At 62.1% G+C, this 113,248-nt stretch carries 102 protein-coding genes, 1 tRNA gene, 10 pseudogenes and 1 riboswitch (2 of these 114 only partly in view); of the genes and pseudogenes, 69 read left to right on the forward strand and 44 right to left on the reverse strand.

Features of this window, described 5'->3' with window-relative positions; all coding sequences use genetic code 11:
* From clpS to ACVWYQ_RS35030, 3 genes are all read right to left on the reverse strand, one after another.
* Positions 1-72, reverse strand: partial view of an ATP-dependent Clp protease adapter ClpS gene (gene clpS / locus ACVWYQ_RS35020; protein WP_036004073.1) — the start only. Its footprint begins 234 nt before the window's first position; the window shows 72 of its 306 coding nt (coding positions 1-72); its start codon is at positions 70-72; its stop codon lies off the left edge, out of view.
* Positions 73-213: 141 nt separating this feature from the next.
* A complete protein-coding gene (crcB, locus tag ACVWYQ_RS35025) occupies positions 214-597 on the reverse strand; it encodes a fluoride efflux transporter CrcB (protein ID WP_404543031.1) in 384 nt (127 codons plus the stop codon).
* Between the two features lie 28 nt (positions 598-625).
* Positions 626-1,849: an MFS transporter gene (locus ACVWYQ_RS35030; RefSeq protein WP_404543030.1), complete on the reverse strand. Its 1,224-nt coding sequence runs from the start codon at positions 1,847-1,849 to the stop codon at positions 626-628.
* A 91-nt stretch (positions 1,850-1,940) separates the two neighbouring features.
* Positions 1,941-2,017, reverse strand: a riboswitch (Fluoride riboswitch).
* 261 nt (positions 2,018-2,278) lie between these two features.
* Between ACVWYQ_RS35030 and ACVWYQ_RS35035 the strand changes: the two genes are divergently transcribed.
* On the forward strand, positions 2,279-3,142 hold the full coding sequence (locus ACVWYQ_RS35035) for a DUF1194 domain-containing protein (protein WP_404543029.1): 864 nt from the start codon (positions 2,279-2,281) through the stop codon (positions 3,140-3,142).
* 195 nt (positions 3,143-3,337) lie between these two features.
* The gene (locus tag ACVWYQ_RS35040; RefSeq protein WP_193760406.1) at positions 3,338-3,973 is read left to right on the forward strand and encodes a hypothetical protein; all 636 of its coding nucleotides are present in this window, start codon (positions 3,338-3,340) and stop codon (positions 3,971-3,973) included.
* Positions 3,974-3,977: 4 nt separating this feature from the next.
* On the opposite strand, the gene ACVWYQ_RS35045 is transcribed toward ACVWYQ_RS35040, so the two are convergent.
* Positions 3,978-4,823 (reverse strand): nucleotidyltransferase domain-containing protein, encoded by an 846-nt coding sequence (locus ACVWYQ_RS35045; protein ID WP_271542479.1) that lies wholly within the window; start codon positions 4,821-4,823, stop codon positions 3,978-3,980.
* 110 nt (positions 4,824-4,933) lie between these two features.
* Between ACVWYQ_RS35045 and ACVWYQ_RS35050 the strand changes: the two genes are divergently transcribed.
* On the forward strand, positions 4,934-5,533 hold the full coding sequence (locus ACVWYQ_RS35050) for a hypothetical protein (protein ID WP_456727023.1): 600 nt from the start codon (positions 4,934-4,936) through the stop codon (positions 5,531-5,533).
* Here the strand turns inward: ACVWYQ_RS35050 and ACVWYQ_RS35055 are convergent.
* The 7 genes and pseudogenes from ACVWYQ_RS35055 to ACVWYQ_RS35085 all read right to left on the reverse strand — a co-directional run bounded on the left by ACVWYQ_RS35055 (position 5,530) and on the right by ACVWYQ_RS35085 (position 13,899).
* Positions 5,530-6,777 (reverse strand): class I SAM-dependent RNA methyltransferase, encoded by a 1,248-nt coding sequence (locus tag ACVWYQ_RS35055; RefSeq protein WP_456727024.1) that lies wholly within the window; start codon positions 6,775-6,777, stop codon positions 5,530-5,532. The two genes, ACVWYQ_RS35050 and ACVWYQ_RS35055, sit on opposite strands and share 4 nt — an antisense overlap.
* The gene (locus tag ACVWYQ_RS35060; protein WP_404543027.1) at positions 6,770-7,504 is read right to left on the reverse strand and encodes a TlyA family RNA methyltransferase; all 735 of its coding nucleotides are present in this window, start codon (positions 7,502-7,504) and stop codon (positions 6,770-6,772) included. The genes ACVWYQ_RS35055 and ACVWYQ_RS35060 overlap by 8 nt, the downstream gene beginning before the upstream one ends.
* 27 nt (positions 7,505-7,531) lie before the next feature.
* Positions 7,532-8,087: pseudogene (locus tag ACVWYQ_RS35065) on the reverse strand (nucleoside 2-deoxyribosyltransferase).
* 217 nt (positions 8,088-8,304) lie between these two features.
* Entirely contained in the window at positions 8,305-10,233 is a 1,929-nt protein-coding gene (dxs, locus tag ACVWYQ_RS35070) for a 1-deoxy-D-xylulose-5-phosphate synthase (protein WP_271542469.1), read from the reverse strand.
* A 627-nt stretch (positions 10,234-10,860) separates the two neighbouring features.
* On the reverse strand, positions 10,861-11,112 hold the full coding sequence (locus ACVWYQ_RS35075) for an exodeoxyribonuclease VII small subunit (RefSeq protein ID WP_008132970.1): 252 nt from the start codon (positions 11,110-11,112) through the stop codon (positions 10,861-10,863).
* A gap of 73 nt (positions 11,113-11,185) precedes the next feature.
* Entirely contained in the window at positions 11,186-12,115 is a 930-nt protein-coding gene (locus ACVWYQ_RS35080) for a histone deacetylase family protein (RefSeq protein ID WP_036004131.1), read from the reverse strand.
* Positions 12,116-12,237: 122 nt separating this feature from the next.
* Positions 12,238-13,899, reverse strand: a complete 1,662-nt coding sequence (locus tag ACVWYQ_RS35085; protein ID WP_404543024.1) for a bifunctional metallophosphatase/5'-nucleotidase — start codon at positions 13,897-13,899, stop codon at positions 12,238-12,240.
* Positions 13,900-14,129: 230 nt separating this feature from the next.
* Between ACVWYQ_RS35085 and ACVWYQ_RS35090 the strand changes: the two genes are divergently transcribed.
* Positions 14,130-15,374 carry an MFS transporter gene (locus ACVWYQ_RS35090; RefSeq protein ID WP_271542464.1) on the forward strand — a complete coding sequence of 415 codons (1,245 nt, stop codon included), beginning with the start codon at positions 14,130-14,132 and terminating at the stop codon, positions 15,372-15,374.
* Positions 15,375-15,424: 50 nt separating this feature from the next.
* Here ACVWYQ_RS35090 and ACVWYQ_RS35095 read toward each other — a convergent pair whose 3' ends face one another.
* The gene (locus ACVWYQ_RS35095; protein ID WP_271542462.1) at positions 15,425-17,206 is read right to left on the reverse strand and encodes an acyl-CoA dehydrogenase; all 1,782 of its coding nucleotides are present in this window, start codon (positions 17,204-17,206) and stop codon (positions 15,425-15,427) included.
* A gap of 242 nt (positions 17,207-17,448) precedes the next feature.
* On the opposite strand from ACVWYQ_RS35095, the gene ACVWYQ_RS35100 reads away from it, so the two are divergent.
* A tRNA-Gln gene (locus ACVWYQ_RS35100) sits at positions 17,449-17,523 on the forward strand.
* A gap of 358 nt (positions 17,524-17,881) precedes the next feature.
* Here the strand turns inward: ACVWYQ_RS35100 and ACVWYQ_RS35105 are convergent.
* Complete coding sequence (locus ACVWYQ_RS35105; RefSeq protein ID WP_271542460.1) at positions 17,882-18,397, reverse strand: winged helix-turn-helix transcriptional regulator; 516 nt, start codon at positions 18,395-18,397, stop codon at positions 17,882-17,884.
* A gap of 240 nt (positions 18,398-18,637) precedes the next feature.
* Between ACVWYQ_RS35105 and ACVWYQ_RS35110 the strand changes: the two genes are divergently transcribed.
* Both ACVWYQ_RS35110 and ACVWYQ_RS35115 read left to right on the forward strand, forming a co-directional pair.
* Complete coding sequence (locus tag ACVWYQ_RS35110) at positions 18,638-19,270, forward strand: 2-hydroxychromene-2-carboxylate isomerase (RefSeq protein ID WP_271542458.1); 633 nt, start codon at positions 18,638-18,640, stop codon at positions 19,268-19,270.
* A 101-nt stretch (positions 19,271-19,371) separates the two neighbouring features.
* Positions 19,372-20,571 (forward strand): CaiB/BaiF CoA transferase family protein, encoded by a 1,200-nt coding sequence (locus ACVWYQ_RS35115; protein WP_271542456.1) that lies wholly within the window; start codon positions 19,372-19,374, stop codon positions 20,569-20,571.
* Between the two features lie 25 nt (positions 20,572-20,596).
* On the opposite strand, the gene ACVWYQ_RS35120 is transcribed toward ACVWYQ_RS35115, so the two are convergent.
* Both ACVWYQ_RS35120 and ACVWYQ_RS35125 read right to left on the reverse strand, forming a co-directional pair.
* Positions 20,597-21,274: a glutathione S-transferase family protein gene (locus tag ACVWYQ_RS35120; protein WP_271542454.1), complete on the reverse strand. Its 678-nt coding sequence runs from the start codon at positions 21,272-21,274 to the stop codon at positions 20,597-20,599.
* Between the two features lies 1 nt (position 21,275).
* Positions 21,276-22,019 carry an SDR family NAD(P)-dependent oxidoreductase gene (locus ACVWYQ_RS35125; protein WP_271542452.1) on the reverse strand — a complete coding sequence of 248 codons (744 nt, stop codon included), beginning with the start codon at positions 22,017-22,019 and terminating at the stop codon, positions 21,276-21,278.
* Positions 22,020-22,255: 236 nt separating this feature from the next.
* On the opposite strand from ACVWYQ_RS35125, the gene ACVWYQ_RS35130 reads away from it, so the two are divergent.
* The 7 genes and pseudogenes from ACVWYQ_RS35130 (at position 22,256) to ACVWYQ_RS35160 (ending at position 29,975) form a co-directional block, all read left to right on the forward strand.
* The gene (locus tag ACVWYQ_RS35130) at positions 22,256-23,857 is read left to right on the forward strand and encodes a class I adenylate-forming enzyme family protein (protein WP_271542450.1); all 1,602 of its coding nucleotides are present in this window, start codon (positions 22,256-22,258) and stop codon (positions 23,855-23,857) included.
* 18 nt (positions 23,858-23,875) lie between these two features.
* A complete protein-coding gene (locus ACVWYQ_RS35135) occupies positions 23,876-24,613 on the forward strand; it encodes an SDR family oxidoreductase (protein ID WP_271542448.1) in 738 nt (245 codons plus the stop codon).
* Positions 24,614-24,627: 14 nt separating this feature from the next.
* Positions 24,628-25,809, forward strand: a complete 1,182-nt coding sequence (locus ACVWYQ_RS35140) for an acyl-CoA dehydrogenase family protein (protein WP_271542446.1) — start codon at positions 24,628-24,630, stop codon at positions 25,807-25,809.
* 23 nt (positions 25,810-25,832) lie between these two features.
* Positions 25,833-26,963 carry an acyl-CoA dehydrogenase family protein gene (locus tag ACVWYQ_RS35145; protein WP_271542444.1) on the forward strand — a complete coding sequence of 377 codons (1,131 nt, stop codon included), beginning with the start codon at positions 25,833-25,835 and terminating at the stop codon, positions 26,961-26,963.
* A gap of 14 nt (positions 26,964-26,977) precedes the next feature.
* Entirely contained in the window at positions 26,978-28,165 is a 1,188-nt protein-coding gene (locus ACVWYQ_RS35150; protein ID WP_271542442.1) for an acetyl-CoA C-acyltransferase, read from the forward strand.
* A gap of 22 nt (positions 28,166-28,187) precedes the next feature.
* Positions 28,188-29,197: pseudogene (locus tag ACVWYQ_RS35155) on the forward strand (NAD(P)H-dependent flavin oxidoreductase).
* A 124-nt stretch (positions 29,198-29,321) separates the two neighbouring features.
* Positions 29,322-29,975, forward strand: coding sequence for a flavin reductase family protein (locus ACVWYQ_RS35160; RefSeq protein WP_456727025.1), 654 nt, complete (start codon positions 29,322-29,324; stop codon positions 29,973-29,975).
* Positions 29,976-30,094: 119 nt separating this feature from the next.
* Here ACVWYQ_RS35160 and ACVWYQ_RS35165 read toward each other — a convergent pair whose 3' ends face one another.
* Together ACVWYQ_RS35165 and ACVWYQ_RS35170 are read right to left on the reverse strand one after the other, a co-directional pair.
* A complete protein-coding gene (locus ACVWYQ_RS35165; protein WP_271542438.1) occupies positions 30,095-31,297 on the reverse strand; it encodes a multidrug effflux MFS transporter in 1,203 nt (400 codons plus the stop codon).
* Positions 31,298-31,393: 96 nt separating this feature from the next.
* A complete protein-coding gene (locus ACVWYQ_RS35170) occupies positions 31,394-32,590 on the reverse strand; it encodes an acetyl-CoA C-acyltransferase (protein WP_404543021.1) in 1,197 nt (398 codons plus the stop codon).
* A gap of 161 nt (positions 32,591-32,751) precedes the next feature.
* Between ACVWYQ_RS35170 and ACVWYQ_RS35175 the strand changes: the two genes are divergently transcribed.
* The 4 genes from ACVWYQ_RS35175 to ACVWYQ_RS35190 all read left to right on the forward strand — a co-directional run bounded on the left by ACVWYQ_RS35175 (position 32,752) and on the right by ACVWYQ_RS35190 (position 37,322).
* Entirely contained in the window at positions 32,752-33,375 is a 624-nt protein-coding gene (locus ACVWYQ_RS35175) for a TetR/AcrR family transcriptional regulator (protein ID WP_271542434.1), read from the forward strand.
* Between the two features lie 14 nt (positions 33,376-33,389).
* Positions 33,390-35,711, forward strand: a complete 2,322-nt coding sequence (locus tag ACVWYQ_RS35180) for a molybdopterin-dependent oxidoreductase (protein WP_456727026.1) — start codon at positions 33,390-33,392, stop codon at positions 35,709-35,711.
* A gap of 17 nt (positions 35,712-35,728) precedes the next feature.
* Complete coding sequence (locus tag ACVWYQ_RS35185; RefSeq protein ID WP_271542431.1) at positions 35,729-36,433, forward strand: SDR family NAD(P)-dependent oxidoreductase; 705 nt, start codon at positions 35,729-35,731, stop codon at positions 36,431-36,433.
* Between the two features lie 67 nt (positions 36,434-36,500).
* Complete coding sequence (locus tag ACVWYQ_RS35190) at positions 36,501-37,322, forward strand: enoyl-CoA hydratase-related protein (RefSeq protein ID WP_271542429.1); 822 nt, start codon at positions 36,501-36,503, stop codon at positions 37,320-37,322.
* Between the two features lie 75 nt (positions 37,323-37,397).
* Here the strand turns inward: ACVWYQ_RS35190 and ACVWYQ_RS35195 are convergent, their stop codons facing one another.
* A complete protein-coding gene (locus ACVWYQ_RS35195) occupies positions 37,398-37,829 on the reverse strand; it encodes a winged helix-turn-helix transcriptional regulator (RefSeq protein ID WP_271542427.1) in 432 nt (143 codons plus the stop codon).
* A gap of 159 nt (positions 37,830-37,988) precedes the next feature.
* On the opposite strand from ACVWYQ_RS35195, the gene ACVWYQ_RS35200 reads away from it, so the two are divergent.
* From ACVWYQ_RS35200 to ACVWYQ_RS35230, 7 genes are all read left to right on the forward strand, one after another.
* Complete coding sequence (locus ACVWYQ_RS35200) at positions 37,989-38,852, forward strand: alpha/beta fold hydrolase (RefSeq protein WP_271542785.1); 864 nt, start codon at positions 37,989-37,991, stop codon at positions 38,850-38,852.
* A 34-nt stretch (positions 38,853-38,886) separates the two neighbouring features.
* Complete coding sequence (locus ACVWYQ_RS35205; RefSeq protein WP_271542425.1) at positions 38,887-39,891, forward strand: NADP-dependent oxidoreductase; 1,005 nt, start codon at positions 38,887-38,889, stop codon at positions 39,889-39,891.
* Positions 39,892-39,966: 75 nt separating this feature from the next.
* On the forward strand, positions 39,967-40,746 hold the full coding sequence (locus ACVWYQ_RS35210; RefSeq protein WP_271542423.1) for an SDR family oxidoreductase: 780 nt from the start codon (positions 39,967-39,969) through the stop codon (positions 40,744-40,746).
* 230 nt (positions 40,747-40,976) lie between these two features.
* Positions 40,977-42,572 (forward strand): class I adenylate-forming enzyme family protein, encoded by a 1,596-nt coding sequence (locus tag ACVWYQ_RS35215; protein WP_404543016.1) that lies wholly within the window; start codon positions 40,977-40,979, stop codon positions 42,570-42,572.
* A gap of 78 nt (positions 42,573-42,650) precedes the next feature.
* Complete coding sequence (locus ACVWYQ_RS35220) at positions 42,651-43,850, forward strand: ABC transporter substrate-binding protein (RefSeq protein ID WP_404543015.1); 1,200 nt, start codon at positions 42,651-42,653, stop codon at positions 43,848-43,850.
* A gap of 68 nt (positions 43,851-43,918) precedes the next feature.
* Entirely contained in the window at positions 43,919-45,019 is a 1,101-nt protein-coding gene (locus ACVWYQ_RS35225) for an NADH:flavin oxidoreductase (RefSeq protein ID WP_271542417.1), read from the forward strand.
* Positions 45,020-45,068: 49 nt separating this feature from the next.
* Positions 45,069-45,860, forward strand: coding sequence for a crotonase/enoyl-CoA hydratase family protein (locus ACVWYQ_RS35230; protein WP_271542415.1), 792 nt, complete (start codon positions 45,069-45,071; stop codon positions 45,858-45,860).
* Here the strand turns inward: ACVWYQ_RS35230 and ACVWYQ_RS35235 are convergent.
* Complete coding sequence (locus ACVWYQ_RS35235; RefSeq protein ID WP_456727027.1) at positions 45,787-46,155, reverse strand: MaoC/PaaZ C-terminal domain-containing protein; 369 nt, start codon at positions 46,153-46,155, stop codon at positions 45,787-45,789. The two genes, ACVWYQ_RS35230 and ACVWYQ_RS35235, sit on opposite strands and share 74 nt — an antisense overlap.
* A 139-nt stretch (positions 46,156-46,294) precedes the next feature.
* On the opposite strand from ACVWYQ_RS35235, the gene ACVWYQ_RS35240 reads away from it, so the two are divergent.
* The 4 genes and pseudogenes from ACVWYQ_RS35240 to ACVWYQ_RS35255 all read left to right on the forward strand — a co-directional run.
* Entirely contained in the window at positions 46,295-47,359 is a 1,065-nt protein-coding gene (locus ACVWYQ_RS35240; RefSeq protein ID WP_456727028.1) for a LysR family transcriptional regulator, read from the forward strand.
* Positions 47,360-47,483: 124 nt separating this feature from the next.
* Positions 47,484-48,020: a hypothetical protein gene (locus ACVWYQ_RS35245; protein ID WP_271542789.1), complete on the forward strand. Its 537-nt coding sequence runs from the start codon at positions 47,484-47,486 to the stop codon at positions 48,018-48,020.
* A 444-nt stretch (positions 48,021-48,464) separates the two neighbouring features.
* Positions 48,465-48,890, forward strand: a pseudogene (locus ACVWYQ_RS35250) (transposase); the annotation flags it as partial.
* Positions 48,883-49,149, forward strand: a pseudogene (locus tag ACVWYQ_RS35255) (glycoside hydrolase family 130 protein); the annotation flags it as partial. The pseudogenes ACVWYQ_RS35250 and ACVWYQ_RS35255, both read left to right, overlap by 8 nt.
* Positions 49,150-49,443: 294 nt before the next feature.
* Here ACVWYQ_RS35255 and ACVWYQ_RS35260 read toward each other — a convergent pair.
* Positions 49,444-49,731: a hypothetical protein gene (locus tag ACVWYQ_RS35260; protein ID WP_404542908.1), complete on the reverse strand. Its 288-nt coding sequence runs from the start codon at positions 49,729-49,731 to the stop codon at positions 49,444-49,446.
* 170 nt (positions 49,732-49,901) lie between these two features.
* On the opposite strand from ACVWYQ_RS35260, the pseudogene ACVWYQ_RS35265 reads away from it, so the two are divergent.
* The 4 genes and pseudogenes from ACVWYQ_RS35265 to ACVWYQ_RS35280 form a co-directional block, all read left to right on the forward strand.
* A pseudogene (locus tag ACVWYQ_RS35265) lies at positions 49,902-50,318 on the forward strand (transposase); the annotation flags it as partial.
* Between the two features lie 384 nt (positions 50,319-50,702).
* Positions 50,703-51,020 carry a co-chaperone GroES gene (locus tag ACVWYQ_RS35270; RefSeq protein ID WP_247419046.1) on the forward strand — a complete coding sequence of 106 codons (318 nt, stop codon included), beginning with the start codon at positions 50,703-50,705 and terminating at the stop codon, positions 51,018-51,020.
* A gap of 141 nt (positions 51,021-51,161) precedes the next feature.
* The gene (gene groL, locus ACVWYQ_RS35275) at positions 51,162-52,799 is read left to right on the forward strand and encodes a chaperonin GroEL (protein ID WP_271542409.1); all 1,638 of its coding nucleotides are present in this window, start codon (positions 51,162-51,164) and stop codon (positions 52,797-52,799) included.
* Positions 52,800-53,345: 546 nt separating this feature from the next.
* Positions 53,346-53,675: a hypothetical protein gene (locus ACVWYQ_RS35280; RefSeq protein WP_456727029.1), complete on the forward strand. Its 330-nt coding sequence runs from the start codon at positions 53,346-53,348 to the stop codon at positions 53,673-53,675.
* A gap of 336 nt (positions 53,676-54,011) precedes the next feature.
* Here ACVWYQ_RS35280 and ACVWYQ_RS35285 read toward each other — a convergent pair whose 3' ends face one another.
* Positions 54,012-54,299 carry a DUF1488 family protein gene (locus ACVWYQ_RS35285; RefSeq protein ID WP_333919549.1) on the reverse strand — a complete coding sequence of 96 codons (288 nt, stop codon included), beginning with the start codon at positions 54,297-54,299 and terminating at the stop codon, positions 54,012-54,014.
* Between the two features lie 755 nt (positions 54,300-55,054).
* Between ACVWYQ_RS35285 and ACVWYQ_RS35290 the strand changes: the two are divergent.
* From ACVWYQ_RS35290 to ACVWYQ_RS35325, 8 genes and pseudogenes are all read left to right on the forward strand, one after another.
* Positions 55,055-55,270: pseudogene (locus ACVWYQ_RS35290) on the forward strand (sensor histidine kinase); the annotation flags it as partial.
* Positions 55,271-55,285: 15 nt separating this feature from the next.
* The gene (locus ACVWYQ_RS35295) at positions 55,286-55,480 is read left to right on the forward strand and encodes a hypothetical protein (protein WP_271542405.1); all 195 of its coding nucleotides are present in this window, start codon (positions 55,286-55,288) and stop codon (positions 55,478-55,480) included.
* 84 nt (positions 55,481-55,564) lie between these two features.
* Positions 55,565-56,503 (forward strand): slipin family protein, encoded by a 939-nt coding sequence (locus tag ACVWYQ_RS35300; RefSeq protein WP_271542403.1) that lies wholly within the window; start codon positions 55,565-55,567, stop codon positions 56,501-56,503.
* Between the two features lie 293 nt (positions 56,504-56,796).
* Positions 56,797-57,547: pseudogene (locus ACVWYQ_RS35305) on the forward strand (fatty acid desaturase).
* Positions 57,548-58,326: 779 nt separating this feature from the next.
* Entirely contained in the window at positions 58,327-59,331 is a 1,005-nt protein-coding gene (locus ACVWYQ_RS35310; protein WP_271542401.1) for a TRAP transporter substrate-binding protein, read from the forward strand.
* Between the two features lie 6 nt (positions 59,332-59,337).
* Positions 59,338-61,329 carry a putative bifunctional diguanylate cyclase/phosphodiesterase gene (locus ACVWYQ_RS35315; protein ID WP_271542398.1) on the forward strand — a complete coding sequence of 664 codons (1,992 nt, stop codon included), beginning with the start codon at positions 59,338-59,340 and terminating at the stop codon, positions 61,327-61,329.
* Positions 61,330-61,707: 378 nt separating this feature from the next.
* Complete coding sequence (locus ACVWYQ_RS35320; protein ID WP_333919546.1) at positions 61,708-62,862, forward strand: HlyD family efflux transporter periplasmic adaptor subunit; 1,155 nt, start codon at positions 61,708-61,710, stop codon at positions 62,860-62,862.
* Positions 62,859-64,802, forward strand: a complete 1,944-nt coding sequence (locus ACVWYQ_RS35325) for a glycosyltransferase (RefSeq protein WP_404542904.1) — start codon at positions 62,859-62,861, stop codon at positions 64,800-64,802. The genes ACVWYQ_RS35320 and ACVWYQ_RS35325 overlap by 4 nt, the downstream gene beginning before the upstream one ends.
* 551 nt (positions 64,803-65,353) lie before the next feature.
* On the opposite strand, the gene ACVWYQ_RS35330 is transcribed toward ACVWYQ_RS35325, so the two are convergent.
* Positions 65,354-65,680: a hypothetical protein gene (locus ACVWYQ_RS35330; protein WP_271542393.1), complete on the reverse strand. Its 327-nt coding sequence runs from the start codon at positions 65,678-65,680 to the stop codon at positions 65,354-65,356.
* A gap of 306 nt (positions 65,681-65,986) precedes the next feature.
* Between ACVWYQ_RS35330 and ACVWYQ_RS35335 the strand changes: the two genes are divergently transcribed.
* From ACVWYQ_RS35335 to ACVWYQ_RS35355, 5 genes and pseudogenes are all read left to right on the forward strand, one after another.
* Entirely contained in the window at positions 65,987-66,340 is a 354-nt protein-coding gene (locus tag ACVWYQ_RS35335; RefSeq protein ID WP_271542391.1) for a phasin family protein, read from the forward strand.
* A gap of 78 nt (positions 66,341-66,418) precedes the next feature.
* Positions 66,419-66,664 (forward strand): hypothetical protein, encoded by a 246-nt coding sequence (locus ACVWYQ_RS35340; RefSeq protein ID WP_271542389.1) that lies wholly within the window; start codon positions 66,419-66,421, stop codon positions 66,662-66,664.
* 284 nt (positions 66,665-66,948) lie between these two features.
* Positions 66,949-67,665 carry a DUF1236 domain-containing protein gene (locus ACVWYQ_RS35345; protein WP_404652863.1) on the forward strand — a complete coding sequence of 239 codons (717 nt, stop codon included), beginning with the start codon at positions 66,949-66,951 and terminating at the stop codon, positions 67,663-67,665.
* Between the two features lie 772 nt (positions 67,666-68,437).
* Positions 68,438-69,034 (forward strand): annotated as a pseudogene (locus tag ACVWYQ_RS35350) (AI-2E family transporter); the annotation flags it as partial.
* Positions 69,035-69,116: 82 nt separating this feature from the next.
* Positions 69,117-69,389 carry an AI-2E family transporter gene (locus tag ACVWYQ_RS35355; protein ID WP_456727030.1) on the forward strand — a complete coding sequence of 91 codons (273 nt, stop codon included), beginning with the start codon at positions 69,117-69,119 and terminating at the stop codon, positions 69,387-69,389.
* Between the two features lie 184 nt (positions 69,390-69,573).
* On the opposite strand, the gene ACVWYQ_RS35360 is transcribed toward ACVWYQ_RS35355, so the two are convergent.
* Positions 69,574-70,254, reverse strand: coding sequence for a Crp/Fnr family transcriptional regulator (locus ACVWYQ_RS35360; protein ID WP_271542385.1), 681 nt, complete (start codon positions 70,252-70,254; stop codon positions 69,574-69,576).
* A gap of 483 nt (positions 70,255-70,737) precedes the next feature.
* Between ACVWYQ_RS35360 and ACVWYQ_RS35365 the strand changes: the two genes are divergently transcribed.
* Both ACVWYQ_RS35365 and ACVWYQ_RS35370 read left to right on the forward strand, forming a co-directional pair.
* Positions 70,738-71,100, forward strand: a complete 363-nt coding sequence (locus ACVWYQ_RS35365) for a hypothetical protein (RefSeq protein ID WP_404542900.1) — start codon at positions 70,738-70,740, stop codon at positions 71,098-71,100.
* Between the two features lie 26 nt (positions 71,101-71,126).
* Positions 71,127-71,498, forward strand: coding sequence for a signal transduction histidine kinase (locus ACVWYQ_RS35370; RefSeq protein WP_404542899.1), 372 nt, complete (start codon positions 71,127-71,129; stop codon positions 71,496-71,498).
* Between the two features lie 1,465 nt (positions 71,499-72,963).
* Here the strand turns inward: ACVWYQ_RS35370 and ACVWYQ_RS35375 are convergent.
* Positions 72,964-73,323, reverse strand: a complete 360-nt coding sequence (locus tag ACVWYQ_RS35375; RefSeq protein ID WP_271542379.1) for a hypothetical protein — start codon at positions 73,321-73,323, stop codon at positions 72,964-72,966.
* On the opposite strand from ACVWYQ_RS35375, the gene ACVWYQ_RS35380 reads away from it, so the two are divergent.
* Entirely contained in the window at positions 73,322-73,627 is a 306-nt protein-coding gene (locus ACVWYQ_RS35380; protein ID WP_247421723.1) for a hypothetical protein, read from the forward strand. The two genes, ACVWYQ_RS35375 and ACVWYQ_RS35380, sit on opposite strands and share 2 nt — an antisense overlap.
* 158 nt (positions 73,628-73,785) lie before the next feature.
* Here ACVWYQ_RS35380 and ACVWYQ_RS35385 read toward each other — a convergent pair whose 3' ends face one another.
* Complete coding sequence (locus tag ACVWYQ_RS35385) at positions 73,786-74,970, reverse strand: HWE histidine kinase domain-containing protein (RefSeq protein ID WP_271542374.1); 1,185 nt, start codon at positions 74,968-74,970, stop codon at positions 73,786-73,788.
* Between the two features lie 239 nt (positions 74,971-75,209).
* The gene (locus ACVWYQ_RS35390; protein WP_442869328.1) at positions 75,210-75,497 is read right to left on the reverse strand and encodes a hypothetical protein; all 288 of its coding nucleotides are present in this window, start codon (positions 75,495-75,497) and stop codon (positions 75,210-75,212) included.
* Between the two features lie 186 nt (positions 75,498-75,683).
* Between ACVWYQ_RS35390 and ACVWYQ_RS35395 the strand changes: the two genes are divergently transcribed.
* Positions 75,684-75,842: a hypothetical protein gene (locus tag ACVWYQ_RS35395; RefSeq protein WP_271542372.1), complete on the forward strand. Its 159-nt coding sequence runs from the start codon at positions 75,684-75,686 to the stop codon at positions 75,840-75,842.
* A 120-nt stretch (positions 75,843-75,962) separates the two neighbouring features.
* Here ACVWYQ_RS35395 and ACVWYQ_RS35400 read toward each other — a convergent pair whose 3' ends face one another.
* Together ACVWYQ_RS35400 and ACVWYQ_RS35405 are read right to left on the reverse strand one after the other, a co-directional pair.
* Positions 75,963-76,319, reverse strand: a complete 357-nt coding sequence (locus tag ACVWYQ_RS35400; RefSeq protein ID WP_271542371.1) for a hypothetical protein — start codon at positions 76,317-76,319, stop codon at positions 75,963-75,965.
* A gap of 469 nt (positions 76,320-76,788) precedes the next feature.
* Positions 76,789-77,652 (reverse strand): transglutaminase family protein, encoded by an 864-nt coding sequence (locus ACVWYQ_RS35405; protein WP_271542369.1) that lies wholly within the window; start codon positions 77,650-77,652, stop codon positions 76,789-76,791.
* A 1,874-nt stretch (positions 77,653-79,526) separates the two neighbouring features.
* Between ACVWYQ_RS35405 and ACVWYQ_RS35410 the strand changes: the two genes are divergently transcribed.
* A complete protein-coding gene (locus ACVWYQ_RS35410) occupies positions 79,527-79,868 on the forward strand; it encodes a 5-carboxymethyl-2-hydroxymuconate Delta-isomerase (protein WP_028182201.1) in 342 nt (113 codons plus the stop codon).
* 28 nt (positions 79,869-79,896) lie between these two features.
* On the opposite strand, the gene ACVWYQ_RS35415 is transcribed toward ACVWYQ_RS35410, so the two are convergent.
* Genes ACVWYQ_RS35415 through ACVWYQ_RS35425 form a run of 3 tightly spaced genes read right to left on the reverse strand, consistent with a single transcriptional unit; the run spans position 79,897 to position 81,260 of the window.
* Complete coding sequence (locus tag ACVWYQ_RS35415; protein ID WP_404542897.1) at positions 79,897-80,691, reverse strand: IclR family transcriptional regulator domain-containing protein; 795 nt, start codon at positions 80,689-80,691, stop codon at positions 79,897-79,899.
* A 60-nt stretch (positions 80,692-80,751) separates the two neighbouring features.
* Complete coding sequence (locus ACVWYQ_RS35420) at positions 80,752-81,012, reverse strand: FAD-dependent oxidoreductase (RefSeq protein ID WP_404542896.1); 261 nt, start codon at positions 81,010-81,012, stop codon at positions 80,752-80,754.
* Entirely contained in the window at positions 81,009-81,260 is a 252-nt protein-coding gene (locus ACVWYQ_RS35425) for a 2Fe-2S iron-sulfur cluster-binding protein (RefSeq protein WP_404546282.1), read from the reverse strand. Before ACVWYQ_RS35425 ends, ACVWYQ_RS35420 begins: the two co-directional genes overlap by 4 nt.
* A gap of 285 nt (positions 81,261-81,545) precedes the next feature.
* Between ACVWYQ_RS35425 and ACVWYQ_RS35430 the strand changes: the two genes are divergently transcribed.
* The 4 genes and pseudogenes from ACVWYQ_RS35430 to ACVWYQ_RS35445 form a co-directional block, all read left to right on the forward strand.
* On the forward strand, positions 81,546-83,228 hold the full coding sequence (locus ACVWYQ_RS35430; protein WP_442869327.1) for an amidohydrolase family protein: 1,683 nt from the start codon (positions 81,546-81,548) through the stop codon (positions 83,226-83,228).
* 56 nt (positions 83,229-83,284) lie between these two features.
* A pseudogene (locus tag ACVWYQ_RS35435) lies at positions 83,285-84,644 on the forward strand (aromatic ring-hydroxylating dioxygenase subunit alpha).
* Between the two features lie 33 nt (positions 84,645-84,677).
* Positions 84,678-86,120: a glutamine synthetase family protein gene (locus ACVWYQ_RS35440; RefSeq protein ID WP_271542363.1), complete on the forward strand. Its 1,443-nt coding sequence runs from the start codon at positions 84,678-84,680 to the stop codon at positions 86,118-86,120.
* Between the two features lie 82 nt (positions 86,121-86,202).
* Positions 86,203-86,613 (forward strand): annotated as a pseudogene (locus tag ACVWYQ_RS35445) (ABC transporter substrate-binding protein); the annotation flags it as partial.
* 293 nt (positions 86,614-86,906) lie between these two features.
* Here ACVWYQ_RS35445 and ACVWYQ_RS35450 read toward each other — a convergent pair.
* Both ACVWYQ_RS35450 and ACVWYQ_RS35455 read right to left on the reverse strand, forming a co-directional pair.
* Positions 86,907-87,185 carry a hypothetical protein gene (locus ACVWYQ_RS35450; protein ID WP_271542360.1) on the reverse strand — a complete coding sequence of 93 codons (279 nt, stop codon included), beginning with the start codon at positions 87,183-87,185 and terminating at the stop codon, positions 86,907-86,909.
* An 812-nt stretch (positions 87,186-87,997) separates the two neighbouring features.
* Positions 87,998-88,756: an SDR family NAD(P)-dependent oxidoreductase gene (locus ACVWYQ_RS35455; protein WP_404542891.1), complete on the reverse strand. Its 759-nt coding sequence runs from the start codon at positions 88,754-88,756 to the stop codon at positions 87,998-88,000.
* A gap of 162 nt (positions 88,757-88,918) precedes the next feature.
* Between ACVWYQ_RS35455 and ACVWYQ_RS35460 the strand changes: the two genes are divergently transcribed.
* From ACVWYQ_RS35460 to ACVWYQ_RS35485, 6 genes are read left to right on the forward strand one after another with little or no spacing between them, the layout of a single operon-like run.
* The gene (locus ACVWYQ_RS35460) at positions 88,919-90,184 is read left to right on the forward strand and encodes an extracellular solute-binding protein (protein ID WP_404542889.1); all 1,266 of its coding nucleotides are present in this window, start codon (positions 88,919-88,921) and stop codon (positions 90,182-90,184) included.
* A gap of 2 nt (positions 90,185-90,186) precedes the next feature.
* The gene (locus ACVWYQ_RS35465) at positions 90,187-91,140 is read left to right on the forward strand and encodes a carbohydrate ABC transporter permease (protein ID WP_271542354.1); all 954 of its coding nucleotides are present in this window, start codon (positions 90,187-90,189) and stop codon (positions 91,138-91,140) included.
* Positions 91,133-91,978: a carbohydrate ABC transporter permease gene (locus ACVWYQ_RS35470; protein WP_404542886.1), complete on the forward strand. Its 846-nt coding sequence runs from the start codon at positions 91,133-91,135 to the stop codon at positions 91,976-91,978. The genes ACVWYQ_RS35465 and ACVWYQ_RS35470 overlap by 8 nt, the downstream gene beginning before the upstream one ends.
* Before the next feature lie 21 nt (positions 91,979-91,999).
* The gene (locus ACVWYQ_RS35475) at positions 92,000-93,097 is read left to right on the forward strand and encodes a Gfo/Idh/MocA family protein (RefSeq protein ID WP_404542884.1); all 1,098 of its coding nucleotides are present in this window, start codon (positions 92,000-92,002) and stop codon (positions 93,095-93,097) included.
* Between the two features lie 10 nt (positions 93,098-93,107).
* The gene (locus ACVWYQ_RS35480) at positions 93,108-93,752 is read left to right on the forward strand and encodes a ThuA domain-containing protein (protein WP_404542882.1); all 645 of its coding nucleotides are present in this window, start codon (positions 93,108-93,110) and stop codon (positions 93,750-93,752) included.
* A complete protein-coding gene (locus ACVWYQ_RS35485) occupies positions 93,749-94,798 on the forward strand; it encodes a LacI family DNA-binding transcriptional regulator (RefSeq protein WP_271542347.1) in 1,050 nt (349 codons plus the stop codon). The genes ACVWYQ_RS35480 and ACVWYQ_RS35485 overlap by 4 nt, the downstream gene beginning before the upstream one ends.
* A gap of 2 nt (positions 94,799-94,800) precedes the next feature.
* Here ACVWYQ_RS35485 and ACVWYQ_RS35490 read toward each other — a convergent pair whose 3' ends face one another.
* Positions 94,801-95,688 carry a VOC family protein gene (locus ACVWYQ_RS35490; protein ID WP_404542880.1) on the reverse strand — a complete coding sequence of 296 codons (888 nt, stop codon included), beginning with the start codon at positions 95,686-95,688 and terminating at the stop codon, positions 94,801-94,803.
* A 274-nt stretch (positions 95,689-95,962) separates the two neighbouring features.
* On the opposite strand from ACVWYQ_RS35490, the gene groES reads away from it, so the two are divergent.
* From groES to ACVWYQ_RS35505, 3 genes are all read left to right on the forward strand, one after another.
* Positions 95,963-96,277, forward strand: coding sequence for a co-chaperone GroES (groES, locus tag ACVWYQ_RS35495; protein WP_036020204.1), 315 nt, complete (start codon positions 95,963-95,965; stop codon positions 96,275-96,277).
* A gap of 36 nt (positions 96,278-96,313) precedes the next feature.
* Positions 96,314-97,933 (forward strand): chaperonin GroEL, encoded by a 1,620-nt coding sequence (gene groL / locus ACVWYQ_RS35500; protein WP_128262511.1) that lies wholly within the window; start codon positions 96,314-96,316, stop codon positions 97,931-97,933.
* A 79-nt stretch (positions 97,934-98,012) separates the two neighbouring features.
* Positions 98,013-98,345 carry a hypothetical protein gene (locus tag ACVWYQ_RS35505; RefSeq protein ID WP_404542877.1) on the forward strand — a complete coding sequence of 111 codons (333 nt, stop codon included), beginning with the start codon at positions 98,013-98,015 and terminating at the stop codon, positions 98,343-98,345.
* Between the two features lie 343 nt (positions 98,346-98,688).
* On the opposite strand, the gene rpoH is transcribed toward ACVWYQ_RS35505, so the two are convergent.
* Entirely contained in the window at positions 98,689-99,576 is an 888-nt protein-coding gene (gene rpoH, locus ACVWYQ_RS35510) for an RNA polymerase sigma factor RpoH (RefSeq protein ID WP_404542875.1), read from the reverse strand.
* A gap of 376 nt (positions 99,577-99,952) precedes the next feature.
* Here rpoH and ACVWYQ_RS35515 point away from each other — a divergent pair, with 376 nt between their 5' ends.
* The gene (locus ACVWYQ_RS35515; protein ID WP_128262508.1) at positions 99,953-100,186 is read left to right on the forward strand and encodes a hypothetical protein; all 234 of its coding nucleotides are present in this window, start codon (positions 99,953-99,955) and stop codon (positions 100,184-100,186) included.
* Positions 100,187-100,192: 6 nt separating this feature from the next.
* On the opposite strand, the gene ftsH is transcribed toward ACVWYQ_RS35515, so the two are convergent.
* Together ftsH and ACVWYQ_RS35525 are read right to left on the reverse strand one after the other, a co-directional pair.
* Complete coding sequence (ftsH, locus tag ACVWYQ_RS35520) at positions 100,193-102,034, reverse strand: ATP-dependent zinc metalloprotease FtsH (RefSeq protein WP_404542872.1); 1,842 nt, start codon at positions 102,032-102,034, stop codon at positions 100,193-100,195.
* 228 nt (positions 102,035-102,262) lie between these two features.
* Positions 102,263-102,544 (reverse strand): hypothetical protein, encoded by a 282-nt coding sequence (locus ACVWYQ_RS35525; protein WP_036002069.1) that lies wholly within the window; start codon positions 102,542-102,544, stop codon positions 102,263-102,265.
* Positions 102,545-102,875: 331 nt separating this feature from the next.
* Between ACVWYQ_RS35525 and ACVWYQ_RS35530 the strand changes: the two genes are divergently transcribed.
* Positions 102,876-104,063 carry a CaiB/BaiF CoA transferase family protein gene (locus ACVWYQ_RS35530; RefSeq protein WP_404542869.1) on the forward strand — a complete coding sequence of 396 codons (1,188 nt, stop codon included), beginning with the start codon at positions 102,876-102,878 and terminating at the stop codon, positions 104,061-104,063.
* Positions 104,064-104,268: 205 nt separating this feature from the next.
* On the opposite strand, the gene ACVWYQ_RS35535 is transcribed toward ACVWYQ_RS35530, so the two are convergent.
* A complete protein-coding gene (locus ACVWYQ_RS35535) occupies positions 104,269-104,991 on the reverse strand; it encodes a DUF72 domain-containing protein (protein WP_404542867.1) in 723 nt (240 codons plus the stop codon).
* Between the two features lie 91 nt (positions 104,992-105,082).
* On the opposite strand from ACVWYQ_RS35535, the gene ACVWYQ_RS35540 reads away from it, so the two are divergent.
* Positions 105,083-105,298 (forward strand): hypothetical protein, encoded by a 216-nt coding sequence (locus ACVWYQ_RS35540; protein ID WP_109144595.1) that lies wholly within the window; start codon positions 105,083-105,085, stop codon positions 105,296-105,298.
* 204 nt (positions 105,299-105,502) lie between these two features.
* Here the strand turns inward: ACVWYQ_RS35540 and ACVWYQ_RS35545 are convergent, their stop codons facing one another.
* From ACVWYQ_RS35545 to ACVWYQ_RS35560, 4 genes are all read right to left on the reverse strand, one after another.
* Entirely contained in the window at positions 105,503-106,651 is a 1,149-nt protein-coding gene (locus ACVWYQ_RS35545) for an amidohydrolase (RefSeq protein WP_404542864.1), read from the reverse strand.
* A 162-nt stretch (positions 106,652-106,813) separates the two neighbouring features.
* Positions 106,814-107,899, reverse strand: coding sequence for a mandelate racemase/muconate lactonizing enzyme family protein (locus ACVWYQ_RS35550; protein ID WP_404542862.1), 1,086 nt, complete (start codon positions 107,897-107,899; stop codon positions 106,814-106,816).
* A gap of 168 nt (positions 107,900-108,067) precedes the next feature.
* Positions 108,068-109,261 (reverse strand): M20/M25/M40 family metallo-hydrolase, encoded by a 1,194-nt coding sequence (locus ACVWYQ_RS35555; protein WP_271542323.1) that lies wholly within the window; start codon positions 109,259-109,261, stop codon positions 108,068-108,070.
* A gap of 67 nt (positions 109,262-109,328) precedes the next feature.
* A complete protein-coding gene (locus tag ACVWYQ_RS35560) occupies positions 109,329-110,570 on the reverse strand; it encodes an MFS transporter (RefSeq protein WP_404542860.1) in 1,242 nt (413 codons plus the stop codon).
* 343 nt (positions 110,571-110,913) lie between these two features.
* Here ACVWYQ_RS35560 and ACVWYQ_RS35565 point away from each other — a divergent pair, with 343 nt between their 5' ends.
* Positions 110,914-111,138, forward strand: a complete 225-nt coding sequence (locus ACVWYQ_RS35565; RefSeq protein WP_271542319.1) for a hypothetical protein — start codon at positions 110,914-110,916, stop codon at positions 111,136-111,138.
* A 172-nt stretch (positions 111,139-111,310) separates the two neighbouring features.
* Positions 111,311-111,493, forward strand: coding sequence for a hypothetical protein (locus ACVWYQ_RS35570; protein WP_271542317.1), 183 nt, complete (start codon positions 111,311-111,313; stop codon positions 111,491-111,493).
* A gap of 59 nt (positions 111,494-111,552) precedes the next feature.
* Here the strand turns inward: ACVWYQ_RS35570 and ACVWYQ_RS35575 are convergent, their stop codons facing one another.
* Both ACVWYQ_RS35575 and ACVWYQ_RS35580 read right to left on the reverse strand, forming a co-directional pair.
* Positions 111,553-111,921, reverse strand: a complete 369-nt coding sequence (locus ACVWYQ_RS35575) for an avidin/streptavidin family protein (RefSeq protein ID WP_404542857.1) — start codon at positions 111,919-111,921, stop codon at positions 111,553-111,555.
* Between the two features lie 16 nt (positions 111,922-111,937).
* Positions 111,938-113,248: the 3' portion of a CYTH and CHAD domain-containing protein gene (locus ACVWYQ_RS35580; protein WP_456727031.1), read on the reverse strand. Its footprint extends 204 nt past the window's final position; only the last 1,311 of its 1,515 coding nucleotides appear in the window; the start codon falls outside the window, past its right edge — the gene reads right to left on this strand; it ends in the stop codon at positions 111,938-111,940.

Below are 113,248 nucleotides of genomic sequence, written 5' to 3' on the forward strand. Positions count from 1 at the left end.
GACCTTGTGGAGCTTCGGCCGCTCGACCTTGGTCCTGGTCCTGGTTTTCGGTTTGGTGACGGTATCGTTCATCGTGTCCCGAAACGCTCTGGCTCGGATGAGCCACCAGCCAACGCATCATACCGCAGGAGCGGGCAGCGCTCCAAGATACGCGGCCGCTCGCCACTATGCCGTCGCGGCTGGGCAGGAATGCACGACTTGCGCCTGCTCGAGTTACGGAAGCGCGCGAACGAGCTGCAATGCGGCGATCAGAGCGCCCACCGACAGCACGACCGACGCAATCATGTAGGCGGCGGATGCCCATGTCTGGCCGCGCTCGATCAGAAACCAGGCATCCAGCGAGAACGTCGAGAACGTGGTGTACCCGCCACAAACTCCGACCGTCAGAAAGATCCGCGCCGCCTGCGGCAGGTTCCATTTGGTCGCGAACAGCGCGGTGAAAATCCCGATCAGGAACGATCCGGTGACGTTGACGATCAGCGTGCCCCAGGGAAAATCCGTACCGAACGCGCGGCCCGACCCGATCGCAACGAGATAGCGTATGACCGCGCCGAGCGCTCCGCCGCCGGCGACGGCGAGAATGTATTGAATGTTCAATGTCTCGGTCCCCACTTCGCCATTTGCTTCACTTGCCCTCCGTGGCCAGACCCTTGCCGACGGCGAGCAGCCCCACCAGCGAAATCAGCGCGAATCCAAGTCCGGCAAGAAACGTTCCCGCCGGTCCATAGGCGTCCCACAGCGCACCCGCGATCACGCTCGCAGCCAGCAGGGCAAGCCCGGTGAACAGGTTGAAATAGCCGAAGGCGGTGCCGCGCAGGCTTGGCGGGGCGGCATCGGCGACCATGGCCGAGAGCAGGCCCTGCGTCAGTCCCATATGGAGTCCCCACAGCACGACTCCGAGTGCGAGGCCCGCAAGGCTCGGGAGCAGCGCCAGCGCGAGGTCGGCCGCGGCGAGGAAGACCAGGCCGAGCGCGAGCAGGCCGGTCCGGTTGATCCGGTCCGACAGCACGCCGGCCGGATAGGCCGACAGTGCATAGGCGACGTTCATCAGCACCAGTACAGCCGGCACCCACATCACCTCGAGCCCGATGTTCTGTGCGCGCAAGATTAGGAAAGCCTCGCTGAAGCGCGCGAGCGTGAACACGACGCCCACGGCGACGACGCGCCAATAGACCGCTCCGAGCTGGCGCATTGCGGCGAGATTGAGCGGATTTTCGGCACGTTTCCGGCTCGGATCGGGATCCGGCTCCTTCACCGCGAACGCGATCAGCCCGAAGGACAGGAAGGCCGGCAGCACCGCCACCCAGAACACGAGGGCAAAATTGTCTGCCGTCCACCACATCAGGCCGATTGCCACGAGCGGCCCGACGAAGGCGCCGATCGTGTCGAGCGATTGCCGCAGGCCAAAACTCGCGCCGCGCAGGCCGACGGGGGCGATATCGGCGATCAGCGCATCGCGCGGCGCGCCGCGAATGCCCTTGCCGACGCGATCGATGAAGCGCGCTGCCACCAGCCATCCGACGCTGGGCGCGAGCGGGAACAGCGGCTTGGTGAAGGCGGCCAGCCCATAGCCGAGCGCGGCGAGCAGCTTGCGGCGGCCGAGCCAGTCCGACAGCGCACCGGAGAAGATCTTGGTGATCGAGGCGGTCGCCTCGGCAACGCCCTCGATGAAGCCGACGGTGAGGGTGGAGGCGCCGAGCACGGTGACGAGATAGACCGGCAGCAGCGCGTGGATCATCTCGGAGGAGATGTCCATGAACATCGAGACAAAGCCGAGCACCCAGATCCCTCTGGGCAGCGTGGTACGTACGGCATTCGGTGTCGTCACGTCTTCGTCGTCCCCTCGCATTCGCCTGCCGGCCGCCAGCAGGCAACAAAAAACCCGCCATCGGCGGGTACATCCATGCTCCCGCCAAAGGCAGAGGCCCAAGATTGCCTCTCCTCGAGCAGGAGTCATCAGCCCATGAGGTCATCGACCGCCGGGCGGTTGTCGGGGGACTCCATCCCCATCTGTGCGACCAACCTAGCATGGAAATCGTGCCGGACAAGTGGGCGGGGTCGCGTGCCTCCGCCGGCAGCTGGATTCCCGGCCCTCGCTACGCGAGTCCCGGAACGACGGCTCTTGAGATCGCCCCTGTTCCCGACGCAAGCGCGGCAACATGGCGGCAGACTTGCGTAACGTGTGAATTCCTAACTCGAATGTGAAGCACAAGCGATCTTCGGCCTTTGCGGCAAGCCGATTGCATGTCACCATCGCGTCATACGACGGGAGACTGCGATGCGTTTGCTGTTCTCGATCGGGGCTGTGCTGGTGGCCGGCATGTTCGCCGGAGGGGACGTCGCGGGCATCGCGGCACCAGGACCCAAATTCGAATCACCCAGAACTCAACCGCAGCGGCTTGCGGCCGACAAGGACGCGCAGAGCGTCGATGTCGAGCTGATCCTCGCGGTCGACGTGTCCTACTCGATGGACATGGACGAGCTCGCGATCCAGCGCGAGGGCTATGCGCAGGCGATCCAGTCGAAGGAGTTCCTGCAGGCGCTGAAGCTCGGCCCGAACGGCCGCATCGCAGTGACCTATTTCGAGTGGGCCGCCTCCAGCGACCAGAAGATCATCATTCCCTGGCGGCTGATCGATGGTCCGGAGACGGCGGACGCGGTTGCCGCCGAGATCATGAAGACGCCGATCCGGCGCGCTTCGCGCACCTCGATATCAGGCGCGATCAACTTCGCGATGCCGCTGTTCGACGAGGATCCCTATCGCGGCCTGCGCCGTGTCATCGACATTTCCGGCGACGGTCCGAACAACAATGGTGGCCCGGTCACGATGGCGCGTGACGCTGCGCTGGAGAAAGGCATCGTCATCAACGGCCTGCCGATCATGGTCAAGGAGCCGTCCTATTCGACCATGGATATCGACAATCTCGATCTTTATTACGAGGACTGCGTCATCGGAGGGCCGGGGTCCTTCGTCATCACGATCAAGGAGCGCGACAAGTTCAAGGAAGCGATCCGCACCAAGCTGCTGATGGAAATCGCCGGCCGCACGCCGGAGCGCCCGGTGATGCGCGTTGCCGACAAGGAGCCGCGCGTCAATTGCCTCATCGGCGAGAAGATCTGGTCCGACCGCTGGGGACGGTGAGGGGGCGGTTTTTTCCGGCGGCATCACGCCCGCCAGTTCCGGCTGAGACCTTTTGCCCGCCCGAACCATGCGCGCGCTTAACGGCTCGTTAACGGCTGCGTGGCCCTAATCGCATCGTTACTGTTCGTTCCCGCCGGCATCCTGACCTGCCCAAACCAGCGAAAGCGGGTTTGTCAGGCCCGTCCGAGCAATCCAATGGCCATCGTCACATCGAGCACCAGCCAGATTTCGCCCGCCAACGAGCGGCTGTATCGCCAGAGCGCTCTGCTCGGTGACTGGAAGGGCAATTGGGTGGGCAACAACCAGCCCGTCGGCTTCAAGGTCGTCAACATCCGCGGGGCCCGGGCGCAGGTCGAGTACACCAACAACGGGCGCACCGAGCGCGGGTTTGCCGAGGTTAAGGGCACGCTCATCACCTTCGGCGGCGTCACGGTCGGCACCAAGGACGGCAAGAACATGGTGATGCTGTTCTCGTTCGGGGGCGTTGGCAAGCAGACCGCCAATCTGCAAAAGCAGGACCCGCCCGCGTCCGACAACCGCCTGATGGGAAGCTGGGGCGGCTATTCCAGCGAGAACGGCAAGAGCGCGAGCTTCAAGGTGCTGTCGGTCAATGGCAAGGAGGCCGAGGTCAGCGTCACCACCGACGGCGTCACCCGCAAGGGCACCGGCTTCGTCTACAAGAACGTCATCATGTTCGGACAGACGCAGATCGCAAGCGACGACGGGCAGAACGGCAAGATCATCTACCAGGTGGGCACCAAATCCTTCATGGTGCCGGTGACGAAATATCCGCCGGCGGATTCGTCGTCGTCGGTCGATAGGACGGCATAACACTTTACGGCGCTGTTCCGCCGGGGTGAGCCAGCGCCTTCAATTCTCGGTCGACCTGCCGCAGCATTGCGCAGGCCTGCGCGAAACCGCCATCAGCGACGAGTCGCCAGATTTCGTCGGCCTGCTCCACCAGGTGCGGAATCGTCAGCGGCAGGCCGGCTGCCTCCTGTAGCGCCCCCTTCTCGTTGATCAGATAGCGCTCGTTCACTGCGAACAGCACCTGCGCAATGCAGGCGAGCGACCTGTAGAGGCATCCCGCGACATGGGTCCGCTCGTTGCGTGCCGCCGCGAGCTCGGCATTCTCGATGCTGAACAGGACCTCCCATTGGAAGCGCCGGATCAGGGCGCTGCGCAGATCCTCCGGATAGGGAAGTGCGATCGATTTGAGCCGGGCGATCACGCCGCTCGGATCGTGCAGCGGCTGACAATATGCGATCTCGCCCATCCAGATGGTCGAGCAGAAACCATGCGGATGGCCGGGTTGGTAGGCCATGAGCACCTTACCGTACCGGCAGGCCGACATGACGCGTTCGACATCATCGAGGCAACGGTACAGCAGATCGACCTTCCGCCCCTCGACCGACAGCCAGGCTCCTCCGACGATCCACGATCCCCATTCGTTATATGTTGTCACGGTCGTGGCGCCTGGATCGTCGGCGATACTCTTCACCACCGTCAGCAGTCGATCCGTGTCGAGCGGAGCGGCGTTGGAGCGGTACAGTCCGATGTCATAGTCGGAGGAGGAATGGGCAGTGCCGCGCGCGCGTGAGCCCCCGAGCACCACGGCCTGGACGCCAGGTACCGCGGCAAGAACCGGTGTGAGGCGGGCGAGTAACGGATCGTGCGGCATCTGGTGAGGTTCCCCAAAAGTCCTGCGGGCGCGAGGACGACGCGGTCACTCCGCTGGCATTGATGATGGTCGAGGAGTATAGTTTTGCAGGGTTCTAGACGGTAGCCAGGATGTTCGACATTGCACGCTCATGCGCTCTTGCGGGTCTCGCCGTGCTCTGCCTCGGCGTGGCGTCGGTTCATGCGCAAGTCGCGCCGCTGCGATATTGGATTCCCGGTGGGCCTTTCGGCCTTGGGGGCGCTGCCGGCCTGAGCTCCGACACCTATGGCAACTTTGCGGGCTTCAACGCCGGAGAGGCCGATTGGCGCACGAGCTCTGCAAACGGGTTCTTCATCGGTCGCGAACGCGGCAATCTCGGATTGAGCGGCTTCAACCAGGCGGGCTCGCTCGGCAATTTCAGCGCGCTCTCTTATGACAGCACGCAATTCGGCTATCAGATGAAGACCGGCGGCGGTATGCCCGTCACCTTCTTTGCCGGCTTCGACACGCTGAAATACGGCAACGGCATCGGCAGCTCATTGGCGCCGCTCACCTCCGGCGCCGGGCCCGGCTATGGCGGGTTTGCGGGTGTCGAATTCAAGCCGACCTCAAATCTCAGCCTGTCGTTCGGCGTCGGCTACACCCAGCAGGATTCGGGCCGCATGGACAGCGATATCAGATCGAACATGCTGCCCGGCGAATCGCCGGCGCTGAGCGGCCTGCGGCGCTAGCGTCTAAACTCCGCCACCAGCTCGACATGCGGCGTGTGGCGGAACTGGTCGACCGGCACCACGGACTTCAGCCGATAGCCGCCGTCGATCAAGAGCCGTGCGTCGCGGGCAAAGGTCGCGGCGTTGCAGGACACCGCGATGACGACCGGCACCTTGCTCGCCGCAAGCTTCAGCGCCTGCGCCTGCGCGCCCTGGCGCGGCGGGTCGAACACCACGGCGTCGAAGTCCCTCAGCTCCTGCGGCACCAGCGGGCGGCGGAACAGGTCGCGCGGTTCGCACTTGATCGGCTTCAGGCTAGGTGTGCGCGCAGCTTTGGCCAGCGCCGCGATGGCGCCGGCGTCACTGTCATAGGCGGTGACGCGCGCCTTCTCCGCGAGCCTGAGCGCAAACGGACCGACGCCGCAGAAGAGGTCGAGCACCTCCTTGGCCTTGCCGATGCGGTCCGTGACGAGTGCCGCGAGCGTCTCCTCGCCTGCCACCGTCGCCTGCAGGAACGAGCCCGGCGGCAGCGTCACCTCGGCGCGGCCCATCCTCACCGTCGGCGGCAGGCGTTGCAGCACCAGCTCGCCATGCCGGGTCAGCCGCGCCAGGCGGTGCTGCTCGGCGACGCGCGACAGCGCGGTGACCAGCGGCGTCGGCAGCGGGCCGGAGCCGCGCACGTCGACATCGAGGCCATTGGCGGTCGCGGTGACCTGGATATCCAATGGCTTGGTCATCGGCATCTTGGACGTCAGCGGCTCGGCGAGCGCCCAGGCGGCATCGAGTGCGCCCTCGAGCGCGGGATCGAGGATCGGACAACGATGGATCGGGATGACGTCGTGAGAGCTCGCAGCCGAGAAGCCGACCTTGAGGATATCGTGTGTGCCGAACCGGCCGTGCAGCGTGATGCGTCGGCGCCCGGCGCCGTGGGCGTCGACCAGCGGCGCCACCTCGCAATCGATGCCGGCCTGCGCCAGCGTTTCGATCACGATATTGCGCTTCCAGGCTCGATACGGCTCGGTCGCCCAATGCTGGATGGCGCAGCCGCCACACACGCCGAAATGCGGGCAGAATGGTTCGACGCGTTCCGGGCTTGCGACCTCCACCGCCAGCAGCTTGCGCCGGTCGGCATGATGGCCTGCGACGTGATCGACCTCGACGGTCTCGCCGCCGAGCGTATAGGGCACATAGATTGCTTCGCCGGCGTCGAGGCAGACGCCGTCGCCGCGATGGCCGACATGATCGATCTTGATGCGCTCAACCACGGCGCGCGCCCAGAAAGAATTCGATGTTGCCGTCGCCGCCGGTGATCGGCGAGGGGAATATGTCGATCTCGGTGCAGCCGAGCGACGCCGCAAAGGCCGCGATGTCGTCGCAGATCTCCCGGTGTATGGCGGCATCGCGGATGATGCCCTTCTTGTTGTGCTTCTTGTCAGCCTCGAATTGCGGCTTGATCAGCGCCAGCAGGCTCATCGGCGCGGCCGCCAGCGACAGCGCCACCGGCAGCACTGATTTCAGCGAGATGAAGCTGACGTCGATGACGACGACATCGGGGCGCGCCGGCAGGCGCTTGCCCTCATAGCTGCGGATGTCGGTCTCCTCCATCGATACGATCTTCGGATGATCGCGCAGCGAGGGATGCAGCTGGCTTGTGCCAACATCGATGGCGAACACCAGGCTCGCGCCGTTCGCCAGCAGCACCTCGGTGAAGCCGCCGGTGGAGGCGCCGACGTCAAGGCAGACATGGTCCTCGATCTCGATCGGGTACCGCTCCAGCGCCCCGGCGAGCTTGACGCCGCCGCGGGAGACGTAAGGGTGCGCCGGCTCGGCCTGGATCACCGCATCCTCGGCGATCGTCTCCGACGGCTTTGCGACCTGCTTGTCGTCGGCCGTGACGAGGCCGGCTTCGATGGCCGCGCGAGCTCGCGCCCGGCTCTCGAACAGGCCGCGCTCGACCAGCAATACATCCGCGCGCTTGCGGGCAGGGGGCATCGGATCTCCGACGGACGACTAAAAAGCTTATGTAGCGATCAATCGCGCGGCCGCCATCCAGACGCAAGTCTCGAACGCGGTGAGATCGTGCCCAGACGTCGGTCGGCATAGTGGCCGGCGTCACCAGCGGGCAGCCGTGCAGCTCCAGCGCATGGATCATCATGAGGTTGTCAACGAGGCCGAAATCTTCGACCGCCAGCCCCTGTGCATCGACCAGCCGACCATCCTCGGACACGACGTCCATGAAGCGACTGAGGCGGTCGGCATAGACGGCGCCGTCGTTGGAATAAGCCAGGCAGAATTTGCGGCGGCCGGCCATGTAGCCGAGCTCGTAGACGGTGCCGGGATCGGCGCCGGCGCCCCGGAACGGGGTGAGGTTGGCGATGATCGCGTCGGCATCGTCCATCATCGCCTCGTTGCCGCAAAAGATTTGCCGCGAGGCGTCACGCGCGGTGAGGTCGATCGCATTGTCGAGGGGATAAAGGCCGGTAAGTCCGTGCGCGGCGCAGATTTCGACCTTGCGCCGGCCGATCTCGACCGCATCCGGCAGGAACACGTCGGGGCCTGCCAGATAGATTTTCATCGCGCGACCGATTGAGAAGGCATCGGAGTTGCCGCGACGTCGGCGGTGCAAAACCTCTCCAAGGGGAGAGGTCGCGCCGAAGGCGCAGGTGAGGGGTTACGCTCTCACGTGGGACCTGAGCCCCTCAGCCGGATTGCACTGGACGACGCTTCGCATCGCCAGGAGCAATCCGACCTCTCCCTACGGGAGAGGTGGGGTTCAGCGTCTGCCGCGACAATCAAGCCAGCTTGACCGTCTCGGTTTTCACGTCCTTGCCGAGCGCCTCGAACACCTTGGCGACGATGCCCTTGGCGTCGAGGCCGGCGCGGGCGTACATCGCGGCCGGGGTGTCGTGGTCCTGGAACACGTCGGGCAGCACCATCGAGCGGAACTTGACCATGCCGCTGTCGAGCACGCCCTGGTCGGTCAGGTACTGCGCGACATGCGAGCCGAAGCCGCCGATCGAGCCTTCCTCGATCGTGATCAGGATCTCGTGGTCGCGCGCGAGCTTGAGCACCAGCTCGGTATCCAGAGGCTTCATGAAGCGCGCATCGGCGATCGTGGTCGACAGGCCGTGGGCGGCGAGCTCGTCGGCGGCCTTCTCGCATTCGGCGAGGCGCGTGCCGAAGGAGAGCAGGGCGATCTTGCTGCCCTGGCGGATCATGCGGCCCTTGCCGATCTCGAGCGGAATGCCGACCTCGGGCATCTCGATACCGCGGCCTTCGCCGCGCGGATAGCGTAGCGAGCTCGGACGGTCATCGATCGCGACCTGGGTCGCCACCATGTGCACCAGCTCGGCTTCGTCCGCCGCCGCCATGATCACCATGTTGGGCAGGCAGCCGAGATAGGCGTTGTCGAACGAGCCGGCATGGGTCGCACCGTCGGCGCCGACGAGGCCGGCGCGATCGATGGCGAAGCGGACGGGCAGGCTCTGGATCGCGACGTCGTGGACGATCTGGTCGTAGCCGCGCTGCAGGAAAGTCGAGTAGATCGCGCAGAACGGCTTGTAGCCTTCGGTCGCAAGGCCCGCGGCAAAGGTCACCGCGTGCTGCTCGGCGATGCCGACGTCGAAGGTGCGGTCGGGGAAGGCCTTGTTGAAGATGTCGACGCCGGTGCCCGAGGGCATCGCCGCGGTGATGGCGACGATCTTGTCGTCCTTCTGCGCTTCCTTGACGAGGCTCTGGCCGAACACGTTCTGATAGGCCGGCGCGTTCGGCTTGGCCTTGGCTTGCGTGCCGGTCGCGACGTCGAACTTGACGACGGCGTGGTACTTGTCGGCGGAGGCTTCCGCGGGGCCGTAGCCCTTGCCCTTCTGCGTCACGACGTGGACCAGGATCGGGCCGGTCTCCATGTCGCGGACGTTCTTCAGCACGGGCAGCAGATGGTCGAGGTTGTGGCCGTCGATCGGGCCGACATAGTAGAAGCCGAGCTCCTCGAACAGCGTGCCGCCGTCCATCATGAAGCCGCGGGAATATTCCTCGACGCGATTGGCGCGGTTGGCGAGGATCTTGGGCAGGCGCTTGTTGATCTGCTTGGCCGCATCGCGCAGCGTGCGGTAGGTCTTGCCGGAGTAGAGGCGCGACAGATAGGCGCTCATGGCGCCGACCGGCGGCGCGATCGACATGTCGTTGTCGTTGAGAATGACGATCAGGCGCGAATTCATCGCACCGGCATTGTTCATGGCTTCATAGGCCATGCCGGCCGACATCGCGCCGTCACCGATCACGGCGATAACGTTGTTCTTGCCGCCGGAGAGGTCGCGCGCCACGGCCATGCCGAGGCCGGCGGAGATCGAGGTCGAGGAATGCGCCGCGCCGAACGGATCGTAGTCGCTCTCGCTGCGCTTGGTGAAGCCGGACAGGCCGCCGCCGGTGCGCAGCGTGCGGATGCGGTCGCGCCGGCCGGTGAGGATCTTGTGCGGATAGGCCTGGTGGCCGACGTCCCAGATCAGCCGGTCGCGCGGCGTATCGAAGACGTAATGGATCGCGGTGGTGAGCTCGACCACGCCGAGGCCCGCGCCGAAGTGACCGCCGGTCACCGAGACGGCATCGATGGTCTCCTGCCGCAGCTCGTCGGCAACCTGGCGAATCTGCTCGACCTTGAGCTTGCGCAGATCTTCCGGCGTCCGGATGGTGTCGAGAAGCGGCGTCTTACTGTATGCGTTCACGGCGATTTCCAATTTGTCAGCACCGGAAGGTCATTCCGGTGCGCGATGGGTTTGCACAATATCGGCGCAGCGCGAGTCCTATAACCGTCGGAGCCACCTGCACGGGGCAAGGCCCCGCCTTCAAGCTTAGGTAAGCTTAAGTGTGCTCCGGTTCAGTCTCTGTGATCCCTGTCACTTAGATCGGCTTCGTCCGTCCCAAGCCAATTTCATTAGCAGTTTGAAGCGCTTGTCGTCGGTAATCGGTGCCCACGCAAGGCTTACAAAAAGCCACACTCCGCGCAGCTTTACACCAAAGCTTGGGCCAAAGCCAACCCGCTGGGCCGATTAGGGGTATGCAGGTGCAACTCGCGGACCAGAAGTGGTTAACCTCGGTGCGGGGTAAGGGGTTCCGGCCTTGCTCGGTTCTTGGCCGCTTTTTGGCCCGAGTATGGGCTTTTCTCGCTCTCAACGACCCGATTCGATGGGGACGTATCGATCCACCGCCAGGGAACCGCATGCCGGTCGGGAACTGCGCACTGCGATAAGGACGCAGCGGCCACGCTCACCGCGAAGACATTCTATGCGGACCTGCGTCGCGCTCTTGCACGGCCCTGGGGAGTCAGAAGGCTGAGCGGGAGAGCACTCTTTTTACTGGACGTCGAGCGGCGCCGTGCCGGTGGCCTGGCCGCTGGCATCGGTGGTGATCTTGTCGACGCGCGCCTCGGCTTGGCGCAGCAATTCCTCGCAACGCCGCTTCAGGGCCTCGCCGCGCTCGTAGATCGTCACGGATTCCTCGAGCGGCACCTTGCCATCCTCGAGCCGCTTCACGATCGTTTCGAGTTCCTCGATCGCGCGCTCGAAGGTGAGCCTGGAGACGTCGACTTGAGTATTTTCGGCCATATCCGTTTCCGATTGCCCGATTCGCTTCACCTTGGAGAAAGCAGAGTTTTGCGGGCGTAATGTGGCGGGTGGGTCAAGCGCCCATCAGGGCGCCGACATGCGCCGTAACAGATTCTTTCAGTCCCTGCAGGTCATAGCCGCCCTCGAGCACCGAAACAACGCGGCCGCCAGCGGTCTTGTCGGCGAGATCCATCAGCTTGCGCGTCACCCAGGCATAGTCCTCCGCGCGCAGGTTGAGCGAAGCCAGGGGATCGCGATAATGCGCATCGAAGCCGGCCGAGATGATCAAGAGCTCGGGGCTGAATTTCTCGAGCTGCGGCAGGATCAGATTCTCGAACGCGACGCGGAATTCCGGGCCGCCGTCCTCGGAGGCGAGCGGCGCATTGACGATGGTGTCGTGATCGCCGCGCTCGCTTTTAGCGCCGGTGCCCGGAAACAGCGGCATCTGGTGCGTCGAGCAGTACATCACGGTCGGGTCTGACCAGAAGATGTCCTGCGTGCCGTTGCCGTGATGCACGTCGAAGTCGACGATGGCCGCCCGCTTGATGCCGTATTTGCGCTGCGCGTGGCGCGCGGCGATCGCGACGTTGTCGAAGAAGCAGAAGCCCATCGGCTTGCCGATCTCGGCGTGATGTCCGGGCGGGCGGACCGCGACGAAGGCGTTGCGATGCTCGCCGGCCATCACCGCTTCGGTCGCCGCGACCGCGCCGCCGACGCCGCGCATCACCGCCTCCCACGTGCCCGGGGACATCGAGGTGTCGCCGTCGATATAGACCTGACCGCTGGTCGGCGCGATGTGGCGCAGCTCGGTGACGTAATGCTCGTTGTGGCAGAGCGTGACGAGATCGAGATCGCCCTCCGGCGCTTCCTCGCGCGCCAGGAACTGGAAGCGCTCATGCGACAAGGCTTCTTCCACCGCGCGCAGGCGATCCGGCCTTTCAGGGTGTCCCGGCGGCGTGACATGGTCGAGGCAGGCCTTGTGGGAAAGGAGAAGCGTGCTCATCAGGTCGGCCTCACGGAAAACGGGCTTTTGGCGTCGTTGGCCCATTCGGCGCCAAAACGCAATGCAAAACCCAATCTAGGCGCTTGGCCGGGAATGGCAAAGGGCTGCCCGCTTGATCCGGATCAATTCACGCGCAGGATGCGCTTGGGCGGGAGCGGACCGACCGGCCCGTGCGCCCGGAAGAACGCGAACAGCGCGTCCGCATCGTAACCGCCGTATTGTGGCGCGGTGCCCTGTTTGGCGACGGTAAACCCGTCTCCGCCGACGGCGAGGTAATCGTTGAGCGTGACGCGGTAGCCGCTTCCCGGCTCGATCGGCCTGCCGTTGAGTGTCATCCGCTCGAGGCTGACGCGCTCGCCGAACGGCTTTGAAGCATCCCAAGTATAGCTGAAGCCGTTCGACACCTGGAGAATCCGCGGCCGCTTCGGGTCCAGCCATTGCTGCTCGAGCAAGTCCTTGAGCTGGCTGCCCGTCAGCGTCATGGTGACGAGGCGGTTGCGGAACGGCTGGCTGGCGAAGACGTCGCCGAACGTGATCGCGCCATTCTCCTTCGGAACGATGTCGGTGCGGATGCCGCCGGGATTGGTGAGCGCGATGACGGCGCTGCCATCCTTCGCATCGCGCGTTGCGAGCAATTGCGCGTCGGCGATGATATCGCCGAGCGCGCTTTCGCCGGCCTCGTTCGGCACGCGCGACAATGTCTGCGTCACCGAGCCGGCGGGCCGGTTGGCGATCGGCGCGGAGAGCTTGTCGTAGGCGTCGATCAAAGCGGTCTGCTCGGGATCCCTGGCCAGCGAAGCATTTGCGACGATCACGTTCTCGGCTTTTGCGGCGACGATGTCGCGCGTTGCGGGATCGAGCTTGAGGTCGATCGCGGTGACCAGCGTGCCGTATTTGTCGCCGCTGGTGACGAGCCGCCCGTCGATATCGCAGATGTAGGCGCGGTGGGTGTGGCCGCTGACGACGACGTCGACGGCAGGATCGAACTTCCTGACGATGTCGACGATCGGTCCCGTGATGGCAGGGCATTCATTGTAGTCGCCGGCGGGCTCGCCGCCCTGGTGGATCAGCACCACGATCGCTTCGACGCCGCGCGCCTTCAGCTGCGGCACCAGCGCGTTCACCGTCTCGGCCTCGTCGCGGAATTCGAGCCCGGCGATGCCCGCTGGCGAGACGATGCCGGCGGTCTCCTTCAAGGTCAGGCCGATGAAGCCGACGGGGATGCCGTCGAAGTCCCTGATCTCGTAGGGCGGCAGCACGCTCTTGCCGGTCGCGGTCTCGACGGTGGAGGCCGCGAGATAACGGAATTTGGCGCCCTTGAAGGGATGCGGCCCCTGGCAGCCGTCGACGGGATGACAGCCGCCGTTCTGCATGCGCAGAAGCTCGGTGTTGCCCTCGTCGAATTCGTGATTGCCGACCGAGCTGATCGCAAGGCCCATCATCGAGAGCGCCTCGATCGAGGGCTCGTCGTGAAACATCGCCGACAGAAACGGGCTCGCGCCTATCAGGTCGCCCGCGGCGACGAAGATGGCGTTCTTGTGCCCGTCGCGCAGCTGCTTCAGCAGCGTCGCCATGTACTCGGCGCCGCCGGCCGCCACCGTCACCTTCTTGGACTTGTCCTCGGGGTCGTTGATGCGGATGCCGCCCGGCGGCGGCCGCAGATGGCCATGGAAATCGTTGATGGCGAGAATGCGCAGCTCGACGGGGGCTGCGCTCTGGGCCGCAGCGGGGAGGGTGCCGGTGAGAGCGAGGACGAAGCAAGCCAGGCGGAGAGGATGTCGCATGGAGTTAGACTATTCGTTCGGCGCAAAGATTTCACGAAGGTTGTTGTCGTCATTTTTGGGGCACGTGCAGCGTCGTTCCCCCGAGAATCCCATCATCGCACGAGCCGTGCCGCTCGATGAATGCCATGCCCGTTACGTGCCGCAACAATTAGCTACAATGTTTCATTTGAAAAACCGTTGGTTGTGGGGCACGATCCGGCCCCGTTCCCTTCAGGCAGACCGTCAGATTGATGATTGCCGCCCCCCGGATCGACGAATCCTCGCCGTATTATCGCGGCTGGCGGGTCGTGCTGGCGTGCTTCCTGATGGCCTTCTTCATGTTCGGCTTCGGCCTCTACGGCCAGGGCGTCTATCTCGCCGAGTTGCAGCGCGCTCACGGCTGGCCGGGCACGCTGATCTCCGCGGCCAGCACCTTCTCGTTTCTCCTGACCTCCGTGCTCGTCATCTTCACCGATGACCTGCTCGAGCGCATCGGGCTGCGCGCGTTGATCCTGTGCGGCCTGACGGCGCTCGGCGCTTCGACCGTGCTGCTGGCGCTGATGCAGACGCCCTGGCAGCTTTATCTCGCCTATGCGCTGATGTCGGTCGGCTGGACCGGCATGGGCACGGTGGTGATCGCGACCGTGCTGAATTCTTGGTTCGAGCAGCGGCGCGGCCTCGCGCTCAGCCTTGCCTTCAACGGCGCGACTTGCGGCGGCATCATCCTCGTCCCGCTGCTGCTGTCGCTGACCGGCAGCATCGGTTTCCGGTCTGCGATGCTGACGGCGACGCTCGCGATGATGGTGCTGGTGCTGCCGGCGGTCGTGACCTTCGTCGGCTGGCCCGCAGGGACAGCGCCTGCAGCGGGCGGACGTTCCTCCGGCTCAGCGCCGGTTCGCTCGCGCAAGGCGGTGCTCGCCAACGCGGCGTTCTGGACCATGGTGCTGCCGATCGCGCTCGCGCTGCTGGCGCAGATGGGTTTCATCGTCCACCAGGTGGCGTTTCTCGAGCCGCTGATCGGCCGCGCCGCCGCAGGGCTTGCCGTCACCATCATGGCGGCGATGGCGATCGTCGGGCGCCTCTCCCTCGGCCTGTTCGTCGACCGGCTCGATGCCCGGCTCGCCTGTTCTGTTTCGATGACGAGCCAGGCGGCTGCGCTGTTCGTGGCTCTGCAAAGCACGAGCCCGACCGTGCTGCTGGCCTGCTGCGCCGTCTACGGCTTCTCGATGGGGAACATGATCACGTTCCCGCCCTTGATCATCCAGCGCGAGATCGGTGCTTCGGCCTTTGCGACCGCGGTGGGCCTGGGCACCTCGATCAGCGGCATCGTTAGCGCCTTCGGCCCCGGTGTCGTCGGGCTCGTGCGCAGCTTGACCGGCAACTACACGACCGCATTCGCACTGTGCGTGGTGCTCAATCTCGTGGCCGCCGGAATCGTGTTGTGGCGGCCGAGGAGAAGGCTGCAAGATTCGCACACTCTATCACCGTCGCCCTGAGGCGGTCGCTTCTTCAGCGGCCCTCGAAGGATGACGGGAGCGACAGACAACTAGCTACCCAGCAACGCCGCATCCGCCGCTGCGACCGATTCCGCGCTCTCCGTCACGGTGCGCTCGAGCGCGCCGGCCTGCACCGCGATGTTCTCGGCGAAGAAGCGCGCCAGCGCGACGTAGCGCGGCGCATCGCCAAGGCCTTCGGCCTTGGCGGCGAGCGCCTCGGAGGCGAGCAGGCAGCCGCCGAGCGTCGCGCCGAATTGCTGCAGATAGGGCGTCGCCCCCGCAAGCGCGTCGTTCGGAGCGGAGGCAACGCGCTCCAGCAGCCATTTGCTGGTGCGCGTGAGCGCCTCCAGGGCCTCGCGCAGCTTGGTGCCGGTGGTGCCGAAAGCGGGATCGTTGGAGGCCTCCACCTGCTTGACCGTTGCCGAGAGCTCGTCGAGCAGCGCCCACACCGATGCGCCGCCATTGGCAGCTAACTTGCGCGTGACGAGATCGATCGCCTGAATGCCGTTGGTGCCTTCGTAGATCGCGGTGATGCGGGCATCGCGGTAGTGCTGGGCCGCGCCGGTCTCCTCGATGAAGCCCATGCCGCCATGCACCTGCACGCCAAGATAGGCGACCTCGTTGCCGATATCGGTGGAGTAGGCCTTGGCCATCGGCGTCAGCAACGCCGCGCGCGCGGCGGCTTCAGTGCGCACCTTCGGATCCTTGGCACGGGTCGAGACGTCGATCGCGACGGCCGTCGCATAGCAGATGGTGCGCGCGGCCGCGGTCTGCGCCCGCATCCGCATCAGCATGCGCTTGACGTCGGGATGCACGAAGATCGCATCCGAGCCGTCGCCTTTCTTGCCGACCGCGCGGCCTTGGCGGCGCTCCTGCGCATACGACAGGGCCTGCTGGTAGGCCCGGTCGGCAACGCCGACGCCCTCCAGGCCGACGCCGAGGCGGGCCTGGTTCATCATCGTGAACATGCAGCGCATGCCCTGGTTCTCTTCACCGATCAGATAGCCGATCGCGCCGCCATGATCGCCCATGGTCATGGTGCAGGTCGGCGAAGCATGCATGCCGAGCTTGTGCTCGACGCCGCTCGCATAGATGTCGTTGCGCGGCCCCAGCGAGCCGTCCGCATTGACCATGAACTTGGGAACGAGGAACAGCGAAATTCCTTTGGTGCCGGCGGGCGCATCGGGCAGACGCGCCAGCACGAAATGCACGATGTTGTCGGTCATGTCGTGCTCGCCATAGGTGATGAAGATCTTCGTCCCCTTGATGCGATAGGTGCCGTCCGCCTGCTTTTCGGCGCGGGTGCGCAGCGCGCCGACGTCGGAGCCGGCCTGCGGCTCGGTCAGCTGCATCGTGCCGGTCCATTCGCCGGAGACGAGCTTTTCGAGATAGATCTGCTTCAGCTCGTCGCTGCCGTGGGCGTCCAGCGCCTCGATCGCCGACGCCGTCAGCAGCGGGCAGAGGCCGAAGGCGACGTTGGCCGCGCTCCAGATCTCGGTGCAGGCGGCGTTGATCGCGAGCGGCAGGCCCTGGCCGCCGAAATCTTCCGGGCCGGACACCGCGTTCCAGCCGCCCTCGGTCCAGCGCTTGTAGGCGTCAGGCCAGCCCGGCGCGGTCGTGACCTTGCCACCCTCGAGCTTGATGCCGTGTTCATCGCCGACCTTGTTGAGCGGCGCCAGCACGTCGGATGCGAACTTGCCGGCTTCCTCCAGCACGGCGGCCGCGAGGTCGGCGTCGAAATCGCCGTAATGGCCGGCCTCCAGGGCGGCCTTGAGGCCCGCGCCATGGTTGAGCGACAGCAGCATGTCAGAAATCGGCGCGCGGTAGGTCATGGCTCACTCCCCGAGAACAGATATTGGCGCCGTATTCCCATGAAACGGGAGCGGTCTCAACTGCCGGGACGCCGGATGCCTGGCCGGAACGGGCAGGGCCGTTGGGGCCCAGAATAGAGTGTCAGCCGCGGGCCCTTTTTGCCCCTCCAGGCGGTTGAAATGCTGCGCCGCTCCCTATAGACCGGGCTACGACCGACGGGAATCTTCGGTGGCCGGTTCTGCCCGTCCCGTTCGTCGTCAGTTGGGGCGTAGCCAAGCGGTAAGGCAGCGGATTTTGATTCCGCCATTCGGAGGTTCGATCCCTCCCGCCCCAGCCAGCATACAAGCTGTTGAGTTCGTTGGGTAAGCAGCTCCATTCCCGCCAAATTTTTGGCGCGTTTGGAAATTGAGCTTCTAATGCTTGGTCCAGAATCGAACTAAGCGACGTTCTGCATCACATGGACACTATTGGGTCTTTCCGTGGCTTTGATCGCAATATAAACCGCATAGGCTACTCGGGGAGACCTCTTACGCGCTGTCGTAGAACAGAGAGTTATGGCGAGCAAATCGGATAGTCAGTTGAGCTGATGCGCTTCTGCACCAGAGGGGCGTCAAGCTGTAGTTCGCCCAGCCGATGGCGCAGAGTTAGCCGCAGTGGCGCTGCGGCCGTTGTGGGGGAAACGCGGCTAGTCGCCGTTACGCCGCTTTCCTGCGGGGCTTCGGCTTTGCTTTTTTGTCAAGCAAGACCCTCTCTGGAGCCGGGCGCGCGCCTGGACCAGGGTGGACATGAACTTCCTTGGCTGAAAGCGGCTCGCCGCATTCCGAGCACACCATCACGGGGTCGAACATCTTTCCGCAGTTGCGGTGCTCATGCAGCAGGGGACGTCCGCGTTCGTCGACCATGTGCGTGTCGCCCCAATGTACGAGCGCCATCATGATCGGATAGAGGTCGAGGCCCTTTTGCGTCAGGATATACTCGTGGCGTTTAGGCGACTCCTGATAGGGAATGCGGCGCAGGACGCCCTGCCGCACCAGCTTCTTCAACCGCTCGGCGAGCAAATGCCGTGTGATTCCAAGCGCTGACTGAAAACCCTCGAAGCGGCGCGTGCGCAGGAAGCATTCGCGGAGAATCAGAAGAGTCCAGCGGTCGCCAATCACACCGATGGTGCGAGCCATCGAACACGGCTCTTCCTCAAGTTCATCCCATTTCATTCTGCTCTCCGGTCGACCGGCGCCTGTTCCGCTCGAATCAGGGGGAAGCGGCAGCACGCTTACACCATTCTAGATAGGTACTAAAGGGGATACAATCCCCCGCCGGTCGTCCGAAACCTCGTGATTTCATAGCAGATTTGACAGTTCAATTTTAGAACTATAGAAATGAGTGACAGCCTGCGTTCGGCCTAGAAGATCACTCAAATCTGACCAACATCGCGCCCTGCGGGAGGAGCTGACATGTCCCTCAAAGTTGAATTCCTGTTCGATTTCGGCAGTCCGAATGCTTACCTCGCGGAACTGGCGCTTCCGGGAATCGAACGGCGCACCGGCGTGAAATTCGAATATGTCCCGATCCTGCTCGGCGGCATCTTCAAGGCGACCGGCAACATGTCCCCGTTCGATTCCCTTCGTGGCATCAAGAACAAGCCGGAATACCAGGCTCTAGAGACCCAGCGCTTCATTCGCCGCTACGATGCAACGAAGTTCAGGTCCAATCCTTTTTTTCCGGTCAATACGCTGATGTTGATGCGCGGTGCCGTCGCGGCGCAATTCGAAGGCGTGTTCGAACCCTATTTCCGCGCGGCCTACCACCACATGTGGGAGGAGCCAAAGAAGATGGATGACCTCGAAACCTTCCGAGCGGCATTCATCTCCTCAGGCCTCGATATCGATCGGTTGCTTGCGCGTGCGCAGCAGGACGACGTCAAGAAGGGGCTGATTGATCGAACCACCGACGCCGTCAACCGCGGCGCATTCGGCTCGCCGACCTTCTTCGTTGGAAAGGAGATGTTTTTCGGCAAGGACCAGCTTCGCGATGTGGAGGAGTCGATCGTCGAGCAGATCGGCCAGCCCGTTTCGAAGACGGCCTGAGGCCAGAAGCTGGAGCTTTTGCAGAGCCGGGCAGACGTCCGCGCGCCTGCATGACGAAAGCTCAGTCGGCCTTATAACGAAACCAATTCAGGGAGAATGTCATGCCCGGTCCCCTCAACGGCGTTCGCGTCCTCGATTTGACAGGCGTCGTGTCGGGCCCGTTCGCGACCATGTTCCTGGCGGATCAGGGCGCGGACGTCCTGAAGATCGAGCCGATCGGCGGTGACATTACGCGGCGCAGCCGCGCCACCATCGACAAGGAAGGCGAGTTCTCGGCACTGTTCATTTCGTCAAATCGCGGCAAGCGCTCGCTCGCCATCGACGTCAAGAGCGAGGCCGGCCGTGAGGTTCTGGCCAAATTGGTCGCGAAGGCGGATGTGCTGGTGCAGAATTTCCGGCCCGGCACCATGGAGCGCCTCGGTCTCGGCGTCGAAGAGTTGCGCCAGCGCCATCCGCGCCTGATCTATGTCTCGATCAGCGGTGTTGGCGACTCCGGACCTTATGTGAAGAAGCGTGTTTACGACCCGATCATTCAGGGCCTGTCGGGCTTTGCCGATATCCAGTCGCAGCCGGTTACGAACCGTCCGCAGATGATCCGGACTATCGTCTGCGACAAGACAACCGCCGTGTTCACCGCCCAGGCGGTGGCGGCAGCCCTCTACGCGCGCGAGAAGACAGGGCAGGGTGATCACATCCAGGTCGCCATGCTGGACGCGATGATCTCCTATTTGTGGCCGGAAGGCATGATGCAATACACGGTGGTGGGGGCCGAGGCCACTGCTGCAGATCCCAACGATCGGCCGGATCTCGTGTTCAAGACCAGCGACGGCTACATCACCGCCGGTACCATTTCCGATTCCGAATGGCAGGGTTTTTGCCAGGCGTCCGGCGATCCGGAGCTTGCCAGGGATCCCCGTTTCTCGACGCCGGCGGCGCGCTCCGTCAACGCCACGGCACGTATCAACAAGATGGCGGAGTATATCAGCCAGCACACCACCGCCGAATGGCTGGAGCGTCTGGACGCCGCCGACGTCCCCTGTTCGCCGATCCTGCGACGGGGCGAGATCATTCACAATGAACAGGTGGTCGCCCGCGATATCATTGCCGAGTTCGACCAGCCGAAGGTGGGGCGGGTGCGGCAGCCGAAGCCAGCGGCGCGTTTTTCGGTCAACGAGGCCACGATCGGCGGGCCTGCTCCCAGGGTCGGCGAGCACTCCCGCGACGTGTTGCACGAACTTGGGTACGACGATGGCGCCATCGACAAGATGATCGCCGAGCGCAGCGTGCGCGTCGCGGTCTAACCGCGAAACCCGTTGGCGATGTCTTCTAGGCCTTCGTCGGCGCCGGCGTGATCGGCGCCATGGGAACATTCGCTGCAACGGCTCGCTGGAACGCTTCGCGTTTCCGGATGCTCTCGAGATAAGGCTGAGCGTTGTCGCAAATGCCGACGCCATAGGCGATAGCCCACTCGAGGCACGTCGTGAGCAGGATGTCTGCGCTCGTAAAACGGTCACCCATCAGGAATTTCCGGCCGTCTCCGAGCGCGACTTCAACATGGCGCAACTGCTGGCGGAAATACTCGCCGGCCTGGGCAACGACCTCGGGTGCGATGCCGTAGATCGGTCCGAGCGCGTCAGCCCGATGGCGGCGCATCACGTAAAGGCTCGTGGAATCCAGCTCCGCGACGATGAAGAAGCACCATTCCAGCCACGCGGCATACTCGCGCGGGGCGTCCGGAATCAGCGATCGATCCGGCGTGGAATACATGCGCGACAGGTAGGCAACGATCGCTGCGCTCTCGCCGATGCAGAAATCGCCATCTTGAAGCAGCGGGATCTTCTCGCGCGGATTGAGCTTCGAGTATTCTGCGGTCTTGGTTTCGCCGGTTCGTGGGCCAATGGGCCTTGTGTTGTAGGCCAAGCCCAGTTCGTGCATGGCCCAGTGCGGACGAATGGTGCGACTCGTTCCAACGCCCCACAGGGTCAGGTCTGGTGTCGCATTCATATTACCATTTCTCCACGGACGGACGGAGATCGAGTTCGTGGGTCCAGCCATCTTTGCTCTGCTGGTGGGTGAACCAATAGGCTTCGGCTATGGAAGACGTCTTGGTCAGGCTATCGGGCGGAATGTCGCTTGCTTCGATGCCCTTCGCCGCCTTCATGCGTTGGTGAATCGCCTCGCTATCCACGCCGGCGTCGATCAGGAGATGCACGACGTGGATGTTCTTCGGTCCAAGCTCGCGCGCCATCGCCTGGGCCACTGCACGAAGGCCGAACTTCGCTGATGAAAATGCTGCAAATCCCGGGCCGCCACGCACGCTTGCCGTCGCACCCGTAAAGAAGATGGTGCCGCGTCCGCGCGACAGCATCACGCGGGCCGCCTCACGTCCAACCAGGAAACCACCATAGCAGGCGAGTTCCCAGGCCTTGAAGAACAGCTTCTCCGTGGTCTCGAGCAGGGGCTTGTTGACGTTCGAGCCGGCATTGTAGAGACAAACCTCGACAGGCCCGTGCTCTTTCTCGACTCGCGCGAAAATGCCTTGGACGTCTGCTTCCTGACGCGCATCCACGCTGAATGCGTGAACATCATGCCCCGCATCCCTCAGCTCGGCCACGAGTCCCTGTGATTTGGACGCATCGCGCCTGCAGATGCAAACCGTATAGCCGCCTTGGGCAAAACGCCGGGCGACCGCCGCGCCAATGGCATCGCCTGCGCCAACAAGTATCGCTACACCGCGGCTCGCTGCCATCCTCGATCCTCCCTTTAAGTTCTTATTTGATACTATAGACTAGCTGCCGGATGATGCGTTGTAAACGGAGGTTCTTAGGAGCCGCGCAGAAAAAAGCTACTCGCGGATGGATCTTCCGTTCGACTCCGGGAAAGACCGACGACGATTTATCGATTGACGAGTTCTAAAAAAGAACTATAAGTCGAAGACAAGTGTGCCGCATTGCAACGTCGGCATGGTCGGTCGGGAGGTCAGTCGTGGCGGAGCTTTCAGAGACGATCAGTGTCGACGAGATCGCTGCCGGCTTGCCGAGCCGAATCGATAAAGTCACGGCAGGACCGGTTGCCAGAGCGCCCGACCGGATTGCGCTCGTCGAAGACGGGGCCTCCTGGAGCTATCGAGATCTGGAGCAGCGCGTTGGCGAGATCGCCACCGTTCTCTCCTCGCTGGGGATCAGGGCCGGCGATCGGATGATCATCGTCAGCGAGAACTGTATTGCGCTTGCTGCTTTGCTGCTGGGGGCGAGCCGGCTCGACGCCTGGGCGATCGTCGCCAACCCGCGCTTGGCGGCGCGCGAACTGGACCAGATCCGCGATCACAGCGGCGCCCGACGGATGTTGTTTACGTCGGGTATTTCGAAGGAGGCCGCTGCTCACGCCTCTCGCTATGGCGCCGAGAGCCGGCGAATTGGCCCGCTGCCGGATATTGGTGTTGGCCCGCTCAACGAAAGCGCGTCAGTCCAGCCCGTGGAGACCGATCCAGCAAGGCAAGTCGCGGTTTTGATCTACACGTCAGGGACGACCGGAACTCCCAAGGGCGTGATGCTCTCGCATGACAACCTGCTGATCAGCGCAAAGACCACCGCGTACTTCCGCAGGATGAACGAGAACGACAAGATCTATCTTGTGTTGCCGATCTCGCATATCGTCGGCATCTCGCTCCTGATCATGACGCTGATGGTTGGCGGCACGGTGCGGATGGTCAGCAAATACGATCCGGCCGCGACTGCAAAGGCCATCGCGGAGGAGGGCGTCACCATTCTCAATGGCGTGCCTGCCACCTATCAGCGCCTGCTGGAGTACAAGAGCGTATCAGGCGTGGAACAACTCCCCCGAGGCTCGTTGCGCTTGATCGCCGTCGCCGGCGCGCCGCTGGATTTGAACCTGAAGGTGCGCGTGGAAAAGGAGTTCGGGCTTCCCTTGCTCAACGGCTACGGGATCACTGAATGTTCGCCGGGAATATCAGGGGTACGTTTCGATAGGCCACGTTCCGATCAGGCGGTTGGCACGCTGCTGCCAGGCGTGGAGGCGCGGGTGCGAACCATCGAAGGATTTCCGACGGCAGTAGGCGAAGTCGGCGAGCTGCATGTTCGCGGGCGCAACGTGATGCTGGGCTACTATCGTGCCCCCGAGCTTACCGCGAAGGTGGTTGATAGCGAGGGCTGGTTCAATACCGGCGATCTCGCGCGTTTCGACGGCGACTGTCTGTACATCGTCGGCCGCACCAAGGAAATGATCATTCGTTCCGGTTTCAACGTCTATCCCGCCGAGGTCGAAGCAGTCCTCAACTCACATAAAGACGTCGTGCAATCCGCTGTGGTTGGTCGTGCCGCGGACGGCAATGAGGAGATCGTGGCCTTTGTGCAATTGCTGCCGGGATCCCGCACGACACCAGAGACGCTGATGCATTTCGTCAGATCTCAGCTTACGTCTTACAAGCGGCCGTCCGAAATCGTCATCCTCGAGGCCTTGCCGGCGACATCGACTGGCAAGATACTCAAACACAGGCTCGCGGAGTCCTTGCGCGAAGGCGCAACCCCTGCGATGCAGGCGCCCGAATTCCGCAGGCAACATATCTAACTTTACCGGGAGGACATCTTGCAAAAGAGAAACGCAACGGCGGCCGTGATAGGCGCGGGTGACTTCATCGGCGGCGAGATCGCCAAGAAATTCGCAGCAGAAGGCTTTACGGTCTTCGCCGGTCGTCGTAACGGCGACAAGCTGGCTCCGCTCGTCAGGGATATCGAGGCTGCCGGCGGAGAGATCCAGGCCCGTTCGCTCGATGCTCGCAAGGAAGACGAGATCATCTCCTTTCTCAACGATGCAGACAAGCATGCGCCGCTGGAAGTCTGCATCTTCAACATCGGGGCGAACGTGAACTTCCCGATTCTGGACACCACAGAACGCGTCTTCCGCAAGGTCTGGGAAATGGCATGCTATTCCGGTTTCTTGGCCGGTCGCGAGGCCGCCCGCCTCATGCTGCCGCGCGGGGGCGGCAACATCTTCTTTACGGGGGCGACCGCCTCGCTCCGCGGCGGCAGCGGGTACGCCGCTTTCGCAAGCGCCAAGTTTGGCCTTCGCGCGGTCGCGCAGGCCATGGCCCGCGAGCTTGGCCCGAAAAATATTCACGTCGCGCATCTCATCATCGATTCCGGCGTGGACACCGAGTGGGTTCGGCAACGCCGGCTGGAGGCTCTCGGGCCCACCGCGCTGGATGATCCGGACGCCTTGATGCCTCCGGCCTCCGTCGCGACATCCTATTGGCAGCTCTACCAGCAACCGAGAAGCGCATGGACGTTCGAGCTGGAGATCCGTCCCTTCGGCGAGAAGTGGTAGCGGAGCCTGCTGCGATGGAGCTCAAGCTTTCCCGCGAGGATGCCGCGTTTCGTGACGAGGTGCGCAGTTTCATTGCGCAGAACTATCCGCCGGAAATGCGCGTTCCCAATCCGGAGACCGACCTGACCAAGGAGCAGTCGCTGCTCTGGCACCGGATCCTGCACAAGAAGGGCTGGATCGCGCCGCTCTGGCCCAAGGAGTATGGCGGCCCAGGCTGGTCGGTCACGCAGCGCTTCCTGTTCGAGCAGGAGACGTCTCGCGCAGGCACGCTGCCGCCGCTCGCCTTCAGCGTGACCATGGTCGGGCCGGTGATCTACACCTTCGGCAACGAGGCGCAGAAGAAGAAGTTTCTGCCGCGGATCCTGTCCGGCGAGGATTGGTGGTGCCAGGGCTATTCGGAGCCGGGTTCGGGCTCGGACCTCGCGACCGTCAGGACCAAGGCCGTGCGTGACGGCGACCACTACATCGTCAACGGTCACAAGACCTGGACGACGCTGGCGCAGCATGCCGACTGGATCTTCTGCCTGGTGCGGACCGATCCGAGCGCCAAGCCGCAATCCGGCATCTCCTTCCTGCTGATCGACATGAAGTCGCCCGGCGTCACCGTGCGGCCGATCATCACGATCGATGGCAGCCACGAGGTTAACGACGTCTTCCTCGAAAATGTCCGCGTGCCCGTCGAGAACCTGGTTGGCGAGGAGAACAAGGGTTGGACCTACGCCAAGTTCCTGCTCGGCAATGAGCGCACCAGCATGGCCGGCATCGGCCGGTCCACCCGCTACATCAACAAACTGAAACAGATCGTGAGGGCCGAGATACCGGTCGACGATCCCGCGCATCTCGAATTCCTGCGCGACATTGCCCGCATCGAGCTCGACGTGCTGGCGCTGGAAGCGACGGAGTTGCGCGTTGTCGCCCAGATGGCGCGCGGCATAGATCCAGGACCTGCGGCCTCGCTGTTCAAGATCCGCGGCACCGAGATATTTCAGAATATCACCGAGCTCACCCATCGCGCGATCGGCAATTACGGCCTGGCCATCCGCGAGCATCCGGTCAGCGCCAACCGCTTCATGCCCGGCCCCGACTACGGTCACACCGCGTCGGAAAAATATCTGAACGCGCGCAAGCTCAGCATCTACGGCGGATCCAACGAGATCCAGCGAAACATCATCGCCAAGGCCGTGCTTGGGCTCTAGCCACGACGGATCGAGAGGATCGGATGGATATTCAGTTCACGGAAGAGCAGGAATTGCTGCGATCCAGCGTCCAACGCTTGCTGCGAGACCAGTATGATTTCGAGGCGCGGCGCAAGATCGTGGCGAGCGAGGAAGGCTTCAGCCGGAAGCAGTGGGAGGGTTTCGCCGAGCTCGGCCTGCTCGCCGCACCGCTCTCGGAAGGCGCGGGCGGTCTCGGCGGGGGTCCGCTGTCGACCATGATCGTCATGCATGAGTTCGGCCGTCACCTCGTGGTCGAGCCTTTCGTCGAGACGGTGGTGCTGGCCGGCGGATTGATCGAGCATGTGGGCACGCCGGAGCAGCAGCAAAGCTTCATCCCTGAAATCATCGACGGCTCGAAGATCTGGACCTTGGCCTGGACGGAGAAGGGATCGCGCTTCGATCTGGCCAATGTCACGACCAGAGCGCGGCGCGGGGGGAGCGACTACGTCCTGACCGGCGCGAAGACCATGGTGATCGCCGCGCCCTGGGCCGACCATCTGATCGTCTCGGCGCGGACCTCCGGCGACGATCGTGACCGCGGCGGCGTCAGCCTGTTCGTGGTGGATCGCCGCGCGACGGGCGTCGATCTTCAGGGTTTCAGAACCATCGACGGTCGGCGGGCAGCGGAGGTCAGCCTGCGCGGCGTCCGCGGGCAATTGCTGGGAGAGGAAGGCGAGGGCCTTGCCGCGCTGGAAGCCTGCCGCGACCGCGCCATCGGCGCGCTCTGCGCGGAAGCCGTCGGCGCCATCGGTGAGTTGAACTCGGCGACGCTGGATTATTCGAAGACGCGCAAGCAGTTCGGCACCACCATCGGCTCGTTCCAGGTGCTGCAGCATCGGATGGTCGACATGTTCATCGCCCACCAGGAGGCGCTCTCTCTGATGCAGCATCTGAGCCTCAGCCTCGGCGGCGGCGATGCCGGCCTGTCGCGGCTCGCCTCCGGTGCCAAGTCGAAGATCGGCTATGCCGGCAGGTTCGTTGCCGACCAGGCGGTGCAGCTTCATGGCGGCATGGGAATGACCGACGAGCTCAATGTCGGGCACTATTTCAAGCGTATCTCCTCCATCAACATTCAGTTCGGCGACCCTGCGTTCCACGTGCTGCGTTACGCGCAGCTGGACGCGGCCGCGTAGGCAGAGAGGCCAGCATGACGACAGAAGCAGTCATCGTTTCCACCGCCCGAACGGCCGTCGGGAAGGCCTATCGCGGTGCGCTCAACAACACGGACGGCCCGACCATGGCCGGGCACGTAATGGCCGAAGCGGTGAAGCGCGCCGGCATCGCGCCCGGAGAAGTAGAAGACGTGGTCATGGGCTGCGCGATGCAGCAAGGCACCATGGTGATGAACGTGGCGCGCAAGGGCGCCATTCGCGCCGGCCTGCCCGTCACGGTGGCGGGCACCACCATCGACCGGCAATGCGCGTCCGGCCTGCAGGCCATCGCGGTTGCCGCGCGCTCGATCATGCTCGACGGGGTCGAGGTCGCGATCGGTGGAGGCATCGAGTCGATTAGCCTCGTGCAGAACGAGCATATGAACAAATTCCACGCCGTTGACGAAGAGCTGATGGCGATGAAGCCTGAAATGTACATGTCGATGCTCGATACCGCCGAGGTCGTTGCCGAGCGCTACAAGATCGGCCGCGACAAGCAGGACGAATACAGTCTCGAGTGCCAACGCCGCGTCGGCGCTGCGTTGCAGGCCGGCCGCTTCAACGACGAGATCGTGCCGTTCACGACCAGGATGGCGCTGGTCAACAAGGACACCAAGGAGGTCACCTACCAGCAGGTGACGCTCGCCAAGGACGAAGGGCCACGGCCGGAAACCACCGCCGAGGGCCTGGCCAAGATCAAGCCGGTGTTCGAGGGCAAAACCATCAGCGCAGGAAATGCCAGCCAGCTTTCGGACGGTGCCTCGGCCTGCGTGATCATGAGCGACAGGATTGCTGCCAGGAAGGGGCTGAAGCCACTCGGCATCTTCCGCGGCTTCGTTGCCGCCGGCGTCGAGCCCGACGAGATGGGCGTCGGCCCGGTCGCCGCGATCCCGCGCCTGCTCAAGCGCCATAACCTGAAGATCGACGACATCGACCTCTGGGAGCTGAATGAGGCTTACGCGGTGCAGGTGATCTATTGCCGCGACAAGCTCGGCATCGACCCCGACAAGCTCAACGTCAATGGCGGCTCGATCGCGATCGGCCATCCCTACGGCATGACTGGTTCGCGGCTCACCGGCCACCTGCTGATCGAGGGGCGTCGGCGCAAGGCGAAATACGGCGTGGTGACCATGTGCATCGGTGGCGGCATGGGCGCAGCCGGTCTGTTCGAAATCATCCACTGAGCGGCAACGCGGGAGATCATTCGTGAAGACAGCAATTACCGAACTGTTCGGCATCGAGCACCCGATCATCCAGGGCGGAATGCACTATGTCGGCTTCGCCGAGCAGCTGCGGTGTCGAACGCCGGCGGGCTCGGCATCATCACTGGGCTGACCCAAAGGACGCCCGAGCTGCTGGCAAAGGAAATCGCGCGCTGCCGCGACATGACCGACAAGCCGTTCGGCGTGAACCTCACCTTCCTGCCGACCTTCAGCGCCCCACCTTATCCGGAATATATCGCCGCGATTAGGGAGGGCGGAGTAAAAGCGGTGGAGACCGCCGGCCGCAGCCCGGAACAGTACATGCCGGCACTGAAGGCCGCCGGCATCAAGGTGATCCACAAATGCACCTCGGTCCGTCATTCGCTGAAGGCCGAGAAGATCGGCTGCGACGCGGTCAGCGTCGACGGCTTCGAGTGCGGCGGTCATCCGGGCGAGGATGACATTCCGAACATGATCCTGCTGCCGCGCGCCGCAGACGAGCTCAGCATCCCCTTTGTCGCGTCCGGCGGCATGGCAGATGGCCGCAGCCTCGTCGCGGTGCTGTCGATGGGCGCGGCGGGCATGAACATGGGGACGCGTTTCGTCGCCACCAAGGAGGCGCCGGTCCATGACAACGTCAAGCAGGCGCTGGTCAAGGCCACGGAGCTGGACACCGTTCTCGTCATGCGCGCGCTGCGCAACACCGAGCGCGTGCTCAAGAACAAGGGCGTCAACGAACTGCTCGAGATCGAACGCGAGAAGGGGGCAAGCCTGAAGATCGAGGACATCCATGATCAAGTCGCCGGCGTATACCCGCGCGTGATGGTCAACGGTGAGATGGATGCCGGCGCCTGGAGCTGCGGCATGGTGGTCGGCCTGATCCACGACATCCCGACCGTGAAGGAACTGATCGACCGTATCATGGCCGACGCCGAACGCATCATCCGGGAGCGCCTGACTGGTTTTCTCGACGGCGCCGGGCAACGGCCGGCTGCGGTTAGGGCAATCGCCTGAACCCTTCCGGAAGGGCGTTGCGGACGTTCTGACGAGGTTATGCGCAGCGCATGGTCATGCGTGCGTCGATCGTTGTTGAGGCCGATGGGCTGATGGACGGCCTTCGGTAGCCTCGGAGGCACTTATGAGCCAAGCCGACTTCCACTACTACGAGCCTTCGAAAGGCCACGGACTCCGGCATAATCCCTTCAATGCGATAATCGCGCCGCGTCCGATTGGGTGGATTTCGTCGCGCAATGCAGCCGGTCAATTGAACTTGGCGCCGTACAGTTTCTTCAATGCGTTCCTCTACGATCCTCCGATCATCGGGTTTTCCTCGATTTCGTGGAAAGACACGGTCAAGAACGTCAGCGAGACGCGCGAGTTCGTCTGGAATCTGGTCACCATGGATCTCGGCGAACGCATGAACGTGACAGCGACGCCGCTCGATCACGGCGTGAGCGAGTTCGAAGCAGCCGGTTTGACGCCGATACCCGGCCGCCACGTTGCTGTGCCGCGGGTGGGCGAGAGCAGGGCCGCCATGGAATGCAAGGTCGTCGAGGTCTCTCAGCTGGCCAACGCACGCGGAGAAAAGGTGAAAGGATGGTTCGTGCTTGGTGAGGTCGTCGCGGTCTACATCGACAAAACGTTGATCGAGGACGGCGTCTACAACACGGCACTTGCGCGTCCCATTCTGCGCGCCGGCCGGGGTGGAGATTATCTCGAGGTCAGGACCGAGAACATGTTCGAGATGAAGCGCCCACCCGGCAGCAGCAAACCGGAATTCCACGGCACCTGATTGCGCTGGAAGCAGGCTCAACTGTCGGGCTGGCCAAGCACTTGGTCGACAGGCCTGAGCCCGGCTTCACAACGCCGATGAGAGACTAAACGGGAAGCCTGTGCGGGGTCATATGCCCATCAAGATCCCGGGCCTCGTGCGTACAGGCCAAGAGCCAGCAGCGAAAACGAGCTCATCACGACGCCCAACGCGAACATTGCTTCCGGTGACACTGTGGCAGCAAGCCATACGCCGATCGCGGCGATCATCATCTGCAAGAAACCGAGCAGCGCCGAGGCGGCGCCGGCCTTCTCGCCGAATGGAGAGAGCGCCCGCGCAGTGGCCAGTGGACTGACAACACCCATGCCGAGAAGAAAAACGCACATCGCGGCCAGAAACGGCAGGAAGGTCGGGCTGATCATCGAGATGAGCAGGATCGCAAGGCTGCTGGCCGTTGTCGCGCACAAACCTGCCCGGATCGGGCCGTCGAGCCCGTAGCGCGGTGCCAATCTCGTTGCGAGCATACCGGCGGCGAATACGATGAAGACGGTCCCGGCGAAAAAGAGGCCTAGCTGGATCGGCGTGAAGTGCAGCGCCTCGATGAACAGGCGCGGTGCGGCGGAAAACATCGAGAACAAGCCGCCCATAGTGAGGCTCGAGGCGGCCGCGGGGGTAGCGAAGCGGCGGTCGCCAATCAGGCTGGCATAGGTCCTGCAGATGACAGCTGGATTGAGTGGCGTGCGGATCGAATGGTGGGTTTCGCCGAGGACGATGCTGTAGGCCACGGCGCTGACGGCGGCGAATATCGCGACCAGCGCGAATTCGGCGCGCCAGCCCAGGCTGTGGTCGAGGGCGCCGCCAAGCAGCGGCGAGAACCCGGGCGCTGCGGACATCACGATCATGATGAGCGCCATCGCGCGCGCCAGTGCCGCGCCACTGAACATGTCGCGGGCAATGGCGCGAGACAGCACTGATGTCGCGCAGGCACCTGTTGCCTGCACGACGCGGCCGGCCAGGAGATTAGGCAGGTCGGTCGCCAGACCGCACCAAACGCTGCCGGCGAAGAACACGGCAAATCCGATCAGGACCGGCCAACGTCTTCCGTAGCGATCCGAAAGCGGTCCGACCACGAGTTGACCGAAGCCGAACACTGCAAGAAAGACGGTGATGGCGGACGTGACCGCCGCACTCGTGACATTCAATGAGATCGCGATCTGCGGCAAGGACGGCAGCAGAATGTTCGTCGCGAGCGTTCCCATCGCGGCCAGGACAGAAAGGACGGCGATGGGCAGGGCGCTGGAGGTGGGAATGTCCCGCGGCGCGGTGTTGATCAGGTCAGCCATGGGACCTTTCGTGTGATAGGGATAGGTAGATTGAGACGGCGAGTGAGGCGGTTCGCGCCGCTCGCCGACTTCGTTCTTGTCCGCCCAGCCGTGTTATCAGCGGACGATGCGTTCGACTGCTATGGCCGTAGCTTCGCCGCCGCCGATGCAGAGTGACGCGACGCCGCGCTTGAGGTTCCGCGTTTCGAGCGCGTGAAGCAGCGTCACGATCAGCCGCGCACCGGTGGCACCGATGGGATGACCGAGCGCGCAGGCGCCGCCGTTGACGTTCAGCTTCTCCCTGGGGATACCGAGATCCTTCTGCGCCGCCATCGCTACGACCGCAAATGCCTCATTAATCTCGAACAGATCGACGTCGCCAACGCTCCAGCCAACCTTGTCCACCAGCTTGCGAATAGCCGGGATGGGGGCCGTGGTGAACCATTGTGGTTCCTGGCTGTGGGTGGCATGGCCCTTGATCTCGGCGAGCACCGGGAGGCCGTCGCGATCGGCCAGCGAGCGTTTCGCCAAGATGAGCGCCGCAGCGCCGTCAGCATTGGCGGATGAGGCTGCGGGCGTGATGGTGCCGTTGGCGCGGAATGCGGCTTTCAGCCCCGGGATTTTGGCGGGATCCACTTTGAGCGGATGCTCGTCGTTCGAGATGATCCGGGGCCCGGCCTTCTCGGTCAACGTGATTGGAGCAATCTCAGCCTTGAACGCGCCGCCTTCAACCGCCTTGCGGGCGCGGCTCAAGGTCTCGATCGCATAGTCGTCCTGGTCTTTGCGGGTGAATTGATAGGCCTCCGCCGTGGCCTCGCCAAAGTCGCCCATCGAGCGTCCGGTCTCGTAGGCGTCTTCCAACCCGTCCATCAGCATGTGGTCGATGATGCGGTCGTGGCCAGCGCGATAGCCGCCGCGTGCCTTGGCCAGCAAATAGGGTGCATTGCTCATGCTCTCCATGCCGCCAGACAGAACGATCTCGGCGGAGCCCGCATTGATGATATCGTGAGCCAGCATGGTGGCCTTCATGCCGGAGCCGCAGACCTTGTTGATGGTGGTGGCGCCGGTGGCATCCGGCAATTTGGCGCCGCGCGCGGCCTGGCGTGCCGGCGCCTGGCCTTGTCCGGCTGGCAACACGTTGCCCATGAAAACCTCGTCGATCCGCTCGGGCGCCAGTTTGGCTCGTTCGAGAGCAGATCCGATCACATGGGAACCGAGCTTGTGGGCACTGAGTGGCGAGAGCTCGCCCATGAAGCGGCCGAGCGGCGTACGGACCGCGGAGAGGATGACGACGGGATCGGAAGCGGCGGCCATGGCGAATTCTCCTGTTGATCACTTCGTTATATGACGATAGTCATATAACATGGGCGACATTGCAATGAAATATTGCCGTCGCTCCAAAAGCGCGGTCCAGAAGCGCTGGTGGATGGGATCGGTCGAGCAGCCGGTCACCGAACAACTTGCACGGAGGGGAGATGCGTTACGTAGGAGACCACAGGCGCCAGACCCACAGCCGGATCGTTGAAAGTGCCTCCTACGGCTTGCGTCAAAACGGTGCCGAGGGACTTAGTGTCGTCGAGTTGATGAAACTCGCCGGTCTTACGCATGGCGGATTCTATAATCACTTCGAGTCGCGTGCCGCGCTTGTTGGCGAGGCAATTGCGTTTGCGATGGATCAAACGGCCGAGCGGTGGAAAAAGCTGGCGAACCGGAAGGCGAACGAGGACCGTTTCGAGACTTTGATCGCCGATTATCTCAGTTCCCGCCACCGCGACAATCCCAGACAAGGCTGCGCGCTTCCAGCCCTGGCCGCTGATGTCGCTCGATCGAGCCCGAGGGAGCAACGGGCGCTTGCGTCCAAGCTGGAGAAGATGATCGAGATCCTGGTCGAAATGCTTCCTGCCGAGGGTCCTCAACAGGCACGCCAAATCGCGACGAGCGCCATTGCGACCATGGTTGGATCGATCATGCTCTCGCGTGCTGTCGGCGCCGGGAAGCTTTCCGACGATATTCTCGACGCCGGACGGATGTCTGTCTGCGGCCCGGTTCACAAGCGACAGCGCAGAACAGCAAAGGCGATGAGCTGCGACAAACCATAATCTGGGAGGTGCCCATGACGGCCGGCAAGTGGCTCAAGACAGCCTGCAACCTGTGTTACGTAAACTGCGGCATCGAGGTCTGGGTGAATGAGGGGCGTCTCGAGAAGGTACGAGGCGACCGTTCAAACCCGAAGTCGCAAGGCTATTTGTGCAACAAGGCAGCGCGCATTCCCTACTATGCGCATCACAGGGATCGGCTCACGACCCCGCTGCGTCGTCGCGCCGATGGCGGCTTTGATGAAATCGAGTGGGACGTCGCGATCGCTGAAATCGCGGAGCGGCTTCGAGACGTCGTCGACAGGTATGGCGGCAAGAGTATTGCCCTTTATGGCGGCGGCGGGCAGGGCAACCACGCCGGCGGTGCCTACGCCAGTGGCTTGTTGCGTGCGCTGGGCTCGCGCAGCGTCTTCAACGCGCTTTCGCAGGAAAAAACCGGCGATTTCTGGGTCAATGGCCACATGTTCGGCAGCCAAACCTGCCACACGTCAGAGGACGTCCATCATTGCGATCTCCTGCTCGTCATCGGGGCAAATCCCTGGATCGCGCACGGCTTCCCCAATGCGCGCGACCATCTCAATCAGATCCGCAAGGATCCCGCACGCAAGCTGATCGTCATCGACCCCCGTCGAACCGAAACCGCAGAGATGGCGGATCTGCATCTTGCGGTTCGCCCCGGTGCCGATGCGTTTCTGCTTGGCGCGCTGCTGGCCACGCTCGTCCGTTCCGACCGGATCGACCATGCGTTCATCGAGGCGCACACGATCGGCTTCGCGGAAGTGAGGCAAGCGCTATTGAACATCCCCGTCGAGGAATGGGCGGCCGCCGCCGATATCTCGATCGCGGAGCTGGAGAGCTGCGCCGCGATGATCGCAGCCGCGAAGGCCATGGTGGTTCGGGTTGAACTCGGCATCCAGCAAGGCGTCAACTCGACACTCAACTCCTATCTTGAAAAGCTCTTGATCATGCTTTCCGGCAATTTCGGTCGTGAAGGTACCAACCAATTGCATAGCTGGCTTCAACCGCTATGGGGAAACTCTCCGAACCAGACATTCGCGCCGACCGGCGACGCGATCATTGGGGGCTTGTTGCCGCCCAACATTTTCCCCGAGGCGGTACTCAAGGATCATCCGGAGCGGTTGCGTTGCGTCTGGATCGACAGCTCCAATCCCGCCAACACCGCCGCAAATACCGTGGCGATGGAACGCGCGTTGCAATCGCTAGAGCTATGCGTTGTGGTCGACGTTGCGATGACCGAAACCGCACGGCTCGCGCACTACGTTCTCCCGGCCTCCACACAATACGAAAAGACCGAATTTACTCTGTTCAACTTCGAATTTCCGACCAACTATTTTCATGTCCGCGCCGGTGTTCTGCCGCCACTTGCCGGCACCTTGCCGGAGCCCGAGATTTACACGCGGCTTGCCGTCGCCCTGGGGCTTCTGCCGGGTGACAATGTGCTCGTGCCGCTACGCGAAATAGCACGGCGCTCGCGACCTGAATTCGCCGCGGCCTTTCGTGCTTTCATCGCGGAGAACCCTGCGGCAGTGCCTGCCCTGGTGCTCTACCATACGCTGGGGCAGACGCTTCCGGACGGTACCGCGGCAGCGGCGCCGATGTGGAGCGCGGCGCAGGCTTGCGCAAAGCGATCGCCGCAAGCGGTGCGGCGGGCGATCGGCGCATCCGAACAGGTGGCGGACCATCAGCTCGGAGATCTCCTGTTCGACACCATCGTGGCCTCCCGGCAAGGCACGGCGGTTACACGGCACGAGTATGACGAGGTCTGGTCACTGATCGGCCATTCGGATCGCAAGGTTCGCCTGATCGTCCCGCAGATGCTGGAATGGCTGGCGCGTCTCGATCCGCAAGCCGCTCGCGCGCCAAGGGAGTTCCCGTTCGCGCTGGCGGCTGGTGGCCGCCGCATGTTCAATGCCAACCAGATCTTTCGCGATCCCGCGTGGCGTCGCGACGACCCGGACGGCGCCCTGTTGATCAATTCGCGCGATCTGAGCGAGTTGGGCGCGAAGGATGGTGACTGGATCGCGGTGGAGTCGGCGGCGGGGCGGCTCGTCGTCCGCTGCAAGGTCGACGACGCCATGCGGAACGGCCAATTGGCGCTGCCGCACGGCTACGGTCAGGCATACCCGACATCGGACGGAGAGCGCCTGATCAACGGACCGCGCATCAATCTGCTCACCGAGAGCGGCAACCGCGATCCCATTGCGGGTACGCCCTACCACAAGAACGTCGCGGTTCGTCTGGCCCTGGTATCCGGGCACGAAGCTGCCGCCTGTCAGTCGCAATCCGAGCGAATTCACATGAGAGCGGCCGGACAATAGCTGGAAGGGAACATCACATGACTGAGAAACCGATCGCGATCGTGACCGGGGTGGGGCCGGGCACGGGAGCTGCCATCGTCAAGCGCTTCTCTGCTGGCGGTTTCCGTATCATCGCGCTTGCTCGCTCTGCGGAGCTCATCGATCGCCTTGCGCAAGAGCTTCCCGACGTGCACGCGATGACCTGCGACGTGTCGGACGAGTGCCAGGTGCGGACTGTGATCACAGACGTAAAGCGGCGTTTCGGCCCGGCTGACGTTCTCATCCACAACGCTGTCGGCGGGGGCTGGGGGAATTTTCGCGAGATTGATCCGAAGTTGTTGAAGGGAAACTTCGAGGTCAACGTGATGGGTTTGTTGTATCTGGCCCGCGAAGTGGTGCCTGACATGATTGATCGCGGCAAGGGCGCAATCCTGGTGACCGGCAACACCTCTTCGATCCGAGGCAAAGCCAATTTCGCCGGCTTCGCACCGACAAAGGCGGCGCAGCGTATTCTGGCCGAGTCGATCGCACGTGACGTGGGACCTCTCGGCGTGCACGTCTCCTACGTTCTCATCGACGCCGTGATCGATACCCCCCGGATGCGCGCGCGGATGAGCGACAAACCGGATGAATTCTTCATCAAGCCGGCGGCGATCGCTAACGAATTATTGCATCTCTACGGTCAGGACCGCTCGGCCTGGTCGTTTCTCACGGAACTGCGGCCATTCAACGAAAATTGGTGATGCTCGAGCACGGACACGGCGCGCTGGGTCACTTGGAGAGATCTCCGCGACTTGAAAGGTCAGAAACATGCCTGATGGATCCATCTCGGTTGATACGGGGACGGACGAACTGCTGTGCGTGATCCGGGATCGCGTCGCGGTGATTACCTTGAACCGACCCCAGGCCCGAAATTCCTTGTCCGATCATCTTACGCCGGCGTTGCGCCGGATGATCAAACAGAATGGAGATGATCCTGAGGTCGGAGCCCTCCTCATAACAGGGGCAGGCACCGCGTTCTGTTCGGGCGGCGACGTCAAGGGAATGGGCGGCAACTCTGCGGTGCCGGCCATGTCGGTCAGCGACAAGGTTGCGCGGTTGCGGGAACGTCAGCGAACCCTGACCGGCGTACTTGTTTCGGTGCGGAAGCCCACCATTGCGGCTTTGCCGGGACCGGCGGCTGGCGCCGGGCTTGCGATCGCACTCGCTTGCGACATTCGTATTGCAGCCGAATCCGCCATCATGACGACCGGGTACGCCAAAATCGCGCTCACCGGCGATTACGGCATTTCTTGGCTGCTGACCCGGCTGGCTGGGACGGCGCGTGCCCGCGAACTGATGTTCTTGTCCGAACGTATCGATGCGCGCCGCTGCGAAGCGCTCGGGCTGGTTAATCGCGTGGTGTCCGATTCCGAGCTGCAGGACGAAGCATTTGCAGTGGCGAGGACGTTGGCGAATGGTCCGGCGAGCGCCTATGCCTCCATGAAAGATAATCTCGCCCTTGCGCTGTCGGCTGACTTCCTGACGTCAATGGATCAGGAGGCCGAGAGGATGGTCGTGGCGGCGGGCACTGCGCAGCACACCGAAGCCGTCCGGGCTTTCATTGAGAAACGTTCTCCCAGTTACAGGTGAAGCCCGCTGGGTTCATTGCGTTGAAGTGCGGTTGGGGGCTACGCTCGCAACCGCGCCAGAGGAATGTACAATAGCTTATTCAGGTTCGGCGATACGAATGGGACGTGTTCCGATCGGAGCGCCGGTGGCGCGGTCGATGGTAAGGGGATCGATCTCCGTTCCGCCCTCGGCGTCGTAGAACCGGATTATCTTGCCCCCACTACGATGCTTGCGTCCCCACGCGCCAATCGCGAAGAGCACCGGCAAAAAGTCGCGCCCGGCTTCCGTCAGCACATATTCGTCCCGTGGCGGACGGTCTGAATAACGACGTTTCTCCAGCAGCCCTTCCTCGACCAGGGCTGAAAGCCGCCCTGTCAGCATCGTTGGCGCGATACCGAGACTCTTACGAAAGTCATCGAAGCGGGTCAGGCCCCCATGGGCGTCGCGCATGATCAACATGCTCCACGCGTCCCCGACAATCGCCAGGCTCCGGGCGATCATACAGGGCTGGGTCGAAAGTTTTTTCATGTAGGTCTCGTTTTAGTAGTGACTTCGTACTAAATTGATAGTAACACATCGCTCGTCGATGTTCCAGAGCAAATTGAGAAGGCCGGAATGAGCAAGACAGAACAGGGAATTGCGCTGATTCCGGGTGGTTCCGGTGCCAGCCGAACGATGGAGCAAGTGATGTCAAACTATGTCAGCCACTCGGGATCGGTCGTGCGCTATGTCGATGCGCCGAATCTCTCGATCAGTGCCGCAGGAATAACCTTTGCCTATCGCGATATCGGTCCGCGCACCGGCGTGCCGCTGATCCTTCTCAACCATTGGGGCGCGGTTCTCGACAATTTCGATCCACGAATCGTCGATGGGCTCGCCACCAGGCATCGCGTGATCGCGATTGACTACCGCGGTATCGGTGCTTCAAGCGGGAAGGCGCCTGTTACGGTTGGCGAAATGGCACGAGACACGATCGCTCTGATCGCCGCGCTGGGCTTTGCAAAAATCGATCTGCTCGGCTTTTCCCTTGGGGGTTTCGTGGCCCAGGATGTCGCGCTGAGAGCCCCTGGCCTGGTGCGGAAGCTGATTCTGACCGGCACGGGTCCGGCAGGCGGCGAAGGTATCGAGAAGGTTGGGCCGGTGTCCTGGCCGCTGATGATCAAGGGCTTGCTGACTTTGCGGGACCCCAAATTCTACCTGTTCTTCACCTCCACGGCCAATGGCCGCCGAGCCGCAAACGAATTTCTCGCAAGGCTGAAGGAGCGCAAGGCAGATCGGGACAAAGCAGCCACACCAGTTGCCCTCTTGCGGCAGCTCAAGGCGATCAAGAGTTGGGGCCAGCAGGCGCCTCAGGATCTCGGCAGCCTCCGCATCCCGGTCCTGATCGCGAATGGCGATAACGACATCATGGTGCCGACCGCAAACAGCACCGACATGGCACAGCGTATCCCGGGCGCACAACTGGTCATCTACGAAGATGCCGGGCATGGGGGGATTTTCCAGTACCACGCCGATTTCGTGCCGAAGGCGCTGTCGTTCCTCGACGCCTGACGCCGCAACCAGATTCCAGATTGGAGATGACATCATGAAGGCATTCGTCGTCGACAAATACGAGAAGAAAGGCGCTGTTCGCCTGGCAACCATGCCGGAGCCGGAGGTGCGGGACGACGATGTCCTGGTTCGGATCCACGCAACAGCCGTGAACGTTCTCGACTCCAAGATCAGGGGTGGGGAATTCAAGCTCATCCTGCCGTATCGTCCGCCTTTCATTCTGGGTCATGACGTTGCCGGAACAGTTGTCAGGGTCGGCCGCAATGTTAGACGGTTCAAGGCGGGCGACGAGGTCTACGCACGGCCGCGCGATCATCGGATCGGAACATTCGCCGAATTCATTGCGATGAACGAAGCCGACGTGGCGCCGAAGCCTGCGAACATCAGCATGGAAGAGGCCGCCTCCATCCCGCTGGTGGGACTGACCGCCTGGCAGGCGCTGGTCGAGGTGGGCAAGCTGAAGCCTGGCCAGAAGGTCTTCATCCAGGCTGGCTCCGGTGGCGTGGGGACTTTCGCGATCCAGCTCGCCAAGCATCTCGGTGCGGTCGTGGCGACGACGACGAGCGCGAAGAATGTCGAGCTGGTCAAAAGTCTCGGCGCGGACCTGGTCATCGACTACAAGACGCAGGATTTCGAGAAGGTCTTGTCGGGCTACGATCTGGTCCTGCACAGCCAGGACGCCAAGACGCTTGAAAAATCTCTGCGCGTGCTTAAGCCGGGCGGCTTGCTCATCTCGATCTCCGGGCCGCCTGACCCGGAATTCGCCAGGGAGCAGGGCATGAACCTCTTCCTGAAACTGGTGATGCGCTTGCTGAGCCGCAGTGTGCGGAAGAAGGCCAGAAAATTCGGTGTGCGCTTCTCATTCCTGTTCATGCGTGCGCAGGGACAGCAACTGAGCGAAATCACGTCCCTGATCGAAACTGGGGTGATCCGTCCGGTCGTGGACAAGGTTTTCCCGTTCGAAAAAACCGGCGACGCGCTCGCCTATGTCGAGACCGGGCGCGCAAAGGGCAAGGTCGTGATTGCCGTGACGCACTAGGTCCCGCAATGACGCTGCTCGCGTTGTGAAGCCCTGACTTGTGACCAACAAGGTAAACACATTGGAGGAAGCAACATGACTGAGTCCCCCCGCGACACTCACACTTCCACACCTGACGTTGCACTCATTGTCGGCGGCGGCCCTGGTATCAGCTCGAGTTGCGCCAGGCTGTTCGCGGAAAACGGGATGCGTGTCGCCGTCGCAGCCAGGAATCCGGAAAAAGCCGTCCTTGAGACACTCGAAAAGATGCACGGCGTGCGTCGGTACGCCTGCGATGCAAGCGAACCGGCGGCCGTGGCGCAGCTATTCAAAGACGTCGCTCAAGAGGTCGGGACGCCAAGGCTTGTCGTGCACAACATCGACGGTCGCGTTTCCGGCATTTTCCGCAAGACGGTGGTCGAGGCCGACCCGGTCATGACGTTCGAGACGCTTCGCAACGCCGCGTTCTCTGCGTTTCTGGTGGGCCAACAGGCCGCTCGGCTGATGCTCGGAAACGAGCCTGATGCCAACGGCGCGCGAGGAACGATCATCTTCACGAACGCCAGCGCGGCGCTCAAGGGCTTTCCATCAGGTGGGCCATTTGCAATGGCATGCCATGCCAAGTCCGGACTCGCGCAAAGCATGGCGAGAGAATTGATGCCGCGTGGAATCCACGTGGCGAATGTGCCGATCGACGCCGCGATCGGCTGGACTCAGGAGGACGGCACCCGGGCGCACCGGCTGGCGGGAACGACTGTCGACGACAACATGGCCGACCCCGCTCATATTGCCGAGACCTATCTGCAACTGCACCGCCAACATCGCTCGACCTGGGCCTTTGAAGTCGTGCTGCGGCCGTGGGTCGAGAAATGGTAGGCGCGCCTAGCTGATCCCTTCGAACGATTCTGAGGAGGTGGACAATTCCAAATTGGAATTCTGTGCATCTATTGGCGACTCCATAGAATATGGCCCGACCGGCCATACAGTCGCCTTGATAGTTCTATTTTAGAACGGTTTACTCCATCTGCCGATAGCAATGAGCGTGCGGACCTCCCGGTCGAAGGGGGCTGCAACGCTGCCGAAAACAAGGCACAGGGGAGGATGGCATGAGGAGCGTGGACGAGCTCACCGCAGCCGAACTGCTGGACGGCCTGCCGTCCAGGGTGCACGAGGTCTACGCGCCGTTCGTGCGGGATATTCCGGATCATCCGGCCTTTATGGAAGGCGGTCGTGCCTGGAGCTACCGGCAGTTCTCGGACGCAGTCGACGCAGCGGCAAAGGATCTCGTCGGTTTGGGCATCAGGTCTGGTGATCGCCTGATCGTTGCCAGCGAGAACAGCGTGGCCCTGGGAGCGATGCTCTTCGCGGCAAGCAAGCTCGATGCCTGGGGCATTCCAGTCAATCCTCGCCTTTCGCCCAGGGAAATCGATCTCATCGGAACGCACAGTGGCGCCAGACGCGTGCTGTTCAACTCGGCGCTGTCGAAGGAAGCGGCCGACCATGCCAGCCGCATCGGTGCGGAAATCGGCGCCGTGGGGCCGTTCGGCGGCATCGGCATCGGTCCTCTCAATGCGGATGCCGAAGCGGAGCCCGTCGAGAAGGATGGCGCCCGCCAGGTCGCAGGCCTTTTATACACCTCGGGCACGACCGGTGCGCCGAAGGGCGTCATGCTGAGCCACCGCAACCTCCTCTTCACCGCAAGGACGTCGGGAATCCTTCGCCGAAGCAGTCCAGGCGACCGCATTTACGGCGTGCTGCCGATGTCGCACATCGTCGGGTATTCGATCCTGCTGATTTCGACGCTGATGCACGGCGGCACGTTGCATGTCGTGGCCAAGGCTGATCCCGCTGCGCTGGCTCATGCCATCGCCGAGGAGGGGATTACGAGCCTGTTCGGCGTGCCTGCCACATATCAGCGGCTGCTTGAGCACAAGGCGGTCAAGGGCATCCAACGGCTCGAACGGGGCAGGATGCGGATCATGGCGGTCGCTGGCGCTCCGCTCGACCTCGATCTCAAGAAGCGGGTCGAGGACGAGTTTGGAATCCCGCTGCTGAACAATTACGGCATAACGGAATGCTCACCAGGCCTCACCGGGGTCCGTTCGGAACAGCCTGTTCCGGACGAGTCGGTCGGCCCGTTTCTTCCCGGCATCGAGCACCGGATCGTGGACGGACAAGGAAAAGAGGTGGCGACCGGTGAGGTGGGCGAATTACACGTTCGAGGTCCGAACATCATGCTGGGCTACTATCGTGCGCCCGACCTGACGGCGGCGGCGATCGATGAGCAGGGATGGTTCAACACGGGAGATCTCGCGCGGGTGAACGGCAAGGGGCATCTCTATATCGCCGGCCGCACCAAGGAGCTTATCATCCGCTCCGGCTTCAACGTTTATCCCGCCGGGGTGGAAGCGGTCCTGAACGCGCACGACCAGGTCGTTCAGTCGGCCGTCGTCGGACGAAAGGTCGAGGGCAACGAGGAGGTCGTCGCGTTCGTTCAGCTTCTCCCCGGTGCGAGCATCAGCGCGGAAGACCTCATGGCGTACACGGCCCAATTGCTCACGTCCTACAAGCGTCCGACCGAATTGATTGTGCTTGACGCTCTGCCCTCGGCCTCCACCGGCAAGATACTGAAACACAAGCTGCGGGAGATGGCGAACGATCAGGCTGCCCCGAAGGCGTCGCGTGCGGCAGCCGCTGGCTGACGGGCGTCAGGTGTGATTTGCACGGCAATATGCCGGTTTAAGAAAGAACGTTAGCGACGGACTTGTCGCCAAAGGGAGATGACAATGTTGAGAAACGCCATGATTGTAGCCGCGCTCGCGGCATCCATAGCCGGCGCGCATGCGCAGACGCCGGGCGTCACCGAATCCGAGATAAAGATAGGAGCGACGTTCCCTTTCAGCGGCCCCGCTTCGCCGCTCAGCAATACCGGAAAGGGCATGATCGCCTACGTCAATTCGATCAATGAGCGTGGCGGCATCAACGGGCGGAAGATAAACCTCGTCACCTACGACGATGCCTACAGTCCCCCCAAGACGGTGGAGCAGACCAGGAAACTCGTGGAAAGTGACGAGGTGGCGTTCCTGTTCGGCCCGCTGGGTACGCCCGGCATCAGCGCTACTATCAAGTACGTCAACGCGAAGAAAGTCCCGCATCTGTTTGTCGTGAGCGGAGTCACAAAATTCACGAACTTCGCTGAATTCCCCATGACCACGACGGGATTGCCGAGCTACGACACCGAGGGACGAATCTACGCGAAATACATCACCCAGACCCGGCCGGACGCGAAGATTGCCATCCTCTACCAGAACGACGATCTGGGTAAGGACTTCGTCAATGCATTCAAGGGCTATTTGAAGGACGATTTCGACAAGAAAGTCGTCGCGTCGTCCTACGAAGTGACGGAGCCGACCATTGATTCCCACGTCGTTTCGCTGAAATCGTCTGGCGCATCGGCGTTTTTGGTGGCCGGCACGCCGAAATTCGCAGCGCAGGCCATCAAGAAGGCCGATGAGATAGCGTGGAAGCCGCTGTTCCTGATCAACTTTGTTTCGAGCTCGGTGTCCTCGACCATCGTCCCCGCAGGACCGGAAAAGGCCGTAGGCATAGTCGCCGCGACAATCACGAAGGATCCGAATGACAAGAAGTGGGCCGACGATCCCGGCATCAAATGGTACCGCGAGTTCTTTACCAAATACCTGCCGGGCGCAGATATCGGAGACAACAATTATCTGTTCGGGACGCAGCAGGGACAGCTCCTGGAGCAGGTACTCAAGCAATGTGGCAACGATCTCTCGCGGGAGAATATCGTCAGGCAATCGCGCAGCATCCGCGGGCTGTCGCTTCCCACTGTTATACCAGGCGTCATCATCAACACGGGCCCCGAAAACAGTATGGCGTATACGCAGCTGCAGCTGCAGCGCTGGAATGGGACCACGTGGGAGCAATTTGGTAGCGTACTCAGCGCCGACGGAAAGTGAATGCACCTTCTGAATGCAGCGCGGGTGATTTGAGCCCGTAACACGACCAGCTTACTCGTGGAGTATGGATGTCCAGCGACGTTCTTTTCCGACCTTTCAAGCTGAAAGGGCTGAACCTGCCGAACCGGGTCGTGATGGCGCCGATGACGCGCTCATTCTCTCCGGGCGGAATCCCGACCGAAGACGTCGCGCGGTATTACCGCCGGCGTGCCGAAGGAGCGGTCGGATTCATCATATCGGAGGGTACGGGCGTGGATCGTCCGGCATCCCTGAACGATCCGAACGTTCCCCGTTTTCACGGGGAGAAGGAGCTGGCGGGGTGGCGGCGTGTGGTCGACGAGGTGCATGCCGCGGGTGGTCTGATGGCACCGCAGTTATGGCACGTCGGAGCCGTTCGCACCCGCGCCCAGGATTGGTCTCCTCCTGGCGCCTACGACAGTCCGTCGGGTCTGTCGCGGCCGGAGAAGAAATTCGGCGAGCCGATGAGCGAAGCGGACATCGCAGACGCGATCCGCGCTTTCGCCGATGCGGCGCTTGCTGCGAAGCGCCTGGGGTTCGAGGCCGTCGAATTGCACGGCGCCCACGGCTATCTAATCGATCAATTCTTCTGGGAAGGCACCAATCGTCGCGAGGATGCCTACGGAGGCAAGGACCTGCCGGGCCGGGCCCGGTTTGCCGCTGATATCGTCCACGCGGTGCGCAAGTCGGTCGGACCGGACTTTCCGATATTGCTCCGCATCAGCCAGTGGAAGCAGCAGGATTACGAAGTGAAGCTGGCCGATACGCCTCGCGCGTTGGAAGCCTGGCTCAAACCTCTGGTCGAGGCGGGGGTCGATATTCTGCACTGCTCGCAACGGCGCTTCTGGGAGCCGGAGTTCGATGGCTCCGATCTGAACTTCGCCGGATGGGCCAAGAAGGTGACGGGCGTGCCGACGATTTCGGTCGGGTCGGTCGGCCTGACCGGCGAGTTCATCGCCGCATATGGCGGGGAGAGCTCCCGTCCGGCGTCCCTCGACGAGCTGATCCGCCGCCTCGATCGCGAGGAGTTCGATCTTGTCGCGGTCGGGCGGGCGCTGCTTCAGGATCCGCAATGGCTCCTGAAGATACGCGAGGGCCGGACGGAGGAATTGATGGCCTTCGAACGGACTGCATTCGCTGCGCTGAGCTAAGGCTGAAAGGGGTGCCTGCAGTCGGCTGGAAGCAATTCGGAGACGAGCAATGAGCGACGCCAAGACCCAAGTCGGCCAGATACGCACCGAAGTGCACGGGCATGTGTTCAAGATCATCATCGACAACGTGGCGAAGAAAAACTCCTTCAGCCCGCAGATGATGGCGCAGATGTCGGATGCGATGACGCTTCTCGATCGCACCGACGATTATTGGGTCGGGGTACTGTGCGCCGAGGGGCCGGATTTCACGGCCGGGCTGGATATGCCGAAATTCTTCGGACCCAAGGCCGAGAATACCGAGCTAAAGCCCGGCAACATCGATGCGTTCGCCTTGAAGAGCCGGTGCCGCAAGCCGATTGTGACGGCCGTGCAGGGGATCTGCTTCACGATCGGAATCGAAATGATGCTGGCTGGCGACATCGTCGTGGCGGCCGACGACGCCAGGTTCTGTCAGATGGAATCCAAGCGCGGGATCGCGCCTCTTGGTGGTGCCCATTTCCGGTATTTGACGCGGGCGGGCTGGGGAGACGCGATGTATCACCTTTTCCTATGTGACGAGTTCGGCGCAGCCCGAGCTCACAAGATCGGGTTCGTTCAGGAAGTCGTTGCACCCGGCCAGCAGATTGCGCGCGCGATGGAGATTGCGAATCTGATCGCCAAGAACGCGCCGATCGGCATTCAGGTGACGAAAGAGGCCGCGTTGAAATACATCGAGGCCGCCGAGAAAGCCGCGATCGATTACATTCCCAAGATCAAGGATCGCGTCTTCAGCAGCGAAGACATGAAAGAAGGCATCCAGTCCTTCGTGGAACGTCGCTCGGCCGTGTTCCGCGGGAAATAGAAATCCGGCGGACCTTGTCCAGACCATAGTTGAAGACGGCAGATGCGTCGACCGGAGCGAGCCCCAGGTCCATGCCAAGCGGTGCAATCAACGACAGGCTCAGGAAGCCGTGGGCAATGGTGCCGCCTGCAGGACTTTCTTTGCTCGCACGCTCTGCGTCGACGTGGATCCACTGGCTGTCTCCGGTGCAGGCGGCGAACTGGTCGATCATGGACCGGTCGATGGTGACCCAATCGGACTTTCCGAGATCCTGGCCCACGAAATCCCTGATCGCTCCAAGTGTGATTTTTGCCATCGCTGGCGTCCGTTGTTTCGACTTTTGGCATATTCCCTTGTACTGCAGGGAAGGCCATGTCGATTTTGTTCAACGGGGACCGTAATCTTGAATAACGACCGCGCTCTGACAGTGTTTTCGTTGCGCAAGGGACGAGAGCATGACCGAGGCAAGCTGGGATTTGTTTCGCTTGTTTTCCGTGGTGGCGCGCACCGGAAGCGTCAACCGTGCCGCGCACGAACTGGGTATGAGTCAGCCGACATTGAGCAGGCGTCTGAAGGAGCTGGAGCGCTACGTGGCCGCTCCCCTGTTCTTTCGCGCATCGTCCGGCGTGAAGCTGACGCGGGAAGGCGAGGACCTGCAACGCTCGGCCGGCGATATGATGCTTGCATTCGAGTCGTTTCATCGTGATCTGCGTTCGCGGGTCGGGCAGCGATCGTCCGTGGTCAGGATATCGGCGACCGAAGGCATGACCAAGCACTGGCTCCTCCCGCGGGTTGCGGAGCTGCGGCGGCGCGATAGCCGAATCTATCTGGAAATAATCTCCACGGTGAACCAGCAGAGCTTGGCAACGAGCGATTTGGATTACGTCATCAGGATGGGAGATCCGGGTGAGAACGATCTCATTGGAAAGCGGGTCGCCGATGTGCCGATGGGGATATTCGCCTCCGAGCAGTACCTTGCCGGACGCTCTGCGCCCCGATCATTGCCTGAGCTGAGGGATCACGACATCATCGGCCATACTGCCGATTTTGTCTCATTTCGCAGTATTCGGCCCAATCAAAGGCATCTATTGGAGTATTTCTCGGAAGCGGCGGGTACTCGCAGCGTCGTTCGGGTCAACCCGGTGGCTAACCATTTTGCCGCCGCCGGTTGCGGCCTCGGGCTTGCGCTTCTTGCCGTCCTGTTCGCGCAGGCCGAGGGGCTGGTTCAGGTATTGCCGCAAGAGACAGTCACGATGAACGCATGGTTGCTCCGCAGGCGCGAGAGCGCCGCAATTGAAGTTGCGCGGCTTGAAATTCGCGACGCCATTGGGCGCCGCATGCTGACGGCACAGCGCGGCCTATCGGCAAACGCCGCGTCAGTGCTGACGCAACTTTGCGTTAGCTTGATTTCCTCGCTCGCAGTCGAGGCACGCGCGGGCGCTTCGCGTGCCTCGTTGGATAATGCAGCTGATGCATTGCCACCTTCATCGCCGGGTGCGCCGAATCGTCGACAAATCTAATTGAGAGGGCAGGGCGTTCAGTATAGCTACAGAGTTGTAGTGGGCGCATGGGACAGTCGGGTCGCAGTAATGGCAGATCACTCGCCAGGTGACACCAACGACCGTCGACGAAATCTCGGACGCGATGGAAAAGGTGTTCGGCCGGCACCGCGCCGAGATCAAGTCCATCACCGGCGTCTACAAGCGGGAGGCGTCCACCATGGGTAACCGGGTCGAGAAGGTTCAGGCGATGATCGACGCCTTCGTTCAATCCGCCCTGATGCTGCTTCTCGGCTTCGCGATGTTACGAGGCGCTGCGATCGACGGGCTTAGTCTTGTCAGCCAACAGGTCGTTAATCTCTGGTTTGTACGGCGCCGGGGCATTGCGGCGGCTGCCAGTCTCGGCCTTGCGGCCGATTCCTTCGTCTTTCCCAAGCTGATCGATGGTCTCATCACGCTCACACGAGCAGGTCGGTGCCGGTCGGATCCCTTACCGGGAAAGGCGCTTCCTCATTTGGAAACGTCTGCTAAGCAATTGATTTTTCTAGAGGCGAATGCGGCTATTTTTTCCAAACGCTCATTGGAATCATTGAATAATCAAACAGGTTTTGATTCCGCCATTCGGAGGTTCGATCCCTCCCGCCCCAGCCAGCACTCAAAGCTGCTGAGTTCACTTATATAAACAGCGCTATTTCCGCCAATTTTCTTGGGTGCGTTTGGAAATTGAGTTTCTGGTGCTCGGTCTGGACTCGAACTAAACGACCGTTGGCTTATCTCCGTGGGTCTCATCTCCCAACATATACTGCGGAAGCTGCTCGGGCAGGTCCGTTAAGCCCTCATCGTAGGATGGCGCATTGCGGCGAACAAATCGGACATGGCGGGCGCCTCTCCTGCGCGCGGGTGTGATGGGCTTTGACGGCGTGAAGTAGTTCACGAGCCGCAAGCATCGCCAGGGGTAGCGTTCCTCGGGGGTCGTGTCCCCTGTGGTGGTGTAGCTCGGTAGAGCAAAGCCGCCCGTACGCGCGCCGCAGATAGCGCCGTAGCGGGCGGGCGGCTTTGCGGTGGTCACCGGCGGTTCGCCGATAGGGTCGGGTTGCTGACACCAACCTGATTCGAGGAACCACCGATGACCGATGAGATGATGAACCTCCGCACGCTCGTGGAGAAGACCCCCGATGCGGATCTGCTGCGCGAGATGATCGGCTTTGCGGCCCAGCGATTGATGGAGCTGGAAGTTGAAGGCCAGGCCGGGGCCGCCTACGGCGAGAAGAACCCCGAGCGTCTGGCACAGCGCAACGGCTACCGCGACCGGACCTGGGAGACCCATGCCGGCACGGTCGAGCTTCGCATCCCCAAGCTGCGCAAGGGCTCCTACTTTCCAGGCTTTCTGGAGCCGCGCCGGATGGCCGAGAAGGCGCTCACCGCCGTAGTGCAGGAAGCCTATGTGCCAGGCGTCTCGACCCGCTCGGTCGACGATCTGGTGCAGGCCATGGGGATGAGCGGCATCTCCAAGAGCCAGGTCTCACGGCTGTGCGCGGAGATCGACGCACGGTGTCGGCCCGGTCCGCAAATACTCGATCGGTGCGGCGCTGCTCGACAAGCGCGACCCATCCAAGGTGCTGGCACGTTCGCGCGAGCCGCTATTGCGGCCTGAATCATCCGAGCGCGAAGGATACGTCCCTAACGTCGTTTATACTTGTGGCGGGATGCGGCACAACAACCAGATCATTCTGCCATATGCCGTGTCGGACACATTCTCGAATTTCGCAACGATCGAGATTTCCGAGCTCATGGACGCGATGAAATGCTAGGCGCGGCCTTCGTGGTCGTTGGCGTCAACCGTGTTTCTCAACAACTCGTAGGAACCTAATAGCCAGCTAATGCGAGCAAGGGCGGAAGCACCACTCTCCTGACGTGTTCGTAGCCATCGAGAGGATAATAACAGAGGAATCCAGATGCGTTACATCCAGCTGGCCTTCGATTGTGCTCACTTCCTATTCGAAACGCCACTCGTCTAGCACCCTCCGTGGACTTGACTCGATCCGCGCATCTTAAGCTGATCTCAGGAGCATACATCCAATTCAATAGCTCCTTTTTTTCCCGAGCTACTCCTGCGCCGTGACAGCGGGCCGCACGCTAATTCTTGCGAGCTCGCGACGCTCGTCGTCTGTCAGTTGCCAATTCGCGCACTGGCTGCAAAGCTGCGCGAAAACGTCGTGCAATTGGCTTCGGGCGACCCTGACGATCTCGGTATCGTCGAATTCGCAAGACTTCAGGAAAATTGGCAAGGTAAAACTGGTCTGACGGCTATCGAACTGAAACGTCAGGCGAATGTCCTCGCCACGTTCATTCGGCAGAATCATCTCGATGCGTGCGATCGTAATCTCGAACATATTGGTCGTGTCCCCGGAGGTGATGTAGCTCGGTAGAGCAAAGCCGCCCGGACGCGCGCCTCACCTAGCGCCGTAGCGGGCGGGCGGCTTTGCAGTGGTCACCGGCAGTTCTCCGGTAGGATCGGGTTGCGACACGCCAACCCAACCGAGGAAAGCCGACGACCAACGACATGATGAACCTGCGCACGCTCGTAGAGAAGACCCCAGGCGCCGATCTGCTGCGCGAGCTGATCGGCTTTGCTGCCCAGCGTCTGATGGAGATGGAATTCGAAAGCCAGACCGGGGGCGGGCTACGGCGAGAAGGCCCCGAGCGTCTGGCCCAGCGCATGGCTACCGCGACTGGATCTGGGACCCGGGCCGGCGCGATTGAGCTGCGCATTCCCAAGCTGCGCAAGCGGTCCTAATTCCCGGGCTTCCTGGAGCCGCGGCGGATGGCCAAGAAGGCGCTCACCGCCGTGGAGCAGGAAGCCCATGTGCAGGGCGTCTCGACCCGCTCGGTGGACGATCTGGTGCAGGCGATGGGTATGACCGGGATCTCCAAAAGCCAGGTGAGCCGGCTCTGCGGCGAGATCGACGACAGGGTGAATGTGAATAAGCCGAAGTTCGCCCCCCATCGGCTTACAACATTGACCCCATACGTGATGAACATTCCCGTGATCGTTCAATGAATTCGGCTGTGTTGGCGGGGGTCAACCTTCGGCGCCGATCGGGGTCAAACCGCGCGCCGAATAACAGCGGATCTCTGAAAAGGCCGTGCAACTCAAAGCAGAGAAGAGCATAAGATTGCAGAACTCACACCTTTGCATCCCGGCTCCCTAGCCGCCGCGGCCTTGGCAGTTGTGATGCTCTCGGAATATCGATTCAGCACGGTCTTGTACGTCCCCTGCGGCGGCTTATGTGCTGATTAGCACTTGCTGGCCACGACTGCTATTTCATCCAAAGCAACAACAACCAGAAAACAGGAGGACAGCATGAAGTTCCGTCCGCTTCACGACCGCGTTGTGGTCAAGCGCATCGAAGCCGAAGACAAGACCACTGGCGGCATCATCATTCCGGACACCGCCAAGGAAAAACCCTCGCAGGGCGAGATCACGGCGGTTGGTCCAGGCGGCCGCGACGAAGCCGGCAAGCTGATTCCGATAGACCTCCAGGTCGGCGACCGCGTGCTGTTCGGCAAGTGGTCCGGTACTGAGGTCAAGCTCGATGGTCAGGAACTGCTGATCATGAAGGAAAGCGACATTATGGGCGTTCTCGTCGATCTGCCTGCCGCGAAGAAGAAGGTTGCCTAAGCACCAGTCAGTTTTCCTCATCCTGAGCCGTCGGCGCAGCCGGCGTCTCGCAGGATGAGGCCCGCAAGTTCAAATCCCGCTCCTTAAGAGCTCGCCTAGGCGCGATCATTGGGATCTGACCAGTCGAAAACGGAGATCATGATGTCGGCCAAAGAAGTCAAGTTCGGCGTAGATGCCCGCGACAAGATGCTGCGCGGTGTCGAAATTCTCAACAACGCAGTCAAGGTCACGCTCGGTCCCAAAGGCCGCAACGTCGTTCTCGACAAGTCGTTCGGCGCTCCCCGCATCACCAAGGACGGCGTCACCGTCGCCAAGGAGATCGAGCTCGAGGACAAGTTCGAGAACATGGGCGCCCAGATGGTGCGCGAAGTCGCCTCCAAGTCCGCTGATGCCGCCGGCGACGGCACCACGACCGCCACCGTGCTCGCGGCTGCGATCGTCCGTGAAGGCGCCAAGGCGGTTGCCGCCGGCATGAACCCGATGGACCTGAAGCGCGGTATCGACCTCGCCGTGGAAGCCGTCGTTGCGGACCTCGTCAAGAACTCCAAGAAGGTCACCTCGAACGACGAGATCGCCCAGGTGGGCACCATCTCGGCCAACGGCGATGCCGAGATTGGTAAGTTCCTCTCCGACGCCATGAAGAAGGTGGGCAACGAGGGCGTTATCACGGTTGAAGAAGCGAAGTCGCTCGAGACTGAACTCGAGGTCGTCGAAGGTATGCAGTTCGACCGCGGCTATATCTCGCCTTACTTTGTTACCAACGCAGACAAGATGCGCGTTGAGATGGACGACGCCTACGTCCTCATCAATGAGAAGAAGCTGTCTCACCTGAATGAATTGCTTCCGCTGCTCGAAGCCGTGGTGCAGAGCGGCAAGCCGCTTGTGATTATCGCGGAAGACGTCGAAGGCGAAGCGCTCGCCACTCTCGTCGTGAACCGCCTGCGTGGTGGCCTGAAGGTCGCGGCCGTCAAGGCTCCAGGCTTCGGCGATCGCCGCAAGGCCATGCTGCAGGACATCGCGATCCTGACCGGCGGCCAGGCGATCTCGGAAGATCTCGGCATCAAGCTCGAGAACGTCACGCTCAACATGCTCGGTCGCGCCAAGAAGGTGATGATCGACAAGGAGAACACCACCATCGTCAGCGGCGCGGGCAAGAAGGCCGACATCGAGGCGCGCGTCAATCAGCTCAAGGCGCAGATCGAGGAGACCACCTCGGACTACGACCGTGAGAAGCTGCAGGAGCGTCTGGCCAAGCTCGCCGGCGGCGTCGCGGTCATCCGCGTCGGCGGCGCGACCGAGGTCGAGGTGAAGGAGCGCAAGGATCGCGTTGATGACGCGATGCATGCGACCCGCGCGGCGGTCGAGGAAGGCATCCTGCCGGGCGGCGGCGTCGCCCTGCTGCGCGCTTCCGAGCATCTCAAGGGGCTGCGCACCAAGAACGATGACCAGAAGACCGGTGTCGAGATCGTGCGCAAGGCTCTATCGTATCCGGCTCGCCAGATCGCGATCAACGCTGGCGAGGATGGCTCGGTGATCGTCGGGAAGATCCTGGAGAAGGATCAGTACGGCTACGGCTTTGACTCCCAGTCCGGCGAATACGTCAACCTGGTCACCAAAGGCATCATCGACCCGACCAAGGTGGTTCGGGTGGCGATCCAGAACGCGGCCTCAGTCGCGGCTCTCTTGATCACCACCGAAGCCATGGTCGCCGAGGTGCCGAAGAGGAATGCAGGCACCGGCGTGCCTGCGGGCGGCGGCATGGGTGGTATGGATTTCTAAGCGAGCCGGCTCATGACGAAGAATGGCAGAGAAGGAAACGGATGAGCCGAATCCTACAGAGATGCCGAGGTGCCGAGGTGAGCCTTGCTGTCCTATCGGCATCGACCGCGAAGTCCTCAAGCGAAAAGCCCGGCCACGAGAGCCGGGCTGATCGGTAATAATTCCAAGTCAGGCAATGCACGGAAGAAATCGGGGAAAGATGTCGCGTCTGTTCAAAAAGGAACACTCGAACCGATTATTGGCAAGACCGCGCAGTGTAGAGATTTCACAAGGGCGCGACATTTCGGGGAGTCCCGCTCCTGGCCCTTGGCGCAGATACTCGCTGTGAGCATAGGGCGCTGCCGCCAGGCTACGGCGACAAGGCGCATTGTGCCCTCGTAAGAGTGTCCGTATGCGATTGCGTGAGCAATTTGGTACAGACGCCGATCGCTTGACGTGTCTAGCCTCCTTAACGGGTGAGATTCGACTTACCTCTAGGTCAAGGCGAAAACGATGGAAATCTCCAGGGAGACAAAAGCTGCCGTGCGGCCGGCACTGTGGTGAGCCGTGGCCGGAGCAATCGCTCTGGCAATCGTGGGTTTCAGCTGGGGCGGCTGGGTGACGGGTGGGACCGCCGAGGCGCTCGCAAGGAATGGAGCTGCGACGGCTGTCGTCGCAGCTCTCACACCCATCTGCGTTGAGAAGTTTCGACAAGCCGCAGACGCGTCGGCAAACCTGGTCGAAATGAAGAAAGCGACCTATGCATGGGACCAGAGCAAGTTCGTTGAAAAAGGCGGTTGGGCCACCATGCCGGGAAGCACCGAGCCAAACTCGGCCGTTGCAAAAGCTTGTGCCGAATCGCTTGGTAGCAAGAATGCCGCGGAGCTGCGCGGATAGTCAGGAAACTCGTGCGGCGGAAAGACCGCTGCCATTGATGGTTCCCGGCCTCTTCTTGCAGGCACAGGCGGCTTATACCGTCGATTCGATGTGACCATCGCCACTTCCCGGGTGAGAGTCTTTTCTTTCCACGCAACCGTTCCGTGAGCCAGAACGCGAAGAGGAAAATTCCTACACACGACGGAAGTTAATTCGCGCGCAGTGTCGGTTGGGATCTTCCGGCACACGGGTGTCGGCCCAGCGCTATTGTCCAGGTGGGCAGATCAAAGAGTCGACGTTTAGCTGTTCGCCGCGCAATTTCGCTGATGGAGCCCAGCTTGCGCGAGCAGGACCGTTTCAAAAGTTTGCGGCGACCAAATCGTAAGAGCCCCTGCTGCCGCGGCTGTAGATCTTGGCAGCGGCGGCACAGATCAAGTCACGATTGCAATCAAACGCGTTCAGAAAGCCTGGTTCATCGTAGCTGGCATCTGGTTTAAGTCGCTTCAGCGCACCTTCGTTTATGAAGAACGACGCCTCAATAGCGCTGTCGTATCCCCAAAATCGCACGGCGCGCCGCGTGCGATCATAAGAGCGACTGTGATTTGGAAACTCAATCATGGTTGAGCCGATCAGTTGCCGATACACGAGACTCGCGCCTAGCACGATTTGCATCGGAGGTTGGAGCGATTCAGTTGCGCGAACTCTCAAGTGGTTATCTTGGAAGCGTATTACAATGTCGCTCGATGATAACGACAGCAAGAAAGTTGCGCTTGGCCCTCGTCATTCTGCGAATAGGCACTACATCTTAGTCATCACCGCGCGCTCCTCGGCTGTTATCGGTGACTGAGAGCATTGTGCTCCCGCCGCGGCCAAGAGGCGGTCAAATGTCGAATATCTCCAAGTTCAGTGTTCGCGAGTGGATGGTACCTCCCGTATTGCTGCCGATCTTTTTCGTGCTGCTGATCGCTGCTGCAGTGCTGATTCAGTGGTAGTTCCCTCCGGCAGGCGAGCGTCATCAGTTCCAGCCAATGATCCATTCGCCAAGGAAGGGAGCCAAATCGTTTGTTGGCTTCTGAACTGAGCATCAGGGCGGCAAACGCCTCGGATAGAGCTCGCAAGATGCCGCCGGACATCAGAGCGCGGAGGCACTGCAAAAGGTAACAATCCTGGAGAACGCTGCCGAGATGCTCAAGCATCTCGGCTGCAAGGTCGGCGTGTCATCAGAATGACAGGTGAGAGTTGATCCTGTCCGCTCCACCGTTCACGCACGCCGATGGGGTCGGATATTATGAGGAAAGAGCACCTGGGTATGGATCATAGGGGCACCGAGATGCTTGTCCCAGATCGATCGCTCGTACCAGTCTACAGCCGTTTCCCGTAGATGGCCCATCCAATGATGCTGGTCCAGCGCTGATCTTGCACGGCCGTCCGTAGCGCGATCGAAGCCTTCGACAATCCCGATGAGTCGAAATTCTCTCCTCGGGACCCGATAGCCGAATGACGTCGGCTGCCGTCATCGCTGTCGCGATGACGCTTAAGGAGCTTTGCACGAACTCCACGAAGTTTGGCGGCCGGTCGGTCCCGGAGGGCGGGTCGACCTCGTCTGGACAGTGGAAGGCATGTGATACGTCTTGCGGATCGTGGCAGCGGAAAGAATCGGACGACGAAGAATCAAGCTTGCCGCACCGGATGACCAGCTGCTGATCAATATTGCTCACGTTCCAAGAGAATGGGCGCCAGGTGCGGTCAAGGAGTTCGACCCGCATCCGGTGCATCCGGAGCCTGCAGCCTTGTTCAGTCCGCCGTATGAAGTGCTGTCTTTGTAGACTGAGCAATATTGCTCAGCAAAACATCCCGATCTGGATCAATATACTGGTTCGCAGGGGCGAACTCGGCGGAAGGAGCCAACTATGAATCCGATCACCGCATTTCTTGCGATAGCCTGCGTCGCTATCGGCGCGGTGCTTGGCCTGATGGGTTACTTCGCGCTCGGCACCGCTTCGCTGATCGCCGCGATCGTCATCGCCTCCGCGCTGAAGATGGCAAACACCTGGCAGAAGTTCGTTATCCTCCGCGCCGGCAAATTGCGCGGCGTGAAAGGGCCCGGACTTTTCGTGATCATTCCGGTTGTCGATAGTGTCGTTGCCGTCATTGACGAGCGTATCCAGACTACCGCTTTCAGCGCCCAGGAGGCCCTGACGAAGGACACCGTCCCAGTGAACGTGGACGCCATCATTTTTTGGTTCGTCCATGACGCACAGAAGGCGGCCTTGAACATTACGAACTACCGGGAAGCCATCGATCGTGTCGCCCAGACTTCGCTGCGCGAAATGATCGGCTCCTCGATGCTAGCGGCGCTCTTGTCGGAGCGGACCGCCGCTGACCAGCTGTTGCGAAGCGAAATCGGACGCAAAACGGCCGACTGGGGCATCTCAGTGAGGTCAGTCGAGATCCGCGACGTCGCGATCCCGGTGGCTTTGCAGGATGCGATGTCTCGGCAAGCGCAGGCCGAGCGGGAAAAGCAGGCCCGTGTAATCCTCGGATCGGCCGAAGCCGCCATAGCCGGCAAATTCGTCGAGGCGGCCGTGATCTATGCGGGGCGGCCGGCGGCATTGCAGCTCCGCGCCATGAACATCATCTATGAGACAACCAAGGAGCGCGGCACCACGATCCTGATGCCGACATCGATGGTCGACAGCATGAACCCCGTCGTGGCCTTGGCTTTGGCGAGCCAGGACAAGACCGTGTCGGCCGAGAAAACCGGCTCGCTGCCGCTGAGCACCCCGTTCACACAACAGAAAAACGCTTCCAAGGTTGACGAGACTTCGCTTGCTCTCGAGCCAACTTGACACACCAAACGCGGTTTTGGAGCTGTTACTAAGGGACCGTCGGTGGATACGCTCGAACGCACATGTCCGAAAGCAGTCTAGACATGGTTCAAGGCCCCTCAGAAACCCGCGCGTTGGCGCAGTTGCTTGCCCACTATCGCCAACCCAATAACGCGCGCGGTATTTTCGAGCTTTTGATCACAGCAGTACCCTTTTTGGTCATCTGGGCTCTAATGTTGGCCGTTGTTGTCCGCGGCCATTGGATTGGTCTGCTGCTGGCAGCGCCCGCGGCGGGCCTGCTCGTTCGTCTCTTCATGATCCAGCATGACTGCGGCCATGGGTCGTTCTTCCGCGGCCGTCTTGCGAACGATTGGGTCGGCCGAGCCATCGGCGTTATTACCCTAACTCCGTACGATTACTGGCGACGCAACCATGCGCGCCATCACGCGAGTTCGGGTAATCTCGATCATAGGGGCTCCGGCGACATTGATACATTTGACCGTGAGAGAGTTTGCCGCACGGCCTCGATGGCGACAGATCCTCTATCGTCTGTACCGGCATCCGATCGTAATGTTCGGCGCAGGTCCCACATATCTCTTCATTTTGCGGCATCGCTTGCCGATAGGGTCGATGCGCAGCGGCTGGCGGCCCTGGCTAAGTACAATGGGTACGAACGTCACCATCGCGGTTCTGATCGCCGGCATGATTGGGCTGGTTGGCCTTGGGCCATTCCTGCTGGTGCATCTGCCGATCGTGGTTCTGGCTGCGTCAATCGGTGTCTGGCTGTTCTATGTTCAACACCAATTCGAGGAAACATCGTGGTCCCGTGATAAGGCGTGGAGCTTTCACGAAGCTGCGCTGCATGGCAGTTCGCACTATCACTTGCCGGCTGTCTTGCGCTGGTTTACGGCGAACATCGGCGTCCATCACGTCCATCATCTATGCAGTCGAATTCCCTGCTATCGGTTGCCCGACGTACTCCAGGATCATCCGGAACTCGCTGCCGTGGGACGGAATCACGCTTTTGCAAAGCCTGCAGTGTGTGCCGAGGGCCTTGTGGGATGAGAAAGGGCGGCGGCTCGTTTCGTTTCGAGAGGCCCGTCTCCGGCAAAATTTCCAATGTGAGCAATATTGACCAGTGAGCGCGGCATTTTTGAAAGCATACTACCGCTCTGATCGCCAGAGATTGGCCGCCGTTGTCTAACATTCCGTTATTGGCTTGAGGTCTCAAACAGGTTCCCGTAAGCGGCGCATTGAAGCCGTCCTCGAAACGCGCGTTTCAGTCCCGCAGCGATGTGCGATGCGGTCAGGAAAGCGGGCGCGGTTCATTTTCTAGGAGTCGCCTAATGGTTGAAAATGCGCCGCAGAGTAGATTTTTCGTTCGCGCGGGAGGTGTCGGCTGGATGGTCTACGATCGAGAACGCAGGGGGCCGGCTCTGATTGGAACCGATGTGGCGGATCGTTTATCGAAGGAACAAGCAGGAAGGGCGTCCGCGATCCTACTTGCTTCAGCACAGAAGACCTGGAGCTGAAAGCTTAAGAGCGGGGCCGCCTCACTTCGCGGACTGACAAGGCTAGCCTCGGGTTTCGCACCATTTGCCGTGCGGGCACAGGCCGCTGAAGTTGGGCCGAGTCATCGGCCCTCTCAGACAATTGTCTCGTTCACGTTAGCACACGTCAAACCACGATGTGCGATTTGATCGCCGCTCGGTCAGCATTTTCTGGCATTTTCTACGTATGAGAGTTATCTTCAGCGTTTCTATCTATGGGAGTTCGCTAGAGACCAGAGAAGATCGGTGTCTCGCAAAATTGTGTGACGCGCCGCCGCCACGATCGGAAAACCGATGCTTAAATTGCTGGCACGATGCGCGGTGGTCTCTATTGTGCTGACTTCGGCGCTCGCCGCCGAACCGGTCAAGCTCAAATTGGCGTTCTTCAGCTCCGACCGCTCGACGAGCTATCTCGCGGCGGTCAAGCCGTTCGTCGACGCGGTCAACGCCGAGGCCAGAGGCCAGATCGAAATTGAAACCTATTTCAGCGGCGCGCTTGGCAAGGACCCGGCTGAGCAGCCCCAGCTCGTGCTCGATGGTAGGGCGGACATCGCCTACGTCGTCACAGGCCTGACGCGCAATCGATTTGCCGACAATGCAATCCTCGAATTGCCCGGCTTGTTTGCGAGCATGCGGGAGTCCGTTGCGGTGCTCACCCGGCTGATGGCAGCCAACGCGCTGCAAGGTTACGATGACTACATCGTGATCGGCGCTTATGTCAGCGAACCCGAGACGATCCACAGCAATATCCCGATCACGTCGCTGAATGATCTGAAAGGCAAGCGACTTCGCGTCAACAATCCTGGCGAAGCCGCCGCGCTCGAAAAACTGGGGGCGCGGCCTGTGCTCTTGCCGGTCAACAAGATCTCCGAAGCTATCGGCAACGGCAGCATCGACGGCGCCCTCGTGAACCCTGCTTCAGTGGTCGATTACGGCGTCAAACGCGTTGCGACTTATCACTACCTTCTTGGCATCAGCGGCGCGCCGCTGATGGTCTTGATGAACCGGAAGACATTCAACCGGCTCCCGAAATCGGCGCAGTCAATCATCCTCAAATACAGTGGTGCGTGGTCTGCCGGACGCTTCGTAGATACCTACGAAGCTGTGGAAAGCAGCATTATGAGGGAGCTAAAGTCAGATCCCAACCGTCACGTGATCGTGCCCACGCCGTCGGACCTGGATGCGGCAAATGCCGTATTCGCGACCATTGCCGATGATTGGGCTTCGAAAAGTCAGCGCAATGCCGAGCTACTGAAAACGGTCCGGGCCGAGCTCACGAAAATGCGATCGAACCGGTAGCCGCGGATGCCATCATTCGCCAGCATCCGGCCTCAGCGAAACATCGTCATCATCTGCGTCGCGCTTGCCATATTGTTGCTGGGTACCGGGGCGACCCTGAAGATCACGACTGATTATCTTCTCCGTCAAGACGCGACGTCGACCGCTCGCAGCTGGGCCCGGTTCCTGGCAGCCAGTGTCGCCGATCTCGAGCAGATTGCCGGCGGCGAGCAGCCGGCCGCCGCAAGCCTAGCGTTCTTCTTGTCGGCCCGAAATTCCGGTGAGGTCTTTCAATACGAGATCTTCAACCGCAATGGTTATTCGCAGCTCGTGTCGACCCAAGCAAAGATCGCACTCCTCGATTTGTCGGTATACAGCCCCGATGCAGCGCGATCGGTCGCCGAGGCTCAACCTATCGTCGATGTCAGGGAGGGCAATTCGGTCGACCGACCGGCATTCTTCGCGCGCGCCTATGTCCCGGTCCAGGCCGACGGTCGTCACATTGCGGTCGTTGCGGCCTACGTGGATCAAACGGAGCAACGCAGGAGTTTTCACAATACATTCCTGACCGCGGCCGCATTCCTTTGCCTGCTGTCGGGCCTCGCCTTCTCCATTCCCGCAGTTGCGTGGTATCGTGAAACAAAGGTGAAGCAGGTTGACCGACGCATCCGCTTCCTCGCCCACCATGACGCGTTGACCGGGCTGGCCAATCGTCCCCAGTTGATCGAAAAGCTGGAAAGAGCCCTCGCTCACTTGCCGACGCGGGGCGGCAGCCTTGCCGTGCACTTCATCGATGTCGACCGCTTCAAGGAGGTCAACGATACGCTTGGTCATGACGGCGGCGACTTTCTACTCAAGTCCATCGCCGAGCGTCTGCGCGCTGCGGTCCGGATCGACGACGTGGTGGCCAGGCTCGGCGGCGACGAGTTCGTCGTCGTGCAGAACGACGTCGGCGGCAGGATGCAGGCCGAGACCTTTGCGCGCCATCTTGCCACGGCCGCAAATGCTGCGGTGAAGTTCAAGCAGCACGAGATACACACCACCGCTAGCATCGGCGTGGCGCTGGCGATGGAGGAGGGCACCAGCCCGGAACGATTGCTCAAGAGTGCCGACCTCGCGCTCTACGCGGCCAAGGCCGCCGGCCGCAACTGCATCCGGTTCTTCGTGCCCGAGATGGATACCGAGCTACAAGCGCGCATCGAGCTCGAAAGAGCGATTCGCGAGGCGGTGCTGAATGATCGCTTCGAACTGCATTACCAGCCGCTCTTCGAAGTATCTCAGCGCCGTCTTGCCGGCTTCGAAGCGCTGATCCGGATGCACGCAGCGGACGGGACCCTCGTTCCGCCACTGGCCTTCATCCCGGTCGCCGAGGACTTGCGACTTATCGACAAGATCGGGGCGTGGGTGTTGCGGGAGGCATGCCGCACCGCCGCAACCTGGCCGGCGCACCTGACCGTTGCAGTAAACCTGTCACCCCAGCAGTTCGTGGCGGGCACCATCAGCGACATCGTCGCTGCCGTACTGAGGGAGGCGGAACTCGCGCCGCACCGGCTCGAACTGGAGATTACCGAAGGCTTGCTGCTCGGCAACACCGAAACGATCATGGCGCAGCTCCTGACTCTCAAGGCGATGGGCGTGGCCATCGTAATGGACGATTTCGGTGCAGGCTATTCGAGCTTCAGCTATCTGTGGCGCTTTCCGTTCGACAAGATCAAGATCGATCGAACCTTCATGCAGGGCCTCGACGGCCCCCATCGCCAGGTCGGAGCGGTGGTCAAAGCGATCATCGCGCTTGGACGCGAGTTGCACATGCGCGTAACGGTCGAAGGCGTCGAGACCGCCAGCCAGGCGGCATTTCTCGATACGGCCGACGGTGATCAGGTCCAAGGGTTTTTCTTCGGCCGGCCGGTCCCGGCCTCGGAGCTCGGCGCCAGCATTCTGGCGGGCTTCGCGAGGCCAATGTCGCCGGCTTTACCCGTGCCCAAGCTGCAGGTCGTCAACGCCACCGCTGAACGGTAGCACGAACCTGCACCTCCGTGGGCGGAGCGGCTCCCCGGCCCTCCGCCATTGTAGACCATTCTCGCGTTTCGGTTAGCGCTTGTCTCACCAACATGACATTTTTCTTCCGTAGCCTGCATCTCTCGCCGAGGTTGCGAATTGGTGATCATGCCTACCATGGAAAATCAATCGCGTTGCACCTCCGCGCCGGAACGCGGCAGCCCACACACAGGTGGCCCCCTCACGACGCCGATCGACGGCGCAACAAATGGCGGGTCCGGTCCACGGCACGCGTTGGACGTGCATCTTGATCCCGGCAAGACCGAGGTCTCGGAGACTGACGCTCCGAGTGCAAATGTGGCGCCGAGCCGGACACCACTGCGATTTGTGAAGGCAGCCGTGGGCATCGCCATCGTCGCAGTATTCGGCTGGCTCCCCCTGAGAGCGGTTTTCCAGACGTCAAGCGTCGAAGCAGTCGTCAACGCGAGGCTGGTGACATTGAGGTCGCCGATTGACGGCAAGATTTCATCCGGCGCCGGTCTGTCGGGCGATCCAGGCATCGTCGCCGAGGGCACGTTCATCCTTCGTGTCGTCAACGCGCGCGGTGACCGCGTGCGGCTCGACGATCTGCGCAGCCAGATGTCTCGCCTGGAAAACGAGAGGCCAAGCCTCGTTTCGAAGATAGCATCGGCTCGCGCGGCGCAGAAGGATCTGGCGCGTCAGGCGGCCCTGTTCACGAAGGGGCGTATTCGTCAGCTCGAGGCGCGCATCGCGGAAATCCAGGCCTCAATCGAAGCGGCCGCGGCGCGTCGCGAGGAGGCGACGGCCGCGGTGGAGAGAGCCTCTTCGCTTGTAAAATCGGGCAGCGTTTCCTCCGTCGAGCTTGGGCGCTTGACGAGAGATCAAACCATCGCCCAACAGACTGAGATCGGCGCGCGACGCCGCCTGGATGCAACCCAGGTTGAGCTCACCGCCGCCCGCGAAGGCACCTTTCTCGGCGACAGTTACAACGATCGTCCGAGTTCGGTGCAACGTGAGGAGGAAATGCGGCAGCGGGCGGAGGGGCTCACCGCGGACGTCGCGCATGCGGATGCGCAGATCGCGTGGCTCGAGGGTGAGATTGAATCCGAGCGATCTCGTTACAGCAGCCGCTCCGAAGCGGAGCTCAAATTCCCCGTCGCCGGCCGAGTCTGGGAAATCCTGACTGCGCCAGGTGAGGACGTCCGGGCCGGTCAACCGCTCGTTCGCCTGCTCGATTGTTCCGGCGCGGTGGTGACGGCGAACGTCAGGGAGAGTGTGTATAACAGCCTGCAACTTGGATCGGTCGCGCAATTCCGACCGAGCGCCGAAGGGCCCGAGTTGGCCGGCACCGTGGTCAATCTTACGGGCTCCGCAGGGGCCGCGGCCAACCTCGCCATCAATCCCGATGCCCTGAGCAAGGAACCATATCGTGCCACAATTTCGGTCCCCGCCCTTAACGATGGCTCCAACGATTGTCCGGTCGGGCGAACCGGACGCGTCATCTTCTCGGCAGATAGTGCGAGAATGCCATGATCGCCGCGCTGACACCGGGCCTTCTTGCGCTCGGGTTCTGCCTTGCCATCCTGCCCTGGCTGCGGCCTGGGAACTCTGCGTCGCGTTCGCTGATGATCGCGATTCTATTGCTGCTCATGATCCGCTACTTTGGATGGCGCCTTACGTCCACGATCCCGCCCGTCGGCTGGACCGCCGATTTCGTCGTGGGAGTCGTGTTCCTCCTCGTGGAGGCTGCATCACTCGCGGCGAGTGCACTGTCGCTACTGTTTCTCAGTCGTACGATCGATCGAACGCCGCAAGTCGAAGCCAATAGGCGGTGGCTTGCCGGACGGGACACTCCCCTCATCGACGTGTTCATTTGCACCTACAACGAGGAAGTTTCGATTCTCGAGCGCACGATCGTCGGCACAACTGGAATGAACTATCCTAACTATCGAGTTTGGGTGCTGGACGACGGGCGGCGCCGCTGGCTCGAAAAGCTTTCAGGCGAGCTCGGCTGCCGCTATCTGGCTCGGCCCGACAACAAGGACGCCAAGGCCGGCAACATCAACCACGCTCTTCGTCATGTGACAGGGCTCGTCGATCCTCCCGACTTCATTTCGATCCTCGATGCCGATTTCGTTCCCATGCCCGAATTTCTCGCTCGCGCGATGTGCCTGCTCCGCGATCCTGGCGTAGGCGTGGTGCAGACGCCTCAGCATTTCATCAATGCGGATCCGATTCAAACCAACCTGGCCGCGACCAAGGTCTGGCCGGACGAGCAGCGCTTCTTCTTCGATATTCTGATGCCAGCGAAGGACGCGTGGGGCGTGGCTTTCTGTTGCGGCACGTCGTCGGTCATCAGACACTCGTCACTGGTGAAAATTGGCGGCTTTCCGACCGATTCCGTGACGGAGGATTATCTACTGACACTGCGGCTGAAGGAGATTGGCGCGCGCACGGTGTACCTGAACGAGCGGCTGACCTTGGGGTTGGCCCCCGAAGGACTGAAGGAGTACATCACTCAGCGCAGCCGATGGTGTCTTGGCTTCATGCAGATAATTCGGGGGCGCAGCGGCCCCTTTTCGCGAAGATCGCGGCTGGAACTTGTCGACAGGCTATCCCTGGTCGAAGCATTCATGAGTTGGACCTCGACCTATGTCATCAAGGTATTCGGTCTTGTCATTCCGAGCCTTTATCTTCTGTTCGGCATCAAAGCCGTTCAGGCGGATCTTTCCATACTCCTCGGAAATTTCCTGCCGTTTTATATCTGGTATTCGCTCACCATCGCCTGGATTTCTCGTGGACGGTCAATGGCGGTGATGTCCGACGTCTCCCAATACATTGCTTTGCCAGCGGTTCTCAAAGCAGTCGCGAGGGGACTGCTCAAGCCGCTGGGGCACAAGTTCGAGGTCACCGCAAAGGGCGGGGATCGCGATCAAGGTTTCATCGAATGGCCGCTGCTCAGGATCTACGGCTCCGCGTTGGCGATTACGCTCGCCGGAATTACCTATGCCTTCGTGCTTCATGCGCAAGGCGACATTATCGCTTATGGCGGCCTGGCGCTGGCCTGGAGTTTATACAATGCAGTCGTCCTGACGATCGTCTGCCTGGTGTCCGTCGAGCAGCCGCGGCGGCGAAAGGCCGAGCGGTTCGAGCGAACTGAGCCAGTTCTTTTCAATATCGGTGGGCGGTCCGGCATCTACCGTTTGGCCGACATGTCGATCACGGGTGCCCGCTTCGTGAGCAACAATCCTCCACCGGTTGGCACCGTCGTCCATTGCACACTTCGTGAGAGAACTCTCGCCGCTCTGGTCGTGCGGCGTACAGCGGATGGATTTGCAATCCGATTCGATGAGACCCTCAACACGCGCGTTGATCTCATTCGAGCTTTCTATTCCGGCGACTACGTCACCGCATTCACCGGCATACGCGCCGTCCCCCTCGGCAAAGCAATCATGATGCGGATTTTCGGGTGACTACGTCTACCGGCGGTATTGTTGGGTCAGGCTTCGGGCGCTTCCATCGAAGGCGTTGGGCAGCATGGCTGTCCTAGCATGATAGTCGTGCTAGTGGGCGGCAAGAGCAGCCATAACCGAGAGCGTCGCGGCAGATCGGGGCCATTTGATAACCAACGCGCTCGCCGTGGAGACTGAGCAAAATTGACCAGCGAATCGGTGTCTCTAAGAGCATGTATCCTTGGGGGGCGGGCTGTTGGGAGGAAGGAATGATCGCCGAGCGAAAGCCACCCAGCTTTTGGCCTCAGAGTCCGGACGACGAGATGCGAATGAGGGGCACCCTTCGCTCTCTCGAAAAAGAGAATATGGAGCTGAAGGAGCTGGTCGTCCGCCTTTCGGAGACTATCCTTCGATACGTCGAAGGGCGACGCTGAGTTCGCGAAACGAGGCGCTGAGCTAGATGTCCGTTGAGCGGGTCACGGCCGTAGCGAAGCTAGGCTCGCCCCACGGCTTCGTCGCCGCAAGGCCTACATCGATGGTTTCGGCGCCTGATCGCTTCGGTTGCGCGCGTGCTATGTCGGCGCCCGCAGCTCGCCCCGAAACCAAGCTAAAGTATTTGCGCATTTCATCGGGTCGACTGCTTCGTCGAGGAGCTGGTGGATGAGATCACAAGCGGGACATTCGAAGGTTTGAATGCGAAAGCCGGCGGGACCGGGCGTAATGCGCGCCAGCATCATGCTTATCTGGCATTCGGGACACATCGGTCGCTGGATGGTCATTGAGCTAGCCTTGATCAGGGCGGGAGCGCGAAACTCCCAGTCACCGGTGGATGCCGTTGGGCGCGGTGATGCACCATCGTTGAGCAATGCATGCTGCTGCCGCTGGCCAATATTGATCATCTTCCGAACTAGCGTTGGTTATCCCAAACACGCGCTTTCACGATTCGACTCCTTTTTAGAATATGCAGTTGTCCGGTCGCTCCCATGAACGGCATCTACCGGCCTGGCTGTCCTGTCTGCGCCGACGCGTCGCCGGCGGAACGCTTAGCTCACCGGTCGATGAGATATTCAAGCGTAGACACAGCGGGCTGCTGCTCGTCCTACGAACACACGCCCCGGAACGGACCAGCGATAAGTGAGGGTCCTGAAGCAACCATCGGTGGCGAGCAACGTTGATCCACCACCAAGCGAAACAAGGAGACACAAATGTCAGATCACATCCAGACAGAGCAGAATGTGCCGCACCAACCGAATGGCAATGATCAGCTCAATACAAGAGCTTCGTCCAGCGCCTTGCCCGGGGCCTTCCTTGCGATTGCCAATGCTTACGGGGACTACACGAAGAAGTCGCTCGAGCATACGAGACTGTTTGTTGAGAAGCTCTCGGGCGTAAAGTCGCTCGACAAGGCGATTGAAGTTCAGGCCGACTTCGCCAAGGCAACCTATGGCACGTTCGTTGTGGAGTCGCAGAAGATCGGCACGCTTTACGGCGATCTTGCCAAGGAGTCGTACAAGCCATTCGCTGAGGTTGTTGCAAAGATGACCCCGACAAATCGGTAACATGGCTTAGAACTCTGTCCCGCGGTGCCGGAGCAAAGCGGCTCTGGTTCATCGCGAGGCATTGCCGGGAGGAGCATTATGGCCAGTATCAATCAGATCTTCGAAAGCTTATCCATTAACCCAGAGCAGGTAACCGCCGTGAACGCAGCGTACGACCTGGCATGTCGAACGCTTCAACACATCGGCCAGCTGGAGGTAGATCGGGAAATCATTGCCAGGAGAATTGTGCAGGCAGCAGGCGACGGCGAGCGCGATGCCGACAAGCTGTGCGCGCGTGCCATCCGTGGACTGACTGCGCTCGACTACCGGCAGCATAGCACCTAACGGCCCGAACGATCCACTGACTGGCAGAGCCACAAGTCAAATACCATTTGGGTAGTCGCCTCAGCGAATTGCGCCGCTCGCCTTGCGAGATGAGAGCTTCGAGCGAAGATCCGAATGTCATCCCGTCATTGACTGCGTCTCGTTCGCAACCGAGCACTGCAGGGAACTAAAGCTTGTTAGGGCCGTTCCATCCTATGGCCGATCTTCGTCGGCTTGAATGCAGTTTGATTGGAAAATATTAGCTGACGAAGTCCTTAATAGTTTCTGCAGCTGTCGCGGCGCTATTGGCCACGACAGGGCTGGCGACAGCGCAAGGCGTCAATCAGGGAGCAGCGAAGGAGTCTCCGGCTGCCGCCTCGCCTAAAGGCGATAGCGCGGTGCCGATGAATGCACCAGCGGCAAAGGGAGCCGAGACATTACCCCCCGGCGCTACGTCAAAAGAGGGTAAGCCTCAACATGTACAGGTCAAGCCGGAGGCAACAACGACGGGCGACAAGAAAGCTGACGGCCGGTCGAAGGCTCCGGACTCAACTGCTCCGACCGCCGCTTCGAAGGACATGAAGAATCCGACAGCTGACTCGAAATCACTTCCTGACACCAAGCCGGCAAGCGAGCTGAAAGCCGACAGCAAGGCAAAGGCAGTTGATTCGACAACCACCTCAAAGGACTTGAAAACGCCGTCTGCCGACACAAAGCCATCGACCTCCGACAGTAGGACGACGGGAAATGCGGCAAACTCGGCGACGGCAGCTCCTCCCGCCGAGAAGCGCACCCAGATAACCTCGGCGATGAAGCAAGAGAAGGTCGAGGAAGTAACGAACGTGAATTTCAATCTCTCAATCGGAACGGCTGTGCCCGCCGGTATCCGCTATTACCCGATGCCGTCACGTATCGTGGAAATCTATCCGGAATGGCGTGGATACGATTTCATCCTGGTGCACGGCAAGTATTTTGTCCTTCGCCCGCGTACGCATGAGATCGTTTACATCATTGAGGGGTAGGCGAGCTCCCGAACCACATGACAAGCAGCTGAACGCAAGAGGGCGGCTCAAGAGCCGCCCTCAATATATGAACCGGGCGCCGCGCGCGTGGTGTTGTTATCTCCTCCGCAAGTTTGTTGCGGAAAGCGAGCAATATTGACCAGCGCACAGGGAACTCCAAAAGGTAGGTTGTTTGATCACCGCCCTACGATAGGCATCCATCGGTGACTGAGAGTGTCGCGCTCCCGCCTGGTTCTCAAGGGGAGTATCATGCCGTCTAGTCGATCCAATCCAAGGCTTAGTGCCGCAGACTTCAGAATTCATGGCTGCTCGAGATGCCGCACGCCGATGACGTTGGTCTGCATCGAACCGGACAAGCCCGGTTTTGATGTGCGCACCTTTAAATGCGCAAGGTGCGGACACGACGAAGTCGTCATCGTTGCAATTTAGGCTGGCTTCGTAATCCGCTACTTTGCCTGCCCGAAGAGCGGAGCAAGAACTTCACGCCTGTGCTCTTGCGAAGCCTGACGCCGAAAAGGGGGGCGATTGGCACCGAGGAGATGATCCGCTCATCTCCAGAGGGAAAACCATGGTTGCCGTCATACCGCCGTTGCATAGTCCTTCGGTCCCGCTTGATGTTGATCTGCCAGATCCACACGCTGCGGCAGTCGATGCTCGCAATGAGACGGAGATGCCGCTTCCGTCTGATCCGCGGACGTTTTTTCTCGGTGGCTTGTTCGGATTAGGTGTCCTGGCGGCGCTCTACGTCGCAAGCTCGATCATTCTTCCGGTCATGGTTGCCCTCGTGCTGAATCTCCTGCTTCAACCCGCTGTCCCCCTCTTGGGACGCTTGCATCTGCCGCGGGCTGTGGGAGCGCTCTTCACCGTTCTTCTGGTGATTGGAGCGCTTGTCGGTCTGGTGGCGGCGTTATCGGTGCCGGCCACGACCTGGGCAGAGCGGCTGCCCGAGGGCATTCCCCGCCTGGAGGCACACCTACGGCTTGTCAGCGGGCCGATTCAGGCGTTGCAAAAAGTCATTCAACAGGCCGAGCAGGCTGCAGATGCTCCGCCCGGCAAGGGATCAATTGTTTCGGTTCGCCGCGATCTGGGCATAACAGGCGTCCTTTTCGCCGGCACGCGCTCCGTACTCGATGGCCTGTTTACGACGGTCCTGGTGCTTTATTTTCTTCTAGTCGCGGGCAACATATTCCTCCGGCGGGTCGTTGAAATTCTGCCGACGTTCAGCAACAAGCGACAAGCCGTCGATATCTCTCAGCAGATCCAGGAGGACATATCGGGGTATCTGCTTACAATTACGGCCATGAATGCCGGGGTAGGCGTCACGACGGCGGCAGCGATGTATCTTTGCGGCCTGGGAGATCCGCTGTTGTGGGCTACCACGGCCTTCCTTCTGAACTACATTCCGATTCTGGGGCCGCTTTTCGGCGTCGCGCATCTTTGTGCTGGTCGGAATGCTGAGCTTCGAGAGCTTGTGGTGGGCCTTGCTGCCGCCGGTGCTCTACTTTGGCATTCATCTCGTCGAGGGCGAAATCTTGACGCCCCTGCTGCTTGCGCGGCGCTTCACGCTAAACCCGGTGCTGATTATCCTGTCGCTGGTGTTCTGGTTCTGGATGTGGGGCGTGCTGGGTGCGATCTTGGCTGTGCCGATGCTGGCTATTCTGAAGATCGTTTGCGACAGGTTGCGCCCCCTTAAGGCGTTGGGACATTTCCTAGAAGGGGAATAGTGACGTCGGCCGGCATTTCACCTGCCTTTCGGTGTACCGAATCTCGACCTCGAATCCCTGCGGAACGAACGCCGGCGGCGCGACTTGGTGAGGGGCGACCGGATGCATATGCCCCCCAAAGCATCCGATGAAATGACGGCCTCAGCGCGCCCCCACGCCCTGGGGTCGTTTTTTTCCGACCGCCCTACTGATCTCGCTCTCTCAGCAGGGGCTTCTCATGCAAAACCGCGCTCAACAGTGAATTGTGGACCTCGATGTGCCCATTATAGCTGATGAAGCCCAGCCTGCGAAACTTGTTCATGAAATAGCTGACGCGGGATCGCGTGGTCCCGATCATCTCAGCCAATGTCTCCTGACTAATGTTCGCGCTGATCGGCTGCGGGCTGCCTTCCTTGCCGAAATTGGCGAGCAGCAACAGCAGTCGAGCAAGCCGCCGCTCGCTCGAATTGAAGAGCTGGTCGATCAAGTCCTCCTCAATCCGACTGTTCCGGGTCAGGAGATACGACATGAAGAGCTGTGAAAATTTCGGCTCGTCACGAATAGCCTTCATCATCGCGTCTTTGCTGATCGACGTGATAACGCAATCTTCCATCGTCGTTGTCGTCGCGATGCGTAACTGATGACCGTTCATGCATCCCTCGCCGAAGAATTGGCCGGGCTCCAGAATTGCGACAACCGCCTCCTTACCCTGCTCGGATACGACCGTTAGCTTGACTTTACCTTTCTGAATGTAAAACACCGAGTCTGCGACATCGCCTTGCTGGAACACATGCCGGTTCTTGGGAAGCTCGAGAATCGTTTTCCCCGCACCCACTTTGGCGAGGAATTTCTTGGGGTCAAAGATGCCCTTGGTTGGCTTTGTCACGGAGCCTCCTGTGCCTCACAAACCTGCCCGATCTCGGTTAACTGCCAAGCGCCCTGGCGTTTTTGAACGAGCGGCGAGAGCGTTTTTAGCCAGCTTACCTGCCGATTTTCACCAGTTCTACAAGAAAGCAGACTGTTGAGCGCGTCAGCTCGCTGCCCACCGAGGGCGACACCGCCTGCGCTTCCCCGAGCGCGTCGCGCATCGGCTACGGCTGCGGCTGTTAATCACCGGATTGCGATCGCTACGACGTGGGAATGAGCGCAGTTGACGTGTTCAGAATGCGGATGTCGACGCAGATGATCGGGCGGTGATGAGGCAGTATGCTGGCTCGGTACCCCAGCCCGCTGGTCAATATTGCTCACTCTTGTGCCATCTTATTGTACGGCCGAGGCTCGTTATTCAAACCGTTGATCCCCATATCTTTCTAAGTCTCACCATCCAGGGTGGGGAGATGGGCTGAGACTTCGAACGAAAGAGCCCAGCATGTTTAAATCTCAGCAATACCGCGCAGTGGCGGAACAGGGCCGATCGGACGGCGTAGCCCTTGCGGCTGAAGAAGAGCTTGTTCTGCGGTATCTTGGCGCAGCCATCATCATGCAATGGAACGCTCTACCGACCACGCTGCAACGCGATATCTTCGACACTGCCGGGTCGATTGGCGAGTTGCTGGAGACGGCGGCGCTCCGCGGCCAGATCGCCCGATTTCTTCATAACCACAAGGATGACGCCGGTCACGGCAAATTGCCTCTAACAGAAGACATGCCTAGCGATGCGAGATCGTGCACTTTGGCTCTCTCACGGTGGGACAACGAGGGAGGCGCAGTGCGCGACGGGCTGTCGATCTAACCGGATGCCGATAACAGGAGATTTCCATGTCACTTACACAATTTCGGGTCGATGACGGACCACATACCATGGACGGGTTGCGGCTTCTTGCTCAGGACGGAAATGAACAGATCGAGGCGTTCATGGGCCGGAAGGTGATGGACGTTTGGGCGGAGTCTGTCGAGCACCGTGGAGGACGACAAAGTCTGTTCCGCGATCAATACAATGCGCTTGGCCGGTTGAACCTTGCCGCACTTCAGCGGATTGTGAGCGCGAAGTACCAGCGAGGCGCCGCATTCAACCGCCAGCATCCCTTTGTCGAGGTTCTATTCTCTGACATTACGGAAAGCGGCGAGGCTTTAGATCTAAGTCAACTCGTTCGGGAGGTGTTGCCGCCAGCGTTTCATAGACTGGCCTGAGACCTGGACCACGAGAAATCTCGCGACTGGAGTCATGTGCGCTCAGTATCACAATCGTAGTAGAATGACCCGCGCTTGGCGATAAGCAGAGCTGCGAAACCACAGCTCGGTCGTGGCGGCAAGATCCTGGAGGATCCAATACGGTTTCGACGCGCAGTACATTCAACAACAATTCGGAGAACAAGATCGATATCGACCGGACAAAAGTGCCCAATGTGATCCGGAATGCCTGCTCGGTGGCAGCTCTCTTGATCAGCAGGATGGCCATCGTCGCCGAGCCGAAGCTTCGGCCGCCGGCGGACACATGGCGCCCGAGAATGCGGATGGCGACGCCCGGCCTTTTGCTTCTTTGATATAGTTCGTTGCCCGTAGGCCTCTACCATCTTCACGAAAGAGCTGGTCCGTCATTCTCTGGGACCAGCGAGGACCAACCGCTGGCGAGTCCAGCTCAACCTGATTCGCGCTTGGCTCAATGCGCAAGAGCGACTCGGCCTGTTTAGAAGTTGGAGGAGCGAGCGTCGACCGATATGGGTAAGTTCTGCAAAGCGTAGAAAAGGAAGATTGCCGTTAAATTCTCTCTCTCGCGCGTCGTCGCCTCCTGCGCCTGCCCCGATAGGCGATCCTTCTGTGGGCCTCGTTGGTGCTCTCTCGCAAAGCGATCAAAGTGAGCAGCTGTGTATTGAGATCCTTTGAAATGGAGCGGAGGTAAAAAAGCTTATCGTCGAGTGACTGCATTGATCTGCCAACCCCCATTTTGGCGAAATATGACCTGAAACTCTGACAGCCGCTGGTCAATATTGACCACCCCCGGATCAATGGTTAGCCGCTCTGATCGAGGGAAGGTCAATTGGTTTCATCTTCCGCAACGAGGTGACCCAAGGGGGAGTTATTCATCAGGTGCAAAATCGGCGTAGTGCTTTGGCATGCTCGAGCGGATTGCTTGTCCTAGCGCTACCCCAAAACGGCGACTCATCGAAGTCATCGCTTCCATCAAATGGCAAGTCAGTGCCGCCGGTGAGCCCCCGGGGGAGGAGGGGCACGTCCTGAGTCTTTCGAATATTGCCCAAGTTAGGACGAGCAATATTCTCAAGCGGCTGGAACGATTGATCTTGGGAGTTCTTGGTCCTCAGCAATCGGAGATTTATCTCCGAGAGCCAAGCCCACTGACCGGTCGACATTTTGCCCCAATGCCCGGCGGAAGGCTTAGCGGCCTCAGATGCCCCCGCACTGAGGCCGTTGCCTTTGGTCGAGGTGAAGGTGTTCGGCGCCGCTGGGAGGCACTTGGGAATTACTCCCAGTTGCGGATCAGTCCCGGCGAAGGGCTCGCCGCCGGAAGCAAAAACGCCGCCCGCTTGAAATGAAGCGCAGACGGCGGTCGATCAGCCCCGGGAGGGTGAGAGTAAAATCCCGATACCAGTTGGTCTCTACGGAGCGGACGTAGGTTCAGCCTGTTGGAGATGAAGTCCTAAAGCGGCGCCAATAGTCCCGGCGAGGTCAACCACTTGTTGACCTCTCCGGCAACATCGATCTGCCGGGCTTTTCGCAAAAGCTCCGAGCGGCGGATACCAGCGGGCATCCCTTTGGCCTGCTGGCGAAGGTTGAGCGCTTCTTGCGTCAGGCGATATTCGAACGTCGATGATGGTTCTGGGATCGTCGAGCCAAGATTTTCATGTTCCGCTGCGGGGTAAGCGGGAGCGCAACTCGCGTTCACGCCACCGATAGCATTAGCTACTTCTGCGGAGCAGTTTCTTCTTGCTCTCCCGGAACCATTGTTTCGCGATTCTATTGGCTCACTGACACAAACTTCTTTTGGGAGATACTTCATGAGAATTCTCACAGTTTTAGCAGCCGCAGCCAGTACGCTTATCGTGACCGCGGCATCGGCAGCCCCGCTTTCCCTCAGCACATCGCCCACGCCGGAGAGCAGCCTTCAAAAGATTCGCATGGTCTGCAATGAAGACGGACGGTGCTGGCGCGAACGTAGCGAAAGGCGCGTCATCATCCGCGAAGGGCGCGATGCGTACGGATATGCACCACGTGAGCGCTACATCGAGCGACGTGGCTATGAAGACCGCGGCGGCGTTGGCTTCCGCGCTCCCGGCGTGAGCGTCGGGATCGGCACCTACTGAGAGACGAAGCAAGCCGATGCAAGAGGTCGCGGTGCAATCCGCGGCCTTTTTGTTGGATTCTCAGGCGATCGGCAAGCCAAACGGCGCCGGCCCAGCTGGGAAGCTAAGGTATCGGACCCTTTCGACAGAGCTCGCTCAGGGCTTGAACAAAAGCCAGATCACGCGACCACGGCGATCGAGCCGAGTGGCACGTCCAGCGTGTAGACTAATCCGCCCCGTTCATATGCGAGGCTCACCTGCCCGGTCAGTTGCTGGCCCAGAGACCCCATCATCCGGGTGCCGAAACTCCGGCGTGTGGGCGGCTCGACGGGGGGACCGCCCCTTTCAGTCCAGACTAGGCGAAGCCTCTGCTTCAACTCATCGATCGCCCACGAAATCTCGACGCGGCCCGTCGGGACGGACAGGGCGCCGAACTTGGTGGTGTTGGTGCACAGTTCGTTCAACGTCATCGCAAGCGCAATGACGGCGACCGACGTAATCCTGATATCCGGTCCATTGAAGTGGAAGCGTCTGTCGCCCTGACTGTCGTAGGGCTCCGTTGCGCTGCTCAGCGTGTGGGTCAGGCTCGCATCGGCCCAACTCACCTGCATCAGCAGATCATGGGCTCGCCCCAATGCGAGCAGCCTGCCCTCCATGGCCTTCTGTCCATGCTCGATACTCGGCGCTCCGCGGAAGCTCTGGGACGCGATTGCACTCACCATGGCAAGCGTATTCTTGACGCGATGATGAAGCTCACCGAGGATCAGCTTCTGCAATTTGTCGGCGGCACTTCGCTGCTCGGCATCGATGCCGGCCTGAATGATCAAAGCTTGCGCGTCGATCTTGGCCTGTTCGAGCAGCAAGCGAAGGCTGTCGTTCTCGGCGGACAGGGAAGCCTCCTGCTCCGACCGGGAGGGGGAGGCGCGCGCGGCGTCAAACGCGCCACCGAGCGTCCAGTCGCCTGCCGTCGGAACGATCTGCAAAGCACCTGCGCCCACCATCGCCTTAAGCTCGGTGATCATTTGCTCGACACCGAGCGGTTTACCGAAAAATCTGCTGTTCGCCGGCCGTTCCGCCTCGGACGGCTTTACCTGGCCGGACACCAGAATGATCTTGATCGAGGGCCAGCGCTCGTGCACCGCATGGGCGAGCTTGAGGCCATCGATAGTTCCCGGCATTTGAATATCGGTCAGCAGCAGCGAGATGTCCGATCGGGACTCCAGAACCGAGATTGCCTCGTCGGCATTAATCGCCTCGATGGGACAGAACCCGGCATCCTCCACGATGTCGACCGCACGCATCCGCAGGATCATCTCGTCCTCCACGATGAGAACTTTCGGCACCTGGATTGGCTCTATTGACATGGTGATCTCGCTCTCTCTCGGCGGGCCGAGGGAGTCTCGGCACCCGCGAATGCTCGTAAACCGATTGCCCTGGACCGACGCCGCGCCCATTGCTGCGCCTTTCGAGGGAAGAAGGCCAGCCAATTCGCCGCGTCCGCGGTGTCTCGTCTCGGCGTGACGGTCTGATGCTGCCAGGCTGGTTTGGACGGGAAGAACTGGGGGGCTGATCCCTGAGGCTAGCTGATTGAACGAGGACCGAACTATCGCCGGGCAGTCACGAGACGAGCTTCCTGGATCTTCGTTCCAGAGCCAGCGTGTCGCAAACAGGACGTGGGAAAGTCCGGCCAGACCTGTGCCGAGCAATCTAGGAAAGCGGCTCGGATTTTGAGCCGGTCGCCTTTGGCCAGCGCCACGAGCTCATCCGCCTGCACTTTTGGAGCAAAGGTCGGCAAAGCGATCACCGCCGCTCCGAGGAGCATGAAGATCGCGAGGGATGACAGAGATCTCACCATTTTGTTCTGCTGACTTTCGGTCTTCGATCCCGCCACGTTCGAGGATCCGCCAGGGCAACAACCATAACGAGATATCGTTCCTCCTGTTCAACTCGGCTGTTTGGCCTGGTTCGTTCCTATGCCTGGTGCGGCACTGTTGCAATCGAGCGGAGCGCCGCGCGCCGGCACAATAGATTTGAACCATTGGCCCTGCCAATCGTCTTCCTCCCTGGAGGAAAGCAAATGATGGAAGACCAACTCGCCCGCCAAGAGCAGGTTGCTTTTCGTTTAGAACAATCCAAGCGCCTGCTGCGTGGAGCGAAAGATCCCACGACCGCGCAGCGCATTGGCAAGCTGATCGGCGACCTGGAGCGAGAGCAAACGGAAGAAAACGAAAAGTAAGCCGCCGCTGGCGCGAACGCGCCCCCGATCGCGCTTGCGCTTCTTATGAGCCTCGCAACCGCATCGAGTGCGACGGTCTATGATGAAGACCGTCGCACTCGAGCAGCGTGGCTCGTGCGCTCAATACGGGGTGTAGTATTGGCGGCGATAGGGATACGGGCCGCCGTAGTAGCCTGGCGCGTAGTAGCTCTGCGGATAGCCCGGCCCGTAATAGCCGCCACCGTAGGCTCCATAGGCGGCGGCTCCAGCCGCAGCACCAAGGATGCCAAGACCAATCGCGGCCCCCGGAGCGCGGTAGTAGCGGCCACGATAGTGGCGTCGGTAGTAGACCTCGGTCACTCCGGATGAAGAAGCCGCTTGTGTCAGAAGAGTCGTACTCGCCGAGATCGGGGCTGCCGCCGAAGGGAGCACCGAGCCAAGCATCGCCGCACCGAAGAGCGCGACGGCGACCGTGCCTTTTATTGTCTGGTGGTTCATAGTCGTATCCTCTCGAATTGGAGTACGCCGCTCCTTGATGCGGTTCAGCGCGGCAAGAGAACGCCTCTTTTCGGCTGAGGCTCTCTCGCCTCCTCCTCCGCCAGCAACTTCAAGAGCACTTCCCGCTCCGCTTCACTGTGCGGCTATGCAAGATGTTCCTTGGATAGGATGAGGTCCTGCAGGTGAATGTACTTCTCCATGGCTGACCTCGCTGATTGGATCGAAAGACGACGTTCTTGCGCGGGACGTACGTTCGAGCCATCCGCGCAACGCCTCGAGAATGTCGGGCATGATGCTCCTTCTAAGATCAGACGGGAGCAACACGCTCCCACTCACCGATGGATGCCGAGAATGGACCGGTGATGAAGGATATCGTGCCGCAGTGCAGCTCGAGCTGATGGTCAAATTTGCTCGTTCACGACAATTTAATGGGCGAGATTTTGCCATCCTGAAGCTCCATTGCGTCGCACTAGGATGTGACGAGAACTTGTACGGACATCCCGGCGAAGGCACCGGTGCTGCCGACGAAACTGCCGGACACCGGGATCGTCTGCCGGATGTCGCGCGCGACCGCGACCGGGATCAGATTGAAGCCCCCGAGGCTGCGATTGGTCGGGTCGAAAGTGATCCAGCCGGCTCCCGGTACGAAGACCTCCGCCCACGCATGGGTTGATCCCGCGCAGGTCGATCCGACGCTGCCTTGTTCCGGATTGTAAAGGTAGCCGGAGACGATCCTGGCTCCGAAGCCGAGCATGCGTGCTGCTTCGGCGAACAGCACCGCGAAGTCCCGGCATGACCCCCAGCCGCGATCTAGTGTTTCCAGTGGCGTTTGGGTCCCCTCATCCTCACGGCTCTGGTACCGAGCGGCTTCAGAAACACCGACGCTCAGGTCCTTTAGCAGCGACAGCGTATCAGTCCGACTTCCTCGAACGAACCTTTGTGCCCAATTTCTCAGGAGTCCTGCCGCATCCGAGAACTGGGGGGAGGCCAGGGCGCCGAGATCGATCCAATCGTCGTCAGAATAGCGGAATGGGTAAGACATGGCCGAAACAGCGATATCGAATACCGGCCATGCAACCGCGTCGAGCTGGAGCTCCGCGACGCCGACGATCACCAGGTTCGAGGCCGCCATCTGAAACGTGGCCGTCGCGATCGTATTGCCGAACACATCGTGCGCCCAGGTCAGGTCCGCGTCCGGCGTCACCTTGATGTTGCTCGAAATCAAACGAAGCTCGCGGCTTTCGCGCGGACGAAGCATCAAGCGATGCGGCAACAGGCGCACATGTTCGTTGAATCGATAGGTCGTCGTGTGAAGAACCTTCAGCGTCGTCAACGAATGCTCCCATCGCTGCAGCCTCCGGCCAGGCCCCTTATCCGGTGGTCCCCTTCGGGAAGTGTGGCCGAGTTGACGAGGCTATGCAAATGTCGCTCCAGATGACCGAAGCCTGAGGCGAGGCCGGATCCGGCGGTCGTTCTTCCTTACGATGAAGCCTGTTATGAGCTGGCTTGATCGATGCGTAGATGGAGTCCCGTGATGCTCCAGTTCACATCACTCTTGGGACATAAGCCGTCTCCGACGACTGCCGGACGCCTTCACCAATTCTCTGAAACGACGTGCCGTTGAGCTGGGGCGGACGCCAGCACTGCGAAGATCGGCCAAGTGCCTCATGGGCACGCCACATTTGTCGCAGGGCCGCGACGGTATCTCCGATCGCTCCAACAGGAGAGTGGGCGGCATCTCCGTCACTTCTCAATGCCTGAGATTCCGTTGATCCGGCCTAGCCAGATGACTGACCGGATTGGGTCTTCCAGAGCACCAGCTTGGTCGATTTCCAACTTTGGACCTTCAGAGGAAGGGAACTCAAAGCCCTCCAAAAAAAGTCGTCGCGAACAAGTCCTTGGCTATTGGGGATGGTTGGGAAGCGACTCGTTGAGAGTGGGGAGATCTGGGATATCCTCAACAATGGACTGACCAGGGTTCCGCCGCTGTACCGTTATGCTCATTCGCCAAGAAGTCCGAAGCCAAATCTGAAATGGTGGAGAATCCTCCAAGGTGGCCGTGTCATGCATGCCGCAGTCGGTGCTCCGCACAGATCGCCCGTTGTCAGTGCCGGAACCCAGGGGACGCCGGCGTATACGTCGTTGGGCCAGTCATCCGGCTTCGTATGCTCGGCTTCTTATTCGGCTAGAAGATCTCGATGCGGGTCACCTTCGCTGATGGCGATGAGCTTCTTTTAGCGCCGGATATTGTCGTGATTGACATAATCATTCATTGCGCCCTCCCAACGGACTTAGCAGCGTGGTGCGCGAGATTCACTATTGGCCGCCTCTTGCGCAGGAAACGCAAAGCCTCATTGTAGGATATGAGAACAGCGATGTAGGCGTCGCCATTCAGATTCGACGAGATGCCTTAAAAGGATAGGATGAGATGATCGCAGGTTCGGTTGGCGTTGGGAAAGGCGGTAGCCCTCCACTGACTCGAACCCGCGACGTCTTGCTCAGCCGCCGGCACGCTCTTTTGCGGTTGGATGTTTCGCTACAAGCTATGATCTGCAGTGATCGGATTTTGACTTGGTTGGAAGAATTCCCTTGTGAAACCAATGGTAGCAGCGTGTCTCTTAATCAGCTGCTCGATCAGCACGCAAAGTCCTATCACGCGTTGGTCCGCACGACTTCCGGAGCAGATCACCGGATGAGAATGGCTGAGACCTTACAAACTGTCTTGCTCGAAAAACGATAGCGCTTCAGCGAGACGACCCAGGATGCCCTCGCACGTATCGATACTGACGGTGTCCGCTTTCACGCGAGCAGCATGTGGTTGGCTAAGCTCCGAGAGGCGCTTCCTTATTTGGAAATGCCTGCCAAGCAATTGATATTCCTAGAGGCGAATTGGCTCGATTTTTCCAAATGCACCTTGAAATCACTGAATAATCAAACTGATTTTGATTCCGCCATTCGGAGGTTCGATCCCTCCCGCCCCAGCCAGATCTCCCGCCCCGCCTGAAATCACCCACGAAACCGGCTTGGCTGGGGAGCTGCTGCGCAGCTCTGCGCTGCACAGGGTGTTTCTCGGCAAAGATTCCGCCGACCGGGCCTTCCCCATGCGAACCATGACCCGCCGCGACAAAAGATGGGGACGTTGAGGGGCGAACGGTCTACGACGGTGAGGTCATCTCATGAACGCGACCTAAAAACGAGAACAACGTCATGCCGCACTTGGTGATCGAATATTCGGAAGGGGCGCTCGCTCGCGACGACGTAACAGGCTTGATGGAAGCGCTCTTTGAAGCCGCTTGGCGAACGGGCATCATGAAGGCGGAGGACGTCAAGGTGCGGGCGTGCGTCTACAACGATTTCCTGGTTGCCGGGAAGCGTGACAGCTTCGTGCATCTGTCTGTCTATTTGCTCGAAGGTCGATCGCCCGACCAGAAGGTCGAGCTGAGTACGAGCCTTCGACGGACGATGACAGAGCGATGCCCGGATGTGGTCAGCATAAGCGTGGATGTCCGTGACATGGACCCGGTCGCCTACAAGAAACGGCTAAAATGACGGGTGCTCGCCAAAAGGCGGCAGCTTCTCAGACGAGCAGGGGCTGCGCGGCGAGGGACATCTCCTTGAGGAGAGGCAGGAAGCGATCGATCATCTCACCGGTCGTGATGCGATCGACATGAGCGCCGATATTTGCGGCCGCGATGACGGTGCCATCGTAGCGGCGAATTGGCACCGATATCGACCGAAAGCCCTCTTCGGCTTCCTGATCGACAAGGCTATACCCTTTGGTGCGGTCCGCAATGATCGTCGCAATCACTGCCGATTTGTCGACCAGCGTCGACTGGGTTTGAGCCGCCAGCTTCATGCCGTCGACCGTTCTTGTCAGCTCGTCGTTTGCCAATCTGCCAAGCAGAACGCGTCCCACCGACGTGCAGAAAGCCGGCAGCCGATATCCTATGTCCAGTCCGGTCGAAAATACCCGCGCTGGACTCGAGCGGGCGATGAAAACGACCTCTTCGCCATCCAGGATCGCAAGGGAGCAGACCTCCTTGGCCTTGCCGGCGACCTCGTCCATCAGCGGCTGCATCACGGTGCTGATTTGGTTCGACGTCAAATAGGCCGAAGCCAAAAGCAGCACTCTGGGCGTTAGCGAAAACAACCGCTCGTTGCCCGCGACGAATCCGGATTTTACGAGGGTCATCAGAATCCGGCGCACCGTCGCCCGCGGAAGATTCGCGCTCTTGGAGAGGTCGCTGAGGGTCATTGGACGGCGATCGATACCGAACGACTGTATCACGCGAAGACCCCGATCCAGGGTCTCGATGAACTCGCTGCCCTCCCGCGCCTTTTCCTCTTCTTCCGTACGCTTCAGCCTCGGCATTCTCTTGGGCGGTCCCTCTCAGTGGCCTCTCGAAAGCGAGAACCATCACAAATCCGCGGACTAGGCGCCAGCCTTGTCTCCGGCTGTCACCAGGGATTTGAGGTCAAAGAAAGGTCTGCGGCTTGCTCCGGTGCAGGGGAGATCGACATCAGCCCGCAAACGCGTATCGAGAAGGAAGTCCTTGGATAGCGGCGGCCTCTGATAGGGCAGCCACTCTTCGTCGCACACGATGGTGATGGGCTGAGAATAGCCGGCGTCACGAGCCGTGAGAGCGGCTTGAACCCCGGCATATGATGCGCCGATGATGACCAGTCCCGTCATGCTTGCCTCGCCGGCACATGGACCACCAGCTCGTCGAGAGGGGCGGGCACCTTCAGCTGGCAACTCAGCCGACTGTTCGGCTTTCGCTCTCCCGAGACGGCGGACAGCAACTCGAGCTCTTCTTCGCTCGGCTGAGGGACAAAGCTTGCTTGTTCTTCATCGACGTAGACGTGACAGGTCGCGCAATCGAGGCAGCCGCCGCATTCGCCGTCGATGCCGTGAATACCGTTGCGGACGGCCGCGAGCATCACGCTCACGTCGCGTCCGACCTCGATGGATTTTCCGCTGCCGTCCTGCTGGACAAATCTCACTCGCGGCATCCGACCTCCGTGCCGTTTGTTCGATCTAAGAACATAAGTTCGATAGACGGTTACATCAATTCTGGCGGCCCCTCAATCCCAGCTTGTTTGCCGCCGCTGCGGTTCCATTAGGCAGATCCTGCGGAAACATTTTGCTTGCTTGCGCCTCACACTGGAGTCATTCTGAAGAACATCGAACGATTGTTCGTCTACCGAACTTGCGGGGAGGACGCAATGAAGCTGACGACAGCGATCGTGGGAGTGGTGCTGACATCAAGCGCGGCGTTTGCCCAGCAGGAGGCCAATGCTCCCTCGCTTGCCTTGATCAACGGCAAGATTCTCACCATGGACGGTCAGTCAAAGGTTGCGGAAGCGCTTGCCGTTCGCGACGGACGAATCTTGGCCGTAGGAGACGCGGCGACGATCAAGGCGTTGGCCGGAAATCGCACCCGCACGATCGACTTGCAGGGCAAGACTGTCGTTCCCGGGCTGATCGACACGCACGCGCATTTCAAGGCTGCCGGTCTGTCCGACTACGTCGTCAACATGAGCGGCGCCAAGACTGTTGCGGATGCCCTCGCAAGCATCAAGCAGTTCGTGGCGAAGAAAAAGCCCGGCGAGTGGATCATCGGAAGCGCCTGGCATCCCCCGTCACAGCTCGCGGAAAAGCGTTACCTGACACGCCAGGAAATCGACGGCGTCGCGCCGAACAATCCGGTCTATCTCCGGACCGTTGGCCACTTCTCGATGGCCAATTCGATGGCGCTCGAGAAGGCCGGCGTAACCAAGGCCACGCCAAACCCAAGCGGCGGATCGTTTGAGCGCGACAGTGCCGGTGACCTGACCGGCGTTCTGGTCGAGACGGCGATCGATAAAGTCGAAAAGATCGTTCCGGAGTGGACGGCGGACGACGAGTTTCGCCAATTCAAGCTCGCGGAAGGTGTGCTGAACTCGTTCGGGATCACCAGCGCCGTAGAAGGGGCCACCTCGCCCAGGGACATCGCGGCCCTGCAGCGCGTGGCGCAGGCCGGTGAAGCAACACTACGGGTCGGTCTCATGTGGCGCCCGGAACCCCCCGCCGAGAACGCGGCCTGGGAGGCCATCATGCGAGGCAACGGCGCCTCCTCGGGCTTTGGCGATGACTGGCTGAAGTTCGCCGGAATCAAGATCCTTTACGATGGCGGCATGACGCTCAAGACGGCGCTCATGCGCGAGGCCTATCCAGACTCGCATGATGGCTACCACGGCATTGCCCAGCAATCGCCGCAACGCCTCAAGGAGCTGGTGTCCATTTGCAATCGCCACAATTGGCGCGTGGGTGTCCATGCCGTCGGCGACAAGGGCATCGACCAAGTCCTTGATGCATTCGAGGCGGCCGACAAGGAGAAATCGATCAAGGATCGGCGTTTCGTCCTGATCCATGGAAGCTTGATAGTGCCCGAGCAAATGGAGCGCGCGAAGCGCCTCGGTGTCAGAGTCGACTTCCAGAACGTGTTCATGTGGGACAAGGCGGCCACCGTCGAGCGCTTCCTGGGTGCGGCGGTCGCCAATCGGGCCGTGCCCACGAAAACTCTCATCGAGAAGGTGGGGCTGAACAGCCTCGGCGCAGGCACCGACTTCCCGGTGAACACGATCAATCCCTTCATCAACATCTACGTCATGGTAACCCGCAAGGATCTCGCCGGACGCGTTTATGGAGCGAACGAAGCCGTCAGCCGCGAGCAGGCGCTGCGCCTCTACACCAGCGCGGCATCGCACTATATGTTCGAAGAGAACGAGAAGGGGACGATCGAGGCCGGAAAACTCGCGGACCTGACCGTGTTGTCGGCGGACCTCATGACGGTCCCCGAGGAGCAGATCAAAGACATCAAAGCCGACCTGACGATCGTCGGCGGCAAGATCGTGTTTCAGCGTTAGTCTGCGTCCCGATAGCATGAGGACGCATCTCGAAGCCGAGTGAGGAGATCCAAGTCATGATGAGCCAAGAGCAGAATGACCTCATTACCCGCGTCGGACCGAAGGCGCCTGCGGGAAAGCTGATGCGGATGTATTGGCAGCCTGCTGCGCTCGTCGACGAACTCGCGGAGGGACGGCCCATCAAGGCCGTCAAGCTTCTCGGCGAGAACTTCGTTCTGTTCAAGGACGAAACGGGGCGCTATGGCCTGCTCGATCGCGACTGCCCGCATCGGGGCGCCGACCTTGCCTTCGGCCGGCTCGAGAACGGTGGCCTGCGCTGCGCCTTCCACGGGTGGCTGTTCGACGTCACGGGACAGTGTCTCGAAACGCCCCGCCGAGCCTGCAAACTCCTCGCTCTGCAAAAACATCAAGCAGCGGTCCTACCCCGTCGTGGAGAAGGGTGGAATCCTGTGGGCGTATTTGGGTGAAGGCGAGCCGCCCGCCTTTCCGGAGATCGACTGCTTCGCGGCGCCGGACGAATACACCTTCGCCTTCAAGGGCCTGATCGAATGCAATTGGCTGCAGGCCCTGGAAGTCGGCATCGACCCGGCCCACGCATCGTTCCTTCACCGGTTCTTCGAGGATGAGGATACATCGGCGGCCTATGGCAAGCAGTTTCGCGGTGCGTCGGCCGACTCGGAAATGCCCATGACGAAGGTCCTGCGCGAGTACGACCGGCCGATCATCAACGTCGAGCACACCGAATACGGCCTGCGGCTCATCGCCTTGCGAGAAATCGACGAGCAGCGCACCCACGTTCGCGTCACCAACCAGCTATTCCCGCATGCGTTCGTCATTCCGATGAGCACGGAGATGACGATTACCCAGTGGCACGTGCCCGTCGACGACGTGAATTGCTATTGGTATGCGATTTTCACCAGCTACGCCGCGCCCGTCGACAAGGCAAAAATGCGCGCGCAGCGCCTCGAGCTTTACGAGTTGCCGGAATACCGCTCGCGGAAGAACAAGTCGAACGACTACGGCTTCGACCCGCACGAGCAGGCGACCGAGACTTACACCGGCATGGGCGCGGACATCAACGTCCACGATCAGTGGGCCGTCGAGTCGATGGGCGCTATTCAGGACCGGACGCGTGAACATCTCGGCCAATCCGACAAGGCGATCATTCAGTACCGCCGGCTGCTTCGCCAGGAGATCGAGAAGGTGGCTTCCGGGGGCAAGCCGCTGTTGTTCCTCGACGCTGCCAGCGCGCGCAGCATCCAGGGGCCAGCCACAATGGATGGCATCGGTCCGACGAAGGGCTGGGAAACCTACTGGATGGAAGTGGACGTCAAGCGTCGTCGGGGCGCTCCCTGGGCCGCGCCGGTGCCCGCCGAGCTCGCCAAGAAGGTGCCTCACCTGACCGCCGCCGAATAAGCCAGGCCGCCCAGCTCAGCAAAGGAGATGTCGTTGAGTTTCGTCGAAAAGCACGGTCTCTGGTCGGCCGAACAGAAGGAGGCTGCGATCCGCATGCGGCGGATGGCGGAGGAGCAGGAGTTGCATACGATCCGGCTCTCCTTTCCGGACCAGCACGGCATCTTGCGCGGCAAGGCGCTGGTCGCTTCCGAGGCGCTCTCGTCGATCGAGAGCGGCTGCTCGATAACGACGACATTGCTCGCGAAAGATACCTCTCACCGCACGGTGTTTCCCGTATTCACCGCCGGCGGCGGGTTCGGGATGCACGAGATGCAGGGGGGAGGCGACATCTTGATGGTCGCTGATCCCACCACCTTCAAGGTTCTCCCCTGGGCATCAAAAACCGGGTGGGTGCTTTGCGACCTCTACTTCTCCGATGGACGACCCGTGCCCTTCGCCTCCAGGGGCCTGTACCAATCCGTGCTGGGGCAGCTCAAAGACCGGGGCTATGATTTCAAAGCGGGCCTCGAGGTCGAATGCCACATCTTCAGAGTCGAGAATCCCCGCCTGGCGCCTTGGGACGCCGGCAGTCCCGGCCAACCGGGCGAGCCTCCGGAGGTCAGCCTGCTTTCGCAGGGCTATCAGTACCTGACGGAGCAACGTTACGACCAGATGGAGCCTGCGCTCGAGCTGATCAGGCAAAACATCGTGGCGCTGGGCTTGCCGCTTCGGTCGATCGAGTTGGAATACGGGCCGAGCCAGTGCGAGTTCGTGTTCCAGCCCACCGTCGGCATTGAGCCGGCGGACACCATGGTGCTGTTTCGTACGGCAGTGAAGCAGATCTGCAACCGCCACGGCTATCACGCGACCTTCATGTGCCGGCCGCGGATACCGAACGTGATGTCATCGGGGTGGCACCTTCACCAATCGCTGGTCTCCCGAACAGAGGGCGTCAACGCGTTCATGACGAGCGAACCGGCCGGCCTGTCGAACCTTGGCAAGCACTATATGGCCGGGCTGCTGGAGCATGCCAGGGCATCCGCGGTCTTCTCGACGCCGACGATCAATGGCTACAAGCGCTACCGTTCCTATTCGCTGGCTCCGGATCGGGCGATCTGGGGACGCGACAACAGGGGCGTCATGATCCGCGTGCTGGGCGGTCCCGACGATAAAGCCACCCGGCTCGAAAACAGGATCGGCGAGCCGGCCGCAAACCCCTATCTTTACATGGCGTCGCAGATTCTGGCCGGCCTCAACGGCATTGATCGCCAGCTCGATCCCGGTCCGTCGGCGGACACTCCATACGAGACCAAGGCGAACCTCCTGCCGACCTCCTTGCGCGAGGCGGTGTTCGCGTTGCGCGATGACCCCTTCTTCCGCGAGGCTCTCGGAGAGAAATTCGTCGACTACTACGTTTTCATCAAGAACGCGGAAATCGAGCGCTTCCAATCGACGGTCACCGAGTGGGAGCAGCGAGAATATTTCGAAATGTTTTGAAACGGCATCACCGAAGCGGGAGAAGAGAGATATGAGCTTGAGGTTTGGACTTGTTGGTGCCGTCGCGATTGCCACTGCCTGGATGTCGCCGGCGCAGTGCGACACGATCAAGGTGGGGATCATCGGCACCATGTCCGGTCCGTATGCCTTGTTCGGCCAGAACTTCAAGTACGGCATTGACGCCTGGGTGGCCAAGCATGGATCGAAAGTCGGCGATCATCAGATCGAGTTTGTCTATCGCGACGAAGAATCGCCGAACCCCGCCAAGTCGAAATCATTGGCTCAGGAGTTGATCGTCAAGGAGAAGGTTCAGTACATCGCGGGACTGTACTTCACTCCGGACGCCCTGGCCGTCGCTCCACTTCTCGAGGAAGCGAAGGTGCCGATGATCGTCATGAACGCCGCGACGTCCGCGATCGTCGAGAAGAGCCCCTACATCGTGCGGACGTCCTTTACGATGTGGCAGAATACGGTCCCCGCGGCAAAGATCAGTTCAGCCTTCCAAGCAGTCTTCGGATGATCTTGCGCAGGTTTTCGGCGTACTCATCGACGACCTGACGCCTCTCGGCCGATGGCGGCAGCTGACGGTCGTCGTCCCCGTCCGGCGACGGAGGATCCGTCCTGGATCTCCCGCGCATGATCGAGGCGATCGGCTTTGTCACTTTCACGGGAAGTCTGACCTCTGATGCACGACGCGTGTCGTTCAGGCTAGGTGCCAGTTCCATCTGCCGCCTTCACACACGTTAAGTCACCGGAGCGGGTCGTCTGCATTGGCTTCGGGGCGCGCTAGGGGCACGAGGCGGTCGGATCGCACTTCGGGCAGCGGCCGTCGGCGGCTGCGCCGAGCTGACGGCCGAGCTCGGCCCTGAGAGCCTCCTTGTCCCATTCGGCGCCGTCGCATCTGACGATTCGCTTGGCGCGCTCGAAGGCGTGACTCTCGGCGGCGTCATCGCCGATTCGGACGATCACATCCCGATGGAACGGGCAGGCCGTCGTCGCGCGGGTCGTCTCCAGGGCATAGCGCACGACCTCGGTGAGATCGTCGGTGTCAATGTCGGCAAGCATGTCCGTTTCTCCTGATCGGCGTCCTCCCTTGTCCAGACCATGCACTGCCTTCGACGAAAACCGGCCTCGGGCTCGATGGGAGCGCCGAGGCCGATTGTTCGCGTGGCTCTTCCATCCAGGGTCTGAACTCGTCCAGCAAACCCGCGCTGCCGATCTTCGTTCCATCGAACTCTTCGGCGGAGCCGCTCTCCGGCCTGCTCCATGTTCGCGGTCTTCTGCACTCTCCGTGAAAGCGGCGCCGGGAAGGTCTCGAAATCCAAACGTCGCTCGCTCCGGCAAAGGGGACCTCGAAAAAGCGTTCCCGATGCCGACACAAGACTATCGTCGGCGTCGCAAACATGACTTGATCCAGCTCAAAGGAGGCGGCGGTATTCGACCGAACGCTTCTCGATCGGCAACCTGCTTACGAGCGCTGCGCGATGTCTTCACCGCTGCTCGCGTCAATCTGTTCAGGACATCTGCGTAAGTATTGGCCCGCAATTTCCAGGTCGCCGCGCCGGGCCCATATCTACAGCATGGAGCGCAATGTCATCTTCAAATGCCCCCGCACGGGCATGAACGTGCAGCACTGGATTCCCGGCACAGCCTCCGACGCCGCGGACACGCACGTCCCGATCCGGTGTCCCGCTTGCGCCTCCCTGCACTTCGTGGGTGTCGCCAGCGGCAAGACCTTGAGCGAGGGCATCGGTCGGCCTCGCGCGATACCGCACCAGCCGGTCTCGGCGACCGGCTCGATCCATCGCGTCCTTGACCCCGTGAGCTCCGCCGGGCCGCGTCCGGATCGGATCTTCCAACTGGATCCTCAAGGCGCCTCAGACCCAGCCGCCATCGACGATGTAGTGCTGGGCTGTGCAGGCGGAAGCCTCGTCGGAGGCGAGGAAGACGGTGAACTTTGCAACCTCGTCCGGCATGAGCCGGCGCTTTAGGCATTGTCGCTGCTGCAGCTCGATCTCGCCGGCCGGCGTCATCCATTTCTCGAGCTGGCGCTCGGTCATGATCCAGCCCGGCGCGATCGCATTGACTCGGATGTTGTAGGGGCCGTAATCGCGCGCCAGCGAGCGCGTCAACCCGATCACGCCCGACTTGCTGGCGGTGTAGGCGGCCATGCCGCCTTGTCCTGCGATCCACGATACCGAGCCGAAATTGACGATGGCGCCGGCATTCGCCGCCTTCATGTCCGGCAACACGGCCTGCGACGCGAAGAACTGGTGCTTCAGGTTCACCGCGATGCGGTCGTCCCAATAGTCCGGCGTCATCTCCTCGGTGTTGTGCCGCTCGTCATGCGCGGCATTGTTGATCAGGATGTTGATCGGGCCATGAGCCTTGCGTGCCTCGGCGACGCCGGCACGCAGCGCGGGTATGTCGGTGAGATCGACGTGCTGAAAATGCGCAGCCAGTCCCTGCTCGAACAGCTCGCGCGCCAGGCGCTGTCCCTCGTCGATCTTGATGTCGAAGAACACGACCTTGGATTTCTGCTCCGCAAAGCGCCGCACGATCGCAGCGCCGATTCCGGCTGCGCCGCCGGTGACGAGCACGACCTTGCCGGCGAGGTCGGAATAGATCGCAGCCATTGGGCACCTCGTTTGTTGCGGCCGGCGCGGCAGGCCGCGTCGACTCTTTCGCAAACCATAGCCATTCCATTGGTGAGGTGCATAGATCAGAAATTGTGTTGCGTACCTCAAAAATTGAGGGCAGGATTGCGCCAAAGAATAAAAGACGGTCGGGAGGATGTGATGAGATTGCTCGGGATACTGGGACTCGCCGCTGCCGCATGCCTGCTTTGGGCCAGTTCCGCGTCAGCCGACACCACGGTCAAATGGCTGCACATCGAGGTCAACCCGGCCCAGGTGAAGATCTGGGAGGAGGTCGCACGCAGCTATGAGGCGTCGCACCCCGGTGTGAAGGTCGAGATGCAGTTCCTCGAGAACGAGGCCTACAAGGCCAAGCTGCCGACCATCCTGCAATCCAAGGACCGGCCGCACATCATCTATAGCTGGGCCGGCGGGGTCCTGAAGACCCAGATCGAGGCCGGCGTGCTGCAAGACATCACCGATTCCGTGAAGAGCGGCGGCTACAGCGACACGATCGCGCCGGCAGCGCTCGCGGCTTTCACCAGCAACGGCAAGGTCTATGGCCTGCCGACCGCGCTCTCGCAGGTCGGCTTCCTCTACAACAAGGATTTGATGGCCAAGGGGAATGTCGACGCGAGCAAGATCAAGACATGGGACGATCTGCTCGGCGCAGTGAAAACGCTGAGGGCCGCGGGCGTGACGCCGATCGTGGTTGGCGGTGCCGACAAATGGCCGCTGCATTTCTACTGGACGCATCTCGCAGTGCGCATCGGCGGCAAGCCGGCCTTCGATGCAGCACTGAAGGGTGAGAATGGCGGCTTCGCCGGCGAGACCTTTCAGAAATCCGGCGAGTTGTTCAAGCAGCTGGTCGATCTCCAGCCCTTCCAGAACGGCTTCCTCGGGTTCAAGAATCCGCAGGCCGTCGGCTATTTCGGCGACGGCAAGGCCGCGATGATCCTAGCCATCTCGTCCTTCTATCACACCCAGCGCGCGCTTGCCGCCGACAAGGTCGGTCTCAGCGACGACAAGCTTGGCTGGTTCGATTTTCCGGTCGTACCCGGCGGCAAGGGCGAGCCGTCGGACACGCTCGGCGGCATCACGGGCTGGCTGATCACCAAGGGCGCGCCCAAGGAAGCTACCGACTTCCTCAAGTTCTTCATCTCCAAGGACGTGCAGGCGCGGCTTGCCGCCGGCAACTTCATCGTTCCCGTCGTCAAGGGCGGCGAGGCCGGTCTGAACAGCGCCTTCATGAAGCAGATCGCGGCCAATCTGGCGAAGTCCAACTATCACCAGAACTTCTATGACCAGAGCCTCGGCCCGTCGGTCGGTCGCGTCGTCAACGACGTCACCGCGGAGATCGCCGGCGGCAGCATGAGCCCGCAGAACGCTGCGAAAGCCATCGAAGCGGCGTACAAGCAAGGTAACTGACGGTGGCGCGACGGATCGCGATCACCTCGCCGATCGGCGTTGCCGGTGAGGCGGCCCCCCAAGTCGGGATTCGTGGCGCGGTTCGTGGCCCAGGCTGGGATGGCCGCTTCACCGTCCTGATCCTGTTCCTGCCGCCCGCGCTGCTGTTGTTCACGCTGTTCGTGGTGCTGCCGATCGGCGAGGCCGCCTGGTACTCGGGCTTCAACTGGAACGGGTTCGGCAGGCCGACGAACTGGATCGGCTTCGACAATTACCGCTTCGTGCTGGAGACGCGGGCCTTCTGGCTCGCGCTGCGCAACAACGGGCTGATCATCGCCGTTTCGCTCGCCATCCAGCTGCCGCTTGCGCTGACGCTCGCCCTCATGCTGGCCGAACGCTTTCGCGGCGCCGTGGCGCTGCGCATGCTGTTCTTCATGCCCTACATCCTCGCCGAGATTGCGACCGGCCTGATCTTCAGCTTCGTCTATGACGGCGACTACGGCCTCGTCGCCTCGATCTGGCGCACCTTCGGCGCCGAGCCTCCGCATTTGCTGGCCTCGACCGACACGGCGATGCTGGCGGTGCTGATCGTCGTGGTCTGGAAGTATTTCGGCTTCCACATGATGCTGTTCATCGCGGCGCTCCAGAGCCTCGACAAGAACCTGGTCGAGGCCGCCCGTATCGACGGCGCGACGCGGACGCAGACGCTGCGCCACGTCGTGATCCCCTTGCTCTATCCGACGATCCGCCTGTCGGTGTTCTTCGCCATCATCGGATCCCTGCAGCTGTTCGATCTCGTCATGCCGCTGACGCGCGGCGGACCGGCCGATTCCTCGAATACGTTGGTGAGCTTTCTCTACAACAACGGCATCTCGCGCATGCGGGTCGGCTATGGCAGCGCCATCGGCGTCATCCTGTTCGCGATCTGCGTGACCTTTGCCTTCACCTACAAGCGATGGTTCATGCGCGATGAATAGTGCCGGGGCTAAAAGCGCATTCGATCCCGCAGCGCTGTTCAAGGCGCTGTTCCTCGGCCTGGTCGCGATCTTCGTCCTGGTGCCGCTGCTCGCGACCCTGCTCGGCGGCTTCAAGTCGCTCGGCGAGCTCCGTGTCAATCCATTCGGCCTGCCTGCACAATGGGAGTGGCAGAACTACGCCGACATCCTATTCTCGGCGCGCTACTGGCAGCTGCTGCGCAATTCGCTTGTCATCTCGACGCTGGCGGTGGCGCTGACTCTGATCACGGCTTCGATGGCCGCATTCACCTTCGCCCATGTCAGGTTCTTCGGCTCATCGATGCTGCTCAGCTATCTGACGCTGGGCCTGCTGTTTCCCGCCGCGACCGCCGTGCTGCCTCTGTTCATCAAGGTGAGGGATCTCGGCCTGCTCGATACTTATTTCGGCGTCGCGCTGCCGCAGGTGGCGTTCAGCCTCGCCATGAGCGTGCTGCTGCTACGTCGCTTCTTCAAGGACATTCCATACGAGCTGCTCGAGGCCGCGCTGGTCGACGGCTGCAGCTACATCAAGTTCTTCCGCTATGTGACGTTGCCCTTATCGCGGCCGATCCTGGCGACCGTCGGCACCATCACCTTCGTCAACAGCTGGAACGCCTACCTGCTGCCGCTGGTGATGCTGAACACCGATGCGCTGTATCCCTGGCCGCTCGGCATCATGGTCTACCAGGGCGAATACTCGTCCGAATGGCACCTGATCCTGGCCTTCATCACACTCACCATCCTGCCCACGATCATTCTGTTCCTGCTGGCCCAGAAGCACATCGTGGCCGGCCTCACCGCAGGCGCGGTCAAGGGATGAGCCGTATTCTGAGGAGATAACATGAGAAAAGTCGGCATCGGAATCATCGGTTGCGGGGTGATCAGCACCGCCTATCTCAAGGCGGCCCAGCGCTTTCCGGTCATGGAGGTCAGGGCGCTCGCCGACATGCGCAGCGAGATTGCGGAGCGCCAGGGCGCAGCCTTCGGCTTGCCGGGAATGCGGGTCGACCAATTGTTGAAGCGCGACGATGTCGAAATCGTCGTCAATCTCACGGTGCCGCTCGCCCACACCGATGTCAGCCTGGCGGTGCTGAACGCCGGCAAGCACGTCCATTCGGAGAAGCCGCTCGGCATCAATGTCGCTGAGGCGCGCAAGGTCATGGAGCTCGCCGCGCAGAAGAACCTGCGCGTCGGCTGCGCGCCCGACACGTTCCTTGGCGGCGGCCATCAGACCGCGCGCAAGCTGATCGACGACGGCGCGATCGGCACGCCCGTCGCGGGCAGCGCCTTCTTCGGCTGCCCCGGTCACGAGCGCTGGCATCCGGCGCCCGGCTTCTACTATCTGCGCGGCGGCGGGCCGATGCTCGACATGGGGCCGTATTACATCACCGATCTCGTGCAATTGCTCGGTCCGGTCGCCAGCGTGATGGGCTCGACCGCGCGCCCCAAAACCGAGCGCCTCGTCACCAGCCAGCCGATGAACGGCGCGCTGATTCCGGTCGAGGTCCCGACCCATGTCGCGGGGACGCTGGAGTTCGAGAGCGGGGCGGTCGTGTCGATCACGATGAGCTTCGACGTGCCGAAACATCGGCATGCGCCGATCGAGATCTACGGCGACAAGGGCAGCATGCTGGTGCCCGACCCGAATCGCTTCGGCGGCGAGGTGCAGGTGGCCAAAACCGGCGGCGAATGGGAGGCGATGCCGCTGACGCACGGTCACGTCGAGGGCGAGTTCCGCTCGATCGGCGTTGCCGACATGGCGTCCGCGATCCTGAACGACCGGCCGCATCGCGCCAGCGGCGCGCTCGCCCTCCACGTGCTGGAGGTGATGGAGGCGTTCCAGACTTCCGCCGACGAGGGCCGTCGCGTCAAGATCGAGAGCCGCGTCGAGCGGCCGGCGATGCTGCCGGCCGGGCGCGAAACCGGACAGATCGATTGAGGGAATGACCATGCGCAAGGCAATGATTGTATGGGGTGGTTGGCCGGGACACGATCCCGATCTCTGCGCTTCGATGATCCGCGGCTGGCTGAAGGCGGAAGGTTTCGAGGTGCGGATTGAAACGACGACGGAGGCGTTCGGCGATCCCTCGATCCATGATCTCTCGTTGATCATCCCGATCTACACGATGTCGAAGATCGAGAAGGCGGACGCGCTCAACCTCTGCGACGCGGTGCGCAGCGGCGTCGGGCTTGCCGGCCATCATGGCGGCATGTGCGATGCTTTCCGCGAATCGGTCGATTACCAATTCCTGTGCGGCGGGCAGTGGGTCGCCCATCCCGGCAACATCATCGACTACAAGGTCGACTTGACGAAGCCGGACGATCCGATCATGACGGGTCTGAAGAGCTTCGAGCATCGGTCCGAGCAATATTACATGCATGTCGATCCCGCCATCGAGGTCCTGGCAACGACGACCTTCACCGGTGAGCACGCGCCCTGGATCGACGGCGTGGTGATGCCCGTGGTGTGGAAGAAGCGCTATGGCGCGGGGAGGGTGTTCTATTCCTCGCTGGGCCACCGCGCCTACGAGCTCGACGTGCCGGAGATCCGGACGCTGATGACCCGCGGCATGCTGTGGGCCGCGCGCGAATGACTGAAGGCGCGACCCAGCCGGTGCTTCGGGCCACGCTCGAGGACGTCGCGCGCGCGGCGGGCGTTTCGCTCGCCACCGTCGATCGCGTCGTCAACCGGCGCGAGGGTGTCCGCGCCAAGACCGTCGCGCGCGTCGAGGCCGCCGTGGCAAAGCTCGGCTATCGCGCCGATCTTGCCGCGGCGCGGCTCGCCCGCGGGCAGACCTTCCGCTTCGCCTTCGTGCTGCCGATCGGCAGCAACAGCTTCATGACCAATCTCAGCGAGCAGGTCGCGCGCACCGCGGACTGGCTCGCCGGCCATCGGGGCTTCATCGACATCCACCATGTCGACGTGTTCGACCCCGATGTCCTTGCCGGTGCGCTGGAGAATCTCTCGTCGGCCTATCAGGGCGTCGCCGTCATCGCGCTCGATCATCCCCGGGTTCGCGCCGCGATCGACGAGCTCGTCGCGCGCGGGGTTGCGGTGGTCACCCTGGTATCGGATGCGCCGAGCTCGTCCCGGGTGCATTATGTCGGGATCGACAATCCGGCCGCGGGCCGCACCGCCGCCACGCTGATGGGGCGCTTCCTCGCCGGGCGCGAGGGCACCGTCGCCGTGATTGCGGGATCGTTGTCGCTGCGCGACCACACCGAACGGCAGTTCGGCTTCCACCAGATCCTGTCGAGCGAGTATGCGAACCTGTCCGCACTGCCCGTCATCGAGGGGCGCGACGACAGCGACCGCACGCGGGACCTTACTGCCGCGCTGCTCGCGCGCCACGCCGACCTCCGCGGCATCTATTGCTGCGGCGCCGGAAACCGCGGCATCGCCGATGCGCTCGAGGCCTCGGGCCGCGCGCGCGAGGTGGTCTGGATCACCCATGAGCTGACCGAGCACACTAGACGGTTCCTGGTGCGCGGCACGCTCGATGCCGTCATCAACCAGGATGCCGGCCATGAGGCGCGGTCTGCGGCGCGAGTCCTGCTCGCGCATTGTTCGGGCGAGCCGATCAGCCCCGACCAGGAGCGCATCCGCATCGACATCTTTTTGCGGGACAATCTGCCGTAGAATTATCCCTCGTACTGATCCGGCCCCATCGCCCACGACGACTCGTCGTGGCCGAAGGCATAATTGCGGTTGTTGAGCGCCGGATTGCGGTTGACCATCGGCCGCATGAACATCGGATGGGTCGCCGAGCGCACCTCGTGCTCGACCGTGAACAGCGGCTTGCCGTTGTCGAGGTCGACGATGTCGCAGAACCGGTACTGGTATTGATTGTCCTCGCGGGAGATCAGCTTGCGCGCGAGCAGCTTGCGGTAGGGACCGGAGAAGTCCGTGATGTACATCTGCACATGGTGGCCGTCATAATCGGCTTGCGGCCGGTCGGTCTCGCGAAACAACAGATGCTGGCTGCGGCCCGTCTTCACCGCGGCAACAGTGCCATCGCCGTTCCGCAGGCTCGCGGGCATGCCCATGATCTCGGGATAGAAGGCGCAGATGCCGGCCGCCGATCCCTTGGGCACGTCGAACTCGACATAGGGGATGCCGAGCGCGATCCGGCCGAACCGCGCGACGTCGGGCTCGTAGCAGCGCACGCGGTTACCCCAGGGGCAAACCGCCTCGACATGGTCGTTGCGCTCGCTGAATGCGAACGCGGTGCCCTCGAGCTTCTTCGCGACCGACGCAAGCCGCGTCAGCAGCGCCTCGCGGCCTTCGATGACGAGGCCGATGTGTCCGCGCAGCACCTGCGGGCGGCCGCTCGGGAGATGAAACTGGCTCCGGCCGGCGTTGATCCACATGTTGGTGTCGGACACCATCAGGTAGGGATCGCGGGTGAGCCCCAGCCCGGCGACGTAGAACAGCGTGGCGAGGCGCTGGTCCGGGACCTGGATGTTGACGTGCTCGAAATGGAGGGCGTTACCGAGATCTTCTGCGGATCGGTCGAATTGCTGCGGCATGGGTGTGCACTTCTCGCTGGGGACGAACCGGTGCATCTTAAAGCATAGTTTCCGGCCGTCGAATTTTTCCGCCGGGCACGTCCTGCCGGCGCGGACGACATGCCGATTGCCGTCTCGCCAGCCGCCGCTGCTTCCGCGGAGGCGCCCTGCGACAATTTTTTCTCTGCTGTGACCCTTGAACGGAATTCGACCCGTTCCTAGGTCGTTTGCCGCCCGGGGGCCGGTTCCGGACCCGGATTTTGGACATCGCTGAACCTACCCAAGGAGGATGTGCATGCATTTCCGCCCGTTGCACGACCGTGTGCTCGTGCGCCGCATCGATGCCGAGGAGAAGACCGCCGGCGGCATCATCATTCCCGACACCGCCAAGGAGAAGCCGCAGCAGGGCGAGGTCATCGCCGTGGGGCCGGGCGGGCGAAACGAGCAGGGCCAGCTCGTGCCGCTCGACGTCAAGGTCGGCGACCGGGTGCTGTTCGGCAAGTGGTCGGGCACCGAGGTCAAGATCGACGGCGAGGAGCTGTTGATCATGAAGGAAAGCGATCTTCTCGGCGTGGCCGAGCAGGCCGGCACGCTGAAGAAGGCGGCGTAACGCTGACAGTCATCGAACGGAAAGGAGTTTAACAACATGGCTGCCAAGGACGTGAAGTTCGCGACCGAGGCCCGCGAGCGCATGCTGCGGGGCGTCGACACACTGGCTAATGCGGTGAAGGTCACGCTCGGTCCAAAGGGACGCAACGTGGTTATCGAGAAATCGTTCGGCGCTCCCCGCATCACCAAGGACGGCGTCACCGTCGCCAAGGAGATCGAGCTGGAGGACAAGTTCGAGAACATGGGCGCCCAGATGGTGCGCGAAGTCGCCTCCAAGACCAGTGATCTCGCCGGAGACGGCACCACCACGGCGACCGTGCTGGCGCAGGCCATCGTCAAGGAGGGCGCCAAGGCGGTCGCTGCCGGCATGAATCCGATGGACCTCAAGCGCGGCGTCGACCTTGGCGTGGACGCGATCGTCGCCGACCTCAAGTCGCACGCCAAGAAGATCACCTCCAACGACGAGATCGCCCAGGTCGGCACCATCTCGGCCAACGGCGACACCGAGATCGGCCGTTTCCTTGCGGATGCGATGCAGAAGGTCGGCAACGAGGGCGTGATCACGGTCGAGGAAGCGAAGAGCCTGCACACCGAGCTCGAAGTGGTCGAGGGCATGCAGTTCGACCGCGGCTACATCTCGCCCTATTTCGTCACCAACGCCGAGAAGATGAAGGCCGAGCTCGAAGATCCCTATGTGCTGATCCACGAGAAGAAGCTGTCGGGCCTGCAGACCGTGCTGCCGCTGCTGGAGCAGGTCGTGCAATCCGGCAAGCCGCTCCTGATCATCGCGGAGGAGGTCGAGGGTGAGGCGCTGGCGACGCTGGTCGTCAACCGCCTGCGCGGCGGCCTGAAGGTGGCAGCCGTCAAGGCGCCGGGCTTCGGCGACCGCCGCAAGGCGATGCTGGAGGATATCGCGATCCTCACCGGCGGCACCGTGATCTCCGAAGATCTCGGCATCAAGCTCGAGAACGTCACCGTGAAGATGCTAGGCCGCGCCAAGAAGGTCGTGATCGAGAAGGAGAACACGACGATCGTCGACGGCGCCGGCGCCAAGAAGGACATCGAGGCGCGCAGCCAGCAGATCAGGGCGCAGATCGAGGAAACCACCTCGGACTACGACCGCGAGAAACTGCAGGAGCGCCTCGCCAAGCTCGCCGGCGGCGTCGCGGTGATCCGGGTTGGCGGCGCGACCGAGGTCGAGGTCAAGGAGCGCAAGGATCGCGTCGACGACGCTCTGCATGCGACCCGGGCCGCGGTCGAGGAAGGCATCCTGCCGGGCGGCGGCGTGGCACTGCTGCGCGCGCTCAAGGCGCTCGACGGCGTCAAGACCGCCAATGCCGACCAGAAGGCGGGCGTGGACATCGTGCGCCGCGCCATCCAGGTCCCGGCGCGGCAGATCGTGCAGAATGCGGGTGAGGACGGCTCCGTCGTGGTCGGCAAGCTGCTCGAGAACCAGACCTACACCTGGGGCTTCAATGCCGCGACTGGCGAGTACCAGGATCTGGTGCAGGCCGGCGTGATCGATCCTGCCAAGGTCGTCCGCACCGCCTTGCAGGATGCGGCCTCGGTGGCCTCGCTGCTCATCACGACCGAAGCGCTGGTGGCCGAGAAGCCGAAGAAGACGGAAGCGCCGAGCGCTCCCGCGATGGACTTCTGAGGACGGGCGAGCCCGGCCGAACGGCCGGGCTCGTTTGCCATGGATCTGTGACTGTGTTCTCGAACGAAAGGAGGATGAAATGATCAAGGATCGTGCTTTCTCCGCTCGCGGGGAAACCACTCGGAAAACGTTGCGGCGGCTCGCCGCCTTGGCCGTTGGGGCTGGCCTCTCGCTGGTGCCCTTTGCGGCCTTTGGCGCCGAAAGCGCCGGCCCTGCCGCCAAGACGGCGGACAGTTTCGAGCGGCTCGCCTTGCCGCCGATCCCGTACCTGGACACGATGCCGTGGTCGAGCTGGGACCGGGGCAGCCCGACCATGAAGGTGGACACATTGCTGCCGGTCCTCGGGCCATCCGGGATCCGGCTCGACCTCACGCCGCCTGATCGGGACAGGCCGGAGCCTGCCACCAGCTGATACGGGGAGCGGCCGGCGAGGCCGCTCCTCATCGTTGCAGCCACTCATCGCTCACGCGAAAGGAGGATCATCAGATGAGAGGCATTGTCCTCGCCGTCGCTTTGTTGGGCATGGCCAATGGGCTCCAGGCCAAGGAGGCCGACACGCCTCGCGCCGAGATGCGGAGCTTGGCCGAGCCCGCCCGGCAGCTTGCGACCAGTTCCGTCGGAGCGTCTCGGAGCGATCCTGAGAAGTCCGGCCAGACCGAGCGCAGGAGCCGGGAGTTTTCGCCCGAACGTCTCGTCCCCGATATCTGCAGAGGATGCTGATCGGCCTTGGCCGATCAGCATTCTTCTTCGCTCGCCTAACGCGACGTCGCAAGGCGCGCCTCATCGAGACGCGCGGACATCTTCGCCTTGATCCGCTGCAACGCGCGCTGCTCGATCTGCCGGACGCGCTCGCGCGAGATGGCGAACTTGCCGGCGAGCGCATCCAGCGTCTGCTGCGGCTCGCCGAGATATCGCGCCTCGACGATGCTGCGCTCCCGCGGTGTCAGCGCAGCGAGTGCATCGGCGAGGGCAGCCTTGGTGCGTTCACGGTCGGCCGCGTCCAGCAGCAGGCTCTCCGGATCGGGAGAGGGATCCACCAGCCGGTCCTGCCATTGGTCGCCTTCCGCCTCGACGCTGATCGGCGCGTTGAGTGAGATGTCGCCGCGCAGCCGGCCGTTCATCTCGGCGACGTCGGCTTCCCTCACGTCGAGATGTTTGGCGATAGTTGTCAGCTGATCCGTCCGGAGATCGCCATCCTCCGCGACCCCAAGTCTGCTCTTCAGCTTGCGCAGGTTGAAGAACAGCTTCTTCTGCGCAGCAGTGGTGCCCAGCTTGACGAGCGACCATGATCGCAGGATGTATTCCTGAACCGAGGCCTTGATCCACCAGGAGGCGTAGGTCGCAAGCCGGAAGCCTTTCTCGGGATCGAACCGCTTGACGGCCAGCATCAGCCCGACATTGGCCTCCGAGATGAGGTCGGCGATGGCGAGGCCATAGCGGCGATATTGCAGCGCGATCCTGGCTGCGAGCCGCAAATGGCTCGTCACCAGCCGATAGGCGGCGTCACGATCGCCGCAATCGCGCAATCGCCGCGCATATTCGGCTTCCTCCGATGCCTCGAGCAGCGGAAAGCGATGGATCTCCTTGAGATAGCGGGATAGCCCGCTTTCCCCGTGAAGGGCAGGAAGTGAGGCAACCAACATCGCGCCCTCCCTCACGAGCACCGTTCGCCCCGATCAGGGGCGCCTTGCCGATCCAAGCGATAATCTGAGTGAAGCGCCGAGAGCGGCGCGGTCCGAGCGCAGTCAGGTTTCATGGCCAAATCCTCGTTAGAGCAAGATGGTTGGACCACCGCGAACCTGATCCGCTGAGCCCGATCATGGCACCCAGACGCCTCAGGCCGGTGGGCGCCACTAGAATTTGGAGATGGCCGGAATGTTCCAGCGTGAACGGTCGTGACGGAAATTGCGATTGCCGTATGCCTTTGCCGCTGCAGACAGGCTCTTGAAACGCGGAGCCTTCATTCCAATCTGGTCCACGCAGGCGCCGATGAGGCTGCACGCATGCTTGGTTCGTGGGATGGATGACTATCGTGATCTCGTGAGCGCAGCTCTTGCGCTGTTCTGCGCCGGCTTGATGTTGGTGGCCGGCCATCTCCTGATCGAATGGCACGCCAGAAGCACCGATCCCGGCATCGGGATCGAGGCGCCGAAGCGCGAGGGCGCGCCCGCGCCGCTCATCTCGAACGGTTCGCCGCCGGACAGGCGGATGATCGAGCTTCCCGCCGAGATCAGGCGCAAGCGCGCCGCGTGAGTGGCCCTAGATCGCCCGCAGCCCTTCCTTGGGCATCTCCCGGATCAGCACATCGATGTCGCTCTGCTCCAGCGTTTCCTTCTCGAGCAGCTTCTTTGCGGCGCGGTCCAGGATCGGCCGCCGCGTGGTCAGGATGCCCTGGGTGCGCTGGAACACCTGGTCGACGATGGTTTTCACCTCGTGGTCGACCGCGGCGGCGGTCTCCTCGGCATAGTCGCGCTCGCGCGTCGGATAGGGGCGGTCAGGGCCGGCCAGGAAGTTGCCGGGATCACGCTCATAGGCGACGCTGCCCAGACGCTCCGACATGCCGTAACGCGTCACCATGCTGCGGGCGATGTCGGTGACGCGGCGCAGATCGTCCGCCGCACCGGTCGACAGGTGCCCGAACACGATCAGCTCCGCGGCGCGGCCGCCGAGCAGCACCGCCATCTTGTTCTCCAGCTCCTCCTTGGTCATCAGGAAGCGGTCCTCGATCGGCCGCTGGATGGTGTAGCCGAGCGCGCCGACGCCGCGCGGGATGATCGAGACCTTGTGCACGGGATCGGTCCCCGGCAGTGAGAGCGCGACGAGCGCGTGCCCCATCTCGTGATAGGCGACGATCTCGCGTTCCCTGGGGTTGAGCAGGCGGTTGCGCTTTTCCAGCCCGGCGACCATGCGCTCGACCGCATTGTTGAAATCGCTCATGGTCACCGCTTCGGCGGCGCGGCGCGTCGCCAGCAGCGCGGCTTCGTTGACGAGATTGGCGAGGTCGGCCCCGGTGAAACCAGGGGTCAGCGCGGCAACGGCGTCTGCGTCGACATTGTCGGCGAGGCGCACCTTCTTCATGTGCACCTTGAGGATCTCGATGCGGCCCTTCTTGTCGGGGCGGTCGACCAGCACCTGGCGGTCAAAGCGGCCGGCGCGGAGCAGGGCGGGGTCGAGGATTTCGGGCCGGTTGGTGGCGGCGAGGATGACGAGCCCGGAGCGCGAATCGAAGCCGTCGAGCTCGACCAGCAGCTGGTTGAGCGTCTGCTCCTTCTCGTCATGGCCGCCCGCGAACGGGCCGATGCCGCGGGCGCGGCCCAGTGCATCGAGCTCGTCGATGAAGATGATCGCCGGCGCCTTGTCGTGCGCCTGCTGGAACAGGTCCCGCACCCGCGCGGCGCCCACGCCGACGAACATCTCGACGAACTCCGAGCCGGAGATCGAGAAGAACGGCACTCTCGCCTCGCCGGCCACGGCCTTGGCGAGCAAGGTCTTGCCCGTGCCTGGCGGGCCCACCAGCAGCACGCCTTTCGGCATGCGGCCGCCGAGGCGACCATAGTCGGTCGGGTTCTTCAGGAAATCGACAACCTCGCGCAGCTCGTCCTTGGCCTCGTCCACGCCGGCGACGTCGGCAAACGTGACGCCGGTGTTGGATTCAACGTAGACCTTGGCCTTGCTCTTGCCGATCGCCATCAGCCCGCCGCCGATCCCGCCGCCCTCGGCCATGCGGCGGCCGATGTACCACCAGACGCCGAAGAACAGCAGAACCGGCATGACCCAGGACAACAGGTCGCGCAGAAACGTGCTCTCGATCTGCCCGGTGAAGCGGACGCTGTGCTTCTCCAGTTCCTGGGCGACGTCCTGGTCGACGCGCGTGGTGACGAATTGCTTCTGGCCGCCGGACAGCGGCTCCTTCAGCGTGCCCTGCAAGGTGCGGTCGGAGATGCCGACCGCCTCGACTTTCCCCTGCCGCAGCAATTGCTGATATTCGCTGTAGGGGATCACCGCGATCTGGTTCGCCGCCGAGATCAGATACTGAATCAGGAAGACCGCGAAAATTGCGGCGATGGCGTATCCGATATTGAAACGGGCATTCTTGTTCATGGGGAGGCCAGATCCGATCGTGTTACGCGGGCCGGGCTAACGTCGAGGCGCATTTTGGCGCGCTCGCTCGGGCCCGGTGCGCCTCCGGACCTGCATCTTAGCGACAGAACTTCTCCTGCTGCCATCGGTTCCAGTCATCCCAAACGCGGGCTCGGCAGCGCCGTACGCAGGCGATCGAGATGCCGGGCAGCGATAAGGCCCGGTTGCAGGCCGGGCCTTTGCATCAGCTCACCAGGGATACCAGTAAGGATATGCCGCCGGATAATACCGGACGGTCCGGTAATAGCGGGGGCCATAATAGTATCGCGGCGGACCATAGACCGGCGCATAATAGACCGGAGGTGCGGCCGCGGCGGCCAGCGCTCCGGTGAACAGGCCGAGCGCGATGGCCGGACCGATGCCTGGACCGCCCCAATGATGATGATGGCCCCGCCAATGGGCCGAGGCCGGCGCAACGGTTCCGATGAGGAGCGTTGCTGCCGCGGCGATTGCAAGAGCAAGCTTTCTCATGTGACTTCCCTCGACTTATGCCCGCGCAAGCGGGCTTCTCAATCCTTTGCATGAGTTTCGTCTCGCCAAACACGGGGCCCGGCTGCATTCGAACTTAGGATCGGCCGTGACGACTTCAAGTCTCGTGCTGCGGCTCCGACGTTTGGTCGCGGCGCGCAGGGGCGTCACTCGCGGAGGAGAGAGGCGTTGGCCGCCATCGTCACTGCCGGGTGTGCCGTCCAATTCCGCCGGTCGAAATGTCCGCGGCTCATTCCTGGGCCAGCATGGATGTCGTGCCTTGCGGTGACAGCCGGCCGCTGTAATTTGAGCAAAACATCAAAGGAAGGAATCCATGGGAGGAGTCTTGGAGGGCGTGCGCGTGCTCGATTTCGGGCGCTATATCGCCGGGCCCTATTGCGCCACCTTGCTGGCCGAGTTCGGGGCCGAGGTCATCCGCGTCGAGAAGCGCGACGGCAGCGAGGACCGGTTCGTCGCGCCGGTGGGTGAAGGCGGCGAGGGCGCGCTGTTCCTCCAGATCAATCGCAACAAGAAGGGCATCACGCTCGATCCGATGAAGGCGGAAGGCCAGGAGGTGATGCGCCGCCTGATCGCGACCGCGGACGTCGTGGTCGCCAACCTGCCGCCGCAGACCCTGCGCGCGATGAAGCTCGATTACGACTCGCTGAAGGCGATCAAGCCGGACATCATCCTGACCACGGCGACCGCGTTCGGCGGGCCGGGCCCGTGGTCCGACCGCGTCGGTTTCGACGGCGTCGGCCAGGTGATGTCGGGCTCGGTGTACATGACGGGCGCGGGCGATCCGCCGTACCGCGCCGCGGTGAACTGGGTCGATTTCGGCACCGCGCTGCACTGCGCCTTCGGCACGCTCGCCGCGCTGATCGAGCGCGGCAAGTCCGGGCGGGGGCAGATCGTCGAGGGCGCGCTGCTCGCAACCGCTCTGTCCTTCACCAATGCCACGCTGATCGAGCAGGCTGTCATTAACGTCAACCGCGTGCCGACGGGCAATCTCGGCCAGACCGCCGCGCCCGCCGACATCTACCGCACCAAGGACGGCTGGGTGCTGTGCCAGGTCACCGGCCATCCGCTGTTCAAGCGCTGGGCGCGGCTGATGGGTGAGGAAGATGTGTGGCTGAACGATCCGCGCTTTGCCGACGACATCAGCCGCGGCAACAACGGCCCGCTCATCAGCGAGCGGATGGCGCGCTGGTGCGCCGAGCGGACCACGCAGGAGGCCGTCGATACGCTCGGCCAGGCGATGATCCCGACCGGCCCTGTGCTCTCGCCGCAGCAGGCACTGGATCATCCGCACATCCGCGCCGCCGGCTTCATGCAGGATGTCGACTATCCCGGCCTGCCGAAGCAGGCACCGGTTGCCCGCGCCGCGGTGCGGCTGTCGGAAACGCCGGGCGAGATCGCGCACCGCCCGCCGACCCTCGGCGAGCACACCGACCGCGTCCTCGCCGACCTCGGCTATGGTGCGGACGAGATCGCGGCGCTCCGGCAGAGCGGCGTCATCTAGCGGCATATCATTCGGTTCCGCAGACTGCCGTGCTTCACCTCTCCCCGACGGGGAGAGGTCGGATTGCTAGGACGCGCAATTGCGCGGCGTAGCAATCCGGGTGAGGGGCCCGCGGCATTCAGAGAGACCTTGACCCCTCACCCGGACCGCATCTTCGATGCGCTCCGACCTCTCCCTTCGGGAGAGGTGAACCAAGCCCTGCGCGTCACAGCAATTGCTTCAGCGCCTTGGCATCGGCGGGCGCTGCGCTCTTCTGGTCGTTGTCGAAATAGACATAGACGTCGCAGCCCTGCCGCTTCCACGACTTGATGCGCTTGGCCCATTGCGCCAGCGTGGGTTTGGTATAGTGCCCGTGATAGCGCCCGCTTGGCCCGTGTCCGCGCACATAGACAAAATCCGCCGTACGCTTCCACGGCGCGGGCGCGTCGTGATGATCGGACAGGCACAGCGAGATGTTCTCCTCAGCCAGCATGCGCAGGATGCGCGGCTGATACCAGCTCGGATGGCGGAATTCGAAACTGTAACGCCGCTTTCGTGACAGCAGCTTGCAGAACGAGGCGAGCCGGTCCGCATTCGCCTCGAATTGCGGCGGCAGCTGGAACAGGATCGGGCCGGCCTTGCCGCCGAGCCTGGAGATGCGGTCCTCCAGCAGCTCGAGGCTGTTGACGGAGCGCTCCGACAGGCGCTTCCAGTGCGTGATGAACTTGGACGCCTTCCAGGCGAACACGAAATCGCGGCCGGTCTGCTCCCGCCATCCCTTCACCGCCTCCGGCGTCGGCGTGCGGTAGAACACCCCGTTCAGCTCCGTGGTGTCGAACTGCCCGGCATAATAGCTGAGCTGCTGCTTCAGCGTCACGCCCTCGGGGAAGAACGGGCCGCGCCAGGAGGCGTAATGCCAGCCCGAAGTTCCGATCAGAACGCGCGCCATGTTTCACGTACCATTCGTTGCCATTTGCCGGAGGGAACGTCCGTGTGGCCGATACGTTTCTCGTGAGCATCAACGGTGAGGACCGGAACCGATGTACGCGCTGTTCGAAGGCAACAAGCAGATCGGCAATCCCTTTCCGACCGAGAAGGAAGTGTGGGAAGCCGCCTTGATCGAAGGCCTCGTCACCGACGTCCCCGTTGCCGACGAGGAGGGTGGCCACATTCTGCCCGCCGGCTATCACGTCGAGCGCGTGGACGAGACATTCGCGCCGCGCCCGGACTGGAAGCTGCCGCGCGAAATCTCGTGATGCTGATCTCTCGTGGTCGGGGACTGGCGCGGCTCGTTCACCTCTCCCGCTTGCGGGAGAGGTCGCGCCGAAGGCGCGGGTGAGGGCTTTCTCCTCTAGGGGATTGTCCCATCGCGGAAACACCCTCTCCCCAACCCTCTCCCGCAAGCGGGAGAGGGAGCGCACCGTCCCCGTTGCGGCGATCAAGCCTCATGGCATGGCGCTTTAATTCGACGCCAGCGCCGCCTTGGCGACTTCGGCCATCCAGCGTGAGGCCACGGGCAGGATCGCGTCGTTGAAGTCGTAGCGCGGGCCGTGCAGCTCGGCGCCCTCGCGCAACTCGCCATTGCCGATCCAGACGAAGGCGCCGGGCCGCTGCTGCAGATAATGGGCAAAATCCTCGCCGGCCATGCTCGGCGCGAGATCGCGCCGCACCGGCGCCTGCACCTTCTCCGCTGCGATGCGCGCGAGGTCGGCCTCGTCGGGCGTGTTGATCACGACGCCAACCCCCCAGACGATCTCGGGCGTGACCTTGACGCCGAAGCTGGTCGCAATTCCGGCGCAGGTGCGCGTGATGCCGTCGAGGATGACGTCCTTGACCGCCTCGCGGTGATAGCGCAGCGTGCCGCGGATGGTGACGCGTCCGGCGATCTGGTTCGGCGCGGTGCCGCCTTCGATCGTGCACAGCGACAGCACGGCGGTGTCGAGCGGATCGACGCCGCGCGAGGTGACCGATTGCAGCGCGACGATGAGGTGCCCGGCCGCCACCACGGGATCGCGAGTCAGATGCGGCATGCCGGCGTGCCCGGCGTGGCCCTCGATAGTGATGGAGATGCGCCCGCCGGAGGCCATCACGACGCCGTCGTGCACGGCGATGGTGCCGGCGGCAAGGCCCGGCCAGTTGTGGAAGCCGAAGATCCGCTCCATCGGAAAGCGATCGAACAAGCCGGCCGCGACCATCGCCCGCGAGCCGCCAAAGCCTTCCTCGGCCGGCTGGAAGATGAAATCGACCGTGCCGCTCCAATCGGTATCAGTGGCGAGCAGCGCTGCGGCGCCCAGCAGCGCGGCGGTATGGCCGTCATGGCCGCACGCATGCATCACGCCGGACGTCGTCGAAGCGTAGGGCAGGCCGGTGTCCTCGGTGATCGGCAGCGCATCCATGTCGGCGCGCAGGCCAACCCGCCTCTGCGCGTGGCCGCGCCTCAAGGTTGCGACGATGCCGTGGCCGCCGATGCCAGCCTCGAAGGGAATGCCGAGCTCGGTGAGCTTCTCCTGCACGAACGCAGAGGTCTCTTTCTCCTGGAGCGACAGCTCCGGGTGGGCGTGGAGGTGCCGGCGCCACGCGGTCAGTTTCTGGTGCAGTTCGGGGGACAAGGCAGGGATCTTTCGCGAGGAGGATCGACTTGAGTCAGCATAGCCGATTATTGGACCGCTGCATCAAGCGCCAGCAAATGGCTCGCGTGCAAAGCACGCCGCTCTTTCCCCGTCATTCCGGGTTCGCGACTTCGTCGCGCCCCGGAATGACGAGCATGGGTGTTATGCCAGCTTCGCCAGCCCCTTCCAATCAAACCCGATCCCGTGCCCGTGCCTGTCCGGCGCCAGCGCCAGCCCGTCCTTCAGCACCAGCGGATGCTCGATATACTTGTCGAGCCCGAATCCGTGCGCCTCCAGATAGGATCGGTTCGGGCAGGCCGCGAGCAGATGCACGGTGATGTCATGCGCGCCATGGCTGGTGACGGGCAGGTTGAACGCTTCCGCCAGCCGCGAGATCTTCATGAACGCGCTGACGCCGCCGCAATTGGTGACGTCGGGCTCGGGATAGGACACCGCGCCACTGGCGATGTAGTTCTTGAACTCCCACAGTGAGCGCAGATTCTCGCCCGTCGCGATCGGCACGCCGCCCGCCTGCATGATGCGCACATGGCCCGCGACGTCGTCGGGGATGATCGGCTCCTCGAGCCAGGTGAGGTCGAAAGGAACGAAAGCGCGCGCGGCGCGAATCGCCTCCTCGACCGTCCATTTCATGTTGGCGTCGGCCATCAACGGAAAGCCGTCGCCGAGATGTTGCCGCATCGCGGAGATGCGCGCGACATCGGACTTGAGGTCGGGCCGGCCGACCTTCATCTTGATGGCGCGAAATCCCTTGGCGAGGTTGCCGTCGGTCTGCTTCAGCAGCGCATCGACGGAGAGATCGAGATCGATGCCGCCGGCATAGCACGGCACGTGCGCATCGAAGCCGCCGAGCAGGCGGTACAGCGGCAGCTTGGCGCGCCGCGCCTTCAGATCCCACAGCGCGATGTCGAGTGCCGAGAGCGCCAGCACCGCCGGCCCGCCGCGCCCGCCATAATGCAGCCCCCACCAGACATGATGCCAGATCGCCTCGGTATCCTCGGCCTCGCGCCCTTCGACCAGCGGCGGGATCTCGCGCTTGAGAATGTCGGCCACAGCCCCGCCGTTGCGCCCGACCGTATAGGTGTAGCCGACCCCTTCGGCACCGTCGGCATCGCGGATGCGGCAGGTGATCAGCTCGAACGCCGTCATGTCGCCATGCGTGGAGTCCGACAGCGTGATGGGGAGGGGAATCCGGTAGAGCCCGGTCTCGATGTGTGCGATGCGCGGCATGTGGCCTCCCTGTTTTTTTGTTCTTCGTAGGGTGGGTTAGCTAGCGGCTGCGCGAAGCGCAAACGCTGGCGTAACCCACCTCTTCTGTCACCGCGGATACGAACAGTGGTGGGTTACGCCCCGCGGTTTGCACTACGCGCAATCCGCGGAGCTAACCCACCCTACGATCTACCGCATCGTCGCGAGTTGCACCGCCAGCGCGCAGGCGCGGTCGTATTCGTCGAGATTGATCCATTCGTCGACCGTGTGCGCCTCGTTCTGGCCGGCGCCGAATGTTACGGTCGGAACGCCGTGGCGGACCATCCAGTTGGCGTCCAGGCCGCCATTGGCGGCGCGCACGTTCGCCGTTCCGCCCACGGCAGACACCGCCTCGATCGCGCGTTTGACCACCGGCAGATTCTCCTTCATGCGGAACGGATAATAGTCGGTCTCGGCCTTGAACTTGACCTTGCCGGACTTGCCTTGCGCGTTGGTGACCTTCTTGGCCGCTTTCTCGAACGCGGCCTTGTAGGCCTTGGTGATCTCCTTGAAGAACTTGCCGTCATGGCTGCGGCTCTCGCCGCGCACATGCACGTAGTCGGTGACGACGTTGGTGGCATCGCCCGCGGGGCGGCCTTCGCCACCGGTGACAGGGCCGACATTGCTGGTGCCTTGCCTCTTGCCCTTCACCACCTTGCCGAACCAGCCGCCGGCCTTCACCTCCGCAAGCGCCAGCGCCATGATCATGGTCGAGGAGATGCCGCGCTCCGGTGCGACGCCGGCATGCGAGGCGCGGCCGAAGATCTCGACCGTCCAGCGGTCGGCGCCGACCGCCCCGATCACGACATTGGAGGCCGAGCCGCCGTCATAATTGAACGCCATCACCGGCTTCCCGAGCTCGTCGAGCTTGACGTGCCGCGCGCCATAGAGCCCGCTCTCCTCGCGCACGCAGAACAGAAGCGTGATCGGCGGATGATCGAGCTTCTGCTTTTCGAGCTCGGCGGCCAGCGTCACCAGCACGCCGCAGCCGCAGCGATTGTCGCCGCCGAGCGCGGTCCTGGCGTCGTTGACGATCTTGCGCCCCGTCAACTTTGGCTTGGCACCGGCGCACAGCGGCACGGTGTCCATGTGGGTCATGAACATGATCCGCGGCTGGTTGTGCAGCGCGCCGCGGCCGGGCAGGTCGACGATGAGGTTGCCGGTCTCGGTCGGCACCGGAATCCGCGTATTGGCGTCGTCGAGCCGGATCGCCTCCGCCGGCACACCGCTCTCCTTCAGCGCAGCCGTGAGCTCCCGCCCGATCGCCGCCTCCTGCCCGGTGACGCCCTCCACGGCGAGGAAGCGCATGAGACGATCGGTGGCGGCTTTGGTGTCGACAGGCATGGACTCGAATTCCCTTGATGCGGATGGCGGCGCAGCATCTCCTGCGCTTCCGCATTTCGCAAGGGGCTCAGACGCGCTGCGTGTAGATCAAGAAGATCAGCACGCCGAGCGCCAGCGCCGCCGCCATGAACAGCAGCACTGCCGGCAGCCCCGCGAGCGCGGCCACCGCGCCGGTGACGGATTGCATCAGCGCAGTGCCGAGAAAGAAGGCGAGATTGACGGCCGCAAGCGCCTTGCCGGCGACCTGCGCATCGACCAGTTGCCTGGACATGCCGAACAGCAGCGGCTGCGCCGACGTGAAGAGCCCGATGAGCACGAACAATGCCAGATCGTAGGACGGCGGCATGACGTTCACGCCGAACAGCCATGCAACGGCAAAGTGCGGCGCTCCCAGCGCCATCAGCGCGAGCAGCAGCGCCGCGATCGCATGCGTTCCGGCGACCAGCTCGCGGCGGCGGCCGAGCCTGCGGTCGATCATGCCGACCAGCAGCGGGCCTGCGATCATCGCCAGCGTGAACGCGCCGAGCTGGTTGCCGGCCTCGATCCGCGTCAGGCCCTTGATCTCCATCAGCCAGGGCCCGCCCCAGAGGCCGCGCAGCACCAGCGTGCTCGCCAGCGACACCATCGCCAGCGCGATCACGCCGCGCAGCGGCCGCGACAGGCCGAGCCTGACCACATCGATCATCTGCGACAGCGGCGAGGAATCGTCCTTGTGCTCGGCCGCCTGGTGCGGCACCAGCGCGAACACCGCGAGCGCCACCACGACGCCGCCGATCGCGGAGATCCAGAACCCCGCGCGCCAGCCGTAAGTGTCGATCACAAAGGCGAGCGGGCTCGCCGACAGCAGCATGCCGATATTGCCGATCGAGAGGATGGCACCCGACCACAATCCGAACCGCTCCGCCGACAATTGCTTGGCTGCGAGCGTCATCGGGCACATCAGCATGCCCGAAGTCGCGACGCCGAGCAGCAGCTGCCCGACGGCGAAGCTCTCGGGTCCCGTCGCAAACCCCGAGGCCATCGCGCCGAACACGGTTCCCGCCAGCAGGGCGAGCGACACCGGCCGCACGCCGAACCGGTCCATCGCCGCCCCGACCGGGATCTGCGAGGCCGCAAAGGCGAAGTGGTAGACCGACGTGAGGCTCGCCAGCGCCTGCGACTCGATGTGGAAATCCGCCGCCATCAGGTCGAGGCTGACGGCCGGAATGGTGCGCAGCAAGGTCGACAGCATGTGGCCGCAGGCGAGCGCGATCAGCGCGAAGATCAGCGCGCGGGTGGCGGTGCCCGCGTCGTCGGCGGCGGTGGTCATGAGCGTCCCGTCCCGAGAAGGTTTTGGGGTGGGTTACATGATCGACGGGGTGGGTGCCAATGGCGGCAGCGCGCCCCCCTCATGCCGGAATGTGACCTCGGACTGGTACTCGAGCTATCGAGCAATGCCATTGCCGAGAGCTAGCTGCATTGCAACGCACCACTTTCGAGACGGCGCTCACCCCGGTACGGAGTCATGGCGTTGCGCCCCGGGGATGAAGTGTTGTGGGCGTCTCCGCGGTGCGCGCGACGGTTGCATCATCTTCGCTCTTGGGAGCTTCCGTTGGCGGACGTAGGAACAAAGGAGACATCGTCTCTCTTACCCAGGTTAAGGAGACCTGATCATGCTGTCGTCGAGACCACCACGGCCCATTCGCACGACGCTCGATCTTGCGAACGCTGAGCAGGTCAAGTCGGTACGCAGGCGGCTTCGCATCTCCAATGCCGATCTGGCCAGGATCGTCGACAAGATCGGCAACTCTCTGGCGGCCATCGAGAAGGAAGTGGAGCTCGAAAAACTGGCCGTTCAGCAGGGTAGTGCCAGGGACGCGGCGACGACCCTCGAATGAATCCAACCCATCACGTGGGAAAGGAGAATTGCGATGAACGGTCTGATCTACCTCATAGGGCTAATCGTTGTGATCGCCGTCATTCTTTCGTTCTTCGGCTTGCGATGACCCGCCACGGCCCGGCAGGTGACCGCCGCGCCGGTGGAGTCATTCTTAATGTCGCGTGCAGCAAATGATTGATCCGCACCAGGTCAATACCATCATAGCGACGACGGTTTGCGCGTTCTTCAAGGGCCTTCCGGACGCTGAAATCGGACCTGAAGAAGCCAAGCTGCTGGCCAAGCAGATCACTGAAGCGCTGAACGCTGCCGGACTGCAGATTGTCCCTGTGGAACCGGCGATCACAAGGCCCTAGCTCTATGGTTGCGGCACCGGGCTTTCTGGCTCAAAGGTCCGTCAGGTGGGGGGACGGCGCTAGACCCGTTCGAAAGTATCGACGTTGGTTGTGACGGCGCGCCACCAGTTCGATGGCTTGAGCTTTGCGGGGTCGCCCTCGCTGGCGGCACTCAGCGCCTGGTCGGCAACCACGAACCAAGCGGTCTCCATTTTCTCGTGACGCAACAATCCCGTGTACGAAACGACGCTGTCGCCCGTGGCGGACGAGCCCACGGCGACGAAGCCGATGCAATTGCCCCGATGAAATCCGGTGACCTGCACCGTTTGTCCATAGAAGCCGCTGTCTTCAAGCGCGGTCTCGAACGTGCCTTCGACGCGCTCCTCCGTCTCGCTGATGATGCGCAGGATGGAGCCGAACTGATTTCGCCAACTGCCGACCCATGACATCCCGGTTCTCCCATGGTCATTTGCCCGGTGTGATGTGCAGCCGGTGCAATCGATGCAGCTCCCCGGCGGCGGTCTTCATCAGGCCGCGCGCCGCCTCACGGTCCCGGCCGACGATGAACCCCGATGCAAAAGCCACGGCGCGCCGGTTCGCCGGCGGCGCCGCCAACGCTGTCTCCGTCGCCAGCTCTCGATGCGTCATGAAGTCGTTGAGCGATCCTAGCGCGGATTGGATCTGCTTCAGCTGATCGGAGAGATTTGCGAGCTGTTTCTGGTCGCGATCGCTATACAGGCTCTTGAAGAAGTCGACGGCGTAACGGATCTTCTTGATCTTGATCCGCAGCCTGTGACGCTGCATCGGGTCGAGATCGTCCAGATGCTTGCCCTGCTTGCGCGCCTTCCTGATCCGGCGGTCCAGCACCGCCGCGGCGTAACCGGCAATCGACCGGTCGTCATCGGGGCGGGGCTGTCCGGTTTCGATCCACTCGATCACGTCGATCAGCAGGCGGCGGTAGCGGGGCGATTCGACGGCCTCGCGGGCGCGCGCGAAGGCTGCGCCTCGCTCCGTGGAAAATTTCTCGGCGATCGCGCGTGCGCCGCGATTCGGCACGCCTTGGTCCGCGATCGGCAGAATGCTTTCCGTGAGAAAGACGTCGATCTCGCGCGCCGGCGCCAGCTCGCCCGTGAGCCATTTGAGCTCGGCCTTGATCCGCTCCGTGCTGGCGCGCGGGAGGATGTCGGAGAACAGCGAGATCGCCGCCCGCAGGCGCCGCAGGCCGACGCGCATCTGGTGGACACCTTCCGAATCCATGTCCCGCACGGGATCGGCATTCGCCGTGATCTGGCGAAGCGTCGAATGTGCGATCACGCCGAAGGCATTGCGCGGCGAGAGCTCTCGTTTCAGCTCGACCCGTTCGGCGTATTGCGCGCCTGCGCCGTTTCCCGTCACGAGTTGAAAGCCTCGCTCGGCTTTCGAGCGCAGATCGAGCTCGACGCCCGTTTTGCGTTCGACATTGCGTGCCAGTCGAAACAGATCGGCGATTTGCCCGGATTTCAATTCCAGCTCGAGCTCGGCGACCAGCCGCGAGCGCCGCCCGGCGCCGATGCGGCCACGGTCGACGGCGAGCTCGATCTGGCTCCGTCGCACCCGCCTTGCTTCAGTCGTGCGATGAACCTCGGTCCGAAACACCGGCCGCAGCTTGCGCGGAAGTTTTTTAGACGCGAGATCCGCAAGAGGCGTGTTCTTGACCTTCGTCAAGTCGGGCCTTGCGCCTGCGACGTCATGCTCCCATTCGCCGCGCGTCGCGGCTCCGGAGCCGTCGGCCTTTAC

This window comes from Bradyrhizobium sp. USDA 3397, assembly GCF_054060965.1.

Coding starts and splice junctions, on each gene's coding strand:
- ftsH (WP_404542872.1), bottom strand. CDS start 102,034: ATGAACAAGAATGCCCGTTTCAATATCGGATACGCCATCGCCGCAATT.
- ACVWYQ_RS35310 (WP_271542401.1), top strand. CDS start 58,327: ATGCTTAAATTGCTGGCACGATGCGCGGTGGTCTCTATTGTGCTGACT.
- ACVWYQ_RS35180 (WP_456727026.1), top strand. CDS start 33,390: ATGACGGCCGGCAAGTGGCTCAAGACAGCCTGCAACCTGTGTTACGTA.
- ACVWYQ_RS35300 (WP_271542403.1), top strand. CDS start 55,565: ATGAATCCGATCACCGCATTTCTTGCGATAGCCTGCGTCGCTATCGGC.
- ACVWYQ_RS35385 (WP_271542374.1), bottom strand. CDS start 74,970: ATGTCAATAGAGCCAATCCAGGTGCCGAAAGTTCTCATCGTGGAGGAC.
- ACVWYQ_RS35525 (WP_036002069.1), bottom strand. CDS start 102,544: ATGAGAAAGCTTGCTCTTGCAATCGCCGCGGCAGCAACGCTCCTCATC.
- ACVWYQ_RS35185 (WP_271542431.1), top strand. CDS start 35,729: ATGACTGAGAAACCGATCGCGATCGTGACCGGGGTGGGGCCGGGCACG.
- ACVWYQ_RS35485 (WP_271542347.1), top strand. CDS start 93,749: ATGACTGAAGGCGCGACCCAGCCGGTGCTTCGGGCCACGCTCGAGGAC.
- ACVWYQ_RS35090 (WP_271542464.1), top strand. CDS start 14,130: ATGATTGCCGCCCCCCGGATCGACGAATCCTCGCCGTATTATCGCGGC.
- ACVWYQ_RS35150 (WP_271542442.1), top strand. CDS start 26,978: ATGACGACAGAAGCAGTCATCGTTTCCACCGCCCGAACGGCCGTCGGG.
- ACVWYQ_RS35080 (WP_036004131.1), bottom strand. CDS start 12,115: ATGAGCACGCTTCTCCTTTCCCACAAGGCCTGCCTCGACCATGTCACG.
- ACVWYQ_RS35085 (WP_404543024.1), bottom strand. CDS start 13,899: ATGCGACATCCTCTCCGCCTGGCTTGCTTCGTCCTCGCTCTCACCGGC.
- ACVWYQ_RS35560 (WP_404542860.1), bottom strand. CDS start 110,570: ATGACCACCGCCGCCGACGACGCGGGCACCGCCACCCGCGCGCTGATC.
- ACVWYQ_RS35480 (WP_404542882.1), top strand. CDS start 93,108: ATGCGCAAGGCAATGATTGTATGGGGTGGTTGGCCGGGACACGATCCC.
- groL (WP_271542409.1), top strand. CDS start 51,162: ATGTCGGCCAAAGAAGTCAAGTTCGGCGTAGATGCCCGCGACAAGATG.
- ACVWYQ_RS35075 (WP_008132970.1), bottom strand. CDS start 11,112: ATGGCCGAAAATACTCAAGTCGACGTCTCCAGGCTCACCTTCGAGCGC.
- ACVWYQ_RS35050 (WP_456727023.1), top strand. CDS start 4,934: ATGTTCGACATTGCACGCTCATGCGCTCTTGCGGGTCTCGCCGTGCTC.
- ACVWYQ_RS35505 (WP_404542877.1), top strand. CDS start 98,013: ATGATCAAGGATCGTGCTTTCTCCGCTCGCGGGGAAACCACTCGGAAA.
- ACVWYQ_RS35355 (WP_456727030.1), top strand. CDS start 69,117: ATGCTGAGCTTCGAGAGCTTGTGGTGGGCCTTGCTGCCGCCGGTGCTC.
- ACVWYQ_RS35575 (WP_404542857.1), bottom strand. CDS start 111,921: ATGTCATGGGTCGGCAGTTGGCGAAATCAGTTCGGCTCCATCCTGCGC.
- ACVWYQ_RS35430 (WP_442869327.1), top strand. CDS start 81,546: ATGAAGCTGACGACAGCGATCGTGGGAGTGGTGCTGACATCAAGCGCG.
- ACVWYQ_RS35165 (WP_271542438.1), bottom strand. CDS start 31,297: ATGGCTGACCTGATCAACACCGCGCCGCGGGACATTCCCACCTCCAGC.
- ACVWYQ_RS35195 (WP_271542427.1), bottom strand. CDS start 37,829: ATGAAAAAACTTTCGACCCAGCCCTGTATGATCGCCCGGAGCCTGGCG.
- ACVWYQ_RS35565 (WP_271542319.1), top strand. CDS start 110,914: ATGCTGTCGTCGAGACCACCACGGCCCATTCGCACGACGCTCGATCTT.
- ACVWYQ_RS35230 (WP_271542415.1), top strand. CDS start 45,069: ATGAGCGACGCCAAGACCCAAGTCGGCCAGATACGCACCGAAGTGCAC.
- groL (WP_128262511.1), top strand. CDS start 96,314: ATGGCTGCCAAGGACGTGAAGTTCGCGACCGAGGCCCGCGAGCGCATG.
- ACVWYQ_RS35030 (WP_404543030.1), bottom strand. CDS start 1,849: ATGCGAGGGGACGACGAAGACGTGACGACACCGAATGCCGTACGTACC.
- ACVWYQ_RS35370 (WP_404542899.1), top strand. CDS start 71,127: ATGTCACTTACACAATTTCGGGTCGATGACGGACCACATACCATGGAC.
- ACVWYQ_RS35125 (WP_271542452.1), bottom strand. CDS start 22,019: ATGGCAGCGAGCCGCGGTGTAGCGATACTTGTTGGCGCAGGCGATGCC.
- ACVWYQ_RS35410 (WP_028182201.1), top strand. CDS start 79,527: ATGCCGCACTTGGTGATCGAATATTCGGAAGGGGCGCTCGCTCGCGAC.
- ACVWYQ_RS35475 (WP_404542884.1), top strand. CDS start 92,000: ATGAGAAAAGTCGGCATCGGAATCATCGGTTGCGGGGTGATCAGCACC.
- ACVWYQ_RS35335 (WP_271542391.1), top strand. CDS start 65,987: ATGTCAGATCACATCCAGACAGAGCAGAATGTGCCGCACCAACCGAAT.
- ACVWYQ_RS35400 (WP_271542371.1), bottom strand. CDS start 76,319: ATGAACCACCAGACAATAAAAGGCACGGTCGCCGTCGCGCTCTTCGGT.
- ACVWYQ_RS35140 (WP_271542446.1), top strand. CDS start 24,628: ATGGAGCTCAAGCTTTCCCGCGAGGATGCCGCGTTTCGTGACGAGGTG.
- ACVWYQ_RS35160 (WP_456727025.1), top strand. CDS start 29,322: ATGAGCCAAGCCGACTTCCACTACTACGAGCCTTCGAAAGGCCACGGA.
- ACVWYQ_RS35105 (WP_271542460.1), bottom strand. CDS start 18,397: ATGAAATGGGATGAACTTGAGGAAGAGCCGTGTTCGATGGCTCGCACC.
- ACVWYQ_RS35450 (WP_271542360.1), bottom strand. CDS start 87,185: ATGCTTGCCGACATTGACACCGACGATCTCACCGAGGTCGTGCGCTAT.
- ACVWYQ_RS35455 (WP_404542891.1), bottom strand. CDS start 88,756: ATGGCTGCGATCTATTCCGACCTCGCCGGCAAGGTCGTGCTCGTCACC.
- ACVWYQ_RS35490 (WP_404542880.1), bottom strand. CDS start 95,688: ATGCCGCAGCAATTCGACCGATCCGCAGAAGATCTCGGTAACGCCCTC.
- ACVWYQ_RS35110 (WP_271542458.1), top strand. CDS start 18,638: ATGTCCCTCAAAGTTGAATTCCTGTTCGATTTCGGCAGTCCGAATGCT.
- ACVWYQ_RS35380 (WP_247421723.1), top strand. CDS start 73,322: ATGAGAATTCTCACAGTTTTAGCAGCCGCAGCCAGTACGCTTATCGTG.
- ACVWYQ_RS35535 (WP_404542867.1), bottom strand. CDS start 104,991: ATGGCGCGCGTTCTGATCGGAACTTCGGGCTGGCATTACGCCTCCTGG.
- ACVWYQ_RS35470 (WP_404542886.1), top strand. CDS start 91,133: ATGAATAGTGCCGGGGCTAAAAGCGCATTCGATCCCGCAGCGCTGTTC.
- ACVWYQ_RS35375 (WP_271542379.1), bottom strand. CDS start 73,323: ATGAAGTATCTCCCAAAAGAAGTTTGTGTCAGTGAGCCAATAGAATCG.
- ACVWYQ_RS35240 (WP_456727028.1), top strand. CDS start 46,295: ATGACCGAGGCAAGCTGGGATTTGTTTCGCTTGTTTTCCGTGGTGGCG.
- ACVWYQ_RS35550 (WP_404542862.1), bottom strand. CDS start 107,899: ATGCCGCGCATCGCACACATCGAGACCGGGCTCTACCGGATTCCCCTC.
- ACVWYQ_RS35190 (WP_271542429.1), top strand. CDS start 36,501: ATGCCTGATGGATCCATCTCGGTTGATACGGGGACGGACGAACTGCTG.
- ACVWYQ_RS35330 (WP_271542393.1), bottom strand. CDS start 65,680: ATGATCAATATTGGCCAGCGGCAGCAGCATGCATTGCTCAACGATGGT.
- ACVWYQ_RS35270 (WP_247419046.1), top strand. CDS start 50,703: ATGAAGTTCCGTCCGCTTCACGACCGCGTTGTGGTCAAGCGCATCGAA.
- ACVWYQ_RS35210 (WP_271542423.1), top strand. CDS start 39,967: ATGACTGAGTCCCCCCGCGACACTCACACTTCCACACCTGACGTTGCA.
- ACVWYQ_RS35260 (WP_404542908.1), bottom strand. CDS start 49,731: ATGTTCGAGATTACGATCGCACGCATCGAGATGATTCTGCCGAATGAA.
- ACVWYQ_RS35530 (WP_404542869.1), top strand. CDS start 102,876: ATGGGAGGAGTCTTGGAGGGCGTGCGCGTGCTCGATTTCGGGCGCTAT.
- ACVWYQ_RS35340 (WP_271542389.1), top strand. CDS start 66,419: ATGGCCAGTATCAATCAGATCTTCGAAAGCTTATCCATTAACCCAGAG.
- ACVWYQ_RS35235 (WP_456727027.1), bottom strand. CDS start 46,155: ATGGCAAAAATCACACTTGGAGCGATCAGGGATTTCGTGGGCCAGGAT.
- ACVWYQ_RS35325 (WP_404542904.1), top strand. CDS start 62,859: ATGATCGCCGCGCTGACACCGGGCCTTCTTGCGCTCGGGTTCTGCCTT.
- ACVWYQ_RS35115 (WP_271542456.1), top strand. CDS start 19,372: ATGCCCGGTCCCCTCAACGGCGTTCGCGTCCTCGATTTGACAGGCGTC.
- ACVWYQ_RS35570 (WP_271542317.1), top strand. CDS start 111,311: ATGATTGATCCGCACCAGGTCAATACCATCATAGCGACGACGGTTTGC.
- ACVWYQ_RS35460 (WP_404542889.1), top strand. CDS start 88,919: ATGAGATTGCTCGGGATACTGGGACTCGCCGCTGCCGCATGCCTGCTT.
- ACVWYQ_RS35315 (WP_271542398.1), top strand. CDS start 59,338: ATGCCATCATTCGCCAGCATCCGGCCTCAGCGAAACATCGTCATCATC.
- ACVWYQ_RS35425 (WP_404546282.1), bottom strand. CDS start 81,260: ATGCTCGCGGCCGTCCGCAACGGTATTCACGGCATCGACGGCGAATGC.
- ACVWYQ_RS35515 (WP_128262508.1), top strand. CDS start 99,953: ATGGATGACTATCGTGATCTCGTGAGCGCAGCTCTTGCGCTGTTCTGC.
- ACVWYQ_RS35060 (WP_404543027.1), bottom strand. CDS start 7,504: ATGCCCCCTGCCCGCAAGCGCGCGGATGTATTGCTGGTCGAGCGCGGC.
- ACVWYQ_RS35045 (WP_271542479.1), bottom strand. CDS start 4,823: ATGCCGCACGATCCGTTACTCGCCCGCCTCACACCGGTTCTTGCCGCG.
- ACVWYQ_RS35175 (WP_271542434.1), top strand. CDS start 32,752: ATGCGTTACGTAGGAGACCACAGGCGCCAGACCCACAGCCGGATCGTT.
- ACVWYQ_RS35145 (WP_271542444.1), top strand. CDS start 25,833: ATGGATATTCAGTTCACGGAAGAGCAGGAATTGCTGCGATCCAGCGTC.
- ACVWYQ_RS35200 (WP_271542785.1), top strand. CDS start 37,989: ATGTCAAACTATGTCAGCCACTCGGGATCGGTCGTGCGCTATGTCGAT.
- ACVWYQ_RS35415 (WP_404542897.1), bottom strand. CDS start 80,691: ATGCCGAGGCTGAAGCGTACGGAAGAAGAGGAAAAGGCGCGGGAGGGC.
- ACVWYQ_RS35555 (WP_271542323.1), bottom strand. CDS start 109,261: ATGCCTGTCGACACCAAAGCCGCCACCGATCGTCTCATGCGCTTCCTC.
- ACVWYQ_RS35215 (WP_404543016.1), top strand. CDS start 40,977: ATGAGGAGCGTGGACGAGCTCACCGCAGCCGAACTGCTGGACGGCCTG.
- ACVWYQ_RS35205 (WP_271542425.1), top strand. CDS start 38,887: ATGAAGGCATTCGTCGTCGACAAATACGAGAAGAAAGGCGCTGTTCGC.
- ACVWYQ_RS35395 (WP_271542372.1), top strand. CDS start 75,684: ATGATGGAAGACCAACTCGCCCGCCAAGAGCAGGTTGCTTTTCGTTTA.
- ACVWYQ_RS35095 (WP_271542462.1), bottom strand. CDS start 17,206: ATGACCTACCGCGCGCCGATTTCTGACATGCTGCTGTCGCTCAACCAT.
- ACVWYQ_RS35035 (WP_404543029.1), top strand. CDS start 2,279: ATGCGTTTGCTGTTCTCGATCGGGGCTGTGCTGGTGGCCGGCATGTTC.
- ACVWYQ_RS35245 (WP_271542789.1), top strand. CDS start 47,484: ATGGAAAAGGTGTTCGGCCGGCACCGCGCCGAGATCAAGTCCATCACC.
- ACVWYQ_RS35225 (WP_271542417.1), top strand. CDS start 43,919: ATGTCCAGCGACGTTCTTTTCCGACCTTTCAAGCTGAAAGGGCTGAAC.
- ACVWYQ_RS35040 (WP_193760406.1), top strand. CDS start 3,338: ATGGCCATCGTCACATCGAGCACCAGCCAGATTTCGCCCGCCAACGAG.
- ACVWYQ_RS35120 (WP_271542454.1), bottom strand. CDS start 21,274: ATGAATGCGACACCAGACCTGACCCTGTGGGGCGTTGGAACGAGTCGC.
- ACVWYQ_RS35540 (WP_109144595.1), top strand. CDS start 105,083: ATGTACGCGCTGTTCGAAGGCAACAAGCAGATCGGCAATCCCTTTCCG.
- groES (WP_036020204.1), top strand. CDS start 95,963: ATGCATTTCCGCCCGTTGCACGACCGTGTGCTCGTGCGCCGCATCGAT.
- rpoH (WP_404542875.1), bottom strand. CDS start 99,576: ATGTTGGTTGCCTCACTTCCTGCCCTTCACGGGGAAAGCGGGCTATCC.
- ACVWYQ_RS35170 (WP_404543021.1), bottom strand. CDS start 32,590: ATGGCCGCCGCTTCCGATCCCGTCGTCATCCTCTCCGCGGTCCGTACG.
- ACVWYQ_RS35420 (WP_404542896.1), bottom strand. CDS start 81,012: ATGACGGGACTGGTCATCATCGGCGCATCATATGCCGGGGTTCAAGCC.
- ACVWYQ_RS35365 (WP_404542900.1), top strand. CDS start 70,738: ATGTTTAAATCTCAGCAATACCGCGCAGTGGCGGAACAGGGCCGATCG.
- ACVWYQ_RS35220 (WP_404543015.1), top strand. CDS start 42,651: ATGACAATGTTGAGAAACGCCATGATTGTAGCCGCGCTCGCGGCATCC.